This is a genomic window from Lwoffella lincolnii (assembly GCF_037201985.1).
In the GTDB taxonomy this organism is placed as follows: Bacteria; Pseudomonadota; Gammaproteobacteria; order Pseudomonadales; family Moraxellaceae; genus Psychrobacter; species Psychrobacter lincolnii.
In genome coordinates this window covers 1,672,472-1,787,814 of record NZ_CP147511.1, presented here as the reverse complement: position 1 = coordinate 1,787,814, position 115,343 = coordinate 1,672,472, and the positions used below count along the sequence as shown (strand labels likewise).

General features: G+C 42.2%; 113 protein-coding genes and 3 tRNA genes (2 of these 116 running past the window's edge). 69 read left to right on the top strand and 47 right to left on the bottom strand.

The annotated features are described in order from the left end of the window. From epmB to WDM69_RS08005, 8 genes are all read left to right on the top strand, one after another. On the top strand, positions 1–350 hold the 3' portion of the coding sequence (epmB, locus tag WDM69_RS08040; RefSeq protein WP_078307803.1) for an EF-P beta-lysylation protein EpmB. The gene continues 724 nt to the left of window position 1, outside the view; 350 of the gene's 1,074 nt are visible here — the last part of the coding sequence; its start codon lies off the left edge, out of view; it ends in the stop codon at positions 348–350. 131 nt (positions 351–481) lie between these two features. Then, a complete protein-coding gene (locus tag WDM69_RS08035; protein WP_338755278.1) occupies positions 482–2,221 on the top strand; it encodes a hypothetical protein in 1,740 nt (579 codons plus the stop codon). Positions 2,222–2,335: 114 nt separating this feature from the next. Then, positions 2,336–4,426 (top strand): EAL domain-containing response regulator, encoded by a 2,091-nt coding sequence (locus tag WDM69_RS08030; RefSeq protein ID WP_338755277.1) that lies wholly within the window; start codon positions 2,336–2,338, stop codon positions 4,424–4,426. 48 nt (positions 4,427–4,474) lie between these two features. Beyond that, positions 4,475–4,945, top strand: a complete 471-nt coding sequence (locus WDM69_RS08025; RefSeq protein WP_078307806.1) for a c-type cytochrome — start codon at positions 4,475–4,477, stop codon at positions 4,943–4,945. Between the two features lie 325 nt (positions 4,946–5,270). After that, complete coding sequence (locus WDM69_RS08020; RefSeq protein ID WP_078307941.1) at positions 5,271–6,239, top strand: AAA family ATPase; 969 nt, start codon at positions 5,271–5,273, stop codon at positions 6,237–6,239. Positions 6,240–6,251: 12 nt separating this feature from the next. Continuing rightward, entirely contained in the window at positions 6,252–7,295 is a 1,044-nt protein-coding gene (locus WDM69_RS08015; protein WP_078307807.1) for a hypothetical protein, read from the top strand. Between the two features lie 128 nt (positions 7,296–7,423). Continuing rightward, positions 7,424–9,601 (top strand): transglutaminaseTgpA domain-containing protein, encoded by a 2,178-nt coding sequence (locus tag WDM69_RS08010; protein ID WP_205760120.1) that lies wholly within the window; start codon positions 7,424–7,426, stop codon positions 9,599–9,601. A gap of 34 nt (positions 9,602–9,635) precedes the next feature. Continuing rightward, on the top strand, positions 9,636–10,262 hold the full coding sequence (locus WDM69_RS08005; RefSeq protein WP_078307808.1) for a DNA-3-methyladenine glycosylase family protein: 627 nt from the start codon (positions 9,636–9,638) through the stop codon (positions 10,260–10,262). 43 nt (positions 10,263–10,305) lie between these two features. Here the strand turns inward: WDM69_RS08005 and maiA are convergent, their stop codons facing one another. From maiA to hppD, 5 genes are all read right to left on the bottom strand, one after another. Continuing rightward, a complete protein-coding gene (gene maiA / locus WDM69_RS08000; protein ID WP_078307810.1) occupies positions 10,306–10,989 on the bottom strand; it encodes a maleylacetoacetate isomerase in 684 nt (227 codons plus the stop codon). A gap of 72 nt (positions 10,990–11,061) precedes the next feature. After that, complete coding sequence (gene nhaC / locus WDM69_RS07995; protein ID WP_240494929.1) at positions 11,062–12,423, bottom strand: Na+/H+ antiporter NhaC; 1,362 nt, start codon at positions 12,421–12,423, stop codon at positions 11,062–11,064. A 137-nt stretch (positions 12,424–12,560) separates the two neighbouring features. Further along, a complete protein-coding gene (locus tag WDM69_RS07990) occupies positions 12,561–13,562 on the bottom strand; it encodes a fumarylacetoacetate hydrolase family protein (RefSeq protein WP_078307813.1) in 1,002 nt (333 codons plus the stop codon). 111 nt (positions 13,563–13,673) lie between these two features. After that, entirely contained in the window at positions 13,674–14,249 is a 576-nt protein-coding gene (locus WDM69_RS07985) for a VOC family protein (protein ID WP_338044662.1), read from the bottom strand. Positions 14,250–14,310: 61 nt separating this feature from the next. After that, positions 14,311–15,405, bottom strand: a complete 1,095-nt coding sequence (gene hppD / locus WDM69_RS07980; RefSeq protein WP_078307945.1) for a 4-hydroxyphenylpyruvate dioxygenase — start codon at positions 15,403–15,405, stop codon at positions 14,311–14,313. Positions 15,406–15,655: 250 nt separating this feature from the next. On the opposite strand from hppD, the gene WDM69_RS07975 reads away from it, so the two are divergent. After that, complete coding sequence (locus WDM69_RS07975; protein ID WP_078307818.1) at positions 15,656–16,564, top strand: LysR family transcriptional regulator; 909 nt, start codon at positions 15,656–15,658, stop codon at positions 16,562–16,564. Between the two features lie 80 nt (positions 16,565–16,644). Here WDM69_RS07975 and rsmI read toward each other — a convergent pair whose 3' ends face one another. Then, positions 16,645–17,517, bottom strand: a complete 873-nt coding sequence (rsmI, locus tag WDM69_RS07970; protein WP_078307821.1) for a 16S rRNA (cytidine(1402)-2'-O)-methyltransferase — start codon at positions 17,515–17,517, stop codon at positions 16,645–16,647. A gap of 171 nt (positions 17,518–17,688) precedes the next feature. On the opposite strand from rsmI, the gene WDM69_RS07965 reads away from it, so the two are divergent. Then, positions 17,689–18,111: a YraN family protein gene (locus tag WDM69_RS07965; protein ID WP_078307822.1), complete on the top strand. Its 423-nt coding sequence runs from the start codon at positions 17,689–17,691 to the stop codon at positions 18,109–18,111. Between the two features lie 232 nt (positions 18,112–18,343). On the opposite strand, the gene WDM69_RS07960 is transcribed toward WDM69_RS07965, so the two are convergent. Then, on the bottom strand, positions 18,344–18,538 hold the full coding sequence (locus WDM69_RS07960; RefSeq protein ID WP_338755276.1) for a hypothetical protein: 195 nt from the start codon (positions 18,536–18,538) through the stop codon (positions 18,344–18,346). Between the two features lie 171 nt (positions 18,539–18,709). On the opposite strand from WDM69_RS07960, the gene WDM69_RS07955 reads away from it, so the two are divergent. The 7 genes from WDM69_RS07955 (at position 18,710) to WDM69_RS07925 (ending at position 23,898) form a co-directional block, all read left to right on the top strand. Further along, the gene (locus WDM69_RS07955; protein ID WP_338755275.1) at positions 18,710–19,912 is read left to right on the top strand and encodes a phage/plasmid replication protein, II/X family; all 1,203 of its coding nucleotides are present in this window, start codon (positions 18,710–18,712) and stop codon (positions 19,910–19,912) included. A 78-nt stretch (positions 19,913–19,990) separates the two neighbouring features. Then, complete coding sequence (locus WDM69_RS07950) at positions 19,991–20,299, top strand: hypothetical protein (RefSeq protein ID WP_338755274.1); 309 nt, start codon at positions 19,991–19,993, stop codon at positions 20,297–20,299. A 100-nt stretch (positions 20,300–20,399) separates the two neighbouring features. Then, positions 20,400–20,597, top strand: coding sequence for a hypothetical protein (locus WDM69_RS07945; RefSeq protein WP_338755273.1), 198 nt, complete (start codon positions 20,400–20,402; stop codon positions 20,595–20,597). Between the two features lie 10 nt (positions 20,598–20,607). Further along, positions 20,608–20,895, top strand: coding sequence for a hypothetical protein (locus WDM69_RS07940; RefSeq protein ID WP_338755272.1), 288 nt, complete (start codon positions 20,608–20,610; stop codon positions 20,893–20,895). 189 nt (positions 20,896–21,084) lie between these two features. After that, a complete protein-coding gene (locus tag WDM69_RS07935; RefSeq protein ID WP_338755270.1) occupies positions 21,085–22,503 on the top strand; it encodes a hypothetical protein in 1,419 nt (472 codons plus the stop codon). Beyond that, positions 22,500–22,793 carry a DUF2523 family protein gene (locus tag WDM69_RS07930; protein ID WP_338755269.1) on the top strand — a complete coding sequence of 98 codons (294 nt, stop codon included), beginning with the start codon at positions 22,500–22,502 and terminating at the stop codon, positions 22,791–22,793. The genes WDM69_RS07935 and WDM69_RS07930 overlap by 4 nt, the downstream gene beginning before the upstream one ends. Further along, positions 22,786–23,898, top strand: coding sequence for a zonular occludens toxin domain-containing protein (locus WDM69_RS07925; RefSeq protein ID WP_338755268.1), 1,113 nt, complete (start codon positions 22,786–22,788; stop codon positions 23,896–23,898). Before WDM69_RS07930 ends, WDM69_RS07925 begins: the two co-directional genes overlap by 8 nt. A 484-nt stretch (positions 23,899–24,382) precedes the next feature. Here the strand turns inward: WDM69_RS07925 and WDM69_RS07920 are convergent, their stop codons facing one another. Continuing rightward, a complete protein-coding gene (locus WDM69_RS07920) occupies positions 24,383–24,577 on the bottom strand; it encodes a hypothetical protein (protein WP_338755276.1) in 195 nt (64 codons plus the stop codon). 171 nt (positions 24,578–24,748) lie between these two features. On the opposite strand from WDM69_RS07920, the gene WDM69_RS07915 reads away from it, so the two are divergent. From WDM69_RS07915 to hisG, 10 genes are all read left to right on the top strand, one after another. Beyond that, positions 24,749–25,951, top strand: a complete 1,203-nt coding sequence (locus tag WDM69_RS07915) for a phage/plasmid replication protein, II/X family (RefSeq protein WP_338755275.1) — start codon at positions 24,749–24,751, stop codon at positions 25,949–25,951. A gap of 78 nt (positions 25,952–26,029) precedes the next feature. Continuing rightward, complete coding sequence (locus WDM69_RS07910; protein WP_338755274.1) at positions 26,030–26,338, top strand: hypothetical protein; 309 nt, start codon at positions 26,030–26,032, stop codon at positions 26,336–26,338. 100 nt (positions 26,339–26,438) lie between these two features. Next, entirely contained in the window at positions 26,439–26,636 is a 198-nt protein-coding gene (locus WDM69_RS07905; protein ID WP_338755273.1) for a hypothetical protein, read from the top strand. A 10-nt stretch (positions 26,637–26,646) separates the two neighbouring features. Next, positions 26,647–26,934 (top strand): hypothetical protein, encoded by a 288-nt coding sequence (locus tag WDM69_RS07900; RefSeq protein WP_338755272.1) that lies wholly within the window; start codon positions 26,647–26,649, stop codon positions 26,932–26,934. 189 nt (positions 26,935–27,123) lie between these two features. Continuing rightward, entirely contained in the window at positions 27,124–28,542 is a 1,419-nt protein-coding gene (locus WDM69_RS07895) for a hypothetical protein (protein WP_338755270.1), read from the top strand. Continuing rightward, a complete protein-coding gene (locus WDM69_RS07890) occupies positions 28,539–28,832 on the top strand; it encodes a DUF2523 family protein (RefSeq protein ID WP_338755269.1) in 294 nt (97 codons plus the stop codon). The genes WDM69_RS07895 and WDM69_RS07890 overlap by 4 nt, the downstream gene beginning before the upstream one ends. Continuing rightward, positions 28,825–29,937: a zonular occludens toxin domain-containing protein gene (locus WDM69_RS07885; protein ID WP_338755268.1), complete on the top strand. Its 1,113-nt coding sequence runs from the start codon at positions 28,825–28,827 to the stop codon at positions 29,935–29,937. Before WDM69_RS07890 ends, WDM69_RS07885 begins: the two co-directional genes overlap by 8 nt. A gap of 396 nt (positions 29,938–30,333) precedes the next feature. Next, positions 30,334–30,579, top strand: coding sequence for a BolA family protein (locus tag WDM69_RS07880; RefSeq protein WP_078307824.1), 246 nt, complete (start codon positions 30,334–30,336; stop codon positions 30,577–30,579). 105 nt (positions 30,580–30,684) lie between these two features. Then, a complete protein-coding gene (gene murA, locus WDM69_RS07875) occupies positions 30,685–31,944 on the top strand; it encodes a UDP-N-acetylglucosamine 1-carboxyvinyltransferase (protein ID WP_078307825.1) in 1,260 nt (419 codons plus the stop codon). Between the two features lie 111 nt (positions 31,945–32,055). Then, positions 32,056–32,694 (top strand): ATP phosphoribosyltransferase, encoded by a 639-nt coding sequence (gene hisG / locus WDM69_RS07870; RefSeq protein ID WP_078307827.1) that lies wholly within the window; start codon positions 32,056–32,058, stop codon positions 32,692–32,694. 188 nt (positions 32,695–32,882) lie between these two features. Here the strand turns inward: hisG and pnuC are convergent, their stop codons facing one another. Both pnuC and nadR read right to left on the bottom strand, forming a co-directional pair. Then, a complete protein-coding gene (gene pnuC / locus WDM69_RS07865) occupies positions 32,883–33,629 on the bottom strand; it encodes a nicotinamide riboside transporter PnuC (RefSeq protein WP_078307828.1) in 747 nt (248 codons plus the stop codon). A gap of 55 nt (positions 33,630–33,684) precedes the next feature. Further along, positions 33,685–34,872, bottom strand: a complete 1,188-nt coding sequence (gene nadR / locus WDM69_RS07860) for a multifunctional transcriptional regulator/nicotinamide-nucleotide adenylyltransferase/ribosylnicotinamide kinase NadR (RefSeq protein WP_078307830.1) — start codon at positions 34,870–34,872, stop codon at positions 33,685–33,687. A gap of 262 nt (positions 34,873–35,134) precedes the next feature. Here nadR and WDM69_RS07855 point away from each other — a divergent pair, with 262 nt between their 5' ends. Further along, positions 35,135–35,347 (top strand): PspC domain-containing protein, encoded by a 213-nt coding sequence (locus tag WDM69_RS07855; RefSeq protein ID WP_078307831.1) that lies wholly within the window; start codon positions 35,135–35,137, stop codon positions 35,345–35,347. A gap of 442 nt (positions 35,348–35,789) precedes the next feature. Here WDM69_RS07855 and WDM69_RS07850 read toward each other — a convergent pair. The 3 genes from WDM69_RS07850 to gmk form a co-directional block, all read right to left on the bottom strand. Further along, a tRNA-Asn gene (locus tag WDM69_RS07850) sits at positions 35,790–35,865 on the bottom strand. A 144-nt stretch (positions 35,866–36,009) separates the two neighbouring features. Next, entirely contained in the window at positions 36,010–36,270 is a 261-nt protein-coding gene (gene rpoZ / locus WDM69_RS07845) for a DNA-directed RNA polymerase subunit omega (protein WP_078307832.1), read from the bottom strand. Positions 36,271–36,411: 141 nt separating this feature from the next. Beyond that, on the bottom strand, positions 36,412–37,026 hold the full coding sequence (gmk, locus tag WDM69_RS07840) for a guanylate kinase (RefSeq protein WP_338755267.1): 615 nt from the start codon (positions 37,024–37,026) through the stop codon (positions 36,412–36,414). A gap of 352 nt (positions 37,027–37,378) precedes the next feature. Here gmk and acpP point away from each other — a divergent pair, with 352 nt between their 5' ends. Both acpP and lysM read left to right on the top strand, forming a co-directional pair. Beyond that, the gene (gene acpP / locus WDM69_RS07835; RefSeq protein WP_078307835.1) at positions 37,379–37,615 is read left to right on the top strand and encodes an acyl carrier protein; all 237 of its coding nucleotides are present in this window, start codon (positions 37,379–37,381) and stop codon (positions 37,613–37,615) included. Positions 37,616–37,694: 79 nt separating this feature from the next. Continuing rightward, the gene (gene lysM, locus WDM69_RS07830) at positions 37,695–38,204 is read left to right on the top strand and encodes a peptidoglycan-binding protein LysM (protein WP_078307836.1); all 510 of its coding nucleotides are present in this window, start codon (positions 37,695–37,697) and stop codon (positions 38,202–38,204) included. Positions 38,205–38,320: 116 nt separating this feature from the next. Here lysM and WDM69_RS07825 read toward each other — a convergent pair whose 3' ends face one another. Further along, complete coding sequence (locus tag WDM69_RS07825; RefSeq protein ID WP_078307837.1) at positions 38,321–38,821, bottom strand: hypothetical protein; 501 nt, start codon at positions 38,819–38,821, stop codon at positions 38,321–38,323. A 755-nt stretch (positions 38,822–39,576) separates the two neighbouring features. Between WDM69_RS07825 and WDM69_RS07820 the strand changes: the two genes are divergently transcribed. The 7 genes from WDM69_RS07820 to WDM69_RS07790 all read left to right on the top strand — a co-directional run bounded on the left by WDM69_RS07820 (position 39,577) and on the right by WDM69_RS07790 (position 46,257). Next, complete coding sequence (locus tag WDM69_RS07820; RefSeq protein WP_240494930.1) at positions 39,577–41,286, top strand: acetolactate synthase 3 large subunit; 1,710 nt, start codon at positions 39,577–39,579, stop codon at positions 41,284–41,286. Beyond that, positions 41,286–41,804 (top strand): acetolactate synthase small subunit, encoded by a 519-nt coding sequence (gene ilvN / locus WDM69_RS07815; RefSeq protein ID WP_078307839.1) that lies wholly within the window; start codon positions 41,286–41,288, stop codon positions 41,802–41,804. Before WDM69_RS07820 ends, ilvN begins: the two co-directional genes overlap by 1 nt. Positions 41,805–41,807: 3 nt before the next feature. Further along, on the top strand, positions 41,808–42,389 hold the full coding sequence (locus tag WDM69_RS07810; protein WP_078307841.1) for a hypothetical protein: 582 nt from the start codon (positions 41,808–41,810) through the stop codon (positions 42,387–42,389). A gap of 75 nt (positions 42,390–42,464) precedes the next feature. Further along, positions 42,465–43,487 (top strand): ketol-acid reductoisomerase, encoded by a 1,023-nt coding sequence (ilvC, locus tag WDM69_RS07805; protein ID WP_066891434.1) that lies wholly within the window; start codon positions 42,465–42,467, stop codon positions 43,485–43,487. A gap of 187 nt (positions 43,488–43,674) precedes the next feature. Continuing rightward, positions 43,675–44,100, top strand: coding sequence for a hypothetical protein (locus WDM69_RS07800; RefSeq protein ID WP_078307843.1), 426 nt, complete (start codon positions 43,675–43,677; stop codon positions 44,098–44,100). Positions 44,101–44,523: 423 nt separating this feature from the next. Continuing rightward, positions 44,524–45,273, top strand: coding sequence for an electron transfer flavoprotein subunit beta/FixA family protein (locus tag WDM69_RS07795; protein WP_078307845.1), 750 nt, complete (start codon positions 44,524–44,526; stop codon positions 45,271–45,273). Positions 45,274–45,324: 51 nt separating this feature from the next. Beyond that, entirely contained in the window at positions 45,325–46,257 is a 933-nt protein-coding gene (locus WDM69_RS07790) for an electron transfer flavoprotein subunit alpha/FixB family protein (protein WP_338755265.1), read from the top strand. Between the two features lie 440 nt (positions 46,258–46,697). Here the strand turns inward: WDM69_RS07790 and WDM69_RS07785 are convergent, their stop codons facing one another. From WDM69_RS07785 to lipA, 10 genes are all read right to left on the bottom strand, one after another. Then, the gene (locus tag WDM69_RS07785; RefSeq protein ID WP_338755264.1) at positions 46,698–47,501 is read right to left on the bottom strand and encodes an RNA methyltransferase; all 804 of its coding nucleotides are present in this window, start codon (positions 47,499–47,501) and stop codon (positions 46,698–46,700) included. A 135-nt stretch (positions 47,502–47,636) separates the two neighbouring features. Next, positions 47,637–48,287, bottom strand: a complete 651-nt coding sequence (locus WDM69_RS07780; protein WP_338755263.1) for an aminodeoxychorismate/anthranilate synthase component II — start codon at positions 48,285–48,287, stop codon at positions 47,637–47,639. Between the two features lie 121 nt (positions 48,288–48,408). Then, the gene (locus WDM69_RS07775) at positions 48,409–49,809 is read right to left on the bottom strand and encodes an anthranilate synthase component I family protein (RefSeq protein WP_338755262.1); all 1,401 of its coding nucleotides are present in this window, start codon (positions 49,807–49,809) and stop codon (positions 48,409–48,411) included. Positions 49,810–49,901: 92 nt separating this feature from the next. Continuing rightward, entirely contained in the window at positions 49,902–50,186 is a 285-nt protein-coding gene (locus tag WDM69_RS07770) for a PIN domain-containing protein (protein ID WP_158077884.1), read from the bottom strand. A 33-nt stretch (positions 50,187–50,219) separates the two neighbouring features. Then, positions 50,220–50,474 carry an AbrB/MazE/SpoVT family DNA-binding domain-containing protein gene (locus tag WDM69_RS07765; protein ID WP_078307854.1) on the bottom strand — a complete coding sequence of 85 codons (255 nt, stop codon included), beginning with the start codon at positions 50,472–50,474 and terminating at the stop codon, positions 50,220–50,222. 52 nt (positions 50,475–50,526) lie between these two features. Beyond that, complete coding sequence (locus WDM69_RS07760) at positions 50,527–50,853, bottom strand: Trp family transcriptional regulator (RefSeq protein WP_078307947.1); 327 nt, start codon at positions 50,851–50,853, stop codon at positions 50,527–50,529. 100 nt (positions 50,854–50,953) lie between these two features. Further along, entirely contained in the window at positions 50,954–51,745 is a 792-nt protein-coding gene (locus tag WDM69_RS07755) for a radical SAM protein (protein WP_240494923.1), read from the bottom strand. Between the two features lie 482 nt (positions 51,746–52,227). Then, positions 52,228–53,049, bottom strand: a complete 822-nt coding sequence (gene dapD / locus WDM69_RS07750; RefSeq protein ID WP_078307857.1) for a 2,3,4,5-tetrahydropyridine-2,6-dicarboxylate N-succinyltransferase — start codon at positions 53,047–53,049, stop codon at positions 52,228–52,230. Positions 53,050–53,201: 152 nt separating this feature from the next. Beyond that, a complete protein-coding gene (locus WDM69_RS07745) occupies positions 53,202–54,248 on the bottom strand; it encodes an alpha/beta fold hydrolase (RefSeq protein WP_078307859.1) in 1,047 nt (348 codons plus the stop codon). Then, entirely contained in the window at positions 54,235–55,320 is a 1,086-nt protein-coding gene (gene lipA, locus WDM69_RS07740; RefSeq protein WP_078307860.1) for a lipoyl synthase, read from the bottom strand. Before lipA ends, WDM69_RS07745 begins: the two co-directional genes overlap by 14 nt. 207 nt (positions 55,321–55,527) lie before the next feature. Here lipA and WDM69_RS07735 point away from each other — a divergent pair, with 207 nt between their 5' ends. Further along, positions 55,528–55,653 carry a hypothetical protein gene (locus WDM69_RS07735; RefSeq protein ID WP_276206633.1) on the top strand — a complete coding sequence of 42 codons (126 nt, stop codon included), beginning with the start codon at positions 55,528–55,530 and terminating at the stop codon, positions 55,651–55,653. Here the strand turns inward: WDM69_RS07735 and WDM69_RS07730 are convergent. Beyond that, positions 55,650–56,264: a BLUF domain-containing protein gene (locus WDM69_RS07730; protein WP_338755261.1), complete on the bottom strand. Its 615-nt coding sequence runs from the start codon at positions 56,262–56,264 to the stop codon at positions 55,650–55,652. The two genes, WDM69_RS07735 and WDM69_RS07730, sit on opposite strands and share 4 nt — an antisense overlap. A 466-nt stretch (positions 56,265–56,730) precedes the next feature. On the opposite strand from WDM69_RS07730, the gene acnB reads away from it, so the two are divergent. Next, positions 56,731–59,340, top strand: coding sequence for a bifunctional aconitate hydratase 2/2-methylisocitrate dehydratase (acnB, locus tag WDM69_RS07725; RefSeq protein ID WP_078307863.1), 2,610 nt, complete (start codon positions 56,731–56,733; stop codon positions 59,338–59,340). Positions 59,341–59,470: 130 nt separating this feature from the next. On the opposite strand, the gene WDM69_RS07720 is transcribed toward acnB, so the two are convergent. Continuing rightward, positions 59,471–60,364 (bottom strand): hydrogen peroxide-inducible genes activator, encoded by an 894-nt coding sequence (locus tag WDM69_RS07720; protein WP_078307949.1) that lies wholly within the window; start codon positions 60,362–60,364, stop codon positions 59,471–59,473. Between the two features lie 293 nt (positions 60,365–60,657). On the opposite strand from WDM69_RS07720, the gene WDM69_RS07715 reads away from it, so the two are divergent. Together WDM69_RS07715 and WDM69_RS07710 are read left to right on the top strand one after the other, a co-directional pair. After that, positions 60,658–61,329 (top strand): TIGR00730 family Rossman fold protein, encoded by a 672-nt coding sequence (locus tag WDM69_RS07715; protein WP_411350701.1) that lies wholly within the window; start codon positions 60,658–60,660, stop codon positions 61,327–61,329. Between the two features lie 193 nt (positions 61,330–61,522). Beyond that, positions 61,523–61,795, top strand: coding sequence for a type B 50S ribosomal protein L31 (locus WDM69_RS07710; RefSeq protein ID WP_078307953.1), 273 nt, complete (start codon positions 61,523–61,525; stop codon positions 61,793–61,795). A 99-nt stretch (positions 61,796–61,894) separates the two neighbouring features. On the opposite strand, the gene WDM69_RS07705 is transcribed toward WDM69_RS07710, so the two are convergent. From WDM69_RS07705 to WDM69_RS07690, 4 genes are all read right to left on the bottom strand, one after another. Then, the gene (locus WDM69_RS07705) at positions 61,895–62,416 is read right to left on the bottom strand and encodes a flavin reductase (protein ID WP_078307865.1); all 522 of its coding nucleotides are present in this window, start codon (positions 62,414–62,416) and stop codon (positions 61,895–61,897) included. A gap of 30 nt (positions 62,417–62,446) precedes the next feature. After that, positions 62,447–63,481, bottom strand: a complete 1,035-nt coding sequence (locus WDM69_RS07700; protein ID WP_338755260.1) for a methionine synthase — start codon at positions 63,479–63,481, stop codon at positions 62,447–62,449. Between the two features lie 92 nt (positions 63,482–63,573). Next, on the bottom strand, positions 63,574–64,563 hold the full coding sequence (locus WDM69_RS07695; RefSeq protein ID WP_078307868.1) for a DUF1852 domain-containing protein: 990 nt from the start codon (positions 64,561–64,563) through the stop codon (positions 63,574–63,576). Positions 64,564–64,838: 275 nt separating this feature from the next. Continuing rightward, positions 64,839–65,909 carry a hypothetical protein gene (locus tag WDM69_RS07690; RefSeq protein WP_411350702.1) on the bottom strand — a complete coding sequence of 357 codons (1,071 nt, stop codon included), beginning with the start codon at positions 65,907–65,909 and terminating at the stop codon, positions 64,839–64,841. 307 nt (positions 65,910–66,216) lie between these two features. On the opposite strand from WDM69_RS07690, the gene WDM69_RS07685 reads away from it, so the two are divergent. After that, positions 66,217–67,455, top strand: coding sequence for a lipoprotein-releasing ABC transporter permease subunit (locus WDM69_RS07685; RefSeq protein ID WP_078307870.1), 1,239 nt, complete (start codon positions 66,217–66,219; stop codon positions 67,453–67,455). A gap of 167 nt (positions 67,456–67,622) precedes the next feature. Next, on the top strand, positions 67,623–68,327 hold the full coding sequence (gene lolD, locus WDM69_RS07680) for a lipoprotein-releasing ABC transporter ATP-binding protein LolD (protein ID WP_078307871.1): 705 nt from the start codon (positions 67,623–67,625) through the stop codon (positions 68,325–68,327). Positions 68,328–68,416: 89 nt separating this feature from the next. Here lolD and WDM69_RS07675 read toward each other — a convergent pair whose 3' ends face one another. Continuing rightward, complete coding sequence (locus WDM69_RS07675) at positions 68,417–69,001, bottom strand: DUF2062 domain-containing protein (protein WP_338755259.1); 585 nt, start codon at positions 68,999–69,001, stop codon at positions 68,417–68,419. Between the two features lie 218 nt (positions 69,002–69,219). Here WDM69_RS07675 and WDM69_RS07670 point away from each other — a divergent pair, with 218 nt between their 5' ends. The 4 genes from WDM69_RS07670 (at position 69,220) to WDM69_RS07655 (ending at position 76,044) form a co-directional block, all read left to right on the top strand. Next, on the top strand, positions 69,220–72,513 hold the full coding sequence (locus WDM69_RS07670; protein ID WP_338755258.1) for a ComEC/Rec2 family competence protein: 3,294 nt from the start codon (positions 69,220–69,222) through the stop codon (positions 72,511–72,513). A gap of 204 nt (positions 72,514–72,717) precedes the next feature. Next, positions 72,718–73,764: a signal peptide peptidase SppA gene (gene sppA, locus WDM69_RS07665; RefSeq protein WP_338755257.1), complete on the top strand. Its 1,047-nt coding sequence runs from the start codon at positions 72,718–72,720 to the stop codon at positions 73,762–73,764. Positions 73,765–73,840: 76 nt separating this feature from the next. Next, entirely contained in the window at positions 73,841–75,043 is a 1,203-nt protein-coding gene (locus tag WDM69_RS07660; RefSeq protein ID WP_338755256.1) for an alpha/beta fold hydrolase, read from the top strand. Positions 75,044–75,228: 185 nt separating this feature from the next. Further along, positions 75,229–76,044, top strand: a complete 816-nt coding sequence (locus WDM69_RS07655; RefSeq protein WP_078307878.1) for a CPBP family intramembrane glutamic endopeptidase — start codon at positions 75,229–75,231, stop codon at positions 76,042–76,044. 104 nt (positions 76,045–76,148) lie between these two features. Here WDM69_RS07655 and WDM69_RS07650 read toward each other — a convergent pair whose 3' ends face one another. Next, positions 76,149–77,657 (bottom strand): alanine/glycine:cation symporter family protein, encoded by a 1,509-nt coding sequence (locus tag WDM69_RS07650; RefSeq protein ID WP_338755255.1) that lies wholly within the window; start codon positions 77,655–77,657, stop codon positions 76,149–76,151. Between the two features lie 434 nt (positions 77,658–78,091). Here WDM69_RS07650 and WDM69_RS07645 point away from each other — a divergent pair, with 434 nt between their 5' ends. The 3 genes from WDM69_RS07645 to WDM69_RS07635 all read left to right on the top strand — a co-directional run bounded on the left by WDM69_RS07645 (position 78,092) and on the right by WDM69_RS07635 (position 80,806). Then, positions 78,092–78,670, top strand: a complete 579-nt coding sequence (locus WDM69_RS07645; RefSeq protein WP_411350811.1) for a LemA family protein — start codon at positions 78,092–78,094, stop codon at positions 78,668–78,670. A 161-nt stretch (positions 78,671–78,831) separates the two neighbouring features. Continuing rightward, positions 78,832–80,151, top strand: a complete 1,320-nt coding sequence (locus WDM69_RS07640; RefSeq protein ID WP_338755253.1) for a TPM domain-containing protein — start codon at positions 78,832–78,834, stop codon at positions 80,149–80,151. An 82-nt stretch (positions 80,152–80,233) separates the two neighbouring features. Next, complete coding sequence (locus tag WDM69_RS07635; protein ID WP_338755252.1) at positions 80,234–80,806, top strand: TPM domain-containing protein; 573 nt, start codon at positions 80,234–80,236, stop codon at positions 80,804–80,806. 250 nt (positions 80,807–81,056) lie between these two features. Here WDM69_RS07635 and WDM69_RS07630 read toward each other — a convergent pair whose 3' ends face one another. From WDM69_RS07630 to WDM69_RS07620, 3 genes are all read right to left on the bottom strand, one after another. Beyond that, the gene (locus tag WDM69_RS07630) at positions 81,057–81,368 is read right to left on the bottom strand and encodes an addiction module antidote protein (RefSeq protein WP_078307961.1); all 312 of its coding nucleotides are present in this window, start codon (positions 81,366–81,368) and stop codon (positions 81,057–81,059) included. A 1-nt stretch (position 81,369) separates the two neighbouring features. Next, positions 81,370–81,669, bottom strand: coding sequence for a type II toxin-antitoxin system RelE/ParE family toxin (locus tag WDM69_RS07625; protein ID WP_078307881.1), 300 nt, complete (start codon positions 81,667–81,669; stop codon positions 81,370–81,372). Between the two features lie 701 nt (positions 81,670–82,370). Further along, positions 82,371–82,446: transfer RNA gene (locus tag WDM69_RS07620), tRNA-Arg, on the bottom strand. Positions 82,447–82,474: 28 nt separating this feature from the next. Between WDM69_RS07620 and WDM69_RS07615 the strand changes: the two genes are divergently transcribed. From WDM69_RS07615 to queF, 5 genes are all read left to right on the top strand, one after another. Further along, positions 82,475–82,603 carry a hypothetical protein gene (locus WDM69_RS07615; protein ID WP_276206634.1) on the top strand — a complete coding sequence of 43 codons (129 nt, stop codon included), beginning with the start codon at positions 82,475–82,477 and terminating at the stop codon, positions 82,601–82,603. Positions 82,604–82,816: 213 nt separating this feature from the next. After that, complete coding sequence (locus WDM69_RS07610) at positions 82,817–83,437, top strand: c-type cytochrome (protein WP_078307882.1); 621 nt, start codon at positions 82,817–82,819, stop codon at positions 83,435–83,437. Positions 83,438–83,663: 226 nt separating this feature from the next. Further along, the gene (locus WDM69_RS07605) at positions 83,664–84,629 is read left to right on the top strand and encodes an ABC transporter ATP-binding protein (RefSeq protein ID WP_338755251.1); all 966 of its coding nucleotides are present in this window, start codon (positions 83,664–83,666) and stop codon (positions 84,627–84,629) included. 70 nt (positions 84,630–84,699) lie between these two features. Further along, on the top strand, positions 84,700–85,473 hold the full coding sequence (locus WDM69_RS07600) for an ABC transporter permease (RefSeq protein WP_338755250.1): 774 nt from the start codon (positions 84,700–84,702) through the stop codon (positions 85,471–85,473). Positions 85,474–85,753: 280 nt separating this feature from the next. Next, the gene (queF, locus tag WDM69_RS07595; protein WP_078307887.1) at positions 85,754–86,617 is read left to right on the top strand and encodes an NADPH-dependent 7-cyano-7-deazaguanine reductase QueF; all 864 of its coding nucleotides are present in this window, start codon (positions 85,754–85,756) and stop codon (positions 86,615–86,617) included. Positions 86,618–86,816: 199 nt separating this feature from the next. On the opposite strand, the gene WDM69_RS07590 is transcribed toward queF, so the two are convergent. Further along, a complete protein-coding gene (locus tag WDM69_RS07590; RefSeq protein ID WP_078307889.1) occupies positions 86,817–88,574 on the bottom strand; it encodes a proline--tRNA ligase in 1,758 nt (585 codons plus the stop codon). Between the two features lie 265 nt (positions 88,575–88,839). Between WDM69_RS07590 and WDM69_RS07585 the strand changes: the two genes are divergently transcribed. The 9 genes from WDM69_RS07585 to WDM69_RS07545 all read left to right on the top strand — a co-directional run bounded on the left by WDM69_RS07585 (position 88,840) and on the right by WDM69_RS07545 (position 96,691). Continuing rightward, positions 88,840–89,550 carry a DUF4230 domain-containing protein gene (locus WDM69_RS07585; protein ID WP_078307890.1) on the top strand — a complete coding sequence of 237 codons (711 nt, stop codon included), beginning with the start codon at positions 88,840–88,842 and terminating at the stop codon, positions 89,548–89,550. Between the two features lie 513 nt (positions 89,551–90,063). After that, positions 90,064–91,350: a hypothetical protein gene (locus WDM69_RS07580; protein WP_338755249.1), complete on the top strand. Its 1,287-nt coding sequence runs from the start codon at positions 90,064–90,066 to the stop codon at positions 91,348–91,350. Between the two features lie 114 nt (positions 91,351–91,464). Then, the gene (locus tag WDM69_RS07575) at positions 91,465–91,989 is read left to right on the top strand and encodes a GTP-binding protein (protein ID WP_338755248.1); all 525 of its coding nucleotides are present in this window, start codon (positions 91,465–91,467) and stop codon (positions 91,987–91,989) included. Positions 91,990–92,266: 277 nt separating this feature from the next. Beyond that, positions 92,267–92,710, top strand: coding sequence for a roadblock/LC7 domain-containing protein (locus WDM69_RS07570; protein WP_078307895.1), 444 nt, complete (start codon positions 92,267–92,269; stop codon positions 92,708–92,710). A gap of 217 nt (positions 92,711–92,927) precedes the next feature. After that, entirely contained in the window at positions 92,928–93,647 is a 720-nt protein-coding gene (locus WDM69_RS07565) for a phosphoribosylanthranilate isomerase (protein WP_338755247.1), read from the top strand. A 155-nt stretch (positions 93,648–93,802) separates the two neighbouring features. Then, positions 93,803–94,555 (top strand): SDR family NAD(P)-dependent oxidoreductase, encoded by a 753-nt coding sequence (locus WDM69_RS07560; RefSeq protein ID WP_078307900.1) that lies wholly within the window; start codon positions 93,803–93,805, stop codon positions 94,553–94,555. Between the two features lie 163 nt (positions 94,556–94,718). Further along, positions 94,719–95,921 carry a tryptophan synthase subunit beta gene (trpB, locus tag WDM69_RS07555; protein WP_411350812.1) on the top strand — a complete coding sequence of 401 codons (1,203 nt, stop codon included), beginning with the start codon at positions 94,719–94,721 and terminating at the stop codon, positions 95,919–95,921. A gap of 185 nt (positions 95,922–96,106) precedes the next feature. Beyond that, positions 96,107–96,307, top strand: coding sequence for a hypothetical protein (locus WDM69_RS07550; RefSeq protein ID WP_078307905.1), 201 nt, complete (start codon positions 96,107–96,109; stop codon positions 96,305–96,307). A 45-nt stretch (positions 96,308–96,352) separates the two neighbouring features. Then, a complete protein-coding gene (locus WDM69_RS07545; protein ID WP_078307907.1) occupies positions 96,353–96,691 on the top strand; it encodes a hypothetical protein in 339 nt (112 codons plus the stop codon). Between the two features lie 154 nt (positions 96,692–96,845). Here the strand turns inward: WDM69_RS07545 and WDM69_RS07540 are convergent, their stop codons facing one another. Continuing rightward, positions 96,846–97,640, bottom strand: a complete 795-nt coding sequence (locus WDM69_RS07540; protein WP_338755246.1) for a tRNA-(ms[2]io[6]A)-hydroxylase — start codon at positions 97,638–97,640, stop codon at positions 96,846–96,848. A 549-nt stretch (positions 97,641–98,189) separates the two neighbouring features. Here WDM69_RS07540 and WDM69_RS07535 point away from each other — a divergent pair. From WDM69_RS07535 to WDM69_RS07525, 3 genes are all read left to right on the top strand, one after another. Next, the gene (locus WDM69_RS07535) at positions 98,190–99,236 is read left to right on the top strand and encodes a porin (protein ID WP_078307909.1); all 1,047 of its coding nucleotides are present in this window, start codon (positions 98,190–98,192) and stop codon (positions 99,234–99,236) included. Between the two features lie 192 nt (positions 99,237–99,428). Further along, a complete protein-coding gene (locus WDM69_RS07530; protein ID WP_078307964.1) occupies positions 99,429–101,057 on the top strand; it encodes a CTP synthase in 1,629 nt (542 codons plus the stop codon). A gap of 63 nt (positions 101,058–101,120) precedes the next feature. Continuing rightward, positions 101,121–101,196 (top strand) — tRNA-Gly (locus tag WDM69_RS07525). Between the two features lie 259 nt (positions 101,197–101,455). Here WDM69_RS07525 and WDM69_RS07520 read toward each other — a convergent pair. The 7 genes from WDM69_RS07520 to WDM69_RS07490 all read right to left on the bottom strand — a co-directional run bounded on the left by WDM69_RS07520 (position 101,456) and on the right by WDM69_RS07490 (position 110,388). Further along, positions 101,456–102,463 (bottom strand): restriction endonuclease subunit S, encoded by a 1,008-nt coding sequence (locus WDM69_RS07520; protein WP_338755244.1) that lies wholly within the window; start codon positions 102,461–102,463, stop codon positions 101,456–101,458. Positions 102,464–102,552: 89 nt separating this feature from the next. Further along, positions 102,553–103,293 carry an N-6 DNA methylase gene (locus WDM69_RS07515; protein WP_338755243.1) on the bottom strand — a complete coding sequence of 247 codons (741 nt, stop codon included), beginning with the start codon at positions 103,291–103,293 and terminating at the stop codon, positions 102,553–102,555. An 11-nt stretch (positions 103,294–103,304) separates the two neighbouring features. Beyond that, the gene (locus tag WDM69_RS07510) at positions 103,305–104,615 is read right to left on the bottom strand and encodes an N-6 DNA methylase (protein WP_338755242.1); all 1,311 of its coding nucleotides are present in this window, start codon (positions 104,613–104,615) and stop codon (positions 103,305–103,307) included. Between the two features lie 108 nt (positions 104,616–104,723). Next, on the bottom strand, positions 104,724–107,600 hold the full coding sequence (locus tag WDM69_RS07505; protein ID WP_338755909.1) for a valine--tRNA ligase: 2,877 nt from the start codon (positions 107,598–107,600) through the stop codon (positions 104,724–104,726). 295 nt (positions 107,601–107,895) lie between these two features. Then, positions 107,896–108,441, bottom strand: coding sequence for a UPF0149 family protein (locus tag WDM69_RS07500; RefSeq protein WP_411350815.1), 546 nt, complete (start codon positions 108,439–108,441; stop codon positions 107,896–107,898). Between the two features lie 22 nt (positions 108,442–108,463). Continuing rightward, entirely contained in the window at positions 108,464–108,706 is a 243-nt protein-coding gene (locus tag WDM69_RS07495; protein WP_078307920.1) for a PA3496 family putative envelope integrity protein, read from the bottom strand. A 152-nt stretch (positions 108,707–108,858) separates the two neighbouring features. Beyond that, positions 108,859–110,388 (bottom strand): hypothetical protein, encoded by a 1,530-nt coding sequence (locus WDM69_RS07490; RefSeq protein WP_078307922.1) that lies wholly within the window; start codon positions 110,386–110,388, stop codon positions 108,859–108,861. Between the two features lie 160 nt (positions 110,389–110,548). Here WDM69_RS07490 and serB point away from each other — a divergent pair, with 160 nt between their 5' ends. Together serB and WDM69_RS07480 are read left to right on the top strand one after the other, a co-directional pair. Then, on the top strand, positions 110,549–111,847 hold the full coding sequence (gene serB, locus WDM69_RS07485) for a phosphoserine phosphatase SerB (protein ID WP_338755241.1): 1,299 nt from the start codon (positions 110,549–110,551) through the stop codon (positions 111,845–111,847). A 156-nt stretch (positions 111,848–112,003) separates the two neighbouring features. Beyond that, positions 112,004–112,987: a DUF368 domain-containing protein gene (locus WDM69_RS07480; RefSeq protein ID WP_240494928.1), complete on the top strand. Its 984-nt coding sequence runs from the start codon at positions 112,004–112,006 to the stop codon at positions 112,985–112,987. A gap of 111 nt (positions 112,988–113,098) precedes the next feature. On the opposite strand, the gene WDM69_RS07475 is transcribed toward WDM69_RS07480, so the two are convergent. The 3 genes from WDM69_RS07475 to tilS form a co-directional block, all read right to left on the bottom strand. Then, on the bottom strand, positions 113,099–113,671 hold the full coding sequence (locus WDM69_RS07475) for a YggT family protein (protein WP_078307923.1): 573 nt from the start codon (positions 113,669–113,671) through the stop codon (positions 113,099–113,101). A 66-nt stretch (positions 113,672–113,737) separates the two neighbouring features. Further along, positions 113,738–114,565: a pyrroline-5-carboxylate reductase gene (proC, locus tag WDM69_RS07470; protein WP_078307925.1), complete on the bottom strand. Its 828-nt coding sequence runs from the start codon at positions 114,563–114,565 to the stop codon at positions 113,738–113,740. An 88-nt stretch (positions 114,566–114,653) separates the two neighbouring features. Continuing rightward, positions 114,654–115,343, bottom strand: partial view of a tRNA lysidine(34) synthetase TilS gene (gene tilS / locus WDM69_RS07465; protein ID WP_338755240.1) — the 3' portion only. It continues 1,011 nt past the right edge of the window; 690 of the gene's 1,701 nt are visible here — the last part of the coding sequence; its start codon lies beyond the right edge, outside the window; its stop codon occupies positions 114,654–114,656.

Genomic DNA, 115,343 nt, shown 5'->3' with positions numbered 1-115,343 from the left:
ATGACGCCACGGCAAGACAGTTGTGGCGATTGCGACACGCAGGCGTGACCGTCATGAACCAAGCGGTGCTGTTAAAAGGCGTCAACGACAACGTAACGGCACAAGTGGCATTAAGTCAGCGTTTATTTGATGCTGGGGTATTGCCTTATTACTTGCATCTTCTTGATAAAGTCAAAGGGTCTGCCTATTTTTATGTCAGTGAAGAACAAGCAGTGGCATTGTATTGGCAGATGTTGGCGCGATTGTCTGGCTATTTATTGCCAAGATTGGTAAAAGAGTTGCCCAATTGTCCATTCAAAACCCCCATTGATATTTACAAATCAGCCAAAAATTGTCAATATATGGGTTAGTCTTTGGCTGATTGCTTTATTTAATTGATTGAATAAAAATGAGCAAACTGAAAGGATTTGGCTGAAAGGTTTAGATTAAAGAACAGAATGTAGAAAATGGAATGTAAAAAACAGGCTTTAGAGAATAATTTATGATAAGTTTTGACACCTTTGTAAAATATTTGGACACCCAATTACCCTTAAGACCGCTGAACTTTAGCCATATTGGTGACGATGGCAAACAAATTAGCCAGTGGGGGGCTAATTTGATGATTGCCAATAAATCAGAACAATGCCAACAGCTTGAAAAAGTATTGACTGAGATGATTGTGGCAGACATCTCAGACCCCAAGCGTTTGGAGCTTATGAAGCAATTAAAAGAGGTGACATTTAGGGTCGTCAATCAACTCAGAAGTGATTATATTCATGAGCCTAGCCAGCTGAGCAAATTACAACATGGCATGGTCAATCAGGTAACCTCTATTTACTATTTAACCGCCTTGGTGTTCGATGGCATGATGACAAGGCAAATGAGCCAACTGCAACCAGCTGGCAAACAGACCAACAAACGGTCTTGGTGGACGATATTGCCCATTGGACGCTCGGACAATCAGGCATGTTTACAGCAAATCATTTATCAGCTGATGTATGTGTATTTGAATTTGATGATGGAGGCTGCCATTATTTTTACCAAACCACAACAAATTCTATGGCAACAGATGAACCGACTGTACATGGTGGCTAAATCGCAAGGCGTGCTGGACATGGTGTATCATGACAAACAACACAACAGCCATGCTGACAGTATCCATGACATTTATAAACAGGCGTGCTTGTATAGTTTGTTGCGTCCAGTGTCGTTTAGAAGACAAGATGTTTTGGGTATTCATAAAGTGTTGGCAAGATGGGCAAAGTTAGTCGACATTAGTGATGACCCCGTCAGTGAAAATAAAATCTATATTGATTTAAATTCTAACCAACCGCCTGAATATCTGACCCCATACTCTCGCATTAACCCTTTTACAGAAGACAGCACAAGCCTATTTGTGAATTTAGACAAATTACATGACTATTTAACCAAAGCACAAAGCAAAGAAGGCAAGGACCATATCAGTTTTGAGATGCGTCTGGCACGTCTGGCACAATATACCCTAGAGCAACAACAATATCTACAACGTGGCGAAAAACGCATTCCCACTCGACGACATGCCACCATTGTTACAGGCTTGCACCGCATTCATTATTATCTGTCAAATAAAATGCCATTGGAACGTTTGATTTTAGCAGATGAATTGCCCAAAGGATATTACCCAAAAATCAGCAGAGTGGCAGACAAGCAAGACTATAAACACACTTTAGATGCCACCATCATGGACATGAGTAAGACAGGGTATCGCTTTAGCTTTGGCGAATTAGATGATATTGACGTTACTGACGAAAATGAACAAATGACACAAGAGTATGAAAGAAAATCCGCCATCAAGCAAGCTGTTGCCAATAGCACCACCCTTAAAGTATTGAGCATTTTTGCCTTAATGCCTGATAAAACTGATGCTGAAAGCAATTGGGAGCTTGGGGTGATTCGTTGGATAGAGAATAAAGAACGCAGTATCGAGGCAGGGGCTCGTTTGATGGGGTACGCCATCACCGCTTGTGGTGTTCGCCTTGAAAGCAAAGATGAGCGGTCGCAAGATTTTGTGGTGGCGTTGCTGGTGGCAGGCAATGAAAGTCTGGGTACGCAAACATCGCTGATTTTGCCACAATACCATTTTAAAGAAAATGACCGTGTGGTGCTAAGAATCGGTGATAAACAAACCAATCTTCGCCTTGCCAAAAACATCAATAACAGTGATGACATGCAACAATATGAGATTGTGCGATTAGCAGGATAATGATTAATCATGTATTTTGTATGATAAATTGGTTGTTTTATTTGTCATATCATTTATTATGCCTCGCCTATTTCTTGATTAATAAAAAAACAATGATACATAAATGATACATATATGAGCAAACAAATGAAAGAGTTAAACTTACTGGTTATTGATGATGATCAGCTTTATGCTGAACGCTTGGTTGAGCTATTGTCATTGTATTATGACGATGTCAATCTGGGATTTTTAGATGACAAGGAAGAATTTATCAAAACCTTACGTCGTCACTGGGATGTGTTGGTATTTGGTCAAGCTTATGACATGAATCTCTTAGATGTGATAGGCATTGTGCAGGAGCAGGGTGTCGATTTGCCCATCATTGCCTTGGTGAATAATGAGCCGTCAACCGCTGTGCAGACAGAAGTGAGCTTGCCAGACACCATTAACGCCAATCTGATTAAAGCGTTGCCCAGTGAGCAAGAAACACAAGTGGTGCTTTCCATCATTTTGCAGGCAAGTGCGTTACAAACTCGCCGTAAGGTAGTTGACCTTAAATATATTTTAAGTGAGGCTGAACAGCGTGCCAACATTCTTATCAAAAACTCCAAAAGTGCGGTCGCTTATATTGACCAAGGCATTCATATCTTTGCCAATGAACCCTATCTTAAAATGTTTGGCTATGAAAGCATGGACGAGCTGATGGGCGTGCCTGTGATTGATTTGATTGCAGGTGGGGATAAGGTGAAAGAGTTTAAGCAGTTTTTACGCCGTTTTGATAAAGGCAATCGTGAGCAGGTAGAGTTTAAGTTTCAAAGTAAACGCACAGATGGCAGCACTTTTGAAGCCAAACTCCAAGTTGCGGCTGCCACTTATGACGGTGAGCCTGTTATACAAATCATCATTCAGCAGGATAACAAAGCGGCTAACAGTGCTGAGCTTGCTAAAAAGCTGGCAATGGCGGAGCGAACTGACCGACTGACAGGGCTAGAAAACCGTGTTGGCTTTATGCAACGAGCCAATGAGATGCTTGAGCAAGTGAAGCAAACCCAAGACCACGATGCGGCATTGATTTATTTACGGATAGATAACATCGGACAGATTAACACCAGTTTGGGATTGTCTGGGGTAGACACCACCGTGAGGCATGTGGCTCACCTGCTTAATGAATTTTTTACCGAGTCGTATGTGAGCCGATTTGCTGACAGTGTGTTTACCGTGTTGGTGGCAGACACCAATGAGAAAAAACTTGAAAAGCAGATTGAGTCATTGTTACCAAAAGTGGCACAGATGCTCATTGAAGTGGGTAATCGCACCACCAACACCACCTTAACAGCAGGGGCGGTGATGATTGAACCACAAAGCCCTGATGTGGAGACACTCATTCAACGAGCATTGGAATCTCAGAATAAAGCCTTTATAGACAGTGAGCAAGTGGGCAACACTTATCACATTTATGACCCCAGTCAATACGTCAACAGCGACGATAAGGCATTGGCAGAATATTTGGCAGGTGCATTTAGCAACCACCATTATTCGTTGCTTTATCAGCCCATCTATGACATACAGACAGACAGCAGTCATTTCTTTGAAGTGTATCTGCGTTTGAAGTTATCAGATGGTCAGATGATGATGCCTAACGAGTTTATTGATGTGGCACGAGAACACAATCTGCTTGAAAAAATTGACCGTTGGGTATTGATTAACGCATGCAAGCAATTGAGTAAGGTCAGGTCAAACCACCCTGATGCACGCATTTTGGTTAATTTAACCGCCGCTTCTTTGGTGGACGCACAGTTGCCCAAGGTGATTGAACAGCTTATCCGTGCCGTTGGAGGTAAGCAAGGATCTTTGGTGATACAGTTTAATGAGCAAGATGTGGTCAGTCATCTGGCGGTTGCCAAAAAACAGTATGATAATCTAAAAGCATTGGGTTGTGATACCTGTATTCATGGTTTTGGTATGACCACCAAAACGATTGAAACATTGGCTTATATCCACCCAACCATGGTGCGTGTGGCACACAGTTATGTTAAGGACATCGATAAACCCGATGGGCTAGACACCATTAAAACCTTGATAACATCAGCCAGTGAGCATAAGACAGATACGTTGATGCCGTATATTGAGACCGCTGCCACCATGTCGGTGTCTTGGAGCGTGGGCGCTCGCTATCTGCAAGGGCATTATTTGCAAGAACCTGCTGTCGATATGAATGTTGCTTAGTTGGGTTTGCTGAATGAATGTTGTTGAATGAATGTTGTTTGATGGAGCATGGGTTTGTTTAAAACACCTGTATCACCTGTATCGATTGTGGTTATGTTTGCCTGTCTGTCTGTGGGCTTAATGGCGTGTCAGCCGACACCGCCAGACAGTCGCCCTGAGGTTAACTTGCCTGTTTATACAGGAGGTGATGCAATGGCAGGGCAGAGTGCTTATCAAGAGTATTGTGAACAGTGTCATAAACTGCAAGCGGGACGAAATAAAAAAGGCCCTCAGCTGATGAATGTGTATGGCAATCCGTCTGCCCTGCTGGCTGATTATAAATACTCTGCCGCCATGCAAGAGGCTGGTTGGCAGTGGGACGCTGCCACACTTGATGTTTATATCGCTGACCCAGACAAAGCCCTGCCATCAGGAAAGATGCTGTCTGACCCCATATCTGATGCCAAAATCCGCCAAGACATCATCGCTTATCTGTCAACTTTGCGACAATCTGCATCCGCTCAATCCACATCAGATTAATCCACATCAAGTTGAGTCAATGGTTTTGGTTCTTAACAATTTTTAACCATTGTAATGATGTGTAACCATGACACACACATAACCATCATATGATTGTCATCAATGTGTGGTATGCTTATCAGGTTCATGGCATCAACCTCATGGCATCAACAGTGTATAAAGCACACTCAGTATAAAGCACGCCTAGATAAAACACACCCACTTTTAGACAGCATATGAAACCAGACAGCGTATGAAACAACACATGATGCAACGTATGAGCTCAGCTTCCCACCCGACAGATGACCCCTCACACGCTTTTCAAAATACGGCATCTCAAAACACGATGTCACAAAACAGCACCAGCACCCAAACAAGCATTCAGCAAGACATTCAACGTCTGATACATCAATTAAATCAGCTGATATTAGACAAGCCCAATACGGTGAAGTTGTCTGTGGTGTGCTTGCTTGCCAATGGTCATTTGTTGTTACAAGATTTACCAGGTATGGGCAAGACCACTTTGGCACATGGGCTGGCACAGCTGTTTGGTCTGTCGTTTAATCGAGTGCAATTCACCAATGACATGTTGCCTGCTGATATTTTAGGCATGAGTTTGTATAATCAAGATGAACATGCTTTTGAGTTCCGTAAGGGGGCTATTTTTAGTCAGTTATTGCTTGCCGATGAGATTAACCGCTCCAGCCCTAAAACCCAAAGTGCTTTACTTGAAGCCATGGAAGAGCGACAAGTAACCCATGATGGCACAACTTATGCCTTGCCTGAGCCATTTTTTGTCATTGCCACCCAAAACCCCACTCAGCAGTCAGGTGTGTATCCTTTGCCTGAATCGCAACTTGACCGCTTTTTGATGTGTCTGTCTCTAGGGTATCCGTCTGCCACTGCTGAAAAAGAGCTGTTACAAGGCACAGATCGTCGCCAGCTATTGACCCAATTGGAGTCGGTGCTTGATACCAATCGCATTCAACAAGCCCAAGCCATGATAAAGCAGCTGTACATGGCAGATGTGGTGGTGGATTATTTGTTGCGTTTGGTACAAAAATCTCGAGAAAGTCAAGAACACATTGGTTTATCACCAAGGGGCATGTTGGCATTAAAAGCCGCCGCTCAAGCACATGCCTTTGTGTCAGGGTATCAAGAGGTTACCCCAAGCGATGTGCAAGCGGTGTTTTCTGCTGTGGTGAATCATCGTTTGGGTCAGCCTTTTATGCCTTTTCATCATTTGGGTGGGTTGACCAAGAAACAACCCGCCACCATTGCTGAGCGAATTTTGCAGTCTGTGTCTGTTTTATAAAATCAATTTATCATGTCCATTTCTATCAAGCGTCATATTAACGAGCAACTGCGTGGCTTTTTTGCCAAACGTTCACCAAGGCAAGATGAGCTTGGTTTAAATGTGCGCAATGTGTACATTTTTTTTAGCAAGCAAGGGCTGTTGTTTGCTTTGTTGCTGGTCATCACGTTCATTGCAGGCATCAATTATGCGAATAATTTGGTGCTGGGCGTTTGTTTTTATTTGGCAAGTGTGTGGTTGATTAGTGTGCATATGACCTTTGCTCATGTGTCAGGGCTTAAGCTTAAGCTGTTATCGGTGAGTATGGCGGCAGCAGGTGAGCCTGTGTGGGTGAGCATCGAGGTGATTTCTGATTCTCGAAGTCCCAGCCGTCAGCTGAGGTTTGTTTTTGATGATGACATCTATAAGACATGGCAAGGTACGCAACAAACTGCCAATAAGGGTGATGATGTGCCAGACAATCACCGACAAGTCATTTTGCCCATGCTAAAAGGCAGTGCCGTGATACAGTTGCCTGTGTTGTCTGATAAGCGTGGTGAATTGGTGTTGCCCAGATTGGTGATAGACAGCGTGTATCCTTTGGGCATCATGCGGGCGTGGTCGTATGCGTATTTTGCAAGTACCGCTTGGGTATACCCCAAGCCTTTGCCGTTTGATTGGCAAAAATTGAATACATTCACTCAAGGGGAAGAAAATGCCTTTAGCCCCAACCAGCAAAAAGGACAAGATGACTTTGAGATGCTTGATAACCATCAGTTGGGTGAGTCGCTCACTCGGGTATCTTGGGCACATGTGGCACGAGGGCATGGTATGCTGACCAAGCACTTTTCTGACCCTGTGGGTCAAGAGCTGTTGCTTGATTATGCTGACATGCCTGCTGTCAATCATGAACAAAAGCTGTCGCAACTGAGCCATGCACTTTTGCAGATGGCAGAGCAAACCGAACCCTTTGTGATGAATTTACCGAATGATAAAGGGCAAAAGGGCATGGGCAGTGAGTTTATCCGTGCCAATCTAAAACGGTTAGCCCAAGCTCCGAAACTGACAGACACTTAAAACTGACAAACCCACAAAACTAACAAACCCACAAGGTTAACAAGCCCTAAAACTAACAAATTAAGCACAGCTTTCAATGAGTAAAATGCACCAACAATTCCCATGGGTTTGTAATTCTTAAGTGTAATATGATTAAAAATAACCTTAATAACCTTAATAGCTTTAATGAATTGGCACAAGGCAAATGGCAGGGCATGCCATCGATATGGGTAGCCCCAAAAACGCAAGGCATTTCACGTGTGCGTTATCTGCTGTCAATGCCTGCTTATTATTGGGTCATCACCTCTCAATTGTTGGTGATGCTGGTTTTTATCGGTCATCTGCCAATTTGGCTGATTGGGCTTGGGGCATTGTCTGCATTATCACAACTGCCAAGTGTCAAGCATCAAGTGGCAAATAAAATGCCACTTAAACGCCGTTATCTTTGGGTGCAGTTGGTGCTGTTTTTTGGGGGCTTAGCAGGATTATGGGTCAGTTACGGTGGTAATTATGGTGTCGATACTGGGGTGGCGTTTTTATTGTTATGCTTGATGGGTAAGCTATGGGAGGTGTACCGTAAGCGTGATGGTTATGTGGTGTTAAATTTATCGCTGTTTGCCACCGCTTCGCTGTTTTTGTTAGACCAAGGCATGTTCACCACCTTGTTGGCAATTGGGTGTGTGTTGATGGTGATGATGGCTTTTATAGCGATGAATGACGATGGCAATCAAGATGGTGATGGTCGCATTCGTACCCTTGGGCTATTGTCATTAACAGCATTGCCGTTGTTGTTGGTGTTGTTCTTATTCTTTCCACGCTTTCCGCCATTTTGGTCAATCACACTGTCCAAACCACAAGCAACCACAGGCGTGTCAGACAGCATGGCACCGGGGGATTTTGCTAACTTAGCAAAATCCACGGAGTTGGCATTTCGGGTAGAATTTGATGGGCAACGCCCCCATCGCTCACAGATGTATTGGCGAGGGCTTGTGTTTAGTGACTTCGATGGGATAACGTGGCAACCGAGTGAGCAAAAAGACAATCGCTTTTGGGTCAGTCAACAAGCTGAACCCAATTGGGTACAAAACAGCTTAACAGGACAATCACAAGGGCAGTACCAAGTCATCTTAGAACCAACACATCAGCAGTGGTTATTTGCCCTTGATTACCCAAAACCTGAGCCAAAACAAGGGCTGGGCATGACTTCAGAATACAATCTCCGCTCTTTTGACGAAGTGGCTCAGCAATACCGCTATCAAGCAGAGTACTATCCTAACGCCCGTATTGAGCCACAACTGTCTGAGCAAAACAGACAAATTAACTTGGCACTGCCCGCCACTGGCAATGAAAAAAGCCGAGCTTTTGCCAAGAAGTTATTTGCTCAAGCTGGTCATGACCCTGTGAATTACATGAATAGCGTGCAAAAACACATCACCCAAAACAACTTTCGCTACACATTATCGCCACCTTTATTGAATAAAAATCGCATTGATGAATTTTTATTTGACACACAGGCAGGGTTTTGTGAGCATTATTCATCGACCTTTACCTTTTTGATGCGAGCCGCTGGCATACCTGCCCGTGTGGTGGCAGGCTATCAAGGTGGTGAGCTTGGGCGAGATGGACTAAGCTGGGAAGTTCGACAAATGGACGCTCACGCATGGACGGAAGTGTGGCTGGCAGGGCAAGGCTGGGTACGCATTGACCCCACCGCCTTTGTTGCCCCCAATCGTGTTGAGCAAGGCATGGATTCGCTGACTGATGAGTATGGGGCATCGATGTTTGGAGATGGGGCAGGGGCAAATTTGTCGTATCAGCAGTACCGTATGTTGCAACAGATGCGTCGATTGTCTGACCAGTTAAGCTACTATTGGCAACGAGATGTGGTTGGCTATGACCAAGACAGTCAAAAAAATTCGTTGTTTAAATGGTTTAATATCACAAGCTTGACTCAACAGCTGTTTGTATTGATGGGTGCGTTTGTCTTGCTGATGACATTGGTGGTGGCTTGGTTGTTTTATAAACGGCGAAAATTTTACCATGCTGTGGATAAGCCATTTGCCAATTTATCAAAACAATTGGGCAAACAAAACCCAAGCTTGGCATGGCATGAGCAAGAAGATGTGTTGATGTGGCTTGAGCGGATTGGTGAGCATTTGGATAGGCAAGTGGCGAGTGATGTTAAAGCCCAATATCGTCAACTGCGATATTCACAAGCGTTTAATGACACTGACGGCAATCACCCAGAGACGCACAAACGACTGAAACAATTAGAACAAATGGTTAGAAAATTGGCAAAAATGAGTAAATTGCCATCAGTGAATTGACATAAACGAATATCAAAACGAACATCAAAAAAACATGACTCACATTGCGGTTATCCATACTGATGAGCAGCGACAAGCTCACATTGACAAACTGATTGTCATTGAGCCTAGGTTTGTTTCTATTTATGAACAAGTTGGCTTACCTGATTTACATCAGCAACCACAAGGGTTTGCCCAAATGGTGCGTGCCATCATTGCACAACAGATATCAGCGTCGGCAGCTCGCCGCATCTATCAACGCATTGAACAGGCAGGACTGATGACGCCCAATGCCATTCAAGTGGCTGATGATGACCATCTGCAAAAACAAGGTCTATCAAAACAAAAAATCCGCTATTTACGGTCATTGGCTGAGCATGACATTGATTATGACACATTGGCTTATTTGTCTGATGAAGCAGTGATTAAACAGCTGACAGCTGTGACGGGAGTTGGACGCTGGACGGCTCAGATGTATCTGCTTTTTAGCCTTAGGCGAGTGGACATCTTGCCAGTAGATGACCTGGCGATAAAAGTGGCGGCACAAGCGTTATTGGGGTTGGATAAGCGTCCCACTCCCAATCAATTAACCCAACTGACCAACCCTTGGTCTCCACATCGCAGTGTTGCCAGTTTATTGCTATGGACGTATTATGGGGTGCTGAAAAATCAGGCTGGCTGATGCCTTATCTAAGCACTTGTTTACAAGGTCATTTTTTGGATAATCAGACTTTTGGACAATCGGGTTGATTATCAGGATACGCATCAATAAAGGCAGGCAAGCTCATGCAATGCTGATAAATGGATTGTATGTGTGGATATGCACACAAATCACACTCAAATCGCAACGCATTATACACTTGTGGGATAAGACAACAATCTGCCAATGTTGGCGTATCGCCAAAGCAAAATTTGATGTCTGTGCCATTTTGTTGGGGCTGGTGCTGATGGGTGTTGTGGTGGTTGGCTAATTGTTGCTCAAATGCGTCAAAACCATGAACAATCCAGTGGGCATACCATGTTTGTTTTTGCTCATCATTGACAGACAATTCATGACTTAAGTATTGTAGTACCCGCAAATTGTTAAGTGGGTGCATGTCACACGCCACAATTTGAGCCAACGAATGCACAAAGGCTTTATCTTTGGCATCAGTTGGCAGTAAAGGCACATCAAAAAATCGGTCTTCCAAATACAGAATAATCGCCAGTGACTGACTGATGACAAACCCATCATCATCAAGCGTTGGGACAAGCTGTTGTGGATTGATGGCGGTATATGCGTCACTTTTTTGCTCACCACCTTGATTGAGCAGATGAATGGGCACAATGTCATATTGAATGTTTTTTAACGCCAACGCAATCCGCACCCGAAATGCCGCTGAACTGCGATAATAAGAATATAATTTCATACAAATTCCTAGGTTGATTGGATTGGCTGGCACACCAACCCAACCATGACGTGGGTGAGATTGGGCATGCCTCTAATGTGAGATGACTGATTTGGCAGGTAACTTTGTGATGGTAAATCCTGTAAATCCAAACATAATGGTTAAAAATAAGCACAAATAACAAAAGAACGCATATGGCAAATAATCCAGCACAGGCACGCCCAATTGTTGGCTGATAAACACCCCACACACACTCCAAGGCACCAATGGATTAATCACCGTGCCTGCATCTTCAATGGTGCGAGCTAAGTTTTTTGGGTGTAAATTTAACCGCTCATATTCACCTTTAAAACTCTCTCCTGCCAACAAAATGCTTAAATATTGTTCACCAATTAACACATTCACCCCCAAAGCGGTCATGGCAGCAGCAAAGGTTACTTTTCCTGCATTCACCAATTTGTGTTTAATGCTGTTTAATAACGCAGGTAAAATGCCCAAATTATGCAACAGCCCTCCCAAACTTAATGCCAAAATCACAATCGTTTGGGTAAAAAACATGCTATTTAAACCACCACGAGAAATAAGCCCACTGACAGCACCCAAGTCTAACTCTTCAGCAGGTTTATATCCTTGAAAAAAATAACCGCCAATTTGCGCCAAGCTTGGGGAACTGTGTAAAAAAGTGATGATGACAGACACAATGATTGTCATGATGATGGCATAAATGGCATTAACCTTAAATAAAATAAGCCCAACCAATAGCACAAAAGGCAACAACGCATAGCCATGCACCAAATCACTGGCAAGCAGTTGTTGCTTTAATATGGCCACTTCACTTAAATTTGCCCCAGTTGTCTGTCCTTGAAAGACCCAAAACAGGGCAACTGTCAAAATCCAAGCAGGTATGGTGGTATACATCATATTGCGGATATGCTCAAATAGGTCTATTCCTGCAACAGAAGCCGCTATGGTGCAAGTATCCGATAATGGCGACATCTTATCGCCAAAAAATGCCCCTGACACCACTGCCCCTGCCACAACCGCCACATTGGCATCAAATGCCCCAGCCATGCCAATAAATGCCACACCAATGGTGGCACAAGTGGTCAAACTGCTGCCAATCGCCACACCAATAATTGAGGTTAAAATAAAGGCAGAAATATAAAAATGCTCAGGTGATAACAACTCAAAGCCATAATACATCAAGGTGGGGATTGCTCCTGACATCATCAGAGCAGACACCATCAAACCAATAAAGAAAAATAAATAAATTGCCCCAAAACCTGACATCACTCCTTTTGCCATATAGCCTTGCATGGCATCAAACGAGATGCCTTTGAGTTTGCCAAACAAAAAAAGCCCACAAATCACCAAAAGTAATGCCAAGTGTGGTATCCAGCCCAAAGCAATCATCACCACACCCATCATGACCACCATGGCACAAGCCATTATCATGGCTATGGGCGTGTTTAAAACAGAGTTTGTCTGTGTTGACTGAGTCTGTGTTGATTTAAAATTATCACGCATCAAACATATCCTTATGTTAGTCAAATTATACGTAGTCAGATGATACGTAGTCAGATTGTGCGAGTTTAATATTGGGTATTCACAGTATTGATGATATCACCAAAAATATTGTTGCCATCTTTATCACGCATATAAATTTTTACCGTATCACCGTGGTTCATAAAGCTGGTTTGTGGTTTGCCTGTTTCGATGGTTTCATACATACGCACTTCTGCCAAACAACAATAACCCACACCACCATTTGCCACTGACGAGCCATGCAAACTATTTTGCTTGTTAGACACCGTGCCAGAGCCAATGATTGTTCCTGCTTCTAACTCACGGGTTTTTGCCAAATGGCTCACCAATCGAGCAAAACTAAAAGTCATGTCCACCCCTGCATTGGGAAAACCAAACTTGTCGCCGTTTAGCTCAACGTGTAATGGCAAATGCACTTTATCATCTTGCCACGCATCACCCAACTCATCAGGGGTAACCACAATCGGACTAAAAGCAGAAGCAGGTTTACTTTGGACAAAACCAAACCCCTTGGCAAGTTCGCTTGGGATTAAGTTGCGTAGTGACACATCATTGACCAACCCAATTAAGCGAATGTGCTGACTGGCGGTCATCTCATCTGCCCCAAATGGCACGTCATCGGTTATCACCACCACTTCAGCTTCAAAATCAATGCCCCATTCAGGCTGAGCCAAAATATCGCTTGTGGGCGTGATAAAACTGTCAGAGCCACCTTGATACATTAAAGGGTCATCATAAAAAGACGCTGGCACTTCGGCATGACGAGCCTTACGCACCAACTCAACATGATTAAGATATGCCGAGCCATCTGCCCATTGATAAGCTCTGGGCAATGGAGAATGGCAAGCGGTTTGGTCAAAGACATCACCTAAACTGTCGTCGTCATTGAGTTGTTGATATGATTTTTCTAGGGCAGGGGCATGAGTCTCCCAGTCTTCTAACACCGCTTGTAATGTTTTGGGGTTTGCTGGCACATAACGGTCTAGATTGCGACTGACGACAACCAATCGACCATCACGCCCATCTTGATTTAATGTGGCAAGTTTCATGCTTTCTCCTTGGTCATACTGATAAATTGCTAACGTGATGCTGATAAAATGACATTGGTCAAACTTATTGGCACGATGCTGCTTGATGTCAAGATGCTGATTGATGTCAAATCAAACATCAACATCAGGTGGTTCAGTGCCATCATGTATCCATCGAGCGTGTTGGGGGGCTTTTTTGGTGATTGCCCATTCATTGAGCATCTCCCATTTGACAGCATCTAGGGCTTTTTGCATTTTTGTCGTTGCCACATCACAAGCCAACTCAATGCGGTGTCCATTGGGGTCAAAAAAGTAAATGGAATGAAATAAGGTATGATTAACAGGGCCAAGCACCTCGATGCCTTCACCGATAAGTTTGTCTTTGGCACTGAATAAAGCCTCCATGCTCTCAACTTTTAAGGCCAAGTGCTGAGTCCAAACTGGGGTGTTTTCATCTCGCCCCATCTTAGGTTTGGTTGGTAATTCAAAAAATGCCAAAATATTACCACCCCCAGCGTCCATAAAAATGTGCATATAAGGGTCTGGTTCTTTGGTTGATGGCACTTGGTCTTCAGCAATGGCAAGCACAAACTCCATACCAAGGTGCTTTTGATACCATTCTACGGTTTGTTTGGCATCATTGCATCGATAAGCAACATGATGCACGCCTTGTGGGATTGGCTTGGTAGAAACGAGAGTATTCATCATGATAAGTCCTTTTAATAATTCTTTTAACAAACAGATATTAGTCAATATCAATTCACCAACATCATAAATCTTGTGGGTCTGTTGTCAATACCCCACGGCGGATTTGGTCTCGTTCAATGGATTCAAATAACGCCTTAAAATTGCCCTCACCAAAACCCTCACGATAGTCCCCTTTGCGTTGAATAAACTCAAAAAATACAGGTCCCATCACCGTCTCTGAAAAAATCTGTAACAACAATCTTGGGTGTCCGTCTTCTGTTGTGCCATCTAATAAAATACCCCGAGATTGTAGCTCTGCCACAGGCTCACCATGATTTGGCAAACGCTCATCGAGCATTTCATAATAAGTGTCTTTAGGGGCAGTCATCAATGGCACTCCTGCTTCACGCAACTTATCAATGGTGGCTAATAAATTATCACTGAGTAACGCAATGTGTTGAATGCCTTCACCATTAAATTGCAACAAAAACTCTTCAATCTGTCCGCCACCTTGTTTAGATTCTTCATTCAATGGAATGCGAATTTTGCCATCAGGAGCGGTTAACGCACGGCTAGTAAGACCTGTGTATTCACCTTTAATGTCAAAATAACGAATTTCTTGAAAATTAAAGACCTTTTGATAAAAATTGTACCAATAATCCATGCGACCACGGTAAAGGTTATGGGTGAGATGGTCAATCACCTTTAATCCATGACCAATAGGGTGCTTGTCCACATTGGGCAAATATTCAAAATCAATGTCATAAATACTGCTGCCATCTTCAAAACGGTCAATCAAATAAATCAAGCTACCACCAATGCCTTTAATGGCAGGAAGTTTGAGTTCCATGGCATTGGTGTTAAGCTCAATGGGCAAAGCCCCCATCTCGATGGCACGGTTGTGGGCGTGTTGAGCATTTTTGACACGAAATGCCATGCCACATGCACCTGCTCCATGTTCATCAGCAAAGTGAGATGCCACGCTGTTGGGTTCTTGATTTAGGATAAAATTAATATCACCTTGGCGATATAATTGCACATTTTTTGAACGGTGATTGGCAATGTGGGTAAATCCGATTTTTTCAAATAATTGTTTGAGTTGCTCTGGATTGGGTGAAGAAAACTCAAGAAATTCAAAACCTTGCAGTCCCATTGGGTTATCAAATAAATCTGTCATGTCCAGTTCCTTTTGACAATGATGGTGGTAAACAATGATGGTGATAAACAACGTGTCAACGTGTCGTGCCATAGATGCTCAGTATCTAAGCTGGCAGGTAGCTGGCAGGTGATAAAAAGTGAGCAGATGATAAAAACCAATCTTGATGACTGCTTTTTTATGACTGCTTCCTTATGGTTGCTCTGACATCATAAAACAGTTACATTTATTAGGCTATCAGTTTTTTTTAATATATTTATCGGAAAATATTATGAATATCACCATCAAACAATTACGGGCGTTTATCACAGTGGCAAAGTACCAAAACTTCACAGCAGCAGCACAACATTTGCATCTGTCTCAATCAGCACTGAGTGGTTTAATCAAAGAGCTGGAAAATACGCTTGGTTTTCAAGTATTTGACCGAACCACACGGCAATTAAACCTATCGCAGTTGGGGGAGCAATTATTGCCACAAGCCCAACGTATCATTCATGAATTGATGGTGTTTGAAAGTCAGATAACCATGTTTAATAAATTAGAGCAAGGGCAAGTGCGTATTGCGGTTTCTCAGCAGTTTGCTGCCTCGATGATGCCAATGGTGATTGCCAATTTTCAAAAAACTTATCCGCACATTCAATTCACCTTGATTGATTGTTCAGTTGAGATGGTTCTGCAAAGGGTACAGAGCATGGATGTGGATTTTGGACTTGGAGCAGAGCGGGCATTTGATGATGATATTAAAGCAGAGTTTTTGTTTGAATTGCCCTTTTTTGTGGTCATGCCCTCGCATCATCGTTTAAGCCAGCAATCACAAGTGCGATGGTTGGATTTACAAGATGAGCCAATGATTACATTACAAGGACCATTTACCAAGCATTTATTGCAAGATTTGCCTGAGACATTGGCTCAAGTATTAAAACAGCCACAATATGAAGTGAACTTTTTATCAACAGCCTTTGCTTTGACTAAACAAGGTTTGGGACTGACATTGTGCTTACCTTACGCATCAGAACGGGTGTCTCAACAAGGTTTGGTGATGAAACAGTTGATTAACCCTGTGATAAAACGGCGATTTTTTTTATACCAACGCACCCATCGCACATTATCACCTGCCATGATGGCTTTTAAAAAATTTTTAAGTGGTATGTACCCAGCATCATCAAGTCATTTTAAATAAGTAACTTTAAATAAGTAACTTTAAAATAAGCAACCTTAAATTTTTACTCATTTTGGCTTGTTTTTGTGATGTTGGTTTTATCATGTTTGCTTTTGTAATCGTAACATTCGTTCATATAGAACGTTTTTTCTGATTCCTGTGATGTCACTTGCCAGTTGGGCGGCTTTTTTTATTGATAAATCTTGCAACAGGCGTGTTAACAATTTATCATGTTTTGCCACATCATCGGTGGGTTTATTTGCCCCAGCCACCACCAGCACCATCTCACCTTTTTGTTGATGATTATCCGCTTGAATAAAATCAGATAAACCTGCAAGCGTTGTGTGATGAATGGTTTCAAAGGTTTTACTCATCTCTCGGCAAAAGGTAACTTCACGCTCCTTACCCAATACTGCCATCAAGTCTGTCACACAATCAATAATGCGATGCGGTGCTTCATAAAAAATCATGGTGGCATTCATGTTTTGAAGTTTGGTAAGCTCACTTTGTCGCCCTGAAGTTTTGGCAGGCAAAAATCCATAAAAATAAAACTTATCTGAAGGCAACCCTGCCACCGATAACGCCATGATGGCTGCACACGCTCCAGCCACAGGTGATGTTTTAATGCCATTGTCATGACACGCTTTAACCAGTCGAAACCCAGGGTCACTGATGAGCGGTGTGCCTGCATCTGAGATTAGGGCAATGGTGTTGCCTTGTTGCAAAAGTTCAATAAGTTTGCTGGTTTGGCTGTTGGCATTGTGGTCATGGTAGGCGATGGTTTTGCTGGTGATGTTAAAGTGGTTAAGCAATTTGCTTGATGTGCGGGTGTCTTCACAGGCGATGAAGTCAGCGGTTTTTAGGCAGTTGATGGCGTGAGCGGTGATGTCGCTCAGGTTGCCAATGGGTGTGGCGACGATGTAAAGTGTGCCTTGGGCTGGGATACCTTGGGTTGGGGTTTGCTGATTGGTCATTTTTTTTCTCAAACATGTGAAAATCTGATGATATTATAAACCATTTGGATATGCGGTTTGTTCAACATATGGACTGTCAGACTTTATCATAAGTCATCATGATAAAACTTCATTCCCCCAAACTTAATGTCTCTAAATAAACTTAATGCCCCTAAATTAATGCCCCGAAAAATGAAACTTAACTCCCCCAAACAACAGCAAGGCAATCACTATGAAACCCTTGCCAAACACCATCTTGAAGCTCAAGGCCTAACGTTTTTTGCTAAAAACTGGCACCATAAAAATATTGGTGAGCTTGATTTGGTGATGATTGATGATAGGGAACAATTGCCAAGCCTTGTGATTGTCGAAGTGCGTCAGCGAAACATGAGCAATTTTGGCACAGGTTTAGACAGCATCACCCCCAGCAAACAGCGTAAAATCATCAAAGCCACCCAAGCTTTTTTGCAATGCCATGAGCAGTTTGCAGATTATGATGTGCGATTTGATGTGGTGGTATTTCACGGCTCAATCAATGGCTCAACAATCAATGGCTCAACAATCAAAGATGAGCAAGTTCCATTGATTTGGCTTCAATCCGCCTTTATTGCGTAACTTCTTATTATGTAACAAGGTTATGACAAAAGTTCGCCATGCTAGGCTTGTCCAAGCATGGCGGTTTTTTGCCTGAGCGTTAGCGAAGGTGTAATCATAATGTGTATTGTGCGAAGTTTGGCAAAGCTAAGGGTGAATTGTTGAGCGAAGGGAAGGAGTGTGAGCGACTGAGCGAGACAAACCCACCATCTATGGTGGTGGGTTTAGGCGACAAATTTGACGTTTTTTTAATTTATGTTCTTATTATCAAGCTTCCGCTTTCTGATACTTCAATTTTTTTAATTGTCATTTCTAGTATTTTGTGGACTAATTCACTTTCTTTAGAAATTCCTCTTAACCCTTTATCTGCCAATTCATTATTTAACTCTATCATTTTTTTATAAAGGGCTTCTCTTTCCCATTTTTTCAGATATACAGTTTCTGACATAAACACCTCTTTTGGTATAACTAAGTTTTTATAGAATTCTATAGAATATTTATATTTTTTGTTGACTATAGAAATATAGTTCTATAGACTTCTATAGAATTATTGTTAATTTAGGGGTCTTTAATGTCTCTAATGATAGATACAGTCTTAGTCTTGATACCAATTCACAAGATGTATACTCGTGCTACTGATTATGTTTATGAGATTATCGGAGATGTTACAGACTATGATTTAAAGGCTGCCTCTCGTTATGTATCGAAACAAGATGATGGCACTAAAATCCCGTTTGAGCTTTATCACATGCAAGAAAGCTTACCAACATCACACACGGGCATAGGTTTTAAGTTTTTTCACCGTGCAAACAACTATCTGCCTTACGTCCAATTGAATTGTTCAATCGCTAAAATTGTTCAAGGTCATAATGTTTATGGGTCTTGCAACATGATTACAGGGATTTTAGAGATGCTTGGTGTATTTAAAGAGACATACCCTGAATTTTGTAAGTATTTAGACTTTGCCAATGCTGAGATTTCACGCTTTGACATCACGTTACCTGCTCAAACACAATCATTAGAGACTGCCATTCGTGTGCGTGAGTATCTACGTAACGTCGATTGGGGACGCTATCGTAACTTGTGTATCTTAAACAAAGATGGCTGTATCAATACTTTGTATTTTGGTAGTCGTAAAAGCGATGTTGGTGGATTTAAAGTTTATTGCAAAGGGGTCGAATTGGTTAACAATGAGATTAAACCCCTTCAACATAAAGCTAAGAAAGGTTGTTTAACCAGTATTCACAAGTTAACCCATATTTTCACTGATGATGTGCAGGATTTTGCAAGTAAATCGGTAAGAATTGAAGTCATTGTTAAGCGTGAGATGATTAAGCAGTTTGGATTACCGACGAACCTTTGGCAATTATTACGCCATCAGCTAAATAACCCAGACATTTATAAAACCTTATTTCACCATAAAACCAAAGATTTTTTTGAAGCAATGCAAGGTATTACCATGCCTACAGACGACATCAAAGTTTATGAAATTCTACTTAATAAGCTAACAACCATAACTCCCACTGGCAAAAAGTCGACAACCAGAGCCAGTCATGCTTATAACTTTTATAAGCGCTTAAAACAAGATGGGTTCTATGAGGTTAAACGCACAAGTAATGAACGTACATTTCAAAGAAATGTCAAATCCCTAGTAGACGCAGGTTTTAAACGCTCTGATTTACAAAACCTAGCCAAAAATGAAGAAACCCAAATATTAAGATTATTAAACCTAGACTTTAACGCACCTTTACCGAAGTCTTACAAAGAACCTGTTTCAACTTACTTTGATGAGTTTAAACAATATTTAATCAATGTCGCATAGGAGCATAACCATGTACCCACCACAAACCCCATTTATCAGAGACTTTGATAAATATTTTAGCAAACAAGGAGTTTAAAAATGATTACTAAATCTGAATTAACAATCACTGGTGCTTATCCGAACAAAGGCACTTTTAAAAATTCAGATGGTGAAACCATTGATTACGACCATTGCAAATTTTATGTTGAAATGCCTTTAAAGAAAGGTAAAGGCGTATCTACTGCTGAATTCAAAGCGTTTACCGCTTCTGAATTTGACACAATATTTAATGTTGATTTACCCGCTAAAGCAGAAATCAGCTTTGAGCGTGTCGTTAATAATGGTAAGTCTGTAGAAACCATTGTTGCTATAGATTTTAAGTCTAAACCGCAGGTTACTAAGTCTTAAAAAAAACCAGTGAACCCAACACACAATAGCAAGGTTACCCCATGAGCAAACACAAGCTCATGGCGAACTGACACACTGACAGTTAACAATGGTAAACAACATGAAAGTCTGTGAACAGTTAGCAAACAGACCCAATATTTACGGTGAGTATGCCTGTAAACACTGGCAACAACTACCAGATACACAGATTTCAGGGAATGACCATATCACCCCTGAACTAGCAGGGGCATTGATAACCTTTGCCCTTATCATCAACGTCTTAGCCATGGGTATTCGTGGCATGAGGCAGTCATTTTAGGAGAATGAACATGTCAAACGCTGTTCGTGTCATCGACACAATGCAAGAACAACCCAAACCAAGCATGTGGCAACGTGCAAAGGGTTTTGTACAACAAAAGACTTACCAAGTCGCTACCGTTGGTGCGGTTGGTATTACCGCCATGTCATCGGCTAATGCCGCTGACTTTACTTTAGACACAACATCAATCATCGCAGCCATTGGTGTTACCTTAGCTGCGGTAACAGCAGTGGCATTATCAGCAGTTACCATACCGTTGGTGATAAAAGGCGTGAAGTACGTAAAGGCTGCTTTTTAATCACACATTAACAAACAGTCATCAGCGAGACTAAACCCCCAATAGGGACAGATACAGCGGTCACGCTGGGACTGGCACTATTGGGGGTTTTTATGTCTGCACACGATGCCACATGGTTGATGTTTATATTCATAAGCGTCTTAGCAATAAGGGACATGTTCAATGGTTAAGTATCTTTTAGTCTTGTCTATGTTCTTTGCTACATCTGTATTTGCAGGTGGTGCAGGCGGTTCATGGGGTGAACCAACACAACCCACAAAACCAGCCCCCACAAATGACACTGGCGATTACACAGGCGGTGGCGGTAAATTTGGTGGCACAGGTGCAGGTGGTAGCTGGGGCGATGACTATTCAGGCGGTGGTGGTAAATTTGGTGGTAGCGGAGCAGGGGGGTCATGGAACAGCAGTTCATCAAGCTCATCAAGCTCATCAAATAGCGGTGCATCATGTACAAATGACGGCTGGGAATTTGAATACATTGTACTTTCAGATAGAAAATCATTTAACAGTCTAGAACAAGCTTGCAGATACGTTTGGTCTAAAGAATTTTTAAACAAAAAAGGTTACAAAGAAACAAGACAATCGAGTGGTTCTTCTCGTGGTAAATACTATCGTAAAATAAAAGTCATTGATGACTGGTCTGCTCAATGTAGTATACATGTCGGCGATAGAGACTATGAATATGACAATAATATTGGTGGTTATGGCATTCGTGGTTGGAATGTCGCTAAATATTATAAAGGCAAAGTCGAAATCTGCGACCCTGAAACCATGCCCCCAATCCCAAACTTTCCCATGCCACCTGCCCCTAATCCAACCACTCCTAACACTCCAAGCGGTGGCGATGGTAGCACTGGCGGTAATGGCAATGGTGGCACAGGTGGCAACACAACCAATCACAACCACACAACAAACAACTACAAATGGGACATCACAACCAATAACCACAACACAACCAACAACACAAACCACATCACAAACAATCACGGCATATCAGATGACAAAATCAATGCTTTAATTATTGCGATAAAAAATCAAAATCATGATATTGATTTAACTAACGTTATCAATGCGATTAACACAGTTAATCAAAGCATTAACAACTTATCTTTTGAGCAAATAAAAAGCATTGAAGTTGACTTAACAGCAGTTATTAACGCAATCAATGCTAACAAATATGATGACACACAACTTCAGGCTAAACTGAATGAGTTGGCACAACAGATTGTTCAAACAAATGCCAAGCTTGATACAATCATTGACACATTAAATCGCCCACAACAATGCTCAACAAATCCATTTAATAAAAAGATTTGTGATTTCATTGATTGGTTTCAAGGTAGCATACCACCACTTGATGACAATTCTGCTGTGTCTGTTGATGATGGCAGTCATTTTGACTGGCAAAGCATCGCTCAAAATAATTATCTAACCTTACCGTCATCATGTCCTTTTAACCCTTTGTTTAACGTACCTTTCTTAGGCAAGGCGGCATCTATTGTCTTTCCGATGGACATAGTTTGTCGTGGGGCAGTCATGCTTAAAGTATTGATACTGTTATGGGCATCATTCACCAGTCTTAGAATAATAGGAGATACACCGCTATGAGCATTTGGAGTAATGTTGTTAATGTGGGCAATGTCATTTTGCATAGTGGCATTAAGCGATTGTTACTGGGTGCTGGGTTGGGTCTAACGAGTGGGGCAGTGGTTCTTGTTGTCTTTAATTACTATCTCACCAAGTTTATTAATGCCTTTGACATGATAGACAGTGATTATATTGGTTTACTTGGATTGATGGGGGTTGATAAAGCAGTGTCAATGATAGTTGGGGCATATGTCATCAGATTGACAATATTATCAACACGTTTAAGCATAAGAGCAAAATCACATGAGTGATATTAAGCCAAATTACAACATTAACGGCCTTGGCAATGGCTTAATTACGGGTTTACAAGGTGCTGGTAAATCGCACTTTGTTATGACACAAATCAAATGCTTGCTTGATGACACAGACATAAATATTTACTTGATTAACGTTGATGGTGTTACTTTAGAGCATGACAGGCTTACTTTAGCCAATGCCGATTTTAACTGGATAAAAGACGCTGAAAAAAACAGCATTGTCATCTATGATGAAGCTGGCACTATTGAGCGATTTAGTAATAGCAGTAAAACAATCAACAGTAACCCTGAAGTTGCTCAATTGACAATGTTAAGGCATCATGGCAAACAAGTGTTCTTTGTCGCTCAAGACCCAAGTTTACTGCACCCAGCAGTTAGAAAGCTGATGGTGCGTCATCTGCATTTCAGCAACCCCTACAACGACCCTAATAAAACTCATTGTTTTGTCTTTCCGCAAACCATTGATAGAATAGACAGCGTGTCAAAAACTTGGAAAAAATCAGCAATACAAGAATTTGAACATACTCTTTATCCTGAAATATTTGCACTTTACAAGTCTGTTGACGATGGGGCTAACCATGTCAAAACAAAGCAAGTCAATCATAAAGCAAGGCGTGTATTTATCGCTGTTGCCATCATAGCTGTATTGGCACTGTTAGCCTTTGCCACGGCTTTGTATTTTGGTTTATCGTGGTATCGTGATTTTGACAAAATAGAGACAACCGAAGTTATTGAAACGGTTACTGAACAAGTCAATCCAGTGTCTGCTCAAGTAGTACCAGTCAATCAAATGGCAGATGATGGCAATGCCATGTACGCACGAGAACAAGAATTATATGCCGAGCGTCTGCCAAATGACTATAAGCTATTATCTGCTAACGATGAATTGCGTGTCTCTGGGGTTATTCTTATGGGTAAACATTGCCGTGCCTATAACGCCAAAGGTGAGCAATTAACAATCTCTGATGATGATTGTCATCTCATATCAACTAAAGGCATTAAGATTAAAGGTGGTCAAAAAAATCAGCTCATCACTCAGCACACAATGCCACAACAACAATCTACAGGCAACACACTTGAGCAATCTCAACCGTATTAACTTAAGCATGCCGCCCCATCGCACCCCATAGCCACAGAAAAGCAGTTTGCAAGACGCAGTGTCAAGGGCAGTTATAAAATAAATTAGGTCGCTTTTGCCTAATTTATTTTATAACTGGGCGAAGCCTTTACCCTTGACACAAGTCGCAAACTGTTAAAACCATGGCTATATGGGGTGTGTGGGGCAATATCGACAATCAGAATGTCAACATAAAAGAATTTAACAGCCAGTCATAAAAACCGATTAGCCAAACTTCGCACAATGTAACAAGGTTATGACAAAAGTTCGCCATGCTAGGCTTGTCCAAGCATGGCGGTTTTTTGCCTGAGCGTTAGCGAAGGTGTAATCATAATGTGTATTGTGCGAAGTTTGGCAAAGCTAAGGGTGAATTGTTGAGCGAAGGGAAGGAGTGTGAGCGACTGAGCGAGACAAACCCACCATCTATGGTGGTGGGTTTAGGCGACAAATTTGACGTTTTTTTAATTTATGTTCTTATTATCAAGCTTCCGCTTTCTGATACTTCAATTTTTTTAATTGTCATTTCTAGTATTTTGTGGACTAATTCACTTTCTTTAGAAATTCCTCTTAACCCTTTATCTGCCAATTCATTATTTAACTCTATCATTTTTTTATAAAGGGCTTCTCTTTCCCATTTTTTCAGATATACAGTTTCTGACATAAACACCTCTTTTGGTATAACTAAGTTTTTATAGAATTCTATAGAATATTTATATTTTTTGTTGACTATAGAAATATAGTTCTATAGACTTCTATAGAATTATTGTTAATTTAGGGGTCTTTAATGTCTCTAATGATAGATACAGTCTTAGTCTTGATACCAATTCACAAGATGTATACTCGTGCTACTGATTATGTTTATGAGATTATCGGAGATGTTACAGACTATGATTTAAAGGCTGCCTCTCGTTATGTATCGAAACAAGATGATGGCACTAAAATCCCGTTTGAGCTTTATCACATGCAAGAAAGCTTACCAACATCACACACGGGCATAGGTTTTAAGTTTTTTCACCGTGCAAACAACTATCTGCCTTACGTCCAATTGAATTGTTCAATCGCTAAAATTGTTCAAGGTCATAATGTTTATGGGTCTTGCAACATGATTACAGGGATTTTAGAGATGCTTGGTGTATTTAAAGAGACATACCCTGAATTTTGTAAGTATTTAGACTTTGCCAATGCTGAGATTTCACGCTTTGACATCACGTTACCTGCTCAAACACAATCATTAGAGACTGCCATTCGTGTGCGTGAGTATCTACGTAACGTCGATTGGGGACGCTATCGTAACTTGTGTATCTTAAACAAAGATGGCTGTATCAATACTTTGTATTTTGGTAGTCGTAAAAGCGATGTTGGTGGATTTAAAGTTTATTGCAAAGGGGTCGAATTGGTTAACAATGAGATTAAACCCCTTCAACATAAAGCTAAGAAAGGTTGTTTAACCAGTATTCACAAGTTAACCCATATTTTCACTGATGATGTGCAGGATTTTGCAAGTAAATCGGTAAGAATTGAAGTCATTGTTAAGCGTGAGATGATTAAGCAGTTTGGATTACCGACGAACCTTTGGCAATTATTACGCCATCAGCTAAATAACCCAGACATTTATAAAACCTTATTTCACCATAAAACCAAAGATTTTTTTGAAGCAATGCAAGGTATTACCATGCCTACAGACGACATCAAAGTTTATGAAATTCTACTTAATAAGCTAACAACCATAACTCCCACTGGCAAAAAGTCGACAACCAGAGCCAGTCATGCTTATAACTTTTATAAGCGCTTAAAACAAGATGGGTTCTATGAGGTTAAACGCACAAGTAATGAACGTACATTTCAAAGAAATGTCAAATCCCTAGTAGACGCAGGTTTTAAACGCTCTGATTTACAAAACCTAGCCAAAAATGAAGAAACCCAAATATTAAGATTATTAAACCTAGACTTTAACGCACCTTTACCGAAGTCTTACAAAGAACCTGTTTCAACTTACTTTGATGAGTTTAAACAATATTTAATCAATGTCGCATAGGAGCATAACCATGTACCCACCACAAACCCCATTTATCAGAGACTTTGATAAATATTTTAGCAAACAAGGAGTTTAAAAATGATTACTAAATCTGAATTAACAATCACTGGTGCTTATCCGAACAAAGGCACTTTTAAAAATTCAGATGGTGAAACCATTGATTACGACCATTGCAAATTTTATGTTGAAATGCCTTTAAAGAAAGGTAAAGGCGTATCTACTGCTGAATTCAAAGCGTTTACCGCTTCTGAATTTGACACAATATTTAATGTTGATTTACCCGCTAAAGCAGAAATCAGCTTTGAGCGTGTCGTTAATAATGGTAAGTCTGTAGAAACCATTGTTGCTATAGATTTTAAGTCTAAACCGCAGGTTACTAAGTCTTAAAAAAAACCAGTGAACCCAACACACAATAGCAAGGTTACCCCATGAGCAAACACAAGCTCATGGCGAACTGACACACTGACAGTTAACAATGGTAAACAACATGAAAGTCTGTGAACAGTTAGCAAACAGACCCAATATTTACGGTGAGTATGCCTGTAAACACTGGCAACAACTACCAGATACACAGATTTCAGGGAATGACCATATCACCCCTGAACTAGCAGGGGCATTGATAACCTTTGCCCTTATCATCAACGTCTTAGCCATGGGTATTCGTGGCATGAGGCAGTCATTTTAGGAGAATGAACATGTCAAACGCTGTTCGTGTCATCGACACAATGCAAGAACAACCCAAACCAAGCATGTGGCAACGTGCAAAGGGTTTTGTACAACAAAAGACTTACCAAGTCGCTACCGTTGGTGCGGTTGGTATTACCGCCATGTCATCGGCTAATGCCGCTGACTTTACTTTAGACACAACATCAATCATCGCAGCCATTGGTGTTACCTTAGCTGCGGTAACAGCAGTGGCATTATCAGCAGTTACCATACCGTTGGTGATAAAAGGCGTGAAGTACGTAAAGGCTGCTTTTTAATCACACATTAACAAACAGTCATCAGCGAGACTAAACCCCCAATAGGGACAGATACAGCGGTCACGCTGGGACTGGCACTATTGGGGGTTTTTATGTCTGCACACGATGCCACATGGTTGATGTTTATATTCATAAGCGTCTTAGCAATAAGGGACATGTTCAATGGTTAAGTATCTTTTAGTCTTGTCTATGTTCTTTGCTACATCTGTATTTGCAGGTGGTGCAGGCGGTTCATGGGGTGAACCAACACAACCCACAAAACCAGCCCCCACAAATGACACTGGCGATTACACAGGCGGTGGCGGTAAATTTGGTGGCACAGGTGCAGGTGGTAGCTGGGGCGATGACTATTCAGGCGGTGGTGGTAAATTTGGTGGTAGCGGAGCAGGGGGGTCATGGAACAGCAGTTCATCAAGCTCATCAAGCTCATCAAATAGCGGTGCATCATGTACAAATGACGGCTGGGAATTTGAATACATTGTACTTTCAGATAGAAAATCATTTAACAGTCTAGAACAAGCTTGCAGATACGTTTGGTCTAAAGAATTTTTAAACAAAAAAGGTTACAAAGAAACAAGACAATCGAGTGGTTCTTCTCGTGGTAAATACTATCGTAAAATAAAAGTCATTGATGACTGGTCTGCTCAATGTAGTATACATGTCGGCGATAGAGACTATGAATATGACAATAATATTGGTGGTTATGGCATTCGTGGTTGGAATGTCGCTAAATATTATAAAGGCAAAGTCGAAATCTGCGACCCTGAAACCATGCCCCCAATCCCAAACTTTCCCATGCCACCTGCCCCTAATCCAACCACTCCTAACACTCCAAGCGGTGGCGATGGTAGCACTGGCGGTAATGGCAATGGTGGCACAGGTGGCAACACAACCAATCACAACCACACAACAAACAACTACAAATGGGACATCACAACCAATAACCACAACACAACCAACAACACAAACCACATCACAAACAATCACGGCATATCAGATGACAAAATCAATGCTTTAATTATTGCGATAAAAAATCAAAATCATGATATTGATTTAACTAACGTTATCAATGCGATTAACACAGTTAATCAAAGCATTAACAACTTATCTTTTGAGCAAATAAAAAGCATTGAAGTTGACTTAACAGCAGTTATTAACGCAATCAATGCTAACAAATATGATGACACACAACTTCAGGCTAAACTGAATGAGTTGGCACAACAGATTGTTCAAACAAATGCCAAGCTTGATACAATCATTGACACATTAAATCGCCCACAACAATGCTCAACAAATCCATTTAATAAAAAGATTTGTGATTTCATTGATTGGTTTCAAGGTAGCATACCACCACTTGATGACAATTCTGCTGTGTCTGTTGATGATGGCAGTCATTTTGACTGGCAAAGCATCGCTCAAAATAATTATCTAACCTTACCGTCATCATGTCCTTTTAACCCTTTGTTTAACGTACCTTTCTTAGGCAAGGCGGCATCTATTGTCTTTCCGATGGACATAGTTTGTCGTGGGGCAGTCATGCTTAAAGTATTGATACTGTTATGGGCATCATTCACCAGTCTTAGAATAATAGGAGATACACCGCTATGAGCATTTGGAGTAATGTTGTTAATGTGGGCAATGTCATTTTGCATAGTGGCATTAAGCGATTGTTACTGGGTGCTGGGTTGGGTCTAACGAGTGGGGCAGTGGTTCTTGTTGTCTTTAATTACTATCTCACCAAGTTTATTAATGCCTTTGACATGATAGACAGTGATTATATTGGTTTACTTGGATTGATGGGGGTTGATAAAGCAGTGTCAATGATAGTTGGGGCATATGTCATCAGATTGACAATATTATCAACACGTTTAAGCATAAGAGCAAAATCACATGAGTGATATTAAGCCAAATTACAACATTAACGGCCTTGGCAATGGCTTAATTACGGGTTTACAAGGTGCTGGTAAATCGCACTTTGTTATGACACAAATCAAATGCTTGCTTGATGACACAGACATAAATATTTACTTGATTAACGTTGATGGTGTTACTTTAGAGCATGACAGGCTTACTTTAGCCAATGCCGATTTTAACTGGATAAAAGACGCTGAAAAAAACAGCATTGTCATCTATGATGAAGCTGGCACTATTGAGCGATTTAGTAATAGCAGTAAAACAATCAACAGTAACCCTGAAGTTGCTCAATTGACAATGTTAAGGCATCATGGCAAACAAGTGTTCTTTGTCGCTCAAGACCCAAGTTTACTGCACCCAGCAGTTAGAAAGCTGATGGTGCGTCATCTGCATTTCAGCAACCCCTACAACGACCCTAATAAAACTCATTGTTTTGTCTTTCCGCAAACCATTGATAGAATAGACAGCGTGTCAAAAACTTGGAAAAAATCAGCAATACAAGAATTTGAACATACTCTTTATCCTGAAATATTTGCACTTTACAAGTCTGTTGACGATGGGGCTAACCATGTCAAAACAAAGCAAGTCAATCATAAAGCAAGGCGTGTATTTATCGCTGTTGCCATCATAGCTGTATTGGCACTGTTAGCCTTTGCCACGGCTTTGTATTTTGGTTTATCGTGGTATCGTGATTTTGACAAAATAGAGACAACCGAAGTTATTGAAACGGTTACTGAACAAGTCAATCCAGTGTCTGCTCAAGTAGTACCAGTCAATCAAATGGCAGATGATGGCAATGCCATGTACGCACGAGAACAAGAATTATATGCCGAGCGTCTGCCAAATGACTATAAGCTATTATCTGCTAACGATGAATTGCGTGTCTCTGGGGTTATTCTTATGGGTAAACATTGCCGTGCCTATAACGCCAAAGGTGAGCAATTAACAATCTCTGATGATGATTGTCATCTCATATCAACTAAAGGCATTAAGATTAAAGGTGGTCAAAAAAATCAGCTCATCACTCAGCACACAATGCCACAACAACAATCTACAGGCAACACACTTGAGCAATCTCAACCGTATTAACTTAAGCATGCCGCCCCATCGCACCCCATAGCCACAGAAAAGCAGTTTGCAAGACGCAGTGTCAAGGGCAGTTATAAAATAAATTAGGTCGCTTTTGCCTAATTTATTTTATAACTGGGCGAAGCCTTTACCCTTGACACAAGTCGCAAACTGTTAAAACCATGGCTATATGGGGTGTGTGGGGCAATATCGACAATCAGAATGTCAACATAAAAGAATTTAACAGCCAGTCATAAAAACCGATTAGCCAAACTTCGCACAATGTATGTTAGGTTAAGTTGGGCATGGTAAAACATGTTTATGATTGATATAATCAACCTTTTTTAATCATTTTAGCTTGTTAGCTTGATGGCTAATAATCAAACCATTTGACCAAAACCATTTAGGACGTTGCCCATGACCGCTGATGATTTAATCGCTTTTTTACAGCCACATTTTCCTAACGCCACCATTGATGCTGTCAATCAAGGTAATAAGTTTGAGTTGCGTATCATTGATGATGGGTTTACTGGCAAGCGATTGGTACAACGCCAACAGGCTGTTTATGCCTTGACCAACCATTTTATCAGTAGTGGCGAAATCCACGCCCTAAATATTCACGCCTTAACCTTTGCTGAATGGCAAAATCAAGCCAATTCGTGAAATGGCCAATGGTTTAACAGCCAGTGCAACCGAACACACATCGCCACCATTTCATTATTTTTTTGATGCAATATTTTTTGACGCAATACAGACAGAAGCAATAACATGGACAAATTTTTAATCACAGGCAATGGTCGCATCGCTGGAGAAGTGGCCATTTCAGGGGCAAAAAATGCCGCATTGCCCCTATTGGCAGCGATGATTTTGGCAAAAACGCCCACCACGCTGCACAATGTCCCCAGTCTGCAAGATGTGCGTACTTTGATTAAATTGATTGGTGGCATGGGCATTGCCATTGACAAACAAGGCGATACCGTCAACTGTGATGCTAAGACCATCGATGGCTGTTTTGCCCCGTATGAATTGGTCAAAACCATGCGAGCGTCTATTTTGGTGTTAGGGCCATTATTGGCGCGCTTTGGCGAAGCTGAAGTGTCCTTGCCAGGGGGGTGTGCCATTGGCTCTCGCCCTGTTGATCAGCACCTAAAAGCATTTGAAGCGATGGGGGCAACCATCACGGTAGAAAATGGCTATGTGAAAGCTCGTGCGCCCAAAGGTGGTCGGCTTATCGGCTGTGACCATAGTTTTGATGTGGTAACGGTTGGCGGTACTGAAAATGTCATCATGGCAGCAGTGTTGGCAAAAGGGGTGACTCGCCTTGAAAATTGTGCCAGAGAGCCTGAAGTGGTTGACCTTGCCAACATGTTGGTCAAAATGGGGGCAAAAATTCATGGCATTGGCACTGCAACGATGATGATTGAAGGTGTAGATAGCTTGCACGGTTGTGAATATCGTGTCATTGCTGACCGCATTGAGACAGGCTCTTATTTGGCAGGTGCTTTGATGAGTGGGGGTGATGTGTTGACCAAAAACACATCGGCAGAGTTTTTGCACCCAGTATTACATAAATTTGAACAAATGGGCGCAACCGTCAGCACAGGCGATGATTGGATACGAGTGCAAATGACAGGTCGCCCTAAGCCTGTGGATATTCGCACCCAGCCACATCCCGGCTTTCCAACCGACATGCAAGCTCAACTGATGGCAGTGTGTTGTTTGGCTGATGGCACAAGCACCATCATCGAGAACATCTTTGAAAACCGTTACATGCACGTGCCAGAGTTAAAGCGTCTTGGGGCAGACATTCGGATTGATGGGCATACAGCGGTGGTAACAGGGGTGTCAGGCTTTACCGCAGCCCCCGTGATGGCAACTGATTTGCGAGCGTCGATGTCGCTTGTGATGGCGGCGGCGGTGGCAGATGGTCAGACGGTACTTGACCGTATTTATCACATTGACCGTGGCTATGAAAATGTGGAAAACAAATTGCATGGCTTGGGTGTCAACATTGAGCGTATTAAATAATTGAGCGTATTAAATAATGGCAAAGCCTTTCTTAAAATGGGCAGGGGGCAAAAGTAGATTTGTCCCCTTTAATCCATAACAATACCATCTAAAATTGAATGACTGAACGATATGACCGATACCCATAACGGCTTAACCCTGGCCTTATCTAAGGGACGCATTTTAAAAGAGACGTTACCTTTATTTAAGACTGCTGGTATTGAATTGCTTGAAAATCCTGACAAATCTCGCAAACTGATATTTCCCACCACGCACCCAAGCGTACGGATATTAATATTGCGAGCATCTGATGTGCCAACTTATGTAGAGCATGGGGCGGCGGACTTTGGCGTGGCAGGCAAAGATGTCTTACTTGAACACGGAGCAAAACACCTGTATGAATTGCTGGATTTGCAAATTGCCCAATGCAAGCTGATGACCGCAGGGATTAAAGGGCAGGCATTGCCCAACCGCCGTTTGCGTGTTGCCACCAAATATGTCAATGTGGCACGTAACCATTTTGCCAGTCAAGGTGAGCAAGTCGACATCATCAAGCTATACGGCTCAATGGAGCTTGCCCCTTTGGTGGGGCTGGGTGATTTGATTGTGGACGTGGTGGACACAGGCAACACCCTAAGAGCCAATGGGCTTGAACCACTTGAGCATATTTGTGATGTGTCATCACGCTTGATTGTCAATCAAGTCAGTTACAAACGTAAATTTGCTTTACTTAAGCCAATTTTGAGCAGTCTGAAATCAGCTTCTGTTTGATGTTTTTTGTCAAATTGACAGGCTTGGCACACCAATTTAGCACACAAGCCTAACATATCAACTTAGAACATAAGCTTGGCACAAACGCAAGTGTGCCATTTTTCAAACTGCCTATCCATTGTCCTTGCACGCACATATCAGCAATAAACCAGTGTTTAAAAAATGGCGTTTAAAAAACAGCGTTTGGTTTAAGAATGGGCATCAAAATTCCGCTCATTTTTGTACCACTCATACAACCCCACAAAGGCATTTATCTGATATACCATTGTCTGAATGGCAAAAATCACATTGCCACTCATTAAATTGACAATCAACCAAACAAAATTTACCGCAATCCACAACCACCAATTCAATGAATACCGCAAAATCATCATTGCTTGAGCCGTGATTGACAGTACAAACGCCAACACATTAATCCAAAAAAAGTCAATCCAGCCCAAAAACTGACTGCCATCATCTTCAACCACCACATAACCCATGTCTGCCAGCCACGCATTCACCGTTGGAAACAATGCCAGCCCCACCGCAATAAACCCAGCCGTTACCAGCAACACCCACTTATTGGCAGATTTTGGCACCATATTGCCGTCACCATCGGTATTTTTTGACCAATAAAACAGCCCATACACATGGGTAAAAAAATTAAACATCGGAGCGAGCATCAACCCCACCGACCCAGCCGTTGCCTGTACCACCACTTCACCAGCGGTTGCCGTCATGCCCAGCCCATTGCCCATCACATTTTTGCGAAACGACAAGCTCACCACACACAAAAGCCCAACGAACGATACCCCCAAATAAAACCAATCCAGCCCTGCCCGCTCAGTAAACCGCCAAAAGCCCACCGACAACGCCAACACCCCACACACAAACCACGTTATAATCCAATGTGTCGCCCACTTGCCTGTGATATTATCCAATAACTTAATTCGCATCACTTTATCCCTTAAAACTTGATTTTTTAACATTTGATTTTTTAGACAAATCAAACTACCGTCCAAAAACCACTTTATCCACAAACCTCACCGCTGCCAAATACCGCTGATGATACGTCTTGTCATCAATACAATGTGGCTCAATCCCATGCCGAGCAAAAATATCATTTAACCGCCTTTTAAAGCGATTGCGAGCATCATTACTGCCCAGTGAACGCATGCCATCAGCAACCCAAGGCGTATTGTTATCCAGCATGATGGTGTGATCCAACCGAAAGGTTTCAATACATGCTGTCAAAAACGGATGTGTTCGCCCTTCGTATTCTTCACAAAATGCTTGCGTGGTCACAAAATCTGTGTCCACAAAGGTTACAGGAGCGTCCGCCTGATTCACCGCTTCACGAATGGCTTGCTCATGGTCAGTTGCTATCCGTGGATAATCATCATACTGCATGCCCACTTCACTGCCACCCAAATCCGTCTGGACAAACAATCGACCCATCTCTAACGCATGACTTGCCCCATAATGATTAACCAACTTATGCAGTAGGGTGGTTTTCCCTGAGCTTTCACCACCGACAATCGCCACCGTCTTGGTATAACTACCACGAGCCTTCGGGTGAATGGCGTGCCAATGATGGGCAGGATTGGCGTGTATTTCTTGATGGCTGGGCTGATGGCCAGCTTTTGTCTTATTGGGCAGATGATGCACCGTCAGTCCTGCGGGGGTAACTTTAATGGTAACTTGGTCTTGAATGGTAACTTGGTCTTGGGTATCAACTTGGGGAATAACGCTGCCATGCTGAGCATCATGCTTAACATCAGTATCGGTATCAATCAATGTTTCAGCAATCACATAAACCGCCATTTGTGTCAAATCCTGCTCACAAGCGTTGTCTGTATCAGCCACCGTATCAGCCGTCATTGACAAAAAATCTGCCACAATGTCATCAATCCCATTTTTATCATCAACCTTATCACAACTGTCTGCTGCTAATACCGAGGTGCTGGTGTGAATATGAATAAACGGCAAATCAGCACAGGCCATCTGTAGCCAACGAGCCTTATCCGCCAAAGTAATGTTAAAATTGGGGTTAGGCTTGGGGTGTGTTGTGATTAACACATGCAACTTTTTGGTTTGCCCTGACAGGTCTATGATTTGTTGCATGTGCGTAAGCGTTAACGGCTCAAAGTGATCAATCAATAAGGCAGTGGGGGCAAGTGAGTGTTTATCTGTGGTCATAAGTTTGTGTTTACTGATTTTACTATGAAAATGGCTTAGTGGCAGTGGCTTTAGTGGGCGTGGCTTAGTATGATTATCATCTATTCTTAAACTTAAGCAAGCTTTGGTAGCAAAAATACACAAAGCAAGGGGCAAATGACCATGGACTTTTTATAAAAATCTCTTATACTTATCAATAAGATAAGTAAACAAACAATGCTGACTTACCAGTCAATAATTAATTTTTTATTCAATTGCTTAGATTTTTGTTTGGAATTGTAACATGGACAAACTCACCAAATTGCATCGCTCTCGTAAGCATCGTATGGTGGCAGGGGTCATGGGTGGCATTGCTGAATATTTAGGCTGGTCACCCACCATGACACGTTTATTATTCGTGATTATTTCTACCGCCAGTGCTGCGGTTCCAGGTATTTTGATTTACATTGTTTTGTGGCTACTGATGCCAAATGCCACCGCCAAATCTTATCAATAAGGCTTGAATGCCAAACTGATAAATCACAAGCGATAAATAAAATAACAGACATCAGTATAAAAAAATAAGCACGCATATTCATTGCTGATGCCATCTGTTATCAAAAAATCAATTAAAAAATCAATCAAAAACCACTTGAAAAATTAGCCAATATCCTTATTATGGTTGATTATTAATAATAATAATAATAAAAATAAAACCAGTGGCAAACGTTGTGGTTAATGTTGCTTATCAATGGTTATCACATGACCAGATTGTCATAGCCACCGATGTCTGACAGATGAATCATCATCCATAACAGACCATTTTCCTCCTGCCCAGATGCCCTGATACATCTGGGTATTTTTTTGTCTGAATTTTTTATTGACATTTTTTGTCAATGTACAGACATAAAAAAACCGCCATAAGGGGTATGATGGCGGTCTTGGCATAAGCCAAAAAGTGGCTCCCCAACCTGGGCTCGAACCAGGGACACACGGATTAACAGTCCGATGCTCTACCAACTGAGCTATTGGGGAATAAGTTCTGTAACTTTCATTGAGTGGGCGTATTCTACCAAAGATAATTTATTCGTCAAGACTTTTTTTATCTTTTATAAAAAAATGAGGCAATCCACATCATTTTACGCCACATCATCTCATTCATCTCACGTGCCAAACTGACTAAAAACCATGACCTGAAGCAAAACTCAGCTCCATGCGATTGGTGGCAAAATCCAGTTCGGTTTGTTTTAAAATGTCTTTATCCACATTACCTGCGGCGATTTCTCTTAGTGCCAATACCGTTGGTTTGTCATTTTCTACGGCAACGGTTGGCTCTGCAATGCCCTTGGCAAGTTGACGAGCGCGCTTGCTGGCGACCAAAATTAACTCAAAACGGTTATCCACTTTATCCAAACAATCTTCAATGGTGATGCGTGCCATGTTAAACCCTCACTTGATATCAATCGCTAAGTGTGATTGCCAATGATGACAATCAGTCAAACGGCTGATGATAGCAGAACCCATAACAATTCGCCAGTAGCAGATGTGGTTATTCCATGAAAAGGTCATTTTATGAAAAGGTCATTGTGTCAATAAATCACTGATAAGGGCTTGATGCTTGATGCTTTGTTTGGCTTGGGTCAGCCGTTGGCTGATGATGATGGCGGTCAGTTCTGCTAACGCTGTGGCAAAATCATCATTAATCACCAGATAATCAAAGTTGACATGGTTTTTCATCTCAGTGACTGCCCCTGACAGACGATTGTTAATGACGTCTTCGCTGTCTGTGGCTCTATTACACAGACGTTCACTTAAAGTGGACTTGCTGGGTGGTAGGATAAAAATCATCACCGCATCAGGCAGAAGTTTTTTGACTTGCAATGCTCCTTGCCAGTCGATTTCTAAGATGACATCAACACCTTTAGCCAGCATGTCTTTGACGCTTTGTTCTGATGTGCCATAATAATTATCAAAGACATGAGCATGCTCTAAAAATTGTCCCTGTTCAATCCCATTTTTGAAGTCATCGGTGGTGATAAAATGATAATGCTGTCCGTCAATTTCTCCTGCTCTTGGTGAGCGTGTGGTGTGCGATATGCTCACTTTTAAGTTGTCTATGGATTTCAGCAGTGCTTTCACTAAGGAAGTTTTGCCTGTGCCTGATGCCGCCGTGATGATAAAAAGTGATCCTGACATATGACCTCACATGCAAAAAGGGTGATGAATGGTGATGACTGATTGGCTACAAATTATTACAGTGTACATATGTTAACTTTTTTATAATCATAAAGCTGTCATACTTGCTATGGCTGTTATGTTTACCATGACTTGGGTGCGATGGTTTGGGTGCGATGGTTTGGCGATTTTAAGCAGATGCTTCAGTGAGTGGTGAAAACAATCGTCTAAAAACCATCTAAAATCTAAAAACTGTCTAAAAATGAGTTAAGTGGCACATTAATCTGCCCAAAAAATCTGCCCAAAATGGTAAAAATTTGCTAATATGCTGACGTTTATTTTAGCACACAATCTGAATTTAAGGAGTATTATCATGAGTAATGATGTTGAACTACAAGTAAAATCAGCGGTTGCTGAACAGTTGGGCAAAAATATAGAAGAAATCAGCAATGATGCGTCTTTTATGGAAGACTTAGGTGCAGATTCGCTTGATTTGGTTGAGTTAATCATGACCTTTGAGAGTGATTTTGGCATCACCATTCCTGATGAAGACTCAAGCGAGCTGACCACAGTACAAAAAGCCATTGACTATGTGAAAGAAAATCTATAACGCTTTTTATAACTTTTAATCTTTTTATTCATCTTTTTATAATTTTTAATTTTTTATAATTTTTAATAAGGAATATGTGATGGGAATTTTTAGTTTTGCTAAAGATATTGGTGATAAGATTTTTAATCGTGATGATGCCAAACATGACGCACAAAAAGAAACCCAAGCAGATGCTGCCAAACCACCAGCCACTACTGAGCCATCTGCTCAATCGGTTGCCAATTTGTTATTAAAACGCATTCAACAACAAAATGTCAATATTGACAACTTAAAAGTGAAATACAATGGCACGACAGACACCGCAGAAATCAGTGGTACTGCCAAAACTCAAGCCGACCGTGAAAAAGCCATCATCGCTGTTGGCAATGTGCAACATGTGGCTAAAGTGGTTGATGCTATTGATGTGCAAGACAAAGCTCCTGAATCACAAATGTACACGGTGAAATCTGGCGATACTTTGTCTAAGATTGCACGTGATATGTATGGCGATGCCAACAAATACATGCAAATCTTTGAAGCCAATAAGCCCATGTTAAGCAATCCTGATAAGATTTATCCTGGTCAAGTGTTGCGTATTCCTAAAGCGTAATTTGGGCTTTTTTCTTATTCATATCATATTCATATTACGTTCATATCAAAACGTCCCTTAGCTTAAGGGACGTATTTTTTTGAGATGATAAGTAAAAACAATTAAGTTAAATTCACTTAAGTGGTTTGACCAGAGCAGTACTGGTTGAGTGCTTGTTGAATTTTATCTCGTCTTTGTTCAATGGTTTGGTCATCTAAGAACTGCTTTGAGCCATCATCGGCTTGCTCGTAGATGCGACCGCCTGAGTTTAGGCTTGCTAAGTTGTTACGCAAGCTTTGGCAACGGCGGATGTTTTCTTGTTTTTCAAGCTCGTCAATGCGTTTTTGCATGGCTTGCTTTTCTTGGTCTTGAGTTGTTGGGGCATTGTTTTGGGCGTTGGGGTCGGTTGTGCCTGCCATTTGTCCTGCATCGACTTGTCTTCCATCGCTTCTGAGTTCAACCACTTCAAATTTGCCATTGGTTGGGGGAAATTGGCTGAATCTGATTTCACCATGATTGCCAGTGGATTTATAGTAAGTAATGGCATTGCCATTGACTGCTGATAGTGCCAACACCCCGCTGATGCTCAGTCTGAACAGCAAGTTAAGCCATTGGGTATTAAATGGAGATGATTTCATCGTTGTGTCCTATAAAAAAAGATAAAAAAAGAAGTCTAAAAACCAGATGAGACTATGATAACAAATTTGCCTAAACAATCATTCAGTTGTGTCAAGATTATTGTATAACACATTGTTTGGTCAAGTGTTCAGATTATTTTCTTGACAAGACTTAATAAATTCATGATGATTAGGGCATAGATTAGTCAGTCATCGCTGGTGTATCGTTGCGGCAGATGATTTGTAAGTCAATGACAGGCAGTATTTATCAATGCTGTTATTTATCTTTGATGAAAGGTGGTCTTGGCTTCTTTGTGATGTGGGTTGAGTGCTTGGCATTGTGATGTGTCAAACTGACTCATCATCTTGGACTTACCGGTCTACAATGACTTTATGCCATTTTTAGCTGTCAGATGTGTGTTTTTAGCATGACTTTAAGCATTCACATGACGGTAAGCATTAAATTGGTGTCATGCCATGGTAAACCGCCATCAGCCATGATTTTGTGCGTTACATTGTGTTTTGCTTTGTACTTTATTACGGTATTTTTGGCACTTATCTAAGTCCTTGATATATTTACCCCATCAATCTATTTTAATGGTCTATAAATCGTATGCGATTTTATTGGCTTTTTTGATGAAGAGGATTTGTATAAAGAGGATTTAACGGTGACGCAGACAACGCAAAGCCCAAATATGACAGGGCATACACAGACGGCAGATGCGGCAAAGGATTTTCGCCAAGACCAAGAGCGTCTTGCATCAGGGCAAGAGGTGATGCTCTCTGGTGCTGAGATACTGGTACAAGCCTTGATTGATGAGGGTGTGGAGTATATTTTTGGCTATCCTGGTGGGGCGGTGTTACACATTTATGATGCCCTATTTAAGCAAGACAAAATAGAACATATTTTGGTTCGCCACGAGCAGGCGGCAGGACACATGGCGGATGCTTATAGCCGTGTTACAGGGCGTACAGGGGTGGTGCTGGCGACATCAGGACCGGGTGCGACCAATACAGTTACCGCCATCGCCACAGCGTTTATGGACAGCATTCCCATGGTGGTGATCACAGGGCAAGTGCCATCTGGCTTGATAGGTGATGATGCCTTTCAAGAATGCGACATGATTGGGGTGTCTCGCCCTGTGGTGAAACACAGTTTTGTTGTGCGTGACCCTAAAGACATTCCCATCATTGTCAAAAAAGCATTTTATATTGCGTCTTCAGGAAGACCGGGCCCTGTTGTCATTGATGTGCCAAAAGACATGACTGCGCCAAATGAGAAGTTTGCTTATCATTTTCCTAAAACAGTGCATGTGCGATCATATCAGCCATCGGTTAAAGGTCATACAGGACAGGTCAAAAAAGCCATTGATGCTTTATTATCCGCCAAGCGTCCTGTCATCTATTCAGGTGGTGGTGTTATTTCAAGCCATGCTCACAAAGAGCTAAGACGGTTGGCACAACGCCTTAACTTACCTGTTACGACCACTTTAATGGGATTGGGGGCGTATCCTGGGTCTGACCATCAATTTTTGGGCATGCTGGGCATGCACGGCACTTATGAAGCCAACATGACCATGCACCACGCTGATGTCATCTTAGCGGTGGGGGCAAGGTTTGATGACCGTGTAACCAATAACGTCAATAAATTTTGTCTCAATGCCACCATCATTCATATTGACATTGACCCTGCGTCTATCTCAAAAACCATCAATGCCCATATACCCATCGTGGGTGATGTCAAATCCGTATTGACAGACATGTTAGAGCAGATGGGAGCTGATGCCACGCTGGATTCTCACGCCATGCAGGATTGGTGGTCGCAGATTGATGAGTGGCGTAAACGTCATGGTCTTAAATACGATACTGACACCAGTCAAGGCATCAAACCGCAACAAGTGATTGAAGCCCTTTATAAAATCACCAATGGACAAGCCATCATCACCAGTGATGTCGGTCAGCATCAGATGTTTGCAGCCTTGTATTACAAGTACGATGAGCCACGCCAATGGCTAAACTCAGGTGGGCTAGGTACGATGGGTGTGGGTTTGCCCTATGCCATGGCAGCCAAGTTGGTCTGCCCAGAGCGTGATGTGGTGTGTATCACAGGTGAAGGCTCAATTCAGATGAACATTCAAGAGCTCTCTACTTGTTTACAGTATGATTTACCTGTTAAGATTTTAAATTTAAACAACGCTCAGCTTGGTATGGTCAAGCAGTGGCAAGACATGCTTTATGAAGGCAGACACGCCCAGTCGTATATGCAGTCATTGCCTGATTTTGTCAAATTGGCAGAAAGTTATGGACATAAAGGCGTAAAAATCACCAACCCCAAAACCATGGAACAAGAGCTAAAACAAGCCCTAGAAATGGATGGTTTGGTATTTATTGATGTGTATGTGGATAGAAATGAACATGTCTACCCCATGCAAGTGGCTGGGCAATCGATGCGTGATATGTGGCTAGCAAAAGGGGAACGCACCTAATGACTCAGAATAATCAACAAAATAATCAACAGCACTTAATCTCCGTGTTAATGGAAAATGAAGCAGGGTCATTATCACGTTTGGTTGGGTTGTTTAGTCAACGTGGTTATAATATTGAAACATTAAACGTGGCTGCCACCGAAGACCCCAGCATCTCACGATTGACATTGACCACCATCACATCGCCCAGTAAAATTGAGCAAATCACCAAACAGTTACATAAGCTGATTGAAGTGGTGAAAGTCATTAACTTGACCGACAATAAGCATGTTGAACGAGAGTTGATGCTGATAAAGGTGAGAGCGATGGGTAATGTGCGTGAAGAAATCAAGCGTTCAGCAGACATCTTTAGAGCCCAAATTGTTGATGTGACTGCCAATATCTATACAGTGCAAATTGTTGGGGACGCTGCCAAGCTGGACGGCTTTATTGATGTGATTGGTCGTGAACGCATTTTAGAGGTGGTGCGAAGTGGTGTGATTGGCATTGCACGGGGTGAACGTACGCTTGCGGTGTAGCTTATGGACTGGTCTGGCTTCTTTTCATCTTTTCTTGGGGTATTAGGTGCTATTCCTATTCTAGGTTTTTTGGAAAAACTCTCTTTGCAGGAAAGACAGGCAAAAAATAACATACTGCAAGAAGAGTATAAAATATTCTTTTCTAGCAAGATGAATGCTTATATGGAATTGGTTCATTTGAGGTATAAATATTCTATTATAAGCTTGGAAAATCAGTCCAGACCTGATGATTTCTTAGATAGACTAAATCTTAAAAAATTTAGCATGATTTTTCAGATAAAATCACATATCCAAGAGAATAGAATTTATTTGTCAAAAGATTTGGTTGACATTTTTGATAAATGGTACTCTCTAATTATGCCAATTTATCAAGAAGTGGATAATGTGATTTATTCTGAATTTGATAGAATTGGTCAAGAGGCTGAACATTTAGATGAAAAAGATTGTGATTTGGCAAATATTGAATTAGCTGATAGTTTTATGGAAGAAATATCTAAAAATCCAAAGATTGAAGAGTGTTGGAATATTCTTTTGGGTAAAATTGATACAGATTTCATTGCTTTGAAAAATAAGTATGATTTATAGATATTTGCTAAGCATAAACATTGAAAATTTTAATCCAACCCAACGCCATTTATGGCAATTTTAAAGGAAACTCGTATGAGCTTAAATATCTATTATGACAAAGATTGTGATTTGTCCATCATTCAAGGCAAAAAAGTTGCCATCATTGGCTATGGCTCACAAGGTCATGCCCACGCCCTAAACCTAAAAGACAGTGGCGTTCATGTAACCGTGGGCTTACGTGCAGGTTCTGCTTCTTGGAAAAAGGCCAAAAATGCTGGTCTAAACGTTGCTGAAACTGCCGACGCTGTTGCTGGTGCGGATGTGGTGATGATTTTGACCCCAGATGAATTTCAAAAGCAATTGTACGAAAATGACATTGAACCAAACATCAAACAAGGGGCAACGCTTGCCTTTGCACATGGGTTTGCCATTCACTATAACCAAATTGTGCCACGCAAAGACTTAGATGTGATTATGGTTGCCCCAAAAGCCCCCGGTCATACCGTCCGTTCTGAATTTGTCAAAGGCGGTGGTATCCCTGACCTGATTGCCATTTGGCGTGATGCGTCAGGCAATGCCAAGCAAGTGGCTCTGTCTTATGCTGCTGGCGTGGGTGGCGGTCGCTCTGGCATCATTGAGACCAGTTTTAAAGATGAGACCGAAACCGATTTGTTTGGTGAACAAGCCGTTCTTTGTGGTGGTGCGGTAGAGCTGGTTAAAATGGGCTTTGAGACTTTGGTTGAAGCTGGTTATGCTCCTGAAATGGCGTACTTTGAGTGTTTGCATGAATTAAAACTAATCGTTGATTTGATGTATGAAGGCGGTATTGCCGATATGAACTACTCAATCTCTAACAACGCAGAATATGGTGAATACGTCACAGGTGTTGAAGTCATCAATGAGCAATCTCGTGAAGCGATGCGTCATGCGTTAAAACGCATTCAATCGGGCGAATATGCCAAGATGTTCATCAGTGAGGGTCAGCTTAACTACCCGTCAATGACGGCTCGTCGCCGTAATACTGCTGAGCATGAGATTGAAAAAACGGGGGCAAAACTTCGTGCGATGATGCCATGGATTGGTGGCAACAAAATCATTGATAAAGAGAAAAATTAGGGACATGCCCTAAGACTAAGTTCGCTTATCAAATTAATTCATCAAATTTACTCATCAGACCACACACAAGCCTTGTGTCATCATGTGATGCAGGGTTTTTTTATTGAATTTATGCACTTTATCCCAATATATTATCAGTCATTTAATCATCTAAATCCTCATTAAAACCCCCATTAAGAGACACCTTATGCCTTGGCTTGAGCAATTACAATCGCACATCACCTTAGAGCAGATGTATTTGGCACTTAGTTTGTTGGTTGCCGTGGTGATTTGGCTAGAAGGTCAAGCCCTAAAAGCCACACAAGGTAAATTGCCCGATTCAGCATGGTTTCATTGGGGGTCATTTATTGACACTTTATGGTTTTTTGTGTCGCTGGCGGTGTTATATTTCTTAAACTTACCATCTATCGCCATTGCTGTGCCTGTGGCTTATGGTATTTATACTTTATTTGGGTGGGTATATGGTACTCGCTTAATTCATAAAGAGGGCATTCCTGATTCACCTGAAGATTTGGTGATTCCCATGCCTTATGTCAGTTATAGCCAAGCATTTGCCATTACCTTTATGACTTTATGTGCTTTTGTGTTGGCATATCCCTTACTAAACATATGATGTTTAGTTGGCTCAATAAAAATGACGCCATATTGATGTTTATTTTTTAATAAACCATTTAGAATATGTATCATTATAATCTATAAAAAATGGTTATCTATTGTTTGGTATCTGTCATTTACTTGCTATACTGATTGAGATGTGGCATCAGTTTTTGCTTTTTTATTTTTTGCTGTTTCATTGTGGCAAGATATGCTACTTTAAGATGTGTTGCTTTAAGCTGGTAAAACCACCAATCAGCAAAACCACAAGTTGACAAAACCACAAGTTGACAAAATCACAAATTGACAAAACCACATTTCTATCAACCCAACAGATGTCGTGGTCAGGTTTATCAAGCTAAGAGAGAATTTTGGCTCGGCTGTTGATGGCTTTATCGACTGTTAACCACTTTAATTGATAACTTTAATAAAAGAGGACCTTATGAAAGCATTAGTCGCAGTTAAGCGTGTCATTGATTATAACGTCAAGGTACGTGTCAAGGCGGATAACTCTGGTGTTGACTTGACTAACACAAAAATGTCCATCAATCCGTTTTGTGAAATCGCTGTTGAAGAAGCGGTACGCCTAAAAGAAGCTGGCGTAATTGATGAAATCATTGTCGCCAGCATTGGTGCAAAAGAAGCTCAGGAACAAATCCGCTCTGCCTTAGCCTTGGGTGCTGACCGTGGTGTGTTGGTACAGACTGATGAAAAAGCTTACCCACTACAAGTGGCTAAAATTTTAAAAGGCATTGCTGAAGCTGAAGGGGCAGACATCATTTTATTAGGCAAACAAGCCATTGATGATGATAATAACCAAACAGGTCAAATGCTCGCCGCTCTGATGGGCATTGGGCAAGGCACATTTGCATCTGAGATTAAAGTTGATGGCGGTAAAGTCAACGTTACTCGTGAAGTGGATGGTGGCTTACAAACGGTTACCTTACCACTGCCAGCGGTGATTACCACCGATTTACGCTTAAATGAACCCCGTTTTGTTAAACTGCCTAACATCATGAAAGCCAAGAAAAAACCATTGGATGAAAAAACCCCAGCAGATTATGGCGTAGAAATGGCATCTAAGCTTGAAACCATCAAAGTTGTGCCACCTGCTGAACGCAGTGCAGGCATGACAGTTACTTCTGTTGATGAGTTGATTGAGAAATTAAGAAACGAAGCAAAGGTTATCTAAGCGTTGTTTTTTTATTTTGATGAATTGTTTTGATTAAGGATAATAATAATAATGGCTATTTTAGTTTATGCAGAACATGACAACGCCAGTCTAAAAAAGGCAACCCTAAGCACCGTTACCGCCGCCAGTCAAATCGGTGGGGACATTCATGTGTTGGTCGCAGGCAGTGGTTGCCAAGCGGTCGCTGATGACGTTGCTAAAGTGGCAGGTGTCAGTAAAGTTATCTTGGCTGATGATGCGGTGTATGAACATCAGCTGGCAGAGAATGTGGCATTGCTGGTTAAGGATTTGGCAAGTGATTACAGTCATATTTTGGCCCCTGCCACCACCACTGGCAAAAACTTCATGCCACGAGTGGCGGCTTTGTTGGATGTGAGCATGGTCTCTGACATCACTTCGGTGGTTGATGCCAATACTTTTGAGCGTCCCATCTATGCTGGTAACGCCACTGCCACGGTCAAATCTGGTGAAGACAAACTCATCGTTACCGTGCGTGGTACGGCATTCGACGCAGCGTCGATAGCTGGAGGCAATGCCAGTGTTGAAAGCCTTGATAACACACATGATGCAGGTAAATCTGAGTTTGTTGGTGAGCAGTTGGCGGAATCTGACCGCCCTGAGTTAACTTCTGCTGAGATTGTGGTCTCTGGTGGTCGTGCTTTAGGCAGTGGTGAAAACTTCACTAAATATATCGAGCCGTTGGCAGATAAGCTGGGTGCTGCTGTTGGTGCGTCTCGTGCGGCAGTTGATGCAGGTTATGTGCCTAATGATTTGCAAGTTGGTCAAACAGGTAAGGTGGTTGCACCACAACTGTACATTGCTGTGGGCATCTCTGGTGCGATTCAGCATTTGGCAGGCATGAAAGATTCAAAAGTCATTGTGGCGATTAACAATGATTCAGATGCTCCGATTGCTAACATCGCTGATTATTTCTTAGAAGCTGATTTGTTTGACGCATTGCCTGAACTGACCAGCAAGCTGTAAAAGACACACACATAAACTGACTAAAAACCCAGTCTAAATAAACAAAGACTGGGTTTTTTTATGGCTGGGTTTTTTTTATCCTCCGTTGCCGTAAACCTGCGACTTCAGGCGGTGGATATAAGGCAATAGTTAAATGCGATAAGTTTTGCTATACTCATCTCACTATATTCAATGTCTTACATTCCACAGTTAAGTTAAGACTAAATTGCGAGTACGCAGTAACTTAACTTGTAAGACGTTTTTAAACACACACTTAAGCTAATTCGTGTCTATGACAATCCTAACAGTAGGATTAGCTTAAAATAAGAACCTAAGATGTACGGTGTGTCGTACGGGCGGTTGCCACTATCTTAGGCTTGCGGTCGGGCTTGACCGTCTTGCAGAAGGAATCCCCGCACTTTAGGGAGGGGAGGAAGTCAAGGCATGATGTTAATTTAATTTTAAGCAAACTGTCGCTGTCTTAGCATTTCATACAGACATAACGAGCCTGCAATGGCAACGTTTAGGCTTTCTTGCCCATTGGGTTGGGGCAGAGCGATGGGGGTGGCGTGTTGCATCAGCTCATCACACACCCCTTGTCCTTCATGTCCCATGACCCATGCCACAGGTGTTTGCAAATCAGTCTTGTAGATAATCGCATCGGTGTGTGAACTGGTTGCTAGCATGGGCGTATGAACATGAGCAAGAATATCAGCAATCAGCACATTTTCATACACCATCAAGGCAAACTGAGCTCCCATGCCCGCTCGTAGGGTCTTGGGGGACCACACTTGTGCTGTGCCTGTTGTGCAGATGACATTTGTTACCCCAACGGCGGCGGCTGTCCTAAGCAGTGTGCCAACATTACCAGCATCTTGTACGTCATTTAGGATAAGACAATCGCCACTTATTTGTCTAATGGACAACTGACGAATGGGAATGACCGCCATGATGTCGATGCCTGTGCCTAAATTGCTTAATGAACGATACAACTCATCACTAACGGTGGTTGTGGCAATGCCTTTGTGCCAAGCTGTGTGCAGTAGTTGCATCACTTCAGGGTGATGTTGTTGACTGGCTGCCAATAAAATTTGCTCAATGGGATAGTCTGCTTTAAATGCAGCTGATAGCAAATGTGTGCCTTCAATAATGCTTTGTTGATGTTTGTTGCGTTGGCGGTTTGATGTCAGCAGACCTTTGGCAAGTTTTATTTGTGAATTTTGAGCTGAAGTAATGGGGTTAGATAAGTCAGGTATGGAGGGCATGGTAATAACACTCATCATCATATTAGTCAACAACAGCAAAGCAACAGCAAAATGGACACAAGATAAATAAATCTGTTTTCATTCAGTTTTCATTCAGTTTTTATTCAAGTGTTCGAAAAGTAAAGCATCAGAAAGTTAAAGCGTTAAAAAATTCCCCAACAACCATTTTGCCCCTTCAGTGGCAAACGATTCTGGGTGATATTGTACCCCTTGTATTGGGTATGCTTTATGACGGATACCCATAATCTCATCACCCAACAGACTGGCTTGTTGTATGGATTTATCGGCATTATCTAAGTTAGCAACCACGCTGGTGATTTCAAGGCAATCAGGCAGACCATCTGTTGCCACCATCAATGAATGATATCGCATGATGTTGATGTTTTGTGGCAGACCTTGATACACGCCTTGTCCATCATGACGAATGGCAGATGTTTTACCGTGCATCGGTATTTTTGCTTGCACCACCTTGCCACCAAAAAAGTGAGCAATTCCTTGCATGCCCAAGCACACACCAAGTAATGGTGTGGTTTTGCCCATTTGAGTAATCACATCACCACACACCCCAAAATACGCTGGATTGTCTGGTGAACCTGGGCCAGGTGAGATGATGATGCGGTCAGGATTGAGTTCTTTTGCTTCGTTAAGGGTGATGTCATTGTTGCGTTTGACGATGACATTAAAATCTTGTCCGTTTTGATTGCGTTTGTCAGTGAGAATTTCGCCCACATATTGATACAGATTAAAAGTAAAGCTGTCGTAATTGTCGATGATAAGTACGTTCATGATTGACACTTCATTGATTTAGACTTCATTAAAGGGATTAAATGATTTTACAGGCGTGCCGTCAAAATAAATATTGAATGATGCGATGATTTTAGCATCGTTAAGCTATCATTAAATACGCTTATTCAAAATACCGTAACACTACCTTCATCGCTGATAATTTTCGCATAATTTCTTCATACTCATCATCAGGATTGGAATCATACACATTACCACCACAGGTTTGTGAATATGCCTTTTCACCATTGATAAACAATGAACGAATGGGAATGGCAAAAATACAATCGCCATTAAATGAGAACTGCCCCAACGCCCCACCATATGCCCCACGTCCGTCAGGCTCAAGCTCATTGATGATTTTCATCGCTTCAATCTTTGGAGCACCCGACAATGTACCAGCAGGAAAATTACTGGCAAGGGCGGTGAACATGTCTTCGGCTGGGTGGATAATGCCAACAATTTCACTAGAAATGTGCTGAACGTGTGAAAAACGCTTGATGTCCATCAAATTTCGCACTTTGACTGTGCCAAACTGTGCCACTCGACCAATGTCATTGCGGTGCAAATCCACCAGCATGTTATGTTCAGCAATTTCTTTTGGGTCATTTAACAGCTGACGAGCCAACTTGCGGTCTTCGGTGATGTCTTTACCACGTTTGGTCGTGCCTGCCAGCGGAAAAGTTTCCATCTCACCATTTCGCAAACGAAACAGCAATTCTGGTGATGCTCCGATGATTTTTTGTTTACCAAATTTGACAAAATACATGTGTGGAGAGGGGTTGATGTCTCGTAATTTTGCATAAATTGGCAAGGTGTCGCCTGTGATGTGATAGTGTGATTTAAAGCCCACTTCACATTGAAAAATCAAGCCTGACTTGATGTCTTCTTTGACCTTAAGCACGGTTTTGGCGTGTTCTTCTTTACTCATACCATCACCGACAAAACGCACGGTTGGGGTGGTGTGAGTGGGGATTGGCATGTCAAGCAAGGTTTTGATTTCGTTAAGGCGATTTTTCTGTTGGGACGAAGGGTAATAAAAATAAAAAATCTCACCAGTCATTTTATCAAGGCTCAGCCCGTCCAGATATAGACCAAATTTAAATGGTTCAAAATCATTCGAACTTTTGATGTTTAAGGTTGGCTCAAAAAAATTGACGCAGTCATAGCCCAAGAATCCAACCAATCCACCCGTATGGTTGCGGGCAATGATGTGCTGTGGGGTGATTTGTCTAAGTAGCTGATACGGATTGTCGCAAGGATAATCCACCGTTTGTTGTGTGTGATTGTCGGTAATGGCAAGGGTATGGCGGTTTTTGGCAAAAATGGTTTTGGCTGGAGCAAACCCAATGGCGTGATGGCGTGAAATGTGGCTGTCTTCGCCTAAAGATTCTAGCAAAAAACAGGTGTCATATTTGGCTTCTATGCGTTGAAATAATTCAAAGAAATCAATATCTTGAGCCAGCTTGATAAGCTGTGGTTTGCTGGCAAGTTCAATTTTAGGTGGTTTGTTTTGGATATTCATAACATTTCTTTAAAGGTTTTAATGTTCTAGTATGGCGATACATTATGGTTAAATTAAGTGGTGATTGGCAAACTGTTATTATACAAAGACTTCTATTGTTTAAACTCATTCAAATTTAGAAAGGTAATGCCGATATTTTTATTCGCTAACTTATGGGCGGCGGTGATAAAAATATCAGCTTGATAATAAATGGCAGTAGCAACATGCAGAGCGTCAGGGATTTTTAGTGAGTGAAAGGCTCGAAGTTCGCTACACAAGTCAAAAATTGAGCGTTGATGCTCGACCAAATGAATAAAATCATGGTCAAAAAGTGACTTAACTTGTTGTTTTAATTTCAAATTATTATCTTTGATGGGTTTAACCAATAATTCGGTCAAGGTCAAATCACCTGTGATTGCTTTAAACTGTTTTTAGTCCCAAGATAAACGTTCATTGGCAACATACGCATCGATTTCTTGGGTCGTTTTGCCGTAAGTGCCATTGGCACAACCGAACAATGCCATGATATCAAATGGTTCATTCTGTTTAAGATTATTGGGTTTTAATTGAATTATGCCATTATCATAACTGATATTGAGCGTATCACTGGGTTGGATATTGGCTTGTTTGGCGATTACAGGGGGTAGGGTAATTTGATTATGCTCATGTAAAATGACTTGTGTCATGGTCAAATCCTTTGATTTTTGTTTATTTTACCAAAACCCATAAGGTGAAATACTAAAACTTCTCTTTCAAATTCGGTAATAAATTCGCCACATCATTGACTTGATAAGCTTTTGCACCCCTTGAGACGGTCGCAATCCCCACCCCCAAACGCTCAGCAATTTCACGTTGGGGTAAGCCTTGTTGTAGTAGGGCAAAAATCTGAATGCGGTTGGCAAGTTCACTGCATTCTTTTTCAGTGAATAAGGCAGAAAATAGCCGTTGCATTTGTTTGCTGTCTTCGGTTTGACAAAATAATTGAAGTAAAATAGCTTCGGCATGTTGTCCGCTATTGGTGTGCTTGTTGGTGTGCTTGGCTGATGTGATTGAATGATGTGGCATGGTAAATTCCATCGGTTTGTTCTATTTAAATAGAACAAATATCATAAATCATTCTTGCAATGATGGCAACGGGGCAGGGTGGTTTTATTAAAATTTGGCTTTATTTGCCTTTGGCATCTGCCCAGATGATTTTATGTAGTTGTAACTGTAGACGCACAGGCAGGGCATCGCTGAGAATCCAATCGGCAAGCTGTTGGGCAAGCTGTTGAACAGGTTGGATAGGGGATTGGTCATGCTGACAGGCGGTGTCATCGCTGATGCTGATTACCTTTGGCGTGTTCACCTCAAACATCGGTGAGAACCATACCACACCCACTTTATGATGTAAGCTGTGCATGATGACTTGCTGTTTTGCCCAATCATAGTCTTTTTGATTCATAATCACAAATTTTAATTGGTCATGCTGGGTTAAGTGGGTTAGATTATCCCACAAATTTTTGGTCATCTCACCTGATGATGGGGTTTTTAAATCCATCACCTTAGACACCTGTTTAGGCACATCAGCGACTGATAACGCCCCTGATGTCTCTAGTGAGACTTCATATCCTGCATCAATAAGGTGTTGCATCAGCACAATGGCATTAGGCTGTGCTAACGGTTCGCCGCCTGTTACACAGACTCGTTGGCAAGGATATTGTTGAATGTGAGTCAAAATGTCATCTAGCCCCCACCGTTGACCACCCACAAAGGCATATTCAGTATCACAATACACGCATCGAAGCGGACAACCCGTCAGGCGAATAAAAATGGTTGGTAAGCCTGCGGTCAGCGCCTCGCCTTGCAGAGAATAAAAAATCTCCGTCAACTTTAATCCTGCCTCAGGATCGGTGGTGGGGATATGAGTGTTGCGTCGTGGCGTTTGAGTGGCACTGGTGGTTAAAAGATGGTTCAATGATGACCTCATGACAAATGGTAAATCGGAGTTAGCGTTACCATTTTAAACCAATGTTCATAAATCTTGTCATAAATTCTGTTTACGATGATGGTAGAGATATTTTATCCTCCGTTGCCTTATATCCACCGCCTTCAGGCGGTGGATATAAGGCAATTGTTAAATGTGATAAGTTTTGCTATACTCATCTGACTATATTCAATGTCTTACATTCCACAGTTAAGTTAAGACTAAATTGCGAGTACGCAGTAACTTAACTGGTAAGACGTTTCCAAACACACACTTAAGCTAATTCGTGTCTATGACAATCCTAACAGTAGGATTAGCTTAAAATAAGAACCTAAGATGTACGGTGTGTCGTACGGGCGGTTGCCACTATCTTAGGCTTGCGGTCGGGCTTGACCGTCTGGGAGCAGGAATCCCCGAACGATAGGGAGGGGAGGAAGTCAAAGCATGACTTATGAACATCATGGCTTAATACTCTACCCCATTCTTAATAGCTCATTAATGCTGGTTTTGGCTCGAGTTTGGGCATCCACTGTTTTGACAATGATGGCGGCATATAGGCTGTGACTGCCGTCTTCACTGGGAAGGCTACCGGGGACAACTACCGAACCTGCTGGCACACGTCCATAGATGATATTACCTGTCTTGCGGTCATAGATTTTAGTGGATTGTCCGATGTACACGCCCATAGAGATGACTGAGCCTTCTTCAACAATGACCCCTTCAACAATCTCACTTCTTGCTCCGATAAAGCAGTTATCTTCGATGATGGTGGGACTGGCTTGTAATGGTTCTAACACCCCTCCAATACCAACGCCACCAGACAGATGCACATTTTTACCGATTTGGGCACATGATCCAACTGTCGCCCAAGTATCGACCATTGTCCCTTGGTCAACGTATGCACCGATGTTGACATAAGAAGGCATCAGCACCACACCATCAGCGATGTAAGCACCTTGGCGAGCCACTGCTGGTGGCACAACCCGTATGCCTGCATCGATGAACTGCTCTTTTGTCCAATTGGCAAATTTGGTTGGCACTTTGTCATAAAACTGCAAATGTTCACAACTGGGCATGGGATAATTGTCATACAAACGGAACGACAGTAGGACGGCTTTTTTTGCCCATTGATTGACTTGCCAATGACCATCTATTTTTTCAGCAACTCTAAGTTTGCCACTGTCTAGGTCGTTTAGTACGCTGATGACCGCTTCACGCACGTCGGTGGGCATGGTCTCTGGGCTAAGGTTAGCACGGTTTTCAAAGGCTTGTTCGATGGTGGCTTGTAGGGTCATAACATGTCCTAATTTTAATCATTGGAATAAAAACGGTTCAATAAAAACAGTTAAAAAGTAAATTAAAGGGTAAATGAAAAAGGGAAGTTAAAAAGTAACGTCGTACGTGGTGTATTGTCGTTAATTTTTTGCAACTTGGCAAATGTTCAGGTTCATTGGTTGGTGAATGAATGATGATTGGTGAGTGCATGATGCGTTATCCAATGGGCAATGTCGTTAAATACCATGTCCGCTTGCTGTTCGTGTAGGGGTTCATGACGCATGTTGGGATACAGTCGTTTGTTGATTTGCCAAAAACCGTTATCTTGTAATCGCTGTTGTAGACGGTCAATGCCTTTACCCATGTTGCCAACGGGGTCATCTTTACCAGAGACCAATAGCAAAGGGAAATGTCTGTCAATGTCGGCATGCCAGTCTTGGTTAAGTGCCAAATCCATGATTTTAAATAATGCAAAAAAGCCATTATGGGTAAAATTAAAACCGCACAAAGGGTCAGATTCATACGCATTGATGTTGTCGGTGTTGTTACTCACCCAAGCAAAGCGTGAAGCGCTTTGTACATTGCCCAGTTTGCTGTTTAACACCTTATTCATGCTGTTGCCAGCCCAATGACAAGGACGCTTAGGACTTAAGCGGTTAAGCCCTGCAAATAGTGGGACTAGCGATTTAATCAAAGGATTTTTATCCGCTGTTCCCATGAGTATTGCCCCAGTAAAGTCATAACTGTGTTGTGACAGAACCTGCCGTACAATAAATGACCCCATAGAATGCCCCATGATAAAATGTGGTGTCTGTGGATGGCGTTGTTTTAATAGATTTGCCATACGCACCACATCTCTTAGCAACATCTGTACAGGATATGTTTTATGAACATAGCCCAGTTCTTCTTGGCAGTTGGCGGTTTTGCCATGTCCTAATTGGTCATAGGTTGCAACGGCAATGCCTTGTTCTGCCAAAAATTGCGCAAAAGCATCATAGCGTCCACCATGCTCACTCATACCGTGGACAATCAATAGGGTGGCTTTGGGCTTACTTTGACAATCAAAAAAATGATGATGCAACGTGTGAATGCCATCATTAGAAGTGATGATTTGGTTTTGATTTGAGCCATTGCCATTGCCATTGCCATTGGCATTGTTATTGGCATTGGCATTATTATTGGCATTGGCATACTGCCTGCTTTTATTAGCAGGCTGCATGGCGTACCTGCTCAGCTTTGGCTCGTTGCTCAGCTGCCACCACATTTTGACTACGCACAGGTTTGGGGCAATCTTCACCATAATATTGACGGTCAGCAAAGTAACTTGAGCGTATCATAGGCCCTGCCCAAATGCTAAAAAAGCCAATCTTCTTACCATATGCCATATAGCGTTCAAACTCATCAGGATGCACATAGCGGTCTATGGGAGCATGCTGTTTGCTTGGTTGCAGGTACTGTCCGATGGTGATGATGTCCACGTCGTGAGCTTTTAAGTCGTCAAGTAGGGCATATACTTCTTCTTCAGTTTCACCCAACCCCACCATAAAACCACATTTGGTGGGAATGTCTGGGCGACGTTGTTTATATTGTTTTAATAATTCCAGCGAATGTTGATAATCAGAACCGGGGCGTAACGCCTTATACAGCCGTGAGATGGTTTCGATGTTGTGGTTAAACACATCGGGTGCATCTTTGTCTAGGGTTTGTAATGCCACGTCCATGCGTCCACGAAAATCAGGCACGAGAATTTCTATCAGACAGTTTGGTGATAATGCTCTGGTTTCTCTGATGACTTCAGCAAAATGTCCAGCACCACCGTCTAATAAATCATCTCTGTCTACTGAGGTGATGACCGCATATTTTAACCCCATGTCCATGATGGTCTCAGCGGTGTTGCGTGGTTCGTTTTTGTCTAACTGATAGGGTCTGCCGTGTGCCACATCACAAAACGGACAACGGCGAGTACAAATATCCCCCATAATCATAAAGGTTGCCGTGCCATCGCTCCAACACTCAGGCAAATTTGGGCAAGCAGCTTCTTCACATACGGTATACAGTTTTTTGGAACGCATGGTCTTTTTAAGCTCTTCAACTTCCCCTGGTTTTGCCAGCTTAACTCGTATCCAGTCAGGTTTTTTTGGGGCGGTTTCGGTGGGAATGATTTTAATGGGAATGCGAGCAACTTTATCATAGCCCCGTAATTTTTCACCTTGGACGGCTTTTTTTGGTTGGCTGGTTTGTGAAGATTGGGGTGTGTGCGTTTGTACGGCTGATGTGGTGCTGGTGTTCATTGGCTATCACTTCCTAATCCCTTTTAATGAAAGAGACTTTTATCAAAAAGTTTTGTTAATTGTGATGAGCAGTATAACAGAAAAGTCCGTTTAAATAACCTGCCACAACCCACCATACCCGAACACGCAGTCAGACATCAATTAAAAACCAACCAAAAACCAACCAAAAACCCCATGTGCTTGCCAATATGGGGTTAATAATAAGGAATGGATAGCATTAACAGCATTAACAGCATTAACAGCATCGACGGTATTAACACAGTAAAGACAGCACGGATAATAACAGGTCTTAATCATTTGGCTTGTGGGGCGGTACTGGTTAATGGCTCTTAAAACATATGAATCAAACCAAACGCCACGATTGCCAGCAATACCAACATGGCTTGTAATAAAATAAATACCTGATGCGTGGCGATAGCAACTTTCACAGTTTGCCCTAAATCAGCGTGGTGTGGATTGGGTTTGTTGGCCTTGCCGTTGTCTTGAAAAACGTCGTCTTGAAAAATATGGTATTGAGAGATACAAAACTCGGTGAAATTATTAATTTTAGTATCACACCATTGATAAGGGGTAAATGGATAATAATGTGATTTGGCATCTTGATGATGCTTTGCCAATGCCTTTGGGGTAATAACATTCATGCACCAACTTTGACAACGACGGGCATCAATATCCCCTTCACCAATCAGCTTGATGTTGTGATGGCGAGAATCTTGTTTAATTTTAGCAAATAAAGATTGAACGATGTGTTTATCACCTTCTAAATACTGAAAAAAACACCGTGATCCATAACACAAAAAGCCACTGATATTGTGCTTACGGTTAAATTCAAGGGCTTTATTGTGTATGTCATTGAATGTATGAGGTTTCAGTAAATATGCCACCTTAATGGTGCTGATATAGGTCAAGTAATAGATGGGCGTGGTGGCAGTGTTGGGCAACATAATACGTCCTTTTATAAACTGCTCTTAGATACGGTTAATGGTGTTAGCTTTATGGTAGTCTTTTTGTTACTTTTGTACAAGTATGGTGGCTTAATCTTACTGTAAATTTTAGTTGGTATGTTTTTTATGGGTTTAGGCGGATTATTCGATGCTGATTGTCCGATAGCTGATTGTCCGATAAATGGTTACCATCGCCATTTTAGTCATTTGGTATGATGGTCATCATCATAAAGTCGATGACATTGGTCGATGATATTGAATGTTGAATGTTGAATGTTGAGTAAGGTGTCATAGTGGATTAAAAGGCTGGTATTTCTATAAGAAATGATGGATATTCTGTAATAATTGGCGGACATGTTTGGGTTTTAATTAACTTTTGCAACGTTTTAAGCTATATTATAGGCAAGTAAATTATGGGCAAGCAGTTTTGATGCTTTTTTTCATGTATTCGTAAAAGGACAATTTTATGGCATTTTTGGAAGACTACCGCAACCATGTACAAGAGCGTGCCAATCAAGGCACTGTGCCACTACCCTTATCTGACCAACAGACCGCTAAGTTGGTTGAATTGCTCAAAAACCCACCAGCAGGTGAAGAAGAGTTTTTGTTAGATTTGTTAGAAAACCGCATTCCGCCAGGTGTGGACGAAGCGGCTTATGTCAAAGCTGCTTTTTTGGCAGCAATCATCAAAAATGAAGCCAAATCTCCTTTGATTAGCAAGCAAAAAGCCATTGAAATCTTAGGCACGATGCAAGGGGGTTATAACATTGAGCCGTTGGTGAATGCGTTAGATGACAACGCATTGGCAGAACATGCCGCTAAGGCATTAAAAAACACCTTATTGGTCTTTGATGCCTTTAATGATGTAACTGATAAAGCCAAAGCTGGCAACCAAACCGCTCAAGAAGTCATCGAATCATGGGCAAATGCTGAATGGTTTACCAACCGTCCAAAAGTGCCACAAAAAGCCACCTACACGGCTTTTAAAGTGACAGGCGAGACCAACACAGATGACCTATCGCCCGCTCAAGATGCGTGGAGTCGTCCTGACATTCCTTTGCATTCACTTGCCATGCACAAAAACTCTCGTGACGGCATCACTGCTGACGAAGAAGGTGTCAAAGGTCCGATGAAGCTGATTGAAGAGCTTAAACAAAAAGGATATCCACTTGCTTATGTGGGAGATGTGGTGGGTACTGGTTCAAGCCGTAAATCTGCCACCAACTCGGTGCTGTGGTTGATGGGCGAAGACATTGCTCATGTGCCAAACAAACGTGCTGGCGGATTGGTGCTTGGTGGTAAAATTGCACCCATTTTCTTTAATACCATGGAAGATTCAGGGGCATTGCCCATTGAAGATGTCAATGTTGATGGCATTAATATGGGTGATGTGTTTGACATCTATCCCTATGATGGCAAAATCACCAAGCATGACTCAGATGAGGTGTTGTCTACTTTTGAATTAAACTCAGCGACACTGCTTGATGAAGTGCGTGCTGGTGGTCGCATTCCGCTTATCGTCGGTCGTGCCTTAACCAATCGGGCCAGAGAATATCTGGGACTTGAGCATTCGGACGTGTTTGCCATGCCAGAGCAACCCGCTGACACAGGCAAGGGCTATACCTTGGCTCAAAAAATGGTCGGTAAGGCTTGCGGATTAGACGGTGTGCGTCCAGGCATGTACTGTGAGCCAAAAATGACCACTGTGGGTAGTCAAGACACCACAGGTCCGATGACTCGTGATGAGCTTAAAGACTTAGCCTGTTTGGGCTTTCAAGCAGATTTGGTCATGCAGTCGTTCTGCCATACCGCAGCCTATCCTAAGCCTGTGGACGTTGAAACTCAACATACCTTGCCTGACTTTATCATGAACCGTGGTGGGGTCAGTTTACGCCCCGGTGATGGCATTATCCACTCTTGGCTCAACCGTATGTTATTGCCTGATACTGTGGGTACAGGTGGCGATTCACACACTCGCTTTCCGATGGGTATCTCTTTTCCAGCTGGGTCAGGATTGGTTGCATTTGCTGCTGCCACAGGCGTGATGCCATTGGATATGCCAGAGTCGGTGCGTGTCCGTTTTGTTGGTGAGCGTCAAGATGGCATTACCTTGCGTGATTTGGTACACGCCATTCCATTACAAGCCATTAAAGAAGGTCTATTAACAGTTGAGAAAAAGGGTAAAAAGAATGTCTTTAACGGACGTATCTTAGAAATTGAAGGCTTAGAAGACCTAACCGTTGAGCAAGCATTTGAACTGTCTGACGCATCAGCTGAACGCAGTGCTGCAGGTTGTACCATTACGTTGTCAGAGGCATCAGTCAAAGAGTACCTAAATTCCAACATCACCTTACTTAAATGGATGATTTCTGAAGGCTATGGCGATGCTCGCACATTAAGCCGTCGCATCGAAGCCATGCAAGAATGGTTGAACAATCCAAGCCTTATGCGTGCCGATGCTGATGCCGAATATGCCGCTGACATCACCATTGACATGAGTCAAATCAAAGAACCCATTCTTTGTTGTCCAAATGATCCAGATGATGCTAAAACTTTGGCGGACGTGGCAGGGGATAGCATTGATGAAGTGTTTATCGGTTCGTGTATGACCAACATCGGTCACTTTAGAGCGGCGGGCAAGCTACTACAAGAAGTACCAGCAGGCAGCCTAAAAACTCGCCTTTGGATTGCACCGCCCACCAAGATGGACGCTCGTGAGCTGATGGAAGAAGGTTACTACAATACCTATGCCCAAGCTGGGGCTCGTACCGAAATGCCAGGGTGCTCGTTGTGTATGGGTAACCAAGCTCGCATCGCTCCTAAATCCACTGCTGTATCAACATCAACCCGTAACTTCCCTAATCGTTTGGGTCAAGGGGCAAATGTCTATTTGGCATCAGCAGAGTTGGCAGCGGTTGCTGCTGTGCTTGGTAAACTGCCAACCAATGCAGAGTACCAAGAGTATGCAGGCAAACTTGATAGCATGAGTGATGAAGTCTATCGTTACATGAATTTTGACCGCATGACTGACTACACCAAAAAAGCCGATAAAATTGATGTGGCTCAATTGGCGTAAGTTGAAATGTCAGGTAAACCGCACCCACCCCAAAAGTGAGACAACCTTTGGGGTGTGTTGATTATTTATTATTTGGCTCTGGTGGTTATTTTGGCGGGTGTTTTGTTATGGCAGTTATCCTGTTGGTGGGTTATTTTGTTAGTACGTTGGCAAATAAATGACCCAATAACTTAACATCATTCACCCTGGCATAGTTTAATCGAGTAACAAAGGCAATGCGTCGATGTGGACCTGTTTCAGCCAATGGCACAGCAGTCATGGCCTGGTTGGCAGATTGGACTTGGTCTAACGCCATATATGGCACAAGCGTTGTCCCCATACCTGCCATCGCCATTTGAATTAAGGTATTTAAGCTGGCATCAGCAAAGTTGGACTTAAATTCATCTTTATCAAACTGACACACATCAAGCACTTGATCTGTCAGACAATGTCCTTCACCTAACAGCATAAGATTAACCTGAGTAAGCTTTTTAGCATCGATACAATCGAGTTTGGCATTGGCATCATTGGTTGGGAATACTGCAAAAAAATCTTCTTGCCAAAACTCAAATGTATGCAAGCCATCAACTTCATATGGTAAGGCAATGATGGCGGTATCAACATGACCATAGCGTACCTGTTCCAGCAAACGTTCAGTTTGTTTTTCGACCACATGAATGCGAAATTCTGGATAGGTTTTTTTTAGATTGGGCAACACTTTTGGCAATAAATAAGGGGCAATGGTGGGGATAATCCCGATGCTCATGGGATAAGCAAGCGGTGTTTGATGACTGTGGGCTCTGGTGGTCAAATCATTGACTTCACTAAACACACGCCTTGCTCGGCTTAAAATATCTTCACCAATCGGCGTAATCAGCACCTGCTTATTGTTGCGTTCAAAAATTTGTGTGTCCAACTGCTTTTCTAACTCAGCGATGCCAAGGCTTAAAGCGGACTGAGAAATGTTGCATTCTTCTGCCGCCCGTTTAAAATGGCGGTGTTTGGCAACGGCTAAAGCGAATTCTAATTGTCGTAAAGTAATCATGGTGGTATTTAAAAAAGTGATGGTAAAAAAATGAATGGTTAAAAAACTAATGGATAACAAATAAGCCAGTAGGCTTAATAGCAAACTTTATGGGCATGCTCTTTTTATCCACATGCTTTATGTATATAACAAAAAGATGATAAAGACAGTATATCAACATTAAAAAAATAAATCATGACATTAAATTCTTTAAACTGGAGAAACGCTTATCTCATCATGATAATCAAATGTTAAAATAATCAAACAATAAAACATTCATAAACCAACAGCATTCAGACACATAAGGACATTCCATGACAGAGCATCATAAATGCCATCAAACTCAAGACATCATCACCAGTAAAGACATGCACAACATCAGTCAAGTCGTGGACAAACGCAGTCTGTCCATGCCTTTGGTGGCAGTGTACTGTGGCTCACGCATGGGTAATGGCACCCTATATGTAGACACGGCAAAACAGCTTGGCAAGGCACTGGCGGATAACGGTTTGGGGCTGGTGTATGGTGGTGCAAGTATTGGCCTAATGGGTATGGTTGCAGATGCGGTGGTAGATAATGAGGGTGAAGCCGTGGGCGTCATTCCAAGCTTTATGTTGGAGCGTGAGATTGCTCATGCCCGCTTAACCAAATTACATTTGACCGACACCATGCACACTCGCAAAGCCATCATGGCGGAGTATGCTGATGCTTTTATCACCTTACCAGGTGGGTTAGGCACATTGGAAGAAATCACTGAAATTGCCACATGGCGACAGCTGTTCCAACACCAAAAGCCGATGATTATTTTAAATATCAACGGCTACTATGATTATTTTATTAAGCATTTACGCCACAGTGCTGATGAAGGCTTTATTGGTAGTCATGATTTGGAGAATCTGCTCGTTTGCGATGGCGTAGAACAAGCCATTGAACTGTTGCAAGATGTGGTGTTAATTAAGGACAATCTGCCTGCTCAACGCATTTAGTGAGTTTATCAATTTGGCAAGTTAATAAAACTTGATAAACCTGTATAAATCTAGTAAAATACAGCCCCTTATATCCTTATTATCCCACTGTGGAAGGCTAAGACAGTCATTGCTGGTGTTGTGTGCAAGAATGGTCTTGTGATGCGACGGCTGGCATCTGATGCCCTTAGTGCCTCAGTCATTGGAGATTGCCATGCGTAACGACATCCATCCAGAGTACCAAGAAGTGTTGTTTCACGACACCAACGCTGACGTGTATTTCTTGACTCGCTCAACCGTCAAAAGTAAAACCACTCGTGAATATGAAGGTCAAGAGTATCCATATGTTGCCCTTGATATTTCAAGTGCTTCACACCCTTTTTATACAGGTGCTCAGCGTAAAGCTTCTAACGAAGGTCGTGTTGCCAGCTTTAACAAGCGTTTTGGTGCGTTTGGTCGCCGTAGCAAAAAACAAGACAGCGAATAAGCACATTTTGTTATTGGCTAATGTGTTATTTGATAAAACCACCTATTTATTAGGTGGTTTTTTAATGATGCTATTAATAATAACAACCGCATCATAAATCTAGCTGTCCAATAACGCTTTAATCTGCCCAACGGGGTGATAGCGTCGGTTAAAGTAAACCAAGCCTTGGCCTTCTTGGGTTTGTGAATGTTGCCCAATCGCCATAATGGGACAGATAAAAATCCCATGTGTTCCCACTTCTTGGATTTGCTCAATCTGACAGTCAAAACTTACCAACGCATCATTTAATACAGGCGACCCTGTTACCAAGGTTTGCCATGATCCATGTTCAAAACGTTCTTGTTGGTTCAGTCCAGATGCAAATACATTGGACAAATTTTCATGGTTTGATAAGCGATTTGCGGTTAAAACATTGACGCACAGTACCTTATTGGCGACAAAATGTTCATATGACCGTGAAAATGTGTTCATACACACCAACAGTGTCGGTGGTGTGTCGGTAACACTGCAAATGGCAGAAGCGGTAAAGCCATGTTGTCCTGATGCGCCTGCTGTGGTAACGACGCTCACGGCACTGGTTAGCATGGACATGGCATTTTTAAAGTCGATAACATCAACCATTGATTTGTCCGTTGTTTGTGTATTGGCTGTTTATGAAGGAGTCAATTCTTGACGAACAATGCTTGCCCCTGCACTTAGGGCACGCATTTTTTCTTTAGCAACATGGCGTGATAAGGGTGTCATGCCACAGTTGGTTGATGGGTATAGCTTATCTGCGTCCACAAACTGTAACGCCTTACGAAGCGTATCTGCCACTTGTTCTGGGGTTTCGATGTTACTTGTGGCAACGTCAATCGCACCGACCATCACTTTTTTACCACGAATGATTTCTATCAAGTCCATTGGCACATGCGAGTTTTGACATTCTAGTGAGATGATGTCAATGTTGGATTTTTGTAGATTGGGGAACAAGGTTTCATATTGTCGCCATTCTGAACCCAAGGTTTTTTTCCAATCATTATTTGCCTGAATGCCATAGCCATAGCAGATATGCACCGCTGTTTCACAGTTTAGCCCTTCAACAGCACGTTCTAGGGCGGCAATGCCCCAATCATTCACTTCATCAAAAAAGACATTAAATGCTGGTTCATCAAATTGAATGATGTCCACGCCTGCCGCCTCTAATTCACGGGCTTCTTCGTTTAGGATTTTGGCAAATTCCCACGCGAGCTTCTCACGGCTTTTGTAATGACCATCATACAAAGTATCAATCATCGTCATAGGGCCAGGCAATGCCCATTTGATGAGCTTGTCAGTATGAGCGCGTAAAAATTTGGCATCATCCACAAATACCGATTTTGGGCGAGACACCTCACCTACCACGCTTGGCACAGACGCATCATAGCGGTTACGAATGCGGACGGTTTCACGCTGATTAAAATCCACGCCATCCAAATGCTCAATGAATGTGGTAACAAAATGCTGGCGAGTTTGCTCACCATCGCTGACGATGTCAAGTCCTGCTTGTTGTTGCTCTTGTAGGCACACCAATAATGCGTCTTGCTTGCCTGATGCCAGTTGGTCTTCGGGCAGTTTCCACGGTGACCACAGTTTTTCAGGTTCAGCAAGCCAAGATGGTTTTGGCAGACTGCCTGCGGTGGATGTGGGAAGTAAAATTTTGCTCATTGTATTTTCCTAAACTAAATTTGCCATTATACCAAAAATTTCAATCAACCAACCGATAAACATTCATCGGCTGATTGATTAATACTTATCGCTTATTTTTCGGCAAGCCAAGCGTCCAAAATCTCTTGATATGGTTTGATAAACTGCTCTTCGGCGATTTTGCCTTGCTTGATTGCCAATTGGGTGCGTTCTTCTCTGTCATATTCAATTTTGGTTAATGAATAATCTTGATAGGTTAGGCTTGGCTGATAAATCTGACCTGCCACAGAATTGGCGTTATAAATCTCTGGGCGGTAGATTTTTTGGAATGCTTCCATGGTGGCGATGGTGCTGATGAGTTCTAAATTGGTGTAATCGTTCAACAAATCAGCATTTTCATCAAAATAAAACGCATAAGGGGCAACCGATTTTGGGGGCATAAAATAACGCACTTTTAAGCCCATCTTGGCAAAATACTCATCGGTCAATGAATAATCATTTTGCACATATTCCACGCCCAAAATCGGATGCGTGTTGGTGGTTCTGTGATAGGTGCGAGTGGTCGCCACGCTTAGGCACAGTACGGGTGGTTTTTTGGATTGGGTCTTGTACTCTTCGGATGCCACCATGAATTTGAACAATTTGCCATGCAAATCGCCATAACCCTCAGGCACACTAAATTCAGCCTTATCCTTGTTATATTCACGAAGCAATACGCTAAAATCATAATCACGAACAAATGATGAAAAGCTGTTGCCAATGATGCCAGGGGTGGTTTTGCCTGTTTTGTGGTCAACCACAGATGTTTTTAGCCATTCTAATCCTGAGAAAAATTCGCCCTTACCTGCCACATCAACATCAATAGACACAATGTCAATGAGCACTGAATAACGGTCATTTGTCGGATTGTCCCAATGTGCCAAATCATTAAAACGGTTGTTAATCATTTTGATGGCATTTTGTAGGTTTTCTTTGCGATTTTCACCACGAGCAAGGTTGGCAAAGTTGGTGGTCAAACGGGTGCTGGTTGCTGGTTGGTAATTTTCATCAAACACATGGCTTTTGATGGAATATTGAAAGGTGTTGCTGTGAATGTTGGTCATGATAAAGTCTCCCAAACTTTTGGTTGTTTTTAGTTAAGCAGATAAGCGTTTAGTGAATGAAAAGTGAATGAAATAAGCAAGTAGGGATACTTTAACCGATTTTTTACATGAATAAAAATGATTTAAAATCATATTAAGATGAATAAAATTCATGATATATGAGGAATGGGTCGTTTAGGGACACACGTTAACATCATCTGCTTGGCATTTTTTAATCCATGCGGTCATCTTATCAACCGATATTGAATAAGGTTGGGTGATTGTTGCCTTATTGATTATTGATTGTCAGCATAGATGGCCGCTTGTAGCCAAATGTTGGCTTGAATGTAGTCATGAACGGCGATGGCATCAGTCTTAGCGGTTTTTGGTGTTGCCATACGCACCACAAAAGGTTGGCTGTCTGGCTCACGCAATATCACCACGTCAAACAAAGTTACCGTAATGTCAAAAAATGCACTGTCTTGCTTGCCAAGCACTTGTCCTTGACACCAAGCTTCATCTTCTTGTCCTAAGGTATCACCAAATAAATACGCACACATATGCCCCAAGTTAATCTCAATGGGGGCAAGCGTGTCCGTGTTATCGTCAGGTTGCCATTGGCGGATTAACTCGTCTATGTTGTTAGGTGTTTGTCCGCCATGGTTTGCCACGATGTCATTAAAGGCACGGTGATAATGAATGGCTTTGGGGTCATCAACGATGATGACTTCATCTTGCTTGCTTACGGTGATGTGGTAAGCCCATGCACTTAGGTTGACAAAATAGCTGGTGTCTTCTCGATATAAGTCGGCATTGATGGCATGCAGTTGGTCATGGGCATAAATGATGGTGTCATCAGCACGCAGACACAATATCGCATCTAGCTGGCTGTCGTTGATGATGATGTGTTCGATGTGGCATTGCAGACCGTATGGGCTGTTGACACAAGGAAAGGCGTTAACTAAGTCAGTGGGTTTGCCGTTGTTTAATTTTAATATTTGATTGACATGCACAGGTTGGTTGCCACTGATTAACAGATATGGGCTTGTTTTTGGGTTGGGGGATTGTGTGTTTAACCCCAGTGGTAAGGTGGCGGTGTCAATCATGGCTTGTAGCCAGTCAGAGACTTGGGCAGAGATGTTTTTTTGGTCTTTGGTTTTAGACGTTTGGGCATGGGTGGCTGGCGTGTTGTTTGGTAAATTGACTGATGAATCGCTTAATGAGCGGTCGACTGCATCAGTTAAAATGCCCCAATGTTGGGCGTGTCCTGCGTATTGTTCGCTGTTGATGGGGATTTTTTTTGGGGGTTGATGACTGTGATTGCTTTTATCTTGATGATTGCTTTGATGTTGATAACGCATGGTCATGGTGTTTGGCTTCGCTTGTTGTTTGCAGTTGTTTGTGAAAATGTTGTTTATGTGTTGTGAATTAGCAGAGTTAGCATACACCATTTACCATCAGACGCAAGCATTAAGCGGATAAATCATGACATTTAAAGTCAGTTGTGGGTGAGATGCCAGATTTTTTGTTTTTTTTTCATAAAATTTGCTTTTTTTCATAAAAATTGTCGTCAAACACTGGCTAATCACAGAATTAATTGGCATTAAAGGGGGTATTTGTGTCAAACTAACCCTCTTTTAATCATGATTTTTATGACAGAATAGGTTTGTCGGCATGTTTCGACCTTTGGCATTGTTTATTGGTTTGCGTTACACACGAGCAGAACGCAGTAACCGTTTTATTTCTTTTATTTCACTGATTTCGGTGATTGGGCTGACCTTGGGCGTGGCGGTACTGATTACGGTGCTGTCAGTGATGAATGGCTTTGATAGAGAGATTAAAAGTCGTATTTTGGGCATGGTGCCACAAGCGACCGTACAGTCAATGCAAATCCTGCCAGATTGGCAATCTTTGGCAGAGAACATCAAACACCAAGACAGCAAAATCAGCGATGTTGCTCCCTTTATTAACTTGCAAGGCATGCTAACTGCCAACGGTCAAGTGGCTGGGGTGGTGGTAACAGGAGTCGTCCCAGAATACGAAAAAAAGGTCTCCATCATCGGCGAGCATATGACCCAAGGCAGTATTGATAATCTGCAAGCAGGCGAATTTGGCATTGTGCTGGGGGAAGATTTGGCTTGGTCATTGGGCTTGAATATGGGTGATAAAATCACTTTGGTGTTACCAGAAGCATCGCCATCACCTGCTGGCGTGATTCCTAGATTTAAGCGGTTTACCTTGGTCGGTACTTATGACATCAGTAAAGAGGTCAATACCATGGTGGCATACATTCCCATGAATGATGCTGCTAAGTTGTTGCGTCTGCCAGATGGGGCTCAAGGCATTCGCATGCGTCTTAATGACATCTTTTCTGCCCCACGAGTGGCACAGCAAGCGGTACAACTTGATCCAGAACGGCTGATTCCAAGCGATTGGACACAAACTCATGGCAATCTGTTTAGTGCCATTCAGATGGAAAAAGCCATGATTGGTTTGTTGTTATTCTTGATTGTGATTGTTGCTGCTTTTAATATTGTCTCAAGCCTTGTGATGATGGTTACCGATAAAAAGTCAGACATTGCGATTTTAAAAACTTTTGGGGCAACACCCAAACTCATCACACAGGTGTTTATGGTACAAGGCATGATTATTGGGGTCATTGGTACGGCACTTGGTACGGTGATTGGGGTGGTGTTTGCGTTATCCATCAGCGATGTGTTGGGTTATGTCAATCAAGCATTTAATTTGCATTTGTTTGACGTATATCCTGTTAATTATTTGCCGTCCTATGTTAAGGTCAGCGATGTGCTGGTGATTACAGGTTCGTCATTTTTGTTGTGTTTTTTAATGACCATTTATCCTGCCAAACGTGCTGCCAAAATCCAACCTGCCCAGACTTTGCGTTATGAATAATGGTTAATCACAATCCTTAAAGCGAGTTGCTTAAAGTGAATTCTAACAGTCATTGCAGTTTTAACCATGATTGATTGAGGCTTTAACAGTTATTGAAGTTTTAACAGTTATTGAAAAACACCCATTGAAATTTTAACACCCATTGAAATAGCCAAACAGACATCACCATGAACGAGACACAAAACACCCCAAATAATGCCATTTTAGTCGCCAAAAATATCAGCAAAACCTATGATGAAGGGGCAGTCAAAACTCACGTGTTAAGTGAGCTAAGCTTAACCATTCATGCAGGTGAAAAGGTCGCCATTGTTGGCACAAGTGGCTCTGGCAAAAGCACTTTACTGCATCTATTAGGCGGTTTAGATACCCCAACCACAGGTGAAGTATGGTTACAAGGGCAATGCCTTAATCAGATGAATGAGACCCAACGGGGGCATATGCGTAACCAGCATTTGGGCTTTATTTATCAGTTTCATCATTTGCTTGCAGAGTTTGATGCCATCGAAAATGTTGCCATGCCCTTGCTGATGCGTCCTAAAATCAGTCTTGGCGATGCCAAAGAGCAGGCGGTCGCCATTTTAAAAAAAGTGGGGCTGGGTCATCGCCTTGAGCATCGACCAGGTGAGCTGTCTGGCGGTGAACGACAACGGGTGGCGATTGCTCGTGCCTTGGTAACTAAGCCTGCTTTAATACTGGCGGACGAGCCTACGGGTAATTTGGACTATGACAATGCCCACAGTGTGTTTGCATTATTGGCTGAGTTACAACAGACTTTGCAAACGTCGCTTTTAATGGTAACCCATGACCGTCAATTAGCATCACAGGCAGACCGACAGTTGACTTTAAAAAATGGACAATGGGACAACAGCTAAAGACAAAGACCGTGGTCTAAAAACCATGGCTTAAAAACTGATAGTTAGTAACCATGTTTTATCTGTGTTTATTTAGGGTTTATGCTTATTTAGTATTTGTGTTTATCTAGTAAATGTGCAGGGCGATGACCATGGCGTTTTTGCCATGTGCGAATGATTTTATATTGCCAAAAAAAGCGAAAGGTCAATCCACACACCACGCTTGTGATGACTGCCAATATCAAAAGCCCCAAACAAAATGCTGACAGTGAAAAGACGTGCTGATAGGTTATAAACGGATTGACCCCATCAGCAAATATCCATAAACTCAAATCTGACAGCATATGCCCGATTTGACGAAAACCGATAATCTGCTTACCCAATATTTTTGCCCCCACATAATAGCTGGCATAGAAGACAGGAATGGTGGTGATGGGGTTGGTAATCCATGTTAAGGCAACCGCAAATGGCACGTTGGCACGAAAGTATAAGGAGAATATCAATGCCACCAATGTTTGCCCTGGCAGTGGAAAAAACGCACTCATGACCCCGACATATACCGCTTTATTGAGACAACGACGGTTAAAATGCCATAGCCTTGGATCAGATAAATAATGGGCAAAGGGCTGTAATCCCTTGGTTTGCATGATTTGTTCTGGGGTTGGTAACCAGTTTTTTAGTTTTTTGGTTGGCACAATGGATTACTCGGTCATGAAACGTTGCTAAAACACCAACGAATCAAAAACAAAAAATAAAACACAACAAAAGGATAAAAAATGGGATAAAACGCCAATAACTGATGACTGGTGCTAGCATAACCACAAACCCATGAATTGGCAAGTTCATCAGTCATCTGTGGCAACTGATTGATATTCTTCACATAACAAATAAAAGATGATAAAGGCTCATAAAGATGAAAATTTGGTTATGGTCTTTGCTATTGATGGTATGGTTGTTGGTATTGCTTGAAAGTTTGAGCAGTCAATGGATTGACCTTAAAGATACCGTGTTATCTCAGATGGCAATGTCTGGTATGTGGTATGTGTTTTGTTATGTGTTGTTGATTTTGGCGTGGCAGTTATGGCGGTTTGGGCAATCGCATCAACGCAAACAGCAATTTAGACAGGGGCAGTTTAAGCAGCTGCAACTCAAACAGCCAGTCAATCCGTCACATTTAACCGTTGGCAATAAGAACAGCAATGGGCTTGTGACTATGGTCAACGTCATCAGCGTGATGTTGCTGTTTATTGGTATCAGTTTGCATGGCTTGTTACAGTATCACTCTCATACAGCCAATCAGCTGACCCAAATGGTTCAGGTGATTGCTCATATTCGCATTGATGGTTTAAGCGATGGGGTAGCAGATACTCGCTATCAAAGTCATTATGCTCAAACAGCCACCATTGTTCATGCCATGCCTTTATCCGCCCAAGCAACATCTACTCAAGCAATATCTACTCAAGCAACATCTACCCAGCCAACTGGGGTCAGCTCACAAGATGGCATGGCCAAGACTGCTCATGTGTCTTTTATTGCCAACCCCTATCATCACAATGACCACAGCCAACCAGCGGATATTGACACTGATACTGACATTATCAATGATGCTGCAACTGACATCAGCATCAAGACAGAAGCCCATCTTAATGCTCCCATGAACACTTTGGTTGGTTCGCAAGTGCTGATTTCTGCCATGAATCAGTCATTGGCAAATGGGCAGATTGAAGCATTGTTTGTCTCACAACCCTCTAAGACCTCCACGGGCCAACCCACCATTAGACAAGTGCCTTTGGATTCCCTGGTAGATGGACAAGAACTGATTGTGCCATTGTTGCTGCAACCACTGCCTAATCATCAGTCCAAGCAAGTGGGATTTAATGGCCGTCGTTGGCTGACAACAAGAGGCATACAAGCACAAGCAAAATGGCTACCGATGAATAACCATCAGTGGCATGAGCAAGCACAAATGATGTACCAGATGATGCCTCATGTTAAAACACATGCGGTCGCATCTAACACCCTTTGGCAACAGATGATGGGACGGTTAACTTTACTTCGGTGGCAATTACGTCAGCACTTTATGCAATTTGACGCCAGCACACCAGCACAACAGCAAGCTCAGGCAGTTGCTTTAAGCTTACTGACTGGTGATAGGGCATTGATTAATAAGTCAACCAAACACTTATATCAGCTTGCTGGCATTTCACATTTATTGGCGATATCAGGGACACATGTGTTGTTTTTGGCAATTGTGTTTGCCAGTGTGGCAATGGCAGGCATTGAACGGTTTGCGGTTGGGGCATATGACCATATGCCACGTTGGCAATGGCGTTGGGGGTTGACGGTAGGCATGGCGGCCTTGTATGCGCTGTTTACAGGTTTTGATGTGCCAGCTGCTCGCACATTATGGATGTTGTTGGCAGTGGGGATTGCCAGATGGCTGTTGTTGCCGATAAGTGGTCTACAAGTGGTGATGCTGGTGGCGGCAGTGATGGTGTGGTTTAATCCTTTGGTGCTATGGCAGGCAGGATTTTGGTTGTCCTTTATGGCGGTCATGCTGTTAATTGGTTATGAGCAGGCGTTCATGGCTAATATAAAATCAACGTCTGGCGATAATTTTAGTGCTAATAATAATGATGGCGATAATAAAGCCAAAACATTTCAGCAACTGAAGCAATTTGTGTTGTTACAACTTTGGATATTTGTGACTTTATTGCCACTGAGTTTGTGGATATTTGGCAAGGTATCACTTTGGGGTGTGTTGGTGAATATGTTTGCCATTGGGTTATATGGCTGGGTAATTGTGCCATGCAATTTGTTGGCAGGGTTACTGTATCTGCTATCGCCCACATTGGCAAACATGCTTTGGGCAGGGGTGATTGGTTTACTCACACACTTGCATGACAGTTTGGCATGGATAACAGGCGCAAACATCGGTGATGGTGAGTCAGATGCGATGTCATCGGCTTGGCTTTATTATGACGTTAGCCTTGGTGTTTTGGTACTGGTGATACTGGCATTATGGCTGGTGGTGTTTTTTAAAGGTCATCATGGATTAAGGGCTTGGACATGCTTATCATTGAGTGCAATCGTGATGCTGACTGTGTTTCCAAATGTGTTTTTATCGTCTAAAACATTGACATCATTGAGCGTGATTCAAACCGATGACCGACAACAAAAATCTGACCCCGCCATACTGACATTATTGGCGTTGGGAGAGAACATGAATCGTCAAGGGGTGCGTGCGTCTTTGTTACACATACCTAAAAACCAAAATTACGATGTACAAAACTGGTTAATATTGTCGCAAGTTAATCAAAAAGACATTGCCTTAAAAGACTTACAAAAGACAACAAACAATGCTTTATTAAACAAAGATTGGCCTAATAAACAAAGACATCACGTTACCAATGACACACTGATGAATGGGCTAAAAGAAAATTTGGCCGCCAAACGCATCACACGGCTAACAGGCATCATCGTACAAAATCCCGATAAGCAACTTGCCATACTCACCGCTCGCCTAAGTCATGACATACCAGTGCAATATTGGTGGCAAGCAGGCAATGGTGCATTTTTGCGACAACTTACCCAGCTTGAACCAACCGCCACATCACCAATCAGTTGTCAAGTGCAAATGCCCAACAACAATGCCCTAAACAACAATACCCTAAACAGCAATGGTTTCGTCAGTACAGCCATACAAGCAGTCAGTGGATTTGCCAAAATTGATGACCCCAGTGTCTGGACATGCTCGCTGTTACTTAAATTTGAAACAGGCATTGTGGTACAGAGTGAGTACCCAACCCACATGCTCAGTGGTGGCAAACAGCAGGCAGATAATTTGGCACAAATATCGTCTGGCACATCGCTTAGTCCTGTGTATCAGCAAGTATTTTTAGATGGTGGCATGGGGGTGCGACAATGGCGACTGTGGCACACGTGGTGTTCTGAGCAGTCGCTTGTGTCGTCACATTTCACATCATCGCCCACATCATCACCTGCATCTGCTCTTTGGCTGTTGTCTCACCATAGCCCATTACCCAGTTTGATGAACGATGACCATCTGATAAATGAGCTACAAGACAGAATGGGCAAGCCTGATGCGGTGCAATTGTCTGATTCGTCCGAACAAAAATCTGCACAATCCCAGCAGTGGCTATGGCAGATGACCAGCCTACTTAACAAGATGAATAATCAAAATTAAAGACAAACATGAAAAACAAACATTAAAAATAAGCATCAAAAAAACTTAAAAAATCAAAAAACTCCCAAGCAATGCTTGGTAATGTAAATCATACAAACATTCAGCAAATTGCTTATTCTCAATGTTACAATATGCCGTTATTTTTTTTGTATTAAGTGTTTCTTGTGTTAAAAATTTATTGATTGTAAAAAAATAGGAAACGGTATGAACTGGCCGCCAGACCCAAACAAAAAAGCAACCAACCAACCTGTCATCAGCTCACAAATGGCACATGAGCCGACAGGACAGGAATGGAAATTACTTGAAAAAACCCTAATGGCAAGCATCGAAGAACAACGCCGAGCTCGCCGTTGGAATATATTTTTTAAGCTATTAACTTTTGGCTATTTGATTTTGATATTTTTAATCATGGGGCGTGGATGTGCCACCCAGCCAGGTGGTGGCTTAGAAGCGGTGAGTACCACCGAACCACATTTGGCGGTGGTGGATGTGCAAGGGACAATCAGTGCAAGCTCTGATGCCAATGCCGAAGATGTCAGCGATGCCCTCAGACAAGCTTTTAGTACTGAAAGTGCCAAAGCAGTGGCATTAAACATCAATTCACCCGGTGGCTCACCTGTACAATCTGATGAAATTTGGCAAACCATGATGGATTTGCGTCAAGAATACCCTGACAAAAAACTCTATGCCGTCATTGGTGATATTGGGGCATCAGGTGCGTATTATATCGCTTCTGCCGCTGATGAAATTTATGTGAATCCATCAAGCTTGGTCGGTTCTATCGGGGTTATCATGCCTAACTATGACATTCAAGGTTTAATGGATAAAATGGGTGTCAAAGACCGCACCATGCACGCAGGCGAGTATAAAGACATTTTAAGCTTAAGCCGTCCGATGACCGAGTTTGAACAACAACACATCAATAGCGTACTTGCCAATACGCATCAACACTTTATTGATGCAGTCAAGCAAGGTCGTGGTGAGCGACTCAAAAATCCTGAAGAAAATCAGCTATTTTCAGGGTTATTTTGGACAGGTGAACAAGCCATTACTTTAGGACTGGCGGATAAAAAGGGCGGTCTGTCTCAGCTGGAAAAACAGCTTGAGCTAGACACCACAGTCAATTACACCCCCATTGACCCCATGCGTGCATTTTTGGACCATTTTGCAGTAAAAATGGGTTCAGGGCTGGGCAGTGCTTTAAATCTAAAAATCTTGCCACAAGAGCAAAACCAAACTGAGCTAAGGTAAGTATGAGCTAAAGTAAGCATAAGGCAGCTTGCCAATTGCCAGTTATCAATGATTTAAATGGCCATCAAGGGAATTTATGCTAACAGAGCAATCAGTAGAACACCCTAATTTGCAAACCAATCCACAACAAAAGGGGCAAAAAAATACGTTTGCCCCGACTCTATATCACCCTAAAACATATCACCCTAAAACCTTGCATCACCCTAAAAAATGCCAAGCCAATGCAACAGATGGCAGTTGTTTTGATATGGGTGATGCTGATGCCATTAGCAAGTCAGCAAACCACGCACCACAAAACTGCGTCTCTCAACCGTGCGTCTCTCAACTGACAGGCAAGCCCATTTTGCACTTCACCCATGCCAATGGCATTCCTAGCCAAGTATATGAGCCGTTGTTCGAGATTTGGTCAGAGCATTTTACCGTGGTGTATATTCCCCATTTTGCGGCCACAGCTGGTTATGCGGTGGATAACCATTGGCAAAACCTCACCCAACAAATCATCGACAGTGTGGCTTCGGCATGTCGCACCCATGGCGTTCGCCAAGTGGTGGCTGTTGGGCATTCGCTTGGCTCTTTGTGTACATTAAAGGCAGTGTACCAAGCTCCAGAACAGTTTGCTCAAGCGGTGTTGATGGACCCACCTTTGATTTATGGACATAAAAGCTTGGCGTGGCATCTTGCTAAGCAAGCTGATAAAGTCTTGCTGTGTCTTGATGACCATAGGCGACTTGCCATCGCCACACTTGCCACCACCACAACTGACACAACCAACACGCATGGGTTGGTTTTGAGCTGGGCAGAGAGTTGGTTAAAAAAAATACCCAAACCTTATCACTTTATGGACAAACTATCACCGTCAGGTTTGTCAAAACGGCGGCGAGATGTGTGGGCAAGCCGTGATGATGCACGCCAATCACTTAAAGATAACCCATTTTTTAGTGCCTTTGACCCCATGTGTTTTGATAATTATATTCAGTACGGTCTGACAGACACTTTTGATGGACAAGTCACTTTAACCATACCAAAAGCCAATGAAGTGGCGGTATTTCGCTCCAACCCATCGTGGTTTTGGCTCACGCCCAATCATGCCCCAAATCGAGCGGTGAGTATTTTAGCAGGAGAAGACAGCCCTTTTGTTAAAAATCATTTTTATCAAAAACTACAACAACGTCTTGGCATTGTCCATGAATTGACTCAAGGAGGGCATATGTTTCCACTGATGTATCCAACCGCCACCGCTGTCAAGGTGCTTGACATCATCGCCAAACAAGGTGCTTAATATCATCATCAAATGACCATCAATGCCATCACATGAGTGTGTCATACTTTTTTGGTCATGCTCTTTTGGTCATGGTTTTGTGGTTATGGTTTTCAATGTCAGTTTAAATATTTGCCAAACATAATCATCGCAACTGCTGGCTTGCTCAGCGGCCTTTTTTTAATTGAATTTGCTTGAGTTTGCCCATGCCTCACCAACCAAAGCCCCACCAGCCAAAATCAATCACTCAGCGTCTTATTTGGCCAAATTGGGCAACATTTTTTGCCCTGCCCAAACTATATGGTAAAACCACCAGTGCATTTTTATTGCTATTTTTGTTGTTGGCATTCTTTGTGGTGCAACTCATCAGTGTGGTTTTGGCATTGCCGTTTTTGCCCGATGAACTTACCACAAGTCATGTGGATATTTTTATTAAGTTTTTAATGGCAGCGGATAATGGCACGACGTTGGCGGTTTCGGTGGTGTTTAATGCCATTTTTTTAATTGGGCTATGCTGGCTGACCATCAAAGCCCAAGGGGGTGATGTGGGGCATTTTTTATCTCTTAATCATCTGCCAAAGTGGCGTTGGGTAGGCATGTTTGTCAGTGTGTTGATGGTGTTTGTGCTGATAAGTGAGACATTCAGTCAATGGCTTGGAATAGATGCCCTTGAATTTATGCGTCCCTTGTATGACAGTGCCAATCCTAAATGGTTGCTAATCTTATCGGTTACTGTGCTTGCCCCCATTTATGAAGAAGTGCTGTTTCGTGGGGTAATGTGGTCGTTAGTCGCTCAGCAATTTGCCAAGCCAGTGCATGCGTTTTGCACAGCAAGCTTGGTCAGCAGTGTGCTGTTTGCTGTGGTGCATTTGCAATATGATGTGTATGGTATGGTAACCATTTTTATGCTTGCCTTGCTATTTAGTTTGGCCAGAGTGATGTCCGCCAGCTTATGGTTGCCGATTTTATTGCATATTTGTAACAATAGCCTGAGCATGTATCAATTGACACACAGCTTATAAGCTGCCATAAAAAATCCCCCATCAACCGATAAGGGATTTTTTGTGAACTTAACCGTTTGAGTTGTCTTAATGTCAATCTTTTAATATCAATCTCTTAGTGCCAATCACTGGCGATTGCGGTTACGCTCTTCCCAATAAGGGGCATTCTTAATGCCGAATTTAGCAGGGTCAAAGGTGAAATGCTTCACACCTGCTTTTAATTGAGATTCATAATCTTTTAAGATGTCCATGGCAGGGCGTGCCACAAAGAAAATAATCAAAATACCCACAATATTTAACCACGCCATCAGACCAACGCCCACATCGCCCATGTTCCAAATGTAGCCAGCACTGTTTAGACCACCATAGGCGACCATCATCATGATGAGGATTTTGACCAACATCAAGCCATTTTTATGAGCCGAACGACCCAAAAAGCGTGTCAAATAGGTGATGTTCACTTCAGCGATGTAGTAATAAGCCAAAATGGTGGTGAACGCAAAGAAAAAAATGGCAATGGCAACAAACGTATCACCAAAAGTACCAAAAGAGGCTTCCATTGCCAGCTGAGTAAAAGCAGGCGAGTTGATTTCAGTTGTGGCATCCACATGTTGAACGATAAAATTACCGCTCTCAAGCGTGCCTTGAATGTTATAAGTGTTCATGGTCAAAATCATAAATGCGGTGGCAGAACACACCAATAAGGTATCCACATACACCGAAAATGCCTGTACCAACCCTTGTTGTGCAGGGTGGTCAACTTCAGCAGCACCAGCAGCGTGTGGACCTGTGCCTTGCCCTGCTTCGTTAGAGTAGATGCCACGCTTGACCCCCCAACCAATGGCAGCACCAAACCCTGCTTGTGCCGTGAACGCATCGCTGATGATGCTGCCAAACACAGTGGGTATCATATGAAAATTCATCACCATGATGATAAGGGCAAGGGCGATATAGCCAAGTGCCATAAAGGGAACAACAAATTCAGTAAAGTTGGCAATGCGTTTGATGCCACCAAAGATGATGACTCCCAACACCAACAAAATCACCCCCAACGCCATTAAGCGTATTGTGCCAACATCATTGCCCATGATTGTCATCATCGTGCCATCGCCCATGACTTGAGTCACCGCATTCACCACACCGTTGGCTTGCACCCCCGGTAAAAAGATGCCACAAGAGATGATGGACGCAATGGCAAATAAAACACCGTACCACTTCTGCCCCAATGCCCTTTCAAAATAATACGCAGGACCCCCACGGTACTGTCCTGTCAGCTCGTCTTTTTCTTTATAAATCTGTGCCAACGTGGACTCAGCATAGGCGGTTGATGCACCCAAAAATGCCACTATCCACATCCAAAACACCGCACCTGGGCCACCAAAACCAATGGCAGCAGCAACCCCAGCGATATTGCCCATGCCCACACGACCAGCAAGCGATACCGCCAATGCTTGAAACGATGAAATGCCCGAAGAGCTTGACTGGCCGCTAAACAATAAGCGAAGCATCTCACCAAACAAGCGAACTTGGACAAATCTGGTTAAAATAGAATAAAACAGACCAGCGCCCAAGCAAAGATAAATCAAAGCTGGACTCCAGATGATGCCATTTAAGGCATTGATTAAACCTTCCATAATTGATGTCCTTATCTGATAAGGTTGATTGAATCGACATTTGCCAACGTATTGATGACGTATCACTGACGTATTGTTATTGACAAACCAACGTATTGACAAAACATAAACAAAGTTAACTTATGATGGGTTATGTAACCATACGTAACAGCAATGTGCCATAAAATCGCATAAATTACCAGCACTAATTACAACTCATGAATAAAAAAATGTCATGAATGCGTGTGCTTTTGTGCTTTTTTGTGTTTATCGCATTGTAAATAGGGCATTGGGTCAGCATAATAGCATCAATCAATCGATACTAAATTGATGGTATTATGGTATTTAAGTCCATGGATTTGTTTGGTCTATGGCTTTGTTTGGGAGCAACCTTAATGTTAAACAACATGTTAAACCACCATATGTATAAAACATTGTCTTTAAAATCTATATTCATGGCGACTGTGTTGGCTGTGTCCACCGTGGGCATGTCTGGCTGTGGCTATAACCAACTACAAGCCCAAGATGAGCAAGTGGCAGCGTCTTGGTCAGAAGTGGTCAATCAATATCAACGCCGTGCTGACCTTGTGCCTAACTTAGTAAACGTGGTCAAACAATACGCCGACCAAGAACAAGAAATATTTACCCAAGTGGCAGAAGCTCGCTCAAAAGCAGGCAGCATCCAAATTACCCCAGAAGTGTTAAATAATCCACAAGCCTTACAACAATACCAAGAAGCTCAAGCTCAAATGGGCAGCGCGTTGTCTCGCCTAATGGCAGTGTCTGAGCAGTACCCAGCACTCAAATCTGATGCCTTATTCCAAGACTTACAAGCACAACTTGAAGGCACAGAAAACCGCATCACCGTCGCCCGCAATAATTATATCCAAGAAGTGCAAGGCTATAACACCATGGTGCGTCAATTCCCCAGCAACATCACCGCTAAAGTCTTTGGCATGGACACCAAACCCAACTTCACTGTGGACAATGAAAAGCAAATCTCCACCGCTCCGAGTGTCAATTTTGGTGACTGATTGGCAGACCAATTTGGTGGATAATGACATTTGATGGGGGTAATATTTGGTGGATAGCAAGTAGGTAGATAGTAAGTGGGTGGATAAAATTTGCCCAATAATTGCCAAATAAGTGTTGATTAAAAAATGTATTGACTAAAAAAAGCGAAGGACCATCGATAATGACTAAACGTGGGCAAACCCAATCAACCAAATCTCAAACCAAAACCGTCAGTGGAACACGGCGTTATTGTGGGTGGGGTGGGGGCTTGGGTGTTTTTGTTAAGAACCCTGGGGTTGCTCTGATGCCATGTGTCCTTAGCATGGGTTTCAGCGCGAGTATGCTAAGTTTAGGCAGTTTGGTGGCTTTAAGTCTGATTACTCCAACGTTGGCACACGCCCAAGATGACATTGCCATTGTCCAAGCCAACAGTCTTGAAAACAACGGCTTTGAAGATGATATGGTTACCATCGGTCAGGTCAGCAAACAAAACCAAGTGGTCAATGACACTGTGTTGGGCAATGATGCCATTGGTAACGCCATCGGCACGGTTAGCGAAAGCTTTAGCAGACAATCGCAAGATAACACCACTCAAAGTAAAACCACCAATATCAATACCGCCACAGTCAATCATGGCATACCCAGACAATCCACCGCTCAAGCGGTTGAATCAGACAAACTTATCTTAAATGAGCCTGTGGTTGACCAAGCCAACATATTATCGGCACAAGAAAAACAACATCTAAGTCAACGCTTACGTGGCATTTATCAGCAAGGATTGGCGCAAGCCGCCATTGTCATTATCCCCACCACCAACGGCACCCCAATGTTTAATTATGCGTTGCAAGTTGCCAATCGTTGGCAGTTGGGGGCAAAAGACACCGATGATGGACTGTTGATATTGGTGGCGATTAATGACCGTAATGTATATGTCTTATCTGGCTATGGGCTAGAAGGCGTTTTGCCTGATGCCATTAATAGTCGCATTATTCGTGAAGAGATTACTCCCAGATTTAAGCAAAGTGATTATGCAGGTGGGTTAAATGCAGCCCTTGACCGTATCGAAGAGCGACTCACCACTGATCCAGATATTCTGGCCCAAGCTGATGAACTGGCTTCTCGACGTGAACAATCACAAAGTGGCGTATCTGGCATCAACCCAATCGTGTTGTTCATCATTGGACTGTTCGCTGGCAACATCGTGACGGGTATTTTTGGGCGATTTTTGGGCTCTGGACTGATATCAGGCGGTTTTTTCTTTCTTTCCATGGCATTGGGTGGTGGTTTTATTCTGTCACTGATTTTGGCCATTTTCCTATGGATATTTTTGATGGGTAATGGTGGTGGTAGAGGTGGGCGTAGTGGTGGCACGCCCATCATTGTGCCAGGTGGTTTTGGTGGTGGCAGTGGTGGTGGTTTTGGCGGTGGTGGCTTTGGCTCAGGTGGTTTTGGTGGCGGCGGCGGTGGTTTTGGTGGTGGTGGGGCAGGTGGTTCTTGGTAAAATGCTACATTATAATTTAAAGCCCAATTTAAAGCTCAATCGTTCATATTAAGCTGTTCAAATTAAGCAAGGCAAAATGACCATGACAATTCAGCAAAATCATCATATAGCCTCCCCCAACCAACGTGCAACAGCTGGGCAAGATTTAACTCAGCCCAGTCTTGCACGTTGGTGGCGACAAGTGATATTTATCCCCATGTTACATGGTAAATGGCTCACCAATGACATAAAGGCTTACCTAAGCAAAAAAGTCACCGAAGCAGAAGTGGGTCATCGTGGTGAAGTGTTTCTCATCATCGAAAATCACTTACCTGTCAACATGGCATATCGCAGTAATTGCCGAGAGCGAGCCATTGGCCTATTTAGCGAGTATCGAGTTTGGGACACCGAAGAAAACACAGGCGTATTGGTGTATGTCAATGTGTGTGAGCATGACTTAGAAATCGTTGCTGACCGTGGTATTAACGCCCATGTTGGTCCAACCGTATGGCAAGCAATGTGCGACAAAGCCATTGCAGGGCTTGCTAAAGGTGATGTGCAAAATAGTTTAAGCGAACTGCTCGATGAAATTGGGCATCTGCTCAGACAACATTATCATCTTGAACATGACCCACAAGGTAATGAGCTGTCTGATATGGTGGTACATTTACGATAGGGGTTTTAACTTTTTAATAACCATTCCCTAAATCATTTTCCAATTTAATACCCCATTCTCAACTCTTTATAACTTATCGATTTTAAAAGGCTGAAAATTTAATGGCTTTTTAACCAAAAGTTATGAGCCTGGTATTTATAAGACTTAAAAAAAAGAGTTGAAAATCAGATAGTTTAATAAATTGCATGGTAAAAACTTTGTGACACAGCAAAATTACTGCATGACAAGGCTATGATAATTGTTGGTTATATCATGCGTTATAAGCATGACAAGCATCATGCTGATTAAATTTAATAGTAAAACCAATATCCAAAGCTTTTAAAATTCTCATCATTGTGTCCCAGCTAGGAGATGTTGTGCCATTGATTGTTTTGTATAGACTTTCACGATTTAAGCCAGTTAAGCGAGAAACTTCAGCAACGCCCTTTTTTTTCATTAAGTGACCGATAGCGGACACAAACAGGCGTTCATCAGCATCATTATAGCAGTCGTTGAGATAGTCTAAAATTTCATCATCTGTATCAAAATAATCAAAAACGTTAAATTCGGTTGGTGTTTTCATGTCATGCTCCATATTCTTTAGCAATGTCTTTAGCCTTTTTAATGTCATAATCTTGTGTTGTTTTATCACCGCCAAGTAGCAATAAAACAAGAGTTTCTTCTGTTTGCTGAAGGTAAATTCGAATACCGCCATGAGTGTGTATTCTTAATTCTATGATGCCATCGCCAACATGCTCAAAGTCACCAAAATGACCAAATACTTCAAGACGGTGTAACCTTGAAACAATAGACTTCTTAGCAATTGGATTTTTAACCCTTTTTAGCCATTTATTAAATTCATCGGTTTTCTTTAGCGTAAACATGTTAGCTCCTTAATGTATTTATTGTAGCTTTTAGGCTACAATAAATCAATAATCATTTGCCATAAATTGGGCATCAACCGACTGTTTAAATAATGGTTTTTCGCCATTAGCGTATTGCATGCACTCATCTAATGGCATGGGTATGTGTTGACCGCTTTGACTGTATGTTTTGCATTTACCACCAAAGCTAATGACATTGGCAGGCTGTGACTGCTGTTTGAGTTGGGCTAATTGCTGTTCAAGCTGGATTTTTTGAATTTCTTGATTGAGTTTATCTATGTCTGACTGAGTTTCTGTGGTTGTGATGATGGCTGGTGGATTGTCATCAATGATAGATTTGCTTTTTTATTTATTTCTATTAAATTTATTGAACTTCTTGTAAAACCTCAATTTTATTAGGTTCGGGTTTTTTACAAAAGCCTTATACAATAAGAATAATCCGATTGTTGCTCATTAGTTTTGCAGGAAGTCTATTATTATCAAATACTGGCATTTCTTATTAAAAGCAGGTATGCAAGAAAAGGCAGGCGAAATCTTGCAGATAAATCGCACAAGATTAGCAAGCTTCAAAAAAGGATACAGACAGCTCAATGATGATTTTATTCTAAGATTAGCAGAACTACTAAAACTGGACAAAGGCGAAACGCTCTATAAAGCCAAACTGGAGCTTGACCCAGAGAATGCACATTTATGGGAGTTTATGGTGTGCTCGGCGGGACTCGAACCCACGCCACAGGCTTCGGAGACCTGTACTCTATCCAGTTGAGCTACGAGCACATGAAATAACACAAAGAATGGATGTCAGATGGCTGTTACCAAAACAATGACCATCACCGCCATCACCATTATGGCAGATAAGGGCAGACAGTCTAACAAAAAAAAAGCAACTTGCCAACTTTACTCTGACTGGAAACCGACCAATAATCCTGACTAAATGTATTAAATGACACAAAATCATAAAAAACTGGGTGGTTTATAAAATTTTCTGTTAATCTTTCATGGCAATTTGGGGTCATTATCCCTTATAATGGTGGGGAAAAATAGGACGCACCCAAGATATTTCTACCAATCGTAATGTGCATCAACATTGTTTCACGTTGTTTTACGTTTGCAATGTTTTACGTTTACAAAATGAGAGACGTGACGAATGAAAAAAGTAGTTATGTTAACCACCGTTGCCGTATTGGCAATGTCTGGCATCGCCGTTAGCCAAGCAGAAGAAACCACCACTGACACAGTGGCGACAGCCAGCCAGCCAGCGGTTGCTGATGGCGTGGCTGATGAAGCCATGGCAACCGACACCATGGCCGTAGAGACTGCTGATGCCACCACAACACCAACCACCAAAGCTCAAGCAGACGCTGAGCCAAAAGCACAAATCCCCCAAGATACCCCTCAAGTTCAAAAGTTGATTGCTCTATACCCCAAACTTGTGGCACGCATTCAGCCTTATGGCAAAGTGTGTTTTGAAGGGGAAGACTGTGATGTCACCGTAACCGCAGCTGGGGCAGGCAATGCTGATGGCTCACCTCGTGATGGCAAAACTGTGTATAATGCTGTTTGCCACACTTGCCATACTGGCGGCCTGCTTGGTTCACCCAAATTGGGTGATGCAGGTGATTGGGGGGCTCGCATTGCCCAAGGCAATGACACCTTATATAAACATGCCATTGAAGGCTTTAACGCCATGCCTGCCAAGGGTGGAGCAGACATTCCTGATGAAGAAGTGCAGAACGCTGTGGACTATATGGTCAAAAGTGTCAGCTAACTTATTTTTTTGACTTATTAAAAACCTGTCTTGATTAAGCCACACCCCAAATATTAGACAACTTTTGGGGTGTTTTTGTTTTTGGCTAAATTTAAATCGCCATATTTATCCCCATATTGTATTAATGGCCATGTCAATCGCATGATAAGTAAAATCAAGCACAATAATGTCAATAATATTAAGCTTAATAATATTAAGCATAACCACAATAAAGGAACATGTCTTTATGACATCTGACCAACCACAAAACCAGCAACCAGCATTAAAAATCCAAAATTTATCAAAAACCTACCCCAACGGTTTTACTGCCTTAAAGGGCATCAATTTGACAGTACCTCAGGGTGGATTTTTTGCCTTACTTGGGGCGAATGGAGCAGGTAAATCCACCACCATAGGCATCATCAGCTCACTATTTAAGCCCACCTGTGGCAGAGTGGAAATATTTGGGGTGGATTTACTTACCAATCCAGGCCAAGCCAAGCAGTTTTTGGGGGTTGTGCCACAAGAGTTTAATTTTAACCAATTTGAAAAATGCCTTGATATTTTACTGTTACAAGCAGGGTATTTTGGCATTGGCAAACAAGACGCTTTACCACGAGCTGAGCAGTTGCTCAAAGCATTGGGATTGTGGGATAAAAAAGACACCAAAAGCCGTTCGCTCTCAGGCGGCATGAAACGCCGACTGATGATAGCCCGTGCCTTAATGCACCGCCCACGTTTGTTGATTCTGGATGAACCAACCGCAGGTGTGGATATTGAACTTCGCCGTTCGATGTGGGAGTTTATGCAACATATTAACGAGCAAGAAGGGACGACCATCATTTTAACCACCCACTATCTAGAAGAAGCCGAACAACTGTGTAAAAATATTGCCATTTTAGACCATGGTGAAATTCGCATTAACACGGATATGAAAAGCTTATTGGCAAGTCTTGATATGGAAAGTTTTGTATTGGATTTAACCACACCGCATGACAAAAAAATTGTGCTAAATCATGTGGTTAAAACCTCCCAACCAGACCCATTAACATTAGAGGTAACGCTAAAAAAAGGGGAAAGTTTAAATGATGTGTTTGCTCAATTAGATGCACAGCAAGTTGATGTGGCAAGCATGCGAAATAAATCCAATCGGTTGGAAGAGTTGTTTTTAGGAATTGTGGAAAATAATTTAACGGAAAAATTAGAAAATTAGGTCTATAAAAAACCACATACCAAAATAGATTTAATGAGCATCGATTTAATGAATAGACATAGAGTTAACCATGAATTTACAACAGCAATGGGTTGCTTTTATTACCCTAGCCAGCAAAGAAATGAAACGCATTTTACGCATTTGGCCACAGACGCTTTTACCACCTGCCATTACCATGAGCTTGTATTTTATTATTTTTGGTAAAATGATTGGCTCTCGTGTTGGTGAGATGGGCGGTGTGCCTTATATGCAGTTCATCGTACCGGGGCTTATCATGATGGCGGTGATTACCAACAGCTATTCTAATGTGGTATCCAGTTTTTTTTCGACGAAGTTTCATGGCAGTATTGAAGAGATGCTGGTCAGTCCGATTTCTAAACACACGATTTTATTGGGATATGTCGCAGGTGGGCTGTTTCGTGGATTGGTGATTGGTTTCATAGTGACCATATTGGCGTTATTTTTTACCAAATTAAGCATGGTACATGCTTTTGTTACGGTGTTTACGGTGGTGATGACCTCAGTGTTATTTTCACTGGCAGGTATGATAAATGCGGTGTTTGCTCGTTCATTTGATGACATTTCTATCGTACCAAGTTTTGTGCTAACACCACTGACCTATTTGGGTGGGGTATTTTATTCGATGGAGAATTTGTCATCTTTTTGGCAAACGGTGTCATTGTTTAATCCGATTGTGTATATGGTTAATGCGTTTCGCTTTGGAATTTTGGGGCAGTCAGATGTTAATGTGTGTGGGTCGCTTTTGGCAATTGGGGGGGTTACGGCGATTTTTTATGCTGTGGCGTATTATTTGTTGAATGATGGGAAAAGGATACGGATTTAGTATGGCAACTGCCAAATGTGCGATAAATTTGGCTTTTGTAAATTTGGCTTTTGCCATTCAAAAAACGCTTGATAATATTCAAAAAAATCCAAAACCTGTATCAGGTGGCACAAACCAAAAACCAATCTGATTAAATTCTAAGAAAAGCCATCATTTTACGTTATAATACACCATAGTTTTCTGTTGACGACGAGAACCAAATCATCAACATTCTTATCTTTTTCCCCAATCGGTAAACCGATAATAAAATGAATCCTGTCATTAAATAAAAGCATAAACAATGAATACGAAACAAACCCCAGAAAACAGCCATTTGGGTCAATCCACCACCTACCCGAAAACCTACGCTCCTAATATTCTTTATCCCATTCCTCGGGCATTGGGACGCAAAAAGCTTGCTTTGCCTGCTGACCAATTAAGCTGTGGTACAGATTTTTGGCATGTATTTGAGCTGTCATGGCTTAACCCGCAAGGCATATCACAGGTGGCGATGGCTCGTCTTGCCATTCCTGCCACGTCTGAATATATCATTGAGTCAAAATCGCTGAAACTGTATTTTAACAGCTTAAATTTTAGCGAATTTAACAGTCAATCAGAGATACAAAATGTCATTGAAAAAGATTTATCAACATGTCTCAATGCTGATGTAACAATACAGATTTTTGATGTTAAAACGGCTGATAGTTTACCCATTAGTGAGCCACAAGGTGAGTGTGTTGATGATTTATTTGATGATTTTGCTGATGGCGGTCAAAAAATCACCATGACTCAAGATGTGGATAGTGGCTATTTGGCATTTGCCACCGATGGTCAAATGAGTAAGAAACAAATCTTTCACTCACATCTGCTTCGCTCAAACTGTCCTGTTACCAATCAACCCGACTGGGGTACAGTAGAGATTATGATTGATTGCCCATCGATTGATAAAGTAGGATTACTGACTTATATTTTAAGTTTTCGCAATCATAATGGCTTTCATGAACAATGTGTGGAACAGATTTTTAGTGATTTAACCCATGTGTTTTCACCCAAAAGCCTTGTGGTACGGGCATGGTACACACGCCGTGGTGGTATTGACATCAATCCGTGTCGGGCAAGTGATTTAAGTTTATTGCCAAAACCCAGTCGGTTGAATCGGCAGTAAACATAAACATAAAAATGAAAATGAAAAGACCAACGGTAAGTTGCTCTCTAAAAAAAGCCCTAACCTAATATGATGGGGTCTGATGAATTGTGTTGATAGGCTGTTTTGATAAATGGCTTTGGGCTTTGAGATAAATGGCTTTGATAAATATTGCTTTGATAAATATCGATAAATATCAAAGTTCAACACGCCCTAGCCATTAGCCTAAAACTTTTGCCAACACGTCATCATGACTCAGCAACTGTTTTTCACCATTGTCATTACCATGACCACGATAGACATATTCATATTGAGTTTGTTCTGGATATTCTTCGTTCATGTTGCGGGCAGACACCACAATGCGGTGGGGGATACCGACCAATTCTAAATCAGCAAATTTCACCCCAGGGCGTTCGTTGCGGTCATCAAGCAGGACGTTAACGCCTTGTTGCAAAAGTTCGTGATACAGCTCATTTGCCAGCACATTAACAGGGTCGTCATCATGATTGCCTTTGCCTTTTGCCAGTGGCACAATTGCCACATCAAACGGGGCGATAGAGTCGGCTTTATCAGGGGTGGCAGGCCAAATGATGCCATTGTCGTCATGGTTTTGTTCGATGGCAGCGGCGATGATGCGACTGACCCCAATGCCATAGCAACCCATCATTAAGGTAACAGGTTTGCCATCTTCGCCTGTCACGTTGCATCTCATCGCTTGCGAGTATTTATCCCCCAGTTGAAAGATATGCCCAACTTCGATGCCCCGTTTGATTTGGAGCGTGCCTTTGCCATCAGGTGATGGGTCGCCTTCAACCACATTACGAATGTCCACCACACGAGTGATTTGTGCGTCTCTATCCCAGTTCATTCCTGTGCTGTGGTGATCAGGTAGGTTTGCCCCACTGACAAAGTCGCTCAACACGGCAGCTGATCTGTCCACAAACACAGGCATGTCTAAGTCCACACCGATATAGCCTTTATGAAGACCTGCTGATTTGATGTCTTCTTCACTTGCCATGGTCAAAGGCGTGCTGACTTCGGCAATTTTTTCAGCTTTGATGTCATTTAAGGTGTGGTCACCTCTGAGTACCAACGCCACCAGTTGCGGTGCACCTTCAGCAGTTTGTCCTTTGACGATGAGCGTTTTGACAGTTTGTGCCAAATCAATGCCCAAATGACAAGCGACGGCTTCACACGTTGGCATGTTGGGTGTTGGGACGTTTTGTTTGTGTTGCGTGGCGGCAGGTCGCTCAGTGGTACAGATGGCTTCAGCAAGCTCAATATTGGCAGCAAAATCTGAACCGTTTGAAAATACGATGTCATCTTCACCGCTATCTGCCAACACTTGAAATTCATGTGATGCAAAGCCCCCAATCGAACCAGTATCAGCTTGTACCGCACGAAAGTTCAACCCCAAACGGGTAAAAATGTTGCCATAGGCACGGTACATGTCTTGATAAGTATCCGCCAATGATGCTTGGTCAATGTGAAATGAATACGCATCTTTCATGGTGAATTCACGAGCACGCATGATGCCAAAGCGAGGGCGGATTTCATCACGGAACTTACTTTGAATTTGGTAAAAGGTAATAGGCAACTGTTTATAACTGCGTAACTGGTTGCGAGCGATGTCGGTAATGACCTCTTCATGTGTCGGACCCAGCACAAAATCACGCTCATGACGATCTTTAAATCTGAGCAATTCAGCCCCATAATCATCAAAGCGTCCTGATTCTTGCCATAACTCAGCAGGTTGAGTCATTGGCATAAGCAATTCTTGAGCATTGATGGCATTCATCTCTTCACGCACGATGCTCTCAACCTTATGTAACACCCTAAGACCCATCGGTAGCCACACATACAGCCCTGATGCCAGCTTACGAATCAGACCTGCTCTGACCATCAGCTGACTGGAGACAATATCAGCATCGCTTGGTGTCTCTTTTAATGTGGCAAATAAAAATTGACTGGCTTTCATATCAGTGGCTCACAAATAAAATAAATAAAGGGAACAATAAATAAAAGGAATAAATAAGTTAGCGACCATAAACTGGCTAACCAAACCCATCAATGCCATGTCAATCAATGGTATGTAAACTGAGCAGATTACGCAATGTTTTTTTATCAGTTTACCGATATTTTAACTGTCTTTGATTGCTTTTTGTCTTTGATGACTGGTATCGTTAAATTGACTGACATTGTTAAATTGCCTAATAAGTCTTGATAAAAAGGAAATAACCTTCATGACACACCCCTTAACTGAACAAACCAACAGCAAAAAACCCACCCAATGGATAGGCATTTTATTGCTCATGGTGGGTTTTTTGGGCATGGCATTGATGGCGTGGCAACTTTTTAAGCCAACCCAACCCAACCCGGTCGAAGCCATCAGTCGTGATGGCGTGGTCAGCCAAATCCAACAACTTAATCGCCTACAAACGGTTGCTTACAGCGTGGACACCGTGATTACCAGTGAAAAGCAAGGCACATGGTATAGCCTTTGGCAGGATAAACAAAAGGGTCTGTTCATCGCTCACGGCCGTGTTAATGCAGGCGTGGATTTGGCAAAGCTAACCCCCCAAATGATTACGCTTAATCCCATCGTACCAGAAGTCAGCGACTCCCAAGCCAATCACAACCAAATTGCCAATCAAGTAACCAGCCTAGACAATGCCAACATTCACATCACCTTGCCACCTGCCCAAATTTTTGATGTCTATCTTGATGACATTGAACTATATGACTGGAAAACAGGTGTGTTTGGTATGCTACAAGCCGACCCAGCCATTCTCAAAGAAGCCCAATCTGTGGGTAAAAGCCAAGTACTCAAGCAAGCTTGTCAAGGTGGCATTTTAAAGCTGGCAACCGATAACGCCAAAGTGCAAGTGGAACAACTGTTTGAAATGACTGGAGCAAGGGTAACCGTGGCGGTCAGCCCAAGTCAGTCTTGTTAAGATTCATTAACGTTAATCAAAAATGTGTTTCATCACAATTTGTGTGACTGAATTTGTATGACTGAATTTGTATGACTGTGCTTTAACATTCATGGTATTATCCTGCTGATGCCATGATGCTTTGTAAATGGCGATTTGTAAATGACGGTTTGGATTAGTGGGCAAATATATTGCTTGACAGGTATGGTATTATTGCCTTATCTGCTTTAAACTTGAAAGACTACAAAAATATTAAGCAAAAAATACAAAACATAAGTCATGTTCATGCTTTTATCTGCTAACTGACTGTTTTTTGGCATTTTATCATGTTTGATATTTTGTCAAGCTTGGTATTTTGTCAAAATAATCATCATAATATGATGGTATGATGACAGTTTGGCAAAATTAACACCATCATTCTGATGCCATCATGCCTAAGCTTAATGTTATATTTCTTATTAAGGCTTATTAAGCTGGTATTCATAAAATGATGTCATTGCATTTGCAAGCAAATCATGTATTTGGAGACGCAACATGTCTAGCCTTTCGGCAAATAATCAAGGAAATCTTAAGCACGTCATGCGGACGGCTTTGGTGGGTATCAAGCCAGCAGACCAAGTTATTTTAAAGGGTTATTTAAGAGTCCTACTAAGGTTGGAAGTGGATTTGGAATGGGTATCTGCCAATCATCCTGATGTGGATTTGTTCTTTATCAGTCATGAATTTAAACATGCTGATAACGTCATCAAGTTGCTTGCCAAGCAAGGGCGAAAACCTGCCTTATATATTAAACGTTCTGCCAATGAAGAAGGGACATTGGTTGGCGATGAACTGTCCTTGCCACTCAAAAAAATGGACGTGTTGAATCAGTGGTTATATTCTCATGTGGCGTTATTGGGGGCGACTGCCACACGAAACACCCACACACAAAATACGCCCAGCAACCAATCAACACAGACTGAGCAAACCAGTCAAACGCCAAGCCAGCTGACAAACCCAGTTCAATCATCAACCGCTCAATCATCAACCACTGATACTCACCAAGCCATACCCACTCACCAAGCCCTTATTCGCTTTATTGAAGCCATTCACCAACCACAAGCAGACAAACAACATATTGTGCTTGCAGGTGATATTGTCGCCACCGTGGATACCAAGCGACAGATTGTTTGGCAACGTGATGCCAATATTGCCAATATCCACGCTTTATTTGCTGACAATCTGACCACGATTGATTTGGTGACTGCTAAAGATGAACCAACAGGGCAACCAACTGACCTAAAACAATGGCTGTGGGACAACGCATGGGCAAAAATTGACAGCCTAACCCCTTTAATTAGCCAGTCAGCCACCTTTGCTTTACGCTATTGGGTTAAGCCAAGCCATGGCGTGGAGCGTCGAGATTTGTTACGCATCATGACTGCCATGGAGCATGGTCAAAATGGCGTTGTTGACATTGCTGATATGGCAGGCACATCGCCCATGGTTACCAAACAAGTACTGGCAGGACTGTTGTTTGCAGGTTATTTGGATAAATCCGCTTATGACAACTTAGCCGTTTTAGCCGTTGCCCCATCTGTCAGCTCGCCAACCAACACATCAGCCACACCTTCTCAGAGCGTTGATGGCATTGATGCCAAAGCATCACCACTTGATGCCATATTGTCACAACGAGCGTTAGGCATGCCACCCAAACCCCAACCAGCATCAACCATTACTCCGACGTCTCAACAGACCGCTCAACCAGCCAAATCTGATGCACCAGAGAAGAAAGAGAAGATGGGCTTTTTATCAAAATTGCGTCGTAAATTGGGTCTGTAACGATTAATAATCGCATGTGATAAATTTTGGACATTTTTTGGTCATTTACTGACATTCTGCCTTATTTTTATGGTATCTTTATTTTTAAATTTTACATTTAATAGGTAATATTGTATGCAACGTCTTAAAATCGTCTTTAGCGGTCCTATGGGGGCGGGCAAAACACAGGCCATCGCCAGTTTATCTGACATTCCTGTGGTGTCTACTGAAGTAAAAAATACTGACCTTGATCAGCACACCAAGGCATTAACGACTGTGGGCATGGATTATGGTGAGCTAACCTTAGAAGGGGGCAGCAGTATTGGTTTGTATGGCACGCCAGGGCAAGAGCGATTTAACTTTATTTGGCCCATTTTATCGCAAGGGGCTTTGGGCGTGGTGATTTTGATTGACCATTCATCTGAAGATTCTGTCAAAGAGTTAGAGAACTATATCAACACATTTAAATCCATTTATGATGGGCGTATTGTCATTGGCATCAGCCAAATCGATAAAAAACCTGAGCGTGATTTTGCCATTTATCGAGCATGGATGGATAAACATGGTGTGAATTTGCCAATCTACCCTGTGGACATGCGTGTCAAAGATGATGTGCTGTTGTTGGTTGAGACCATCATTGCATCGCTTGAGCAATCTTAGTTGCCATCTAATATGGTTGCCATCAAGTACGGTTGCAATCAAACACAGGCATGAATGAAATGCAGTTATAAATACAGTCATCAATCAACCCCATTTGTTATTGCCAGCGTTTATCTGAGATAAGTTTTGTGTGTTTGTGGTAATTTATTTGTGGTCATGAGGTCTCATATTGTGAGTTTTTGTAAATTATATTATGATTACCATCAATGGTGAGTTAGCTTTCTAAAGCTCTGTTTAACTGGCTCTGTTTAACCAATATCAATCGGGAATACTTATAATGAGTGACAAACTGTTTAAATCTGACTCTAATCGCATTAAACCTTCTGATAAATTTATCTCTGCTTCTAAAGAGGTGCTAAATAGCTTGGTGCATTCCACCAGCGGCATAGAAGGTGTGCTACTTGCCACCACTGATGGCTTTGAAGTCAGCTCAATCTTTCATAACAAATATGACGGTGGTAAACTGTCAGCTGTTGGCAGTTCTATATTGGCATTGGTACAAGCCTTGGTCAATGAAGCTCATTTAACTGGCTGTCGTAGTGTTATCTTAGATGCTGAAAATGGCAAAATCATGATTAGTGCTGTGGCAAACGAAAACCAACCCATGATTGCCATTGTGTTAACCAAACAACAGGTATTGTTGGGTCAGGTCATGCACGGCATGAATAAAGCCATGTCACAATTGATTGAGCTGGATAAACAATATAATACCAGCACTTAACCAAAAGTGCTTAAACGCTTAATTAAAAGCACTTAATTGACCATTCAATCAACCATCAAATCAACCATCAAACGTGTCATGGTTGTTAACATATGCCTGTGGTTTGGTTTATGATATGGTCAGTCTGATGATGGCTGATAAACATAAGCGATTGGCAAAGCCAGTCGCTTTTTTTATGATTGTTTAGATGAGATATGGATTGTGGGGATATTGCGATATGAACGCTTTTGGTGGTGCTAAGAATGCAAGCACAAGGGTTTCAAGTACAAGGGCTTCAAGCACAAGGGGTTTAAATACAAGACCTGCCATAAAATTCTGTGGCTTAACGCAAGCACAAGATGTTGCCAATGCTGTTAAGCTTGGTGTAGATGCCATTGGTTTGGTGTTTTATCCACCAAGCTCCCGAGCGGTTACGGTAGAGCAAGCAATAAAGCTTGTTAAAGCCATACCTGTCTTTACCACCGTTGTGGCGTTGGTGGTGAATTTGTCTGAGCAAGAACTGGTGGCATTGGCTGAGCAAGTGCCATTTGATGTGATACAGTTTCATGGCGATGAATCACCTTTGATGTGTCAGCAGATGGCAAAGCATGTCGGTAAACGCTGGATAAAAGCCATTCGGGTACGTGAAGAGGACGATGAAGTCAGTATCTTGTTAAAAATCAATGAGTTGTATGACCATGGTGCAAGTGGGGTACTGCTGGATTTGTACCACCCTGATAAATTTGGGGGTACAGGTGAGCGGTTTGATTGGGGCAAATTGCCAAAGAATTCACCGTTACCGATGATTTTGGCAGGGGGACTGACGGCAGACAATGTGGCTCAAACTTGTGAATTACCAATTTATAGCGTTGATGTCAGTGGCGGGATTGAAAGTCAAAAAGGGGTGAAAGATTTGGAGAAAATGATGGATTTTATCAAAAAATTAACTGGCAGATAACAACATTACTGATGTGTGTCGTTGCTGACGTGTGTCGTCATTTTTTGACTAAGTTTAGATTTAGAACAATGTCTATGGACTAATCACTTATGTACTAGTATAATATAACGATAAATCGATAGATAAATCAACAATGACCACAAGGAAAATCCAGTATGAACATCTTAATCACAGGTGTAACATCAGGTTTTGGTAAAGCAATCGCAGAATTATTCATCAGCAAAGGTCATACCGTCATTGGCACAGGCAGACGACAAGCCAAATTAGATGCCTTAAAAGCACAATTTGGCGACTGTTTCATTCCGCTTGCCTTTGACATCGCTGATGTGTCAGCAACCATGACCGCACTTGCCACTTTGCCAACTGACCTGCTGACCAACATTGATGTGTTGGTCAATAATGCAGGGCTGGCGTTAGGGCTTGAACCTGCTGATAAAGCCGATTTTGCTGACTGGCAACAGATGATTAACACCAATATCTTGGGTTTGGCTCACTTAACTTATGCCATTTTGCCACATATGACTGCCAAAAATAGCGGTTATGTCATCAACATTGGCTCAACTGCAGGTAATTATCCATACTTTGGGGCAAATGTGTACGGAGCAACCAAAGCATTTGTCAAACAGTTTGGCTTAAACTTACGAGCTGATTTGGTGGGCAAAAAAGTGCGAGTGACTAACTTAGAGCCGGGGTTGTGTGGTGATACGGAGTTTAGTAATGTCCGTTTTAAAGGCGATGATGACAAAGCCAAAACCGTGTATGATGGCATCTTATTCATCAAACCAAGCGACATCGCCAACATCGTGGCGTGGCTTGTTGAGCAACCAGAGCATATCAATATCAACACACTGGAAGTGATGCCAACCGCTCAAACCTTTGCAGGATTAAAGGTGGTTAAGGATTTGTGATTTAAGCAATAACGATGCAAGCAACCCAAATTTTACCCAAAAAATTGAAAATTCGGTGCTGTTAACTTTTAATAAATAAAAATTCTAGCAAAATTGCCAACAAATTTAATATAACCAATTAATGATTGTAGGAAAACCAATGAACACTAAAAACCCAATCACCATGACAGACTTTACCCAATTTCCAGACTCCAGTGGACACTTTGGTGTGCATGGCGGTCGATTTGTCTCTGAAACTTTGATGCAAGCCATCGAAGAATTAGAAGTCATATATACCAAAGCCAAAGCTGACCCACAATTTTGGCAAGCGTTTCAACAAGATTTGGTTGACTATGTTGGCAGACCCACGCCGTTATACCTTGCCAAACGGCTAAGTGAAGAAAATGGCGGTGCAAAAATTTATCTTAAACGTGAAGACTTAAATCACACAGGGGCGCATAAGGTTAATAATACCATTGGTCAAGCTTTACTTGCCAAGATGGTGGGCAAAAGACGCATCATCGCTGAGACAGGGGCAGGACAGCATGGTGTTGCGACCGCCACCATTGCTGCACGGCTTGGTTTAGAATGTGTGGTGTATATGGGCAGTCATGATGTTGAGCGACAAAAAATGAATGTCTATCGCATGCGACTGCTTGGGGCGACAGTTGTGCCTGTGACATCTGGTTCAAAGACCCTAAAAGACGCCATGAATGAAGCCATGCGAGATTGGGTAGCCAATGTGGATAGCACCTATTATGTCATCGGTACGGTGGCAGGACCGCACCCATATCCACAGTTGGTACGTGACTTTCAAGCCATCATTGGGCGAGAAGCCAGACGCCAACACCTAGAAAAAGAAAATAAACTGCCTGATGCCTTGGTGGCATGCGTTGGTGGCGGCAGTAACGCCATTGGGCTGTTTTATGAGTTTTTAAACGACCTTGATGTGGCGATTTATGGGGTAGAAGCGGCAGGCGAGGGCATTCAGACAGGCAGACATTCTGCCCCACTGAATGCAGGGCGTGTTGGGGTATTGCACGGCAATCGCACCTATCTGATGGCAGATGATGATGGGCAAATTCTTGAAACCCACAGCATATCGGCAGGTTTGGATTATCCGGGGGTTGGTCCTGAACACAGTTTTTTAAAAGATGTTGACCGGGTTAACTATGTTGCCATCACTGATGATGAAGCCATGAATGCCTTTGGGCAACTGACCCAAAAAGAGGGCATCATTCCTGCTTTAGAAAGCTCTCATGCGGTTGCTTATGCCCTAAAACTTGCCAAAAGCATGACACCTGAGCAGTCCATCATTGTCAATCTGTCTGGGCGTGGGGATAAAGACTTGCACACAGTCATGGCGTATGAAGGGATTGAGTTGTGAGTCTTTTGGTCATATTAATTGGTTATATAAAGCCATTTGGTAACATATTTGGTTACATAAAGACACATAGTTTTACGTCTTATGTCTACCGCTTGTCAGCAAATGTCAGTAAGCTGACACAGGTTAGCTGATTTATCAATATTATGTTTATTCATTCATTTATGTGTCAATGGAAGGAAATCATCATGGAACGCAAAGACCCCACCAATTTGGACGACATCAATCATTATGAAGGTCGTAAATATCAACCTAAGATAGATGGACCAGCACAAGAGTCGCAAGAAACCGATGAAATTTATGCTGACCCAAGAGACAATGAAAATTTGCCACCTGCAGGGGTTAACGCAGGTGAACTTAAGGTGGATAATTTAAGTAAGCTTAAGTAAGCCAAATCAGTCAGGCAACAAAATAATTGATAATAAAGGAAAACCATGACCAACACGCCCAGTAATAAAACACTAAATAGACAGGCATCAGACAGACAAGATGTTGAGCCAAGCACCGACATTCAAGCCAATCTTGAGACCAACATCAAAGGCTCAAAAATCTTAGATGCAGACACCAACCCACTACCGCATGTTAACGATGGTGATAACGTTGCTCGTCAACCTGACCGCCGTGATCAACAAGGACAGGCATTTGATGGGGGTGTGAATGATGAAAACCTAAAAACAACCACTGAACTGGGTGAACCACGTTTGGCATCTGATGACATCACAGATAACAACAAATACACCAATGCACAAAACGCCCAGCATCGTTCGCTATGACCCCAAAAGCGGAGTTATATTTAGCCCCAAATGTGTTGCGTGTTGCGTCCAAATCTTAAAATTCTTAAAATCCTAAAACCTTAAAACCCTAAATTGACAGCATTTGGGGTTTTGTTTAGGTTTGGGTTTGGTCTTTTTTAGATTGGCATGCCACTTAGATTGGTATGCCACTATGAAAGCGTAATTCATCATCAGGGGTGCTTATCAGCTCAGCTTCCACTTCACGAAAAAAAGCCACCCTGTCGCTAATGTCTTTATGACTTATCGCATTTGTCGTTGTGTTTGCCATTGCATTTGCCAGTGCCAAATAATCTTCGTAATGACGGCTTTCGGACTTAAGCAAATGGCGGTAATATCTTGCCAATCGCTCATCTTCTACGACTTGTGCCAAAGCCGCAAACCGCTCACATGAACGAGCTTCAATAAATGCGCCAATAATCAACACATCAATCATGGCAGCAGGTTCATGGGTGCGTTTGTGTTTAAGCATGCCTTTGGCGTAACGTCCTGCTGGCAGATGCGACCAAGACAGCCCTCGTTCTGCCATCAGTGCCAACACTTGTTCATAATGCAACATCTCTTCTCGGATAAGCTGTGCCAGTTTTTTTTGTAACTCGGTATTAAATTCATACTGAAAAATCAAATTCATCGCCGTACCAGCGGCTTTTTTTTCACAATTGGCATGGTCTTGTAAGATTAGGGGCAGGTTATGACAGGCAGCGGTTAACCAAGCAGATGAGGTGCGACAGCCCAAAAATGCCAGAATGCCACTGATGTCAGCTGAGGTGGTGGTGGCATTACTGTTGTTATGGTTGCTGTTGCCATGGTTATTGTTGTCATGGTCGCTGTTGTGGTCGTTTTTCGTCATGATATTTTTCGGTATGATGTTGTTTGCCATGATGTTGTTCGCTAAGGCTTCATCAGCAGGGCAAAAAGATGTGGACGGCATAATTAACCTTAAAGATGACAATAAAAAATGATGAAAGCAAAAAATAATAAAAACAAAAACAGTATTGTAGCAAATATCAAGCATGCTTATCACAAAAAACAAGCCGTTAGCGGGTATCTAGAATGCCATTGTGTCGGGCATGTCTGCTGTTGCTGGCATGCCTTTTATTGGCCATTTGCTTGATGCAACATGACCATCAAGGCAAATATGCGTCTTAGTCATAAAATTTTTTGGTAAAAAATGACCCAAATAATAAAAAAAATGTTGCAAATTGTGTCAAAGTTGTTATTCTTATGGGTGAGTATGAGTTTGGTTAAAGATGTTGCTTATATGATGCCAAGTTAAGCACCTGATCTGACATAAGTGCTTTCCTTTTGTGATTTTATGACCAACAATCTGATGACATGACGTTGCCATGCTCTGTTCAATGTAAACCTTAATTTAGGCCTTTAATTTAGACCATGGTGGTCTAGTCATAGATTGCCAACTGGGCGTTAGCTTATTAGAGCAGCCCATCACTAAAAAATGTCATATAAAGTGGAGAGACCCATGAAAAAACTACTTTTAGCGTCAGCTGTTGCTGCTCTATCTGTATCTGCTGCTAACGCAGCACCCACCGTTTACGGTAAAGCGTATTTGACTGTTGATGCCAGCAATGCTAAAGCAACTTCTAAGTCAGGTCTTGTACAGACCAAAGAAGACACCAATGAAAAAGGTCTTAATTCAAACAGCTCACGCATTGGTCTAAAAGGCTCAGAAGCATTGACCGCCAATACTGATGTGGTTTATCAGCTTGAGTATGGTGTTGCCATTGATAATGGTGCAAAAGAACAAAAACAGTTCACATCTCGTGATACTTACCTAGGTCTTGCTCATAAAGAATACGGCACATTATTGGCTGGTCGCTTAACCACCATTGATAATAATGTTGATTTTGCCAGAGTGTTGGAAGGTAATAACGTGGGCGACATCGTTCCTAGTTTTGATGGCCCACGTGTCAACAATGCCTTTGCCTATGTATCACCTGAATACAATGGTGTTCAGTTCTTAGGCATGTATGCTTTTGATTCAGACACTGATAAAGGTGGTCTTGCCAAAGATGACCAGTTTGGTGTGGGTGCAACTTATAGCACAGGTCCTATCAATGCAGGTGCCACTTATATTCACTACGGTGATGACAACCACATTCGTCTGTCTGGTAACTATGCTGTTTCTCCAGCATTGACTGTGGGTGCTTTATATCAAATTTCAAAATTTGGCGTTGCTGCTAAAAACCAAAAAGCCAGTCCTTTGTTTGATGGCAATGTAGGCGATAAAAAAGAAAATACCCTTATTGTCAGTGGTGAAATGAAAACCGCCACCCCATGGACAGCCTACGGTCAAGTGGCTTTGATTAAAAATGCCGCTGGTTTTGATGATAAGTCAATGGGTATCGGTGTTGGCGGTAAATATGCCTTTAATAAAGCCACCACAGGTCATGTCTACACTGGCTATGTCAACAGCGAACGTAAAAATGCTATCATCAACAATAGCCAATACGACAGCACTAAAAACACTGGCTTTGGTGTCGGTGCTGGTGTCGAATACAGATTCTAATCTGGTCCACTTGCTAATCAGCTAACGTGCTAAAGTTAGCTGGTAAAAGTCAGCAAACAAAAATCCACGTCAATTGGCGTGGATTTTTTTTATGTGAGTTTTTGGCTGATTTTTATAGATAAATCTAGTAAAATTTGCCTTTACCGATTGAATGTGATTCTTATTATGATGGATAAAAAAACTGATACGAATATGACTAAATTTATCTTTGTCACAGGTGGCGTGGTGTCATCATTGGGTAAGGGCATTACTGCCGCATCGTTAGCCGCTGTGCTAGAAGCCCGTGGGCTAAGGGTTACCATGACTAAGATGGACCCTTACATTAACGTTGACCCCGGTACCATGAGCCCTTTTCAACACGGTGAGGTTTTTGTTACCCAAGATGGGGCAGAGACTGACCTTGATTTGGGCTATTATGAGCGGTTTTTGCGTCATTCTAAAATGAGCAAAAGCAATAACTTTACCAGTGGGCGTATTTATCAGACGGTGCTTAATAAAGAGCGTCGTGGGGACTATTTGGGCGGTACGGTGCAGGTCATTCCCCACATCACTGATGAAATTAAGCATCGTATCCATGCCAGTGCTCAAGGGCATGATATTGCCATCATAGAGATTGGCGGTACAGTCGGTGATATTGAAAGCTTGCCATTTATGGAAGCGGTGCGTCAGATGATGGTTGAGCTGGGGCGTGGGCGTGCCATGCTGATGCACCTAACGCTTGTACCGTATATCTCCAGTGCTGGTGAAACCAAAACCAAACCCACACAGCACTCGGTCAAAGAGTTGCGTTCCATTGGGTTACAGCCTGATGTGCTGATATGTCGCAGTGAGCATCTTATCAGTCAAGACAATCGCCGTAAGATTGCTTTGTTTACCAATGTAGAAGAGCGTGCGGTTATTTTATGCCCTGATGCGGATACCATTTATCAAATACCACGCATGTTGTATGAACAGGATTTAGATGACCTGATATGCGAACGTTTCACCATTCAAGCTCCTGAAGCTGATTTGTCTGATTGGGACACAGTGGTTGATGCTTTGCTCAATGCTGATGGTGAGGTCAATATTTATATGGTGGGTAAATATGTGGAGCTACCAGATGCTTATAAATCCATCAACGAAGCTTTGCTACATGCGGGCATTAAACACCGAACCCATGTCAACATTCACTATATTGATGCTGAACGACTACAGACAGATGATGACTTACTGGCACAGTTAAAACTGGCCGATGGCATTTTAGTGCCTGGGGGCTTTGGTGAGCGTGGTACAGTTGGTAAAATGAAAGCCATTACTTATGCCAGAGAAAATAACGTGCCATATTTGGGCATTTGTTTGGGCATGCAGTTGGCGGTGATTGAATACGCTCGTCATGTTCTGGGGCTAAATGCCAATTCCAGTGAGTTTGACCGTAAGAGTGCTGAACCAATCATTGGCTTGATTACCGAATGGATGGATGAGCGTGGTGAGTTACAAATTCGTCATGACGACTCTGACCTTGGCGGCACAATGCGATTGGGTGAACAAAAGGCTACGTTGGTTGCTGACAGCAAACTAAAACAAATCTATGGCACACACACCATTAACGAGCGTCATCGTCATCGCTATGAGATGAATAATCGCTATATTGAGCCATTGGAGCAGGCAGGCATGAAAATCTCTGGCTATTCTGCAAAGCAACATTTGGTGGAAGCGGTGGAGATTAGTGAGCATCCTTGGTTTGTGGCGGTGCAATTTCACCCTGAATTTACCAGCTCACCCCGAGACGGACATCCTTTGTTTAACAGCTTTTTGGCGGCAGCAAAACAGCATAAAAGATAAAAATCAGCAGAACAAAAAGTGTTGACAAGCAAAAAATATGCGATATAATGGTCAGCCACAAACGCGGGAATAGCTCAGTTGGTAGAGCACGACCTTGCCAAGGTCGGGGTCGCGAGTTCGAATCTCGTTTCCCGCTCCAAATGCTAAAAATCCTAACCTAAATGGTTAGGCTTTTTTATTTGTGCTTTTTATGTTTTGCAATTAAGTGGCTCGGAAGAGTTTTGCTCGCTCTGTTTTCGCCATCTGGCTCTGCTTCCACTGACTGGGCAAGGGCTTTGGCGACAAAGTTGCCATTGGACAGCCTTTTGTTAATTGGGGTGTGGGGTGGGGCTATTCACCTGACATTGAGACGGTGGTGGCGGCTCATTGTGGGGTGTTTGGGGTGGCGAAAACATTAATTAGCCCTTCCCTATCGCTTGCTTAGTCGCTTCTATCTTTTTATCGGCGTACAAGACCACATCTTTTATTACAAGTTTTTGTATGGCAGAGATGAGCAACACCATATAGTCGTAGTTGGGTGCGTTGTTTTGGGAAGGAAGAAAAATATTTAATTCGTCTGCATCTTTTGCATAAAAATTACGAGCATAACTAAACTTACCAGTATAAGAAGATTTATGAATAGCCGTTGTGGTAAATATAGAGGCGTGTTTGTTTAATTTTTCTGTATGAACAACAGCTATATGGTCATCACCTCCATAATCATAATTACGATATTTAGCTGAACCAAACATATCAATCGTAGTGGTATTTTTACTAAATACTTCTACCTCATTTCCGATATATGCAGAAATACCTGTATCTGCTTCTCCTGCCGTAACAAATGGCAAATTCCCCGTTATTCTATCAGCACTTTTTAAACGCTTTCCACGAGTTGATTTCCCAAATAGTTTTTTAAGATTAAACTCTGCCCACTGTACTTTACCATTTTCAAAATCGGCAAGAGCCTGTTGCTCAGCAAACGTAAGCGTATAATCTTTTAAACCTGTAACTAAGAGATATGCCTCGAGCTGCGAGAGGTGGAACGCCTCGAGCTGCGAGATAAAATTTTCCATAAAATCAAAATCAATTTCGCCATTTTTGGTGGGAAGAGAGATTTTTTCCTCTTTTACTTTTGCCCAACCAGATTTATTACCCCAATCATATTTAGAGTAGACTTTATTCAAGGCACTAACAATAAAAGAATGTATTTTTGATATATCAATATTTTTATCCTTAAATCTAAAAGCATAGCTATCTTGCAATACAGTAAATTCATATGGCTGATAAAAGACTTTACCGAACCCATTTGCTGTTGCAGAAAATACCTTTTCAAGAATGGTAGCATTTTCTCTTGAAATATATCTTCCTATTTGATTGTTTGATAAAATAGCAGTAGTTGCTGGTAAATCACCAACTTCATTTTTCATTATATTATTGGCATCTATTTTTTCAAACAAATCTCCAATTCTAAACTCTGCCCACTTAACTTGTTGGAGTTCTTGTGTTAAGTGGGTTTCTACTTTCCCAGTTGTTTATCTTGGTTTTTCAATAGGTTAGATACTTCCCACGCCAAATAGTCACTTACGGTTTTCTTAAAATCTTCCAGCGTGGGTTTGGTATCAATCGGTGCGGTTTGATTCCAGTCAGCACCACTTTTGGGGTCAATGGTATTTTCATAATATTCTTTTTCTGTAAAGATATTTAGTTGGCTTTTCCCAAATTCTACTAAATCTACGACTTCCTGATAGCGTTGTCTGGCTCTGTCGGTGTCTTTTAGGTTGTTACTTGCCTTTTTGCGATTGGTGCGTGTATAGCCGTCGTTGGTAAAATCAATGAATTTAACGATGGATTTTTCTTTGTGTTTTTCACCTATTTTAAATACATAAATGTTGGTCTGTACGCTGGATTTACCGATAAACAAATCTATTGGCATTTTGATACTTGCCAATAGGGTATGTTTTTGTAAAATGCGTTGGTTAATTTCTTTGGCTCTTCCACTACCTGCCGAGTTTTGAATAATAATGGCAGCATAGCCTTTGTGCATCATATTCAAGGCGGTTTCCACAAAGTTCATTCCGTTGCCTGTGGCAGAATAAGGTGGATTGAGAATAAAGGCATCGGCTGGGAATTTTTCATCTTTATTGCCAAAGCCATAATTTCCATCAAAATCTGTTAGCGAATTTTTATTGATGATGTTAGAACTTCCATCTCCCATCATTATCATATTGAGAATGGCGAGCATGTAGACACTGGACAATAATTCAAGTCCTAACTGGACAATAATTCAAGTCCTAAAAGTTGCTTGGCTTTAATATGAGCTTCTTTGAGGTGTAATTCCTCTGGCGAATAAATCGTTTCTTTGGCATCGCTTAGCATTTCATTCATGGCTGCCACCAAAAGTCCTGCTGACCCTGTGGCAAAATCCCATACAAAACTGTCTTTATTAACCCTTGCCAACTTCACAAGCAAGGTTGCAACATATGAGGGCGTCAGAACGACATCGTTGAGCTTGTCTTGAGTAAAGCCAAGCCAAGAGTACATTTCATTAAACAATTTACCAGTAAAATCAGTTGTCAAGCCAATTTTGTAGTAAATACCCAAATCATCGACAATCTTAGTAAAAACTCTTTTTAATTGACTTTCTCCGTTTGTGTCTTTATTGATATTTTCTGTTAAAAGCGTATTAGAGAGCGTGCGGATGATGAGGTCTTTTTTATCTTGTGGAAGTTTCTTTTCATTAAAAAAAGCATTGATTTTACGAATAATAATATCTCCATCTCGATTGCCTTCTTCTTGGCTGGATTTTAATTCTTCTTTTTCCAAAGGCTTTACTTTTCCTGCCACGCCCAATGTTGCAATGATAGAAGCTGCCACCAAATAAACACGGTCGTTTTCACCCAAGCCTTTTTCATTTTGGTAAATATCATTATTGAGTCTTACAAGGCTAGCATCGATTTCTTTTTCACGCTTTTCTTTGAGTTTATCTAATTCTTCTTGCGAAAGTGATAAATTTTTGACTTGCTCAATAAAAGCATCAGCATTTTGTTTTGACAAAAAAGAAAAATCAGTAAAATCACCTACTTTTTGCCCGACTCCCAAGTTCTTTTTAGAAACATAATACACTCCAATTTGATGACGAATATTTCCCTTTTCATCTTTTTCACCTGTCATGCCAATGGCGATAATATCGGTATAACTGGTATGATGCAACAAAGCATTGGCATAATGCACCGCTCCATTGACAGCATAATCTTTTATATTTTTGTAGTTGGGTTCGTTCTTTGCACTGCGGTTCTCTACATTACCATCGTTGTCTAATTTTACCAAAGCATTTTTTTTACCTTTATATTCAATCAATACAGGAAAAACTTCTCCATATTGATTTTCTAAAAGCAATTTTGTATCTGGACGATTACCTCCTTTTCCTCCACTTTTAGATTCATAATACTGTAATGCCTTGTCAATTTCATCATTGAGAGACTCTTGTTCTAATTTATAATTAAGCTCATATTTTTTAAGCCAACCATTGGCAAGGTCAGCGATATTTGGCTCGATGCTTTGGGTATTTTTCTTTGTCATTTGACACCTTTGATAATTTAATTTGAAAACTAGAATTGGTTTGAAAAGTAGAATTGGACAGTAGAACAAGTTAAGCATAATTATTTCTAATTACGCTTAATTTTTTAGTTACAAATTCCCCAACGCCCCCACCTGCTTCTCCACTTCTGCCAACTGCCCATTTAATTCTGCCAATTTCATCTTTTCTGCTTGTACCACCTGAGCGGGGGCTTTGGCGATGAAGTTGTCATTGGACAGCTTTTTACTGATTGCATCTGCTTGGGTTTGCAGTTTATCACGCACTTTATTTAGGCGGTTTAGTTCAGCGGTCGGGTCAATCAAGCCTTTCATGGGGACAAGCACTTTCATTTGTCCAACCATGCCAGATGATGATAATGGCACCTCTTCGCCAGTTTTGACAATCGTTAGGCTGTCTACTTTGGCAAGAGTTTTAAATTGATTGTCAATGCGTACAAGGCTTGCTTTTTGTTCATCGCTTGCCCCTTGAATCAGCACAGGCAGACGCACAGCATTGCCCAGTTTCATCTCGCCACGAATGTTTCGCACCGCACCGATAAGGCTTTGTAGCCATGCCATGTCGCTTTCGGCTTGTTTGTTGATTTTGCTGTCATCACACTTGGGGTAGGTGCTTAGCATGATGCTTTCACCTGTTTTGCCCAGCAGTGGCGTGATGGTTTGCCAAATCTCTTCGGTGAGATAGGGCATGATGGGGTGGGTCATTTTCATTGCCATTTCAAGCACAAAGAGCAGCACATAACGGATTTGGGCTTTTCGCTCATCGCTGACCGTGCCGTCTTGTTCTGATGCGTTTAAGCTGGATTTGGCAAGCTCCACATACCAGTCGCAGTATTCATTCCAAATAAATTCATAAATGGCTTGGCTCATCAAGTCAAAACGGTACTGGCTCATATGCTCGTGAATGTCATTGATGGTGGTGTTTAGACGGCTGATGATCCAGTGTTCAGGCAACTGCCAAAGCTTGGGGTTGGCGGATTTATCAATGTTTTGGGGATTGCCATCTTTGTCAATGCAGTTCATGAGTACAAAGCGAGTGGCGTTCCAGATTTTATTACAAAAATTGCGATATCCTTCAATGCGTTTTAAGTCAAAGTTAATGTCTCGCCCTGTGCTGGCAAGTGATGCGTAGGTAAATCGCAGGGCATCTGTGCCAAAGGCTGGGATACCGTCAGGGAATTCTTGGCGGGTTTGTTTGGCGATGTTGTCCGCCTCTTTTGGGTTCATCAACCCTTGGGTGCGTTTGTTGACCAGATTTTCCAAATCAATGCCATCAATTAAGTCAATGGGGTCAAGCACATTGCCTTTGGATTTGCTCATTTTTTGCCCTTGGCTGTCTCTGACCAGACCATGCACATAAACGGTCTTAAAGGGGACTTGGGGCTTGCCATCTTTGTCTTTGATAAAGTGCATGGTCATCATAATCATGCGAGCAACCCAAAAGAAAATGATGTCAAATCCTGTTACCAGCACGCTTGTTGGGTGAAAGGTTTGTAGGACATCGCCATAATCATCAAAGCTGGTCTGACCTGTCCAGTCAAGCGTGCTAAATGTCCACAGAGCAGAGCTAAACCAAGTATCTAGCACATCATCATCTTGGCGAAGGGGGGTATCGGCTAAGCTGTATTTGGCACGCACTTCGCTTTCATCACGCCCCACATACACATTGCCATTGTCATCATACCATGCAGGGATACGATGCCCCCACCACAGCTGACGGCTGATGCACCAGTCTTGGATATCACGCATCCATGCCATATACATGTTGGTGTATTGTTGTGGCACGAATTGAATGTCGCCATTTTGCACCGCTTCAATCGCTGGTTTGGCAAGAGTTTCAATCGCCACATACCATTGGTCGGTCAAAAGTGGTTCAATGACTGTACCAGAGCGGTCGCCATAGGGGCGTTTTAATTCGTGGGGTTCTACTTTTTCTAAAAAGCCGTGCGTTTCTAGGTCGGCAATGATTTTTTTACGAGCGTCAAAGCGGTCAAGCCCTTGATAAGCAGGCGGACAATTTTCGTTCATCGTGCCGTCAAGGTTCATTAGGTTAATAATCTCAATGTTTTGGCGTTCGCCGACTTCGTAGTCATTAAAATCGTGGGCAGGGGTAATTTTTACGCACCCTGTACCAAATTCAGGGTCAGGATAAGGGTCAGCCAGCACAGGAATGACACGGTCGGTTAAAGGCACATGCACCATTTTACCCAAAATGTGCGTATATCGGCTATCATCAGGGTGTACCGCCAAACAGCCGTCTGCCAAAATGGTCTCTGGGCGAGTGGTGGCAATGTGCATATACTTGCCGTCAAGGCTTGCTCCATTGGCGTCCGTTTGCCCAGCGGCAAAAGGATAGCGAACGTGATACATAAAGCCTTTTTCATCACGATTTTCCACTTCCAAATCACTAATGGCGGTTTTTAATTTACAGTCCCAATTGACAAGGCGTTTGCCACGATAAATCAAGCCCTCATCATAAAGCCGCACAAACACCTCTTTGACCGCTTGCGACAGACCGTCGTCCATGGTAAAGCGTTCACGAGACCAGTCCACGGACGACCCCAAACGGCGAATTTGGCGAGTGATGTTGTTACCTGACTGCTCTTTCCACGCCCAAACCTTGTCAATGAACTTCTCACGTCCCAAATCATGACGGCTGATGCCTTGTAACCCAAGCTGACGCTCCACCACCATCTGTGTGGCAATGCCTGCGTGGTCGGTACCGGGCTGCCAAAGTGTGTTATGACCCATCATGCGATGATAGCGGGTTAATGTGTCCATGATGGTGTTGTTAAAGCCATGCCCCATATGCAGCGAACCTGTGACATTGGGCGGTGGCAAGGCGATGGAAAAGGTGTTTTGTTTGTCGATGATGGCAGAGTTTGATTGGGGTTTAAAATGGCCTTGTTGTTCCCAAATTTGATACATGCCATTTTCGACATCGGTGGGGTTGTAGGAATTTTGCATCATTTTTAAGGCTTGAGTTAGGCTTTGACTTAAAGTATTGATTTGTGTGGTGTGTTGAGTCATGAGATTTGTCTTAGTAAAATTTGGTGAAATTGTCTTAATAAAATAAAATACAGTGAATGTTTAAAATAAAGTGAATGATAAACTCAGAGTGTTGCTAACAAAACTTCGCTAACAGGGTTTGGTTAACCATGATGACTAAGTAGGTTACATTTGTCTAAAACATAAATGGCAGATGACTGCAAAAGAGTTGATTCATGATGAACATGAGCGGTCTTTGATGTTTGTTATGTTTGTGTTATGTTTGATGGAACAGCAAATACAACTGGGTTAAATTCTCTTCCAAGCTGTTTGCCATTTGAGCCAATAGGTCATCATCTTGGCGAATGTCAGATAAGGTCTCATCGTCTTCATCAATGCCACTAAACACAATCATCGGTAAGGTCAGCATCGCCACGTCATCTTCGGTGTCATTGTCGGCGAACCAGTCATCTGTTTCATCGGCATACATGGCATCAATAAAGCCCACTGCCCAAGCAGAAAGCTCTGAATCTGGTGAAAAATCCATAGGCTTTTCTGTGTCATCTGTATCGCCAACAATAAAGGGTAAGTGAATTGGGGTTTCGTCTTTGAGTTCGGATTCTATGGCGGTTTGCCAAGCGTGTAGGGCAGACTTGATGGCATCAGGCACGCTGTCTTGTTGCCTTTCAAACAAAGCAGACAACCAGTTGGTAAATGGCTTACCCACCACCGTGGCGGTCAAAAACCCATGCGTGGCAATGTGGTCTAAGCCGTATTGGTTGTCAGCAGAATCCAAATAGGCAAGTAGTTGTGGGTCGGGTATTTGGTTCATTATTTTCCTTCATTTATTCTTCATCATTCCAATCATCATCTAAGTCGTCCAAGCCATCTAGGTCATCTAAATCGTCTAAGTCATCTTTTAGCTCACGCTCCAGACGTTTTTGTGCCAGTAAATCGTCAATCAAACGACGTTTTTCTAAACTGCGGGTTCGAGAAGTTGTGCCTGTCTCACTTTCGTCAGCCAGTTTTGCGTCTTCATCTTCTTCAGCAAAACCATCATCTTCAAAATCATCTTCTAAGTCACTCATAAAAACTCCTTAATCCATCAAATAAATCATCGGTAAAATCCATGCGTGTGGTCAAAACCTGTCTCATGCGTTTGGAACATGGGTTTTGATAAATAGCCTTATAAAGCCTAATGCTGATTTTGTCAATGGCTTTATGGTATTGGCTGATGTTGTCAAACGGTCAGCATGATGTCATTACGCAACGAAGTTAAGCGGTTGATGGTGTCATCATCTGCTCCGATAATGCGTCGGCATTCTCGTTCATAGACAGATTTTGGATTGTTTAACTGGGTAAGTTGGATACGCTGTTGGATTTGCGTCAGCTCTTGAGTGGGCAATAGCACATAGGTTTGATGTTCTTGAAAGCGACCTTTAAGCAAATGGACGATACCATCACTTTGCTCGGTATGGGCAATGGTGGCATTGATGGGTAGGGCAAATCGCTTCAGCTCACGGTGTCTGTCAAAGATGATTTTGTTGAGCATCATGCACAGCATCGCCAGCATCACACTGGCTTGAGCAAGCTTACTATTGGCGTTGTCAAAGCCCTGTTTGACATTTAAGGTGATTCGGGCAGGGTGATTTATGGCAAAATGTTCAAGACTTTGCAGTTGCACACCTTGAAATGATGGTTGTCGTAACAGCTCAAGACTTGCGGTCTGCAGTAAGTCATTACACAAGGTCAGATAGGGCTGGGCAATTTGGGGTGATAGCTTGCTTAATAAGCGGTGTTCATCAGCAAACATAAATGCCACCACGATGGGCGTATCAGTGTTGGTAGGAATATGGCGAGTTTGCTTCGCTCCATTTGGATTAACCAAATTTTGTTGATGGGTTTGGTGTTTGGTAGAATCTTGCCAAGAAGACGGTTGCGCCTTATTGGCTACTGGGTTGTCGGTTGGTGGGCTGTTTTGGTCAGTGTCTTTTTGTGTGTTCGGTTTGAATTGACCACGCTTTAAAAAACGACTGACTTGTGAGCTGACATCATCATAGACATGGCCATGGTCTGGTTGGCTGGTGGCTGGTTGGCTTGATTCGTCAACAGATAGGCTGGCAGTGTTGTTGTCTGTATTAGGCGTGTCATCATGTCTATCATGTCTGTCGTCATATGAGAAGTGAACACCGCCGTGTTGTTGGTTGTTTGCCATGTCGTTGTTTGCCATGTCATAGTGCAACACATAATAATCATGAATGTCACGGCTTAGCCGTTGCAACTGCCCTTTGGTTGGGCGAGCAATATGGCCATATAACAACCATATCAACAGATGGACAATCAATGCCCCAAGTTCAAACGGCCATAGCGTTTTGACCATCTCACCTTTGCTGGTGCGTTTGATGGTCAGCTCGACATCGCCAACCTTATTGTTTTGTAGCAGGACGGGTTTGTGGTGGGTTGTGCCTGCTTGCAAGGGGGCGTTTCCTGTTTGTACCAGTATGTTGCCAGCGTTGTCTAATAAAGTTAGTCGAGTAACATCAATGTCGTTACCAAGGTGGTCAGCGATGACGCTTAGGCTGACTCGGTCATCTTGATAAAGAGCCACCCCTGTGGTTTCTGCCAACTCACTGATGAGCTGTTTGGCTTTGTGTTCACGGTTGGCATTTAGTTGTTGCTCTAAACTAAATACCATAAGTACGCTATGCAATATAAAGCTGATAAGAATGATGATGGCAAACAGTCCTTGCCTAGGGGCGGTGTAAGTCATAATGATGCTTAAAATCAAATGGCAAATAGGGTGATGATTATATATGTTCGCTGATGATTTGATAACCTTATTATTGTGTTAATCCGTGATAAAATCTGTCCAACATGCCATAATGTCAGTAACTGATGATTTGTTAATACGTTAATAGGACAGATAGCCCATGAATATCGATATCAATACTGCACACATCACATCAAACATTCATTCAGATGCCATTCATTCAAATATGACAAATATTAATAGTGCCTTAAGCCAAACCTTGCAACATCGCTTAAAACAGCACAGCACCACCACCATGCAGGCTTGGCAAGATGGGCTAAAGCAAGTATTGGTAAAGGCAAAAATTAAAGATGCTGAGCAGATGGTGAGTGATGTGGCAAGTTTATATGCGTTACCGATATATGCGTTGATAGTGGTGATACGCACCGAGATGCTCAGCCATGTCAGTAACATCAATGCTCAGGCGTTATTAGCAGATTGGGCGTATGCACAAGCCAATACACCAGCAGGTTGGCAAATTACCAACATTGATGACAATGACCGTAGTGAAGAAGATACCTTAAAGCAAGTGGTGGCATCGCTGACTGAGTATGATGATGTTCTGACACCTGTGTCGGTTAATCGCTTGGTACTTTGTCCCAGTGATGTGCAGATGCTTAAGCCCAATGACAGTAAAAGTCGTGCCATTGCTCATGTGATTGATGAACAGGTAACCCATCATTTACAAGACAAGCTGGGTCATTTGGGCTTGACCGAAGAGCAGGCAAGAGGTGCATTTGATTGCCATATTTTACCTGTTGCTGACATGCTACACACCCACCGCTTGGCGTGTTTTGATATGGATTCTACTTTGATAGAGCAAGAAGTCATTGTTGAGCTTGCCAAAGTGATGGGTGTGGGCGATAAAGTCAACGACATCACCGATTCTGCCATGCGTGGTGAGTTGGATTTTGATGAATCGTTTGCTCAGCGGTTGGCATTACTGCAAGGACTGCCTGATCATCATTTAGCAGACATTGCTGATTCATTAACATTATCAAAAGGGGCAAAAACCACGTTGGCGTTATTATCTGCCATGGGTTATTACACCGCCTTGATATCAGGGGGTTTTGAGTATTTTGCCAAGCAAGTTGCTAAGCAGTTGGGTATCCATGTGGTTCATGCCAATGCCTTATCAATGCAAGATGGGCAGATAACAGGTAGGGTGCAAATGCCCATCATCAATGGGGCGACCAAAGCTGTGCTGGTCAGACAAATTACTGATGAGCTTGGCATCAGCAAGCAAGCGGTGGTGTGTGTTGGCGATGGGGCAAATGATTTGCCGATGATGGACATGGCAAATTTGGGGCTGGCGTATCGTGCCAAACCCATTGTACAAGCCCGTGCTGATGCCGCCATTAACTGCACAGGGTTAGAAGGTGTGTTGTATGCGTTGGGGTATGCGTCTTTAACCAGCTAAACAAGCTAAGCCTTGATAACGAGTAAATGAGCCATGATGCTCTAAAACAATGTCCTAAAACCGCTTATGATGAATTGATGGCGGTTTTATTGCCTTTTTGCTGTTTATTTTTTGTTTTTTTAATAATTTTGCTTTTTCAATAAGATGTGATTAAAAATGGTTATGACCAAACCCAATCAGCCCCCCCAAACACATGCCATTCATTCATCTGCTCATATCCAGTTACCGTCTCCCCAAAAAGACAGCAAACATGATTTATTGTTGGTGTATTTTAAGGGCATGGCGATGGGAGCAGCAGACATCGTACCGGGGGTTTCTGGTGGTACGATTGCCTTGATAGCAGGCATTTATCAACGTTTGATTAATGCGTTAAGCAGCATGACATTGGGGCTGATTGCCACTTGGCAACACACATATCAAGCATATGGCATCAAAGGTGGCATATCTGCCATATGGCGTGCGTTAGATGGCACATTTTTATTGTGCCTACTGGCAGGCATTATCACAAGCTTTGCGGTATTGGCAAACTTGGTTAGGCACTTGCTCACCCATCAGCCATTGGCGATTTGGTCGTTCTTTTTTGGTTTGGTGATGGCAACGGTGGTTGTGTTGCTCGGTCAAATTGAGCGTTGGAATGTTGCCCGAGTGGGGTTATTCGTGCTTGGGGCAACAATGGCGGTGATGATAAGCTTGTTGCCGTTTGTTTCAGCCACGCCAAGCTTGCCGTATCTATTTTTTGCAGGGGCAATTGCCATTTGTGCGATGATATTACCTGGCATTTCAGGCTCATTTATTTTGCTATTGCTTGGGGTGTATGAAGTGATATTAGATGCTGTGCATCGCATGGACATTGGCATCATCTTGACCGTGGTGGCTGGCATGGTAACAGGGTTGTTGTTATTTACCAAGTTTTTAAAATGGTTATTGGTTCATTATTATCAAGGCACATTGGTGTTGTTGACTGGGTTTATTGCTGGGTCATTGGTAAAAATATGGCCTTGGCAAGTTGATGCGGTGCATTTTTTACCTTGGCAATATCCTGATGGGGCAAGGTGGGGTATGACGCTTGGGCTAATGGGATTGGGTATGGTCAGTGTTTTATTATTAACCAAACTTGGTTCACAAAAGCAGACGAGCTAAACCTTGTTGAACCTTGTTGCGTTTATCATAAAAGTTGCGTTTGTCATAAAAAACCTTGCCATCGAGCAAGGTTTTTTTGTTGTTTGAGTTATTTGAGAGATTGCATATTGATTAACCCATCACCATGGGCAACATGTTACTTTCCACAATGCTTAATGCCTGTTCTGCCAAAATCAACACAAAAAAAGCAATCATTGGCGATAAGTCAATCATGCCAAGGTTGGGGGTAATCTTACGAAACGGTGCTAAGATGGGTTCTGCCAACTGCATGATGATGTCAATGATGGGGTGCATGGAATTGGTAAACACCACAATCCAGCTGACAATAATCGAACCGATAATCACATAACGACACATACTTAAAAAATCAATAATCAGGCTTAATGACCCCTCAAAAAATAGCTCAAGTGGATTATAACCATGATGACTTAAGAGTGCATTGCCAGCCAAATCAATCAGGCGGATTAAAAACATCAGCACAATGGCAGCAAGGCTGATACGCCCATCGCCAATGGTAGGGAATATGCGACCAAACATATCGACCACTTGTGTGGCTTTATAGGCAGGTTCGGCATAGGGGTTACGAGCATTGATGCCAGCAAATTGCATCATAAAACGTATGAATATCAATAACATGGCAAAGCTTGTGACCATGTTAAATGCAGTAACTAGTAATTGGTTCATGGAGAAATTCTCAATATTCAATACTCAATGGCTTATTTTAGTGGCTTATTTTATGGTAATAGATGGTTAATTTTGCCCACTCATCTCACGGCTACGCTTAACGCATGCTTGCATGGCTTTACCAATCAGCTCATTGACTTTATCAGCTTGTAGGCTATGTACGGCAGCTTCAGTTGTGCCACCAGGAGACATGACTTTGCGTCTAAGCTGCTCTGGCGTGTCATCACTGCTGATGCTCATCTTGGCAGCACCCAAAGCGGTCTGCATGGCAAGGGCGGACGCTTGTTCTTGGCTCAAGCCCAAATCAATGCCCCCTTGAATGACTGACTCAATAAAATAAAAAAAGTAAGCAGGGGCAGAGCCAGACACTGCCGTTACCGCATGTAATTGCTCTTCATCATCGACCCAAATCACCAAACCAGATGCCCCCATCAATTCGGTGGCGAGCTGTTTTTCTTGCTCATTGATGCTGTCAGTGGCATACAGCCCTGTTGCTCCTGCTTGTACCATGGCAGGTGTGTTGGGCATGGCACGCACGATGTTTTGATAACCATTTAACATCTTTGTCAGGCTGTCAGTTGACAGACCTGCTGCCACCGAAATGATGAGTTGCTTGTCTAACACTTGGCTAAAGTCTGCCAACACATCTGCCATGATTTGAGGCTTAACTGCCAACACCACCACATCGGCCATTAACGCATCGAGTGGGTTTTTAGCAGAATCAATGGTATTGATGCCTTTGGCTTGCAGCTGTTCACGATTGTCATGGTTAGGGTCAGAAACGGTGATATACTCTGGCAAGATACCCTTGGCAAGTAAGCCACTGATAAGGGCTTGTGCCATGTTGCCACCGCCAATAAAGCTGATTTTTTTGTTTTTTAATGGGTTAGACATAAGATGCTCTAAGTGAAGAAAAAAATTGAATGATGCTAATGATGCTAAAGACACAGCCTAGTGTAGCACATTTATAAAAAACTGGGCTTTAAGATAAGATGAAAGTTTGTTTAATGCCTTTTTTTGGCAAAAATGACTGTAATGCCCACTGTTGCCAAGGGCAAATCAACCATAAGGGTAAGGTTTTGGCATTGGTTTGACGGTTACCATGGCAATCGGTTACGTTTTGGGCTTCGACTAACAGCACACTTTGCCTTAACCAACTGGCAATTCCCAAGCTTTGTTGCAATTTTTTACCTGATTGGGGGGGAGTAAATTGTGGGGGGGTAAACTTGCCTATGTTTGTGTCAGATGGCTGATAAATGCTTAAACGGTCAGTTTTATGTAAAGGGCGCACACAAAGATAAAAATCCCCTTGCATGATGTTAATATTTTTATGGGTAAAGCCACTTTGATGGGTAAAGGCTGTCAAATCCAGAACAAGTTGCCATGTGAGTGTCTCTTTATTATTTAAAGGTTTTTTCCGTAACGTGATGGTGTGTGTTTGTTTTGTATGAGCATGAACAGTATGAGCATGAACATGAGTACAGTCAGTGGCAGACACGCAAATAAACATTTTCTCATTGAATACTTTGTCGTTGATTGGTGTTTGTAACCAATTTAACCAACGAGCATCTAGGCGGTGTAGGGTATGTCGGTAGCGCCTTATCACATAATGTTGTGTTGCCCCTTGCCAAGGCAGTTGGGTTTGGTGGTCATTGTCATCACGATATGCCAA

Bases quoted from the DNA above. Each gene is read 5' to 3' on its own strand.
- acpP (WP_078307835.1), top strand. From the start codon at position 37,379: ATGAGTAATGATGTTGAACTACAAGTAAAATCAGCGGTTGCTGAACAG.
- WDM69_RS07915 (WP_338755275.1), top strand. From the start codon at position 24,749: ATGTATACTCGTGCTACTGATTATGTTTATGAGATTATCGGAGATGTT.
- WDM69_RS07925 (WP_338755268.1), top strand. From the start codon at position 22,786: ATGAGTGATATTAAGCCAAATTACAACATTAACGGCCTTGGCAATGGC.
- WDM69_RS07575 (WP_338755248.1), top strand. From the start codon at position 91,465: ATGCAACGTCTTAAAATCGTCTTTAGCGGTCCTATGGGGGCGGGCAAA.
- proC (WP_078307925.1), bottom strand. From the start codon at position 114,565: ATGTCTAACCCATTAAAAAACAAAAAAATCAGCTTTATTGGCGGTGGC.
- WDM69_RS07895 (WP_338755270.1), top strand. From the start codon at position 27,124: ATGTTCTTTGCTACATCTGTATTTGCAGGTGGTGCAGGCGGTTCATGG.
- WDM69_RS07935 (WP_338755270.1), top strand. From the start codon at position 21,085: ATGTTCTTTGCTACATCTGTATTTGCAGGTGGTGCAGGCGGTTCATGG.
- WDM69_RS07640 (WP_338755253.1), top strand. From the start codon at position 78,832: ATGACTAAACGTGGGCAAACCCAATCAACCAAATCTCAAACCAAAACC.
- gmk (WP_338755267.1), bottom strand. From the start codon at position 37,026: ATGTCAGGATCACTTTTTATCATCACGGCGGCATCAGGCACAGGCAAA.
- WDM69_RS07475 (WP_078307923.1), bottom strand. From the start codon at position 113,671: ATGAACCAATTACTAGTTACTGCATTTAACATGGTCACAAGCTTTGCC.
- WDM69_RS07885 (WP_338755268.1), top strand. From the start codon at position 28,825: ATGAGTGATATTAAGCCAAATTACAACATTAACGGCCTTGGCAATGGC.
- WDM69_RS08020 (WP_078307941.1), top strand. From the start codon at position 5,271: ATGTCACAAAACAGCACCAGCACCCAAACAAGCATTCAGCAAGACATT.
- dapD (WP_078307857.1), bottom strand. From the start codon at position 53,049: ATGACCCTACAAGCCACCATCGAACAAGCCTTTGAAAACCGTGCTAAC.
- WDM69_RS07910 (WP_338755274.1), top strand. From the start codon at position 26,030: ATGATTACTAAATCTGAATTAACAATCACTGGTGCTTATCCGAACAAA.
- WDM69_RS07930 (WP_338755269.1), top strand. From the start codon at position 22,500: ATGAGCATTTGGAGTAATGTTGTTAATGTGGGCAATGTCATTTTGCAT.
- WDM69_RS07695 (WP_078307868.1), bottom strand. From the start codon at position 64,563: ATGACCAACATTCACAGCAACACCTTTCAATATTCCATCAAAAGCCAT.
- WDM69_RS07625 (WP_078307881.1), bottom strand. From the start codon at position 81,669: ATGTTTACGCTAAAGAAAACCGATGAATTTAATAAATGGCTAAAAAGG.
- maiA (WP_078307810.1), bottom strand. From the start codon at position 10,989: ATGAAATTATATTCTTATTATCGCAGTTCAGCGGCATTTCGGGTGCGG.
- WDM69_RS07655 (WP_078307878.1), top strand. From the start codon at position 75,229: ATGCCTCACCAACCAAAGCCCCACCAGCCAAAATCAATCACTCAGCGT.
- WDM69_RS07780 (WP_338755263.1), bottom strand. From the start codon at position 48,287: ATGAACGTACTTATCATCGACAATTACGACAGCTTTACTTTTAATCTG.
- WDM69_RS07510 (WP_338755242.1), bottom strand. From the start codon at position 104,615: ATGACAAAGAAAAATACCCAAAGCATCGAGCCAAATATCGCTGACCTT.
- WDM69_RS07635 (WP_338755252.1), top strand. From the start codon at position 80,234: ATGACAATTCAGCAAAATCATCATATAGCCTCCCCCAACCAACGTGCA.
- serB (WP_338755241.1), top strand. From the start codon at position 110,549: ATGAATATCGATATCAATACTGCACACATCACATCAAACATTCATTCA.
- hppD (WP_078307945.1), bottom strand. From the start codon at position 15,405: ATGACAGATTTATTTGATAACCCAATGGGACTGCAAGGTTTTGAATTT.
- WDM69_RS07535 (WP_078307909.1), top strand. From the start codon at position 98,190: ATGAAAAAACTACTTTTAGCGTCAGCTGTTGCTGCTCTATCTGTATCT.
- WDM69_RS07520 (WP_338755244.1), bottom strand. From the start codon at position 102,463: ATGAAAAATGAAGTTGGTGATTTACCAGCAACTACTGCTATTTTATCA.
- WDM69_RS07955 (WP_338755275.1), top strand. From the start codon at position 18,710: ATGTATACTCGTGCTACTGATTATGTTTATGAGATTATCGGAGATGTT.
- WDM69_RS07590 (WP_078307889.1), bottom strand. From the start codon at position 88,574: ATGAAAGCCAGTCAATTTTTATTTGCCACATTAAAAGAGACACCAAGC.
- WDM69_RS07785 (WP_338755264.1), bottom strand. From the start codon at position 47,501: ATGCCCTCCATACCTGACTTATCTAACCCCATTACTTCAGCTCAAAAT.
- sppA (WP_338755257.1), top strand. From the start codon at position 72,718: ATGAACTGGCCGCCAGACCCAAACAAAAAAGCAACCAACCAACCTGTC.
- rsmI (WP_078307821.1), bottom strand. From the start codon at position 17,517: ATGACCAATCAGCAAACCCCAACCCAAGGTATCCCAGCCCAAGGCACA.
- WDM69_RS07560 (WP_078307900.1), top strand. From the start codon at position 93,803: ATGAACATCTTAATCACAGGTGTAACATCAGGTTTTGGTAAAGCAATC.
- nadR (WP_078307830.1), bottom strand. From the start codon at position 34,872: ATGACCACAGATAAACACTCACTTGCCCCCACTGCCTTATTGATTGAT.
- WDM69_RS07630 (WP_078307961.1), bottom strand. From the start codon at position 81,368: ATGAAAACACCAACCGAATTTAACGTTTTTGATTATTTTGATACAGAT.
- WDM69_RS07600 (WP_338755250.1), top strand. From the start codon at position 84,700: ATGAATTTACAACAGCAATGGGTTGCTTTTATTACCCTAGCCAGCAAA.
- WDM69_RS07950 (WP_338755274.1), top strand. From the start codon at position 19,991: ATGATTACTAAATCTGAATTAACAATCACTGGTGCTTATCCGAACAAA.
- WDM69_RS07820 (WP_240494930.1), top strand. From the start codon at position 39,577: ATGCTCTCTGGTGCTGAGATACTGGTACAAGCCTTGATTGATGAGGGT.
- WDM69_RS07795 (WP_078307845.1), top strand. From the start codon at position 44,524: ATGAAAGCATTAGTCGCAGTTAAGCGTGTCATTGATTATAACGTCAAG.
- WDM69_RS07880 (WP_078307824.1), top strand. From the start codon at position 30,334: ATGACCGCTGATGATTTAATCGCTTTTTTACAGCCACATTTTCCTAAC.
- WDM69_RS07705 (WP_078307865.1), bottom strand. From the start codon at position 62,416: ATGGTTGATGTTATCGACTTTAAAAATGCCATGTCCATGCTAACCAGT.
- WDM69_RS08010 (WP_205760120.1), top strand. From the start codon at position 7,424: ATGATTAAAAATAACCTTAATAACCTTAATAGCTTTAATGAATTGGCA.
- WDM69_RS07505 (WP_338755909.1), bottom strand. From the start codon at position 107,600: ATGATGCAAAATTCCTACAACCCCACCGATGTCGAAAATGGCATGTAT.
- WDM69_RS07890 (WP_338755269.1), top strand. From the start codon at position 28,539: ATGAGCATTTGGAGTAATGTTGTTAATGTGGGCAATGTCATTTTGCAT.
- WDM69_RS07645 (WP_411350811.1), top strand. From the start codon at position 78,092: ATGGCGACTGTGTTGGCTGTGTCCACCGTGGGCATGTCTGGCTGTGGC.
- WDM69_RS08005 (WP_078307808.1), top strand. From the start codon at position 9,636: ATGACTCACATTGCGGTTATCCATACTGATGAGCAGCGACAAGCTCAC.
- WDM69_RS07480 (WP_240494928.1), top strand. From the start codon at position 112,004: ATGGTTATGACCAAACCCAATCAGCCCCCCCAAACACATGCCATTCAT.
- WDM69_RS07585 (WP_078307890.1), top strand. From the start codon at position 88,840: ATGACACACCCCTTAACTGAACAAACCAACAGCAAAAAACCCACCCAA.
- WDM69_RS07650 (WP_338755255.1), bottom strand. From the start codon at position 77,657: ATGGAAGGTTTAATCAATGCCTTAAATGGCATCATCTGGAGTCCAGCT.
- WDM69_RS07550 (WP_078307905.1), top strand. From the start codon at position 96,107: ATGGAACGCAAAGACCCCACCAATTTGGACGACATCAATCATTATGAA.
- WDM69_RS07945 (WP_338755273.1), top strand. From the start codon at position 20,400: ATGAAAGTCTGTGAACAGTTAGCAAACAGACCCAATATTTACGGTGAG.
- WDM69_RS07855 (WP_078307831.1), top strand. From the start codon at position 35,135: ATGGACAAACTCACCAAATTGCATCGCTCTCGTAAGCATCGTATGGTG.
- WDM69_RS07690 (WP_411350702.1), bottom strand. From the start codon at position 65,909: ATGACCATGCGTTATCAACATCAAAGCAATCATCAAGATAAAAGCAAT.
- WDM69_RS07615 (WP_276206634.1), top strand. From the start codon at position 82,475: ATGGCTGTTACCAAAACAATGACCATCACCGCCATCACCATTATGGCA.
- lysM (WP_078307836.1), top strand. From the start codon at position 37,695: ATGGGAATTTTTAGTTTTGCTAAAGATATTGGTGATAAGATTTTTAAT.
- WDM69_RS07940 (WP_338755272.1), top strand. From the start codon at position 20,608: ATGTCAAACGCTGTTCGTGTCATCGACACAATGCAAGAACAACCCAAA.
- WDM69_RS07605 (WP_338755251.1), top strand. From the start codon at position 83,664: ATGACATCTGACCAACCACAAAACCAGCAACCAGCATTAAAAATCCAA.
- ilvN (WP_078307839.1), top strand. From the start codon at position 41,286: ATGACTCAGAATAATCAACAAAATAATCAACAGCACTTAATCTCCGTG.
- WDM69_RS07735 (WP_276206633.1), top strand. From the start codon at position 55,528: ATGGATAGCATTAACAGCATTAACAGCATTAACAGCATCGACGGTATT.
- WDM69_RS07685 (WP_078307870.1), top strand. From the start codon at position 66,217: ATGTTTCGACCTTTGGCATTGTTTATTGGTTTGCGTTACACACGAGCA.
- rpoZ (WP_078307832.1), bottom strand. From the start codon at position 36,270: ATGGCACGCATCACCATTGAAGATTGTTTGGATAAAGTGGATAACCGT.
- WDM69_RS07710 (WP_078307953.1), top strand. From the start codon at position 61,523: ATGCGTAACGACATCCATCCAGAGTACCAAGAAGTGTTGTTTCACGAC.
- WDM69_RS07715 (WP_411350701.1), top strand. From the start codon at position 60,658: ATGACAGAGCATCATAAATGCCATCAAACTCAAGACATCATCACCAGT.
- WDM69_RS07775 (WP_338755262.1), bottom strand. From the start codon at position 49,809: ATGAATATCCAAAACAAACCACCTAAAATTGAACTTGCCAGCAAACCA.
- WDM69_RS07825 (WP_078307837.1), bottom strand. From the start codon at position 38,821: ATGAAATCATCTCCATTTAATACCCAATGGCTTAACTTGCTGTTCAGA.
- WDM69_RS07990 (WP_078307813.1), bottom strand. From the start codon at position 13,562: ATGAAACTTGCCACATTAAATCAAGATGGGCGTGATGGTCGATTGGTT.
- hisG (WP_078307827.1), top strand. From the start codon at position 32,056: ATGACCGATACCCATAACGGCTTAACCCTGGCCTTATCTAAGGGACGC.
- WDM69_RS07610 (WP_078307882.1), top strand. From the start codon at position 82,817: ATGAAAAAAGTAGTTATGTTAACCACCGTTGCCGTATTGGCAATGTCT.
- WDM69_RS08030 (WP_338755277.1), top strand. From the start codon at position 2,336: ATGAGCAAACAAATGAAAGAGTTAAACTTACTGGTTATTGATGATGAT.
- trpB (WP_411350812.1), top strand. From the start codon at position 94,719: ATGACAGACTTTACCCAATTTCCAGACTCCAGTGGACACTTTGGTGTG.
- WDM69_RS07580 (WP_338755249.1), top strand. From the start codon at position 90,064: ATGTCTAGCCTTTCGGCAAATAATCAAGGAAATCTTAAGCACGTCATG.
- WDM69_RS07660 (WP_338755256.1), top strand. From the start codon at position 73,841: ATGCTAACAGAGCAATCAGTAGAACACCCTAATTTGCAAACCAATCCA.
- WDM69_RS07670 (WP_338755258.1), top strand. From the start codon at position 69,220: ATGAAAATTTGGTTATGGTCTTTGCTATTGATGGTATGGTTGTTGGTA.
- lipA (WP_078307860.1), bottom strand. From the start codon at position 55,320: ATGAACACCAGCACCACATCAGCCGTACAAACGCACACACCCCAATCT.
- murA (WP_078307825.1), top strand. From the start codon at position 30,685: ATGGACAAATTTTTAATCACAGGCAATGGTCGCATCGCTGGAGAAGTG.
- pnuC (WP_078307828.1), bottom strand. From the start codon at position 33,629: ATGCGAATTAAGTTATTGGATAATATCACAGGCAAGTGGGCGACACAT.
- WDM69_RS07900 (WP_338755272.1), top strand. From the start codon at position 26,647: ATGTCAAACGCTGTTCGTGTCATCGACACAATGCAAGAACAACCCAAA.
- WDM69_RS07530 (WP_078307964.1), top strand. From the start codon at position 99,429: ATGACTAAATTTATCTTTGTCACAGGTGGCGTGGTGTCATCATTGGGT.
- WDM69_RS07720 (WP_078307949.1), bottom strand. From the start codon at position 60,364: ATGATTACTTTACGACAATTAGAATTCGCTTTAGCCGTTGCCAAACAC.
- ilvC (WP_066891434.1), top strand. From the start codon at position 42,465: ATGAGCTTAAATATCTATTATGACAAAGATTGTGATTTGTCCATCATT.
- acnB (WP_078307863.1), top strand. From the start codon at position 56,731: ATGGCATTTTTGGAAGACTACCGCAACCATGTACAAGAGCGTGCCAAT.
- WDM69_RS07540 (WP_338755246.1), bottom strand. From the start codon at position 97,640: ATGCCGTCCACATCTTTTTGCCCTGCTGATGAAGCCTTAGCGAACAAC.
- nhaC (WP_240494929.1), bottom strand. From the start codon at position 12,423: ATGATAATGGCTTGTGCCATGGTGGTCATGATGGGTGTGGTGATGATT.
- WDM69_RS08025 (WP_078307806.1), top strand. From the start codon at position 4,475: ATGGGTTTGTTTAAAACACCTGTATCACCTGTATCGATTGTGGTTATG.
- WDM69_RS07565 (WP_338755247.1), top strand. From the start codon at position 92,928: ATGAACGCTTTTGGTGGTGCTAAGAATGCAAGCACAAGGGTTTCAAGT.
- WDM69_RS08035 (WP_338755278.1), top strand. From the start codon at position 482: ATGATAAGTTTTGACACCTTTGTAAAATATTTGGACACCCAATTACCC.
- WDM69_RS07985 (WP_338044662.1), bottom strand. From the start codon at position 14,249: ATGATGAATACTCTCGTTTCTACCAAGCCAATCCCACAAGGCGTGCAT.
- WDM69_RS07570 (WP_078307895.1), top strand. From the start codon at position 92,267: ATGAGTGACAAACTGTTTAAATCTGACTCTAATCGCATTAAACCTTCT.
- WDM69_RS07810 (WP_078307841.1), top strand. From the start codon at position 41,808: ATGGACTGGTCTGGCTTCTTTTCATCTTTTCTTGGGGTATTAGGTGCT.
- WDM69_RS07965 (WP_078307822.1), top strand. From the start codon at position 17,689: ATGAAACTTAACTCCCCCAAACAACAGCAAGGCAATCACTATGAAACC.
- WDM69_RS07800 (WP_078307843.1), top strand. From the start codon at position 43,675: ATGCCTTGGCTTGAGCAATTACAATCGCACATCACCTTAGAGCAGATG.
- WDM69_RS07905 (WP_338755273.1), top strand. From the start codon at position 26,439: ATGAAAGTCTGTGAACAGTTAGCAAACAGACCCAATATTTACGGTGAG.
- WDM69_RS07760 (WP_078307947.1), bottom strand. From the start codon at position 50,853: ATGCCACATCATTCAATCACATCAGCCAAGCACACCAACAAGCACACC.
- WDM69_RS07730 (WP_338755261.1), bottom strand. From the start codon at position 56,264: ATGTTGCCCAACACTGCCACCACGCCCATCTATTACTTGACCTATATC.
- WDM69_RS07745 (WP_078307859.1), bottom strand. From the start codon at position 54,248: ATGCAGCCTGCTAATAAAAGCAGGCAGTATGCCAATGCCAATAATAAT.
- WDM69_RS07975 (WP_078307818.1), top strand. From the start codon at position 15,656: ATGAATATCACCATCAAACAATTACGGGCGTTTATCACAGTGGCAAAG.
- WDM69_RS07960 (WP_338755276.1), bottom strand. From the start codon at position 18,538: ATGTCAGAAACTGTATATCTGAAAAAATGGGAAAGAGAAGCCCTTTAT.
- WDM69_RS07920 (WP_338755276.1), bottom strand. From the start codon at position 24,577: ATGTCAGAAACTGTATATCTGAAAAAATGGGAAAGAGAAGCCCTTTAT.
- WDM69_RS08015 (WP_078307807.1), top strand. From the start codon at position 6,252: ATGTCCATTTCTATCAAGCGTCATATTAACGAGCAACTGCGTGGCTTT.
- WDM69_RS07490 (WP_078307922.1), bottom strand. From the start codon at position 110,388: ATGACTTACACCGCCCCTAGGCAAGGACTGTTTGCCATCATCATTCTT.
- WDM69_RS07700 (WP_338755260.1), bottom strand. From the start codon at position 63,481: ATGAGCAAAATTTTACTTCCCACATCCACCGCAGGCAGTCTGCCAAAA.
- WDM69_RS07545 (WP_078307907.1), top strand. From the start codon at position 96,353: ATGACCAACACGCCCAGTAATAAAACACTAAATAGACAGGCATCAGAC.
- WDM69_RS07765 (WP_078307854.1), bottom strand. From the start codon at position 50,474: ATGACACAAGTCATTTTACATGAGCATAATCAAATTACCCTACCCCCT.
- queF (WP_078307887.1), top strand. From the start codon at position 85,754: ATGAATACGAAACAAACCCCAGAAAACAGCCATTTGGGTCAATCCACC.
- lolD (WP_078307871.1), top strand. From the start codon at position 67,623: ATGAACGAGACACAAAACACCCCAAATAATGCCATTTTAGTCGCCAAA.
- WDM69_RS07495 (WP_078307920.1), bottom strand. From the start codon at position 108,706: ATGAGTGACTTAGAAGATGATTTTGAAGATGATGGTTTTGCTGAAGAA.
- WDM69_RS07790 (WP_338755265.1), top strand. From the start codon at position 45,325: ATGGCTATTTTAGTTTATGCAGAACATGACAACGCCAGTCTAAAAAAG.